Annotated in this window: 113 protein-coding genes and 1 pseudogene (1 of these 114 running past the window's edge); 53 read left to right on the top strand and 61 right to left on the bottom strand. The window is 72.6% G+C overall.

Annotated elements, in window-relative coordinates; all coding sequences use genetic code 11:
- Nucleotides 1-10 precede the first annotated feature (10 nt).
- Nucleotides 11-433, bottom strand: a complete 423-nt coding sequence (locus ACFYL6_RS11635) for an MmcQ/YjbR family DNA-binding protein (protein ID WP_387170321.1) — start codon at nt 431-433, stop codon at nt 11-13.
- Between the two features lie 154 nt (nt 434-587).
- Here ACFYL6_RS11635 and ACFYL6_RS11630 point away from each other — a divergent pair, with 154 nt between their 5' ends.
- Nucleotides 588-2390, top strand: coding sequence for an acyl-CoA dehydrogenase (locus ACFYL6_RS11630; RefSeq protein WP_387170319.1), 1803 nt, complete (start codon nt 588-590; stop codon nt 2388-2390).
- Nucleotides 2391-2405: 15 nt separating this feature from the next.
- On the opposite strand, the gene ACFYL6_RS11625 is transcribed toward ACFYL6_RS11630, so the two are convergent.
- On the bottom strand, nt 2406-2582 hold the full coding sequence (locus ACFYL6_RS11625; RefSeq protein ID WP_198041500.1) for a hypothetical protein: 177 nt from the start codon (nt 2580-2582) through the stop codon (nt 2406-2408).
- A 96-nt stretch (nt 2583-2678) separates the two neighbouring features.
- A complete protein-coding gene (locus ACFYL6_RS11620; RefSeq protein WP_387170317.1) occupies nt 2679-3398 on the bottom strand; it encodes a spermidine synthase in 720 nt (239 codons plus the stop codon).
- A gap of 129 nt (nt 3399-3527) precedes the next feature.
- On the opposite strand from ACFYL6_RS11620, the gene eccB reads away from it, so the two are divergent.
- A complete protein-coding gene (gene eccB / locus ACFYL6_RS11615) occupies nt 3528-4913 on the top strand; it encodes a type VII secretion protein EccB (protein WP_387170315.1) in 1386 nt (461 codons plus the stop codon).
- A gap of 165 nt (nt 4914-5078) precedes the next feature.
- Here the strand turns inward: eccB and ACFYL6_RS11610 are convergent, their stop codons facing one another.
- From ACFYL6_RS11610 to ACFYL6_RS11595, 4 genes are read right to left on the bottom strand one after another with little or no spacing between them, the layout of a single operon-like run.
- Entirely contained in the window at nt 5079-5684 is a 606-nt protein-coding gene (locus tag ACFYL6_RS11610) for a bifunctional 2-polyprenyl-6-hydroxyphenol methylase/3-demethylubiquinol 3-O-methyltransferase UbiG (RefSeq protein WP_112602530.1), read from the bottom strand.
- A 54-nt stretch (nt 5685-5738) separates the two neighbouring features.
- A complete protein-coding gene (locus ACFYL6_RS11605; protein WP_387170312.1) occupies nt 5739-6605 on the bottom strand; it encodes a carbohydrate ABC transporter permease in 867 nt (288 codons plus the stop codon).
- On the bottom strand, nt 6605-7561 hold the full coding sequence (locus ACFYL6_RS11600) for a carbohydrate ABC transporter permease (RefSeq protein ID WP_387170311.1): 957 nt from the start codon (nt 7559-7561) through the stop codon (nt 6605-6607). Before ACFYL6_RS11600 ends, ACFYL6_RS11605 begins: the two co-directional genes overlap by 1 nt.
- Entirely contained in the window at nt 7558-8952 is a 1395-nt protein-coding gene (locus tag ACFYL6_RS11595; protein ID WP_387170309.1) for an ABC transporter substrate-binding protein, read from the bottom strand. Before ACFYL6_RS11595 ends, ACFYL6_RS11600 begins: the two co-directional genes overlap by 4 nt.
- Nucleotides 8953-9068: 116 nt before the next feature.
- On the opposite strand from ACFYL6_RS11595, the gene ACFYL6_RS11590 reads away from it, so the two are divergent.
- The 5 genes from ACFYL6_RS11590 to ACFYL6_RS11570 all read left to right on the top strand — a co-directional run bounded on the left by ACFYL6_RS11590 (nt 9069) and on the right by ACFYL6_RS11570 (nt 13313).
- A complete protein-coding gene (locus ACFYL6_RS11590; RefSeq protein WP_387170307.1) occupies nt 9069-10106 on the top strand; it encodes a zinc-binding alcohol dehydrogenase in 1038 nt (345 codons plus the stop codon).
- A complete protein-coding gene (locus ACFYL6_RS11585; RefSeq protein ID WP_387170305.1) occupies nt 10107-10928 on the top strand; it encodes a TIM barrel protein in 822 nt (273 codons plus the stop codon).
- A gap of 128 nt (nt 10929-11056) precedes the next feature.
- Nucleotides 11057-12352, top strand: a complete 1296-nt coding sequence (locus ACFYL6_RS11580) for a hypothetical protein (protein ID WP_387170419.1) — start codon at nt 11057-11059, stop codon at nt 12350-12352.
- Between the two features lie 51 nt (nt 12353-12403).
- The gene (locus ACFYL6_RS11575; RefSeq protein ID WP_387170303.1) at nt 12404-12802 is read left to right on the top strand and encodes an NUDIX domain-containing protein; all 399 of its coding nucleotides are present in this window, start codon (nt 12404-12406) and stop codon (nt 12800-12802) included.
- A gap of 40 nt (nt 12803-12842) precedes the next feature.
- Nucleotides 12843-13313: a DUF2267 domain-containing protein gene (locus tag ACFYL6_RS11570; protein WP_387170301.1), complete on the top strand. Its 471-nt coding sequence runs from the start codon at nt 12843-12845 to the stop codon at nt 13311-13313.
- A gap of 27 nt (nt 13314-13340) precedes the next feature.
- Here ACFYL6_RS11570 and ACFYL6_RS11565 read toward each other — a convergent pair whose 3' ends face one another.
- Nucleotides 13341-14567 carry a hypothetical protein gene (locus ACFYL6_RS11565; RefSeq protein ID WP_387170299.1) on the bottom strand — a complete coding sequence of 409 codons (1227 nt, stop codon included), beginning with the start codon at nt 14565-14567 and terminating at the stop codon, nt 13341-13343.
- 26 nt (nt 14568-14593) lie between these two features.
- Complete coding sequence (locus ACFYL6_RS11560; RefSeq protein WP_387170297.1) at nt 14594-15109, bottom strand: NUDIX hydrolase; 516 nt, start codon at nt 15107-15109, stop codon at nt 14594-14596.
- Between the two features lie 50 nt (nt 15110-15159).
- Here ACFYL6_RS11560 and ACFYL6_RS11555 point away from each other — a divergent pair, with 50 nt between their 5' ends.
- Nucleotides 15160-15651: a type II toxin-antitoxin system PemK/MazF family toxin gene (locus ACFYL6_RS11555; protein ID WP_030336385.1), complete on the top strand. Its 492-nt coding sequence runs from the start codon at nt 15160-15162 to the stop codon at nt 15649-15651.
- Between the two features lie 62 nt (nt 15652-15713).
- Here the strand turns inward: ACFYL6_RS11555 and ACFYL6_RS11550 are convergent, their stop codons facing one another.
- Nucleotides 15714-16358, bottom strand: a complete 645-nt coding sequence (locus tag ACFYL6_RS11550; protein ID WP_387170295.1) for a flavodoxin family protein — start codon at nt 16356-16358, stop codon at nt 15714-15716.
- A 162-nt stretch (nt 16359-16520) separates the two neighbouring features.
- On the opposite strand from ACFYL6_RS11550, the gene ACFYL6_RS11545 reads away from it, so the two are divergent.
- Both ACFYL6_RS11545 and rox read left to right on the top strand, forming a co-directional pair.
- Nucleotides 16521-16853, top strand: coding sequence for an ArsR/SmtB family transcription factor (locus ACFYL6_RS11545; protein WP_387170293.1), 333 nt, complete (start codon nt 16521-16523; stop codon nt 16851-16853).
- Nucleotides 16854-17151: 298 nt separating this feature from the next.
- Entirely contained in the window at nt 17152-18579 is a 1428-nt protein-coding gene (gene rox / locus ACFYL6_RS11540; RefSeq protein WP_387170292.1) for a rifampin monooxygenase, read from the top strand.
- A 4-nt stretch (nt 18580-18583) separates the two neighbouring features.
- Here rox and ACFYL6_RS11535 read toward each other — a convergent pair whose 3' ends face one another.
- On the bottom strand, nt 18584-19234 hold the full coding sequence (locus tag ACFYL6_RS11535) for a GGDEF domain-containing protein (RefSeq protein WP_387170290.1): 651 nt from the start codon (nt 19232-19234) through the stop codon (nt 18584-18586).
- A 264-nt stretch (nt 19235-19498) separates the two neighbouring features.
- Between ACFYL6_RS11535 and ACFYL6_RS11530 the strand changes: the two genes are divergently transcribed.
- The 6 genes from ACFYL6_RS11530 to ACFYL6_RS11505 all read left to right on the top strand — a co-directional run bounded on the left by ACFYL6_RS11530 (nt 19499) and on the right by ACFYL6_RS11505 (nt 24385).
- The gene (locus tag ACFYL6_RS11530; RefSeq protein ID WP_091406718.1) at nt 19499-19738 is read left to right on the top strand and encodes a DUF397 domain-containing protein; all 240 of its coding nucleotides are present in this window, start codon (nt 19499-19501) and stop codon (nt 19736-19738) included.
- A 140-nt stretch (nt 19739-19878) separates the two neighbouring features.
- Nucleotides 19879-20766 (top strand): helix-turn-helix domain-containing protein, encoded by an 888-nt coding sequence (locus tag ACFYL6_RS11525; protein ID WP_387170287.1) that lies wholly within the window; start codon nt 19879-19881, stop codon nt 20764-20766.
- 135 nt (nt 20767-20901) lie between these two features.
- Nucleotides 20902-21945: a substrate-binding domain-containing protein gene (locus ACFYL6_RS11520; protein ID WP_387170285.1), complete on the top strand. Its 1044-nt coding sequence runs from the start codon at nt 20902-20904 to the stop codon at nt 21943-21945.
- 2 nt (nt 21946-21947) lie between these two features.
- Nucleotides 21948-22151 carry a hypothetical protein gene (locus ACFYL6_RS11515; RefSeq protein ID WP_387170283.1) on the top strand — a complete coding sequence of 68 codons (204 nt, stop codon included), beginning with the start codon at nt 21948-21950 and terminating at the stop codon, nt 22149-22151.
- A gap of 110 nt (nt 22152-22261) precedes the next feature.
- Entirely contained in the window at nt 22262-23710 is a 1449-nt protein-coding gene (locus ACFYL6_RS11510) for a serine/threonine-protein kinase (RefSeq protein WP_387170281.1), read from the top strand.
- Nucleotides 23711-23743: 33 nt separating this feature from the next.
- Nucleotides 23744-24385: a histidine phosphatase family protein gene (locus ACFYL6_RS11505; protein WP_387170279.1), complete on the top strand. Its 642-nt coding sequence runs from the start codon at nt 23744-23746 to the stop codon at nt 24383-24385.
- A 34-nt stretch (nt 24386-24419) separates the two neighbouring features.
- Here ACFYL6_RS11505 and ACFYL6_RS11500 read toward each other — a convergent pair whose 3' ends face one another.
- The 3 genes from ACFYL6_RS11500 to ACFYL6_RS11490 form a co-directional block, all read right to left on the bottom strand.
- A complete protein-coding gene (locus tag ACFYL6_RS11500) occupies nt 24420-24920 on the bottom strand; it encodes a DinB family protein (protein ID WP_387170277.1) in 501 nt (166 codons plus the stop codon).
- Nucleotides 24921-25036: 116 nt separating this feature from the next.
- Nucleotides 25037-25840, bottom strand: a complete 804-nt coding sequence (locus tag ACFYL6_RS11495) for an alpha/beta fold hydrolase (RefSeq protein ID WP_387170276.1) — start codon at nt 25838-25840, stop codon at nt 25037-25039.
- Between the two features lie 65 nt (nt 25841-25905).
- Nucleotides 25906-26688 (bottom strand): carbon-nitrogen hydrolase family protein, encoded by a 783-nt coding sequence (locus tag ACFYL6_RS11490; protein ID WP_387170274.1) that lies wholly within the window; start codon nt 26686-26688, stop codon nt 25906-25908.
- On the opposite strand from ACFYL6_RS11490, the gene ACFYL6_RS11485 reads away from it, so the two are divergent.
- The 5 genes from ACFYL6_RS11485 to ACFYL6_RS11465 all read left to right on the top strand — a co-directional run bounded on the left by ACFYL6_RS11485 (nt 26687) and on the right by ACFYL6_RS11465 (nt 31901).
- Nucleotides 26687-27469 carry a DedA family protein gene (locus ACFYL6_RS11485; RefSeq protein ID WP_387170273.1) on the top strand — a complete coding sequence of 261 codons (783 nt, stop codon included), beginning with the start codon at nt 26687-26689 and terminating at the stop codon, nt 27467-27469. The genes ACFYL6_RS11490 and ACFYL6_RS11485 overlap by 2 nt on opposite strands.
- A 10-nt stretch (nt 27470-27479) precedes the next feature.
- The gene (locus ACFYL6_RS11480; RefSeq protein WP_387170271.1) at nt 27480-28658 is read left to right on the top strand and encodes a sensor histidine kinase; all 1179 of its coding nucleotides are present in this window, start codon (nt 27480-27482) and stop codon (nt 28656-28658) included.
- Nucleotides 28649-29293 carry a response regulator gene (locus ACFYL6_RS11475; RefSeq protein ID WP_387170269.1) on the top strand — a complete coding sequence of 215 codons (645 nt, stop codon included), beginning with the start codon at nt 28649-28651 and terminating at the stop codon, nt 29291-29293. The genes ACFYL6_RS11480 and ACFYL6_RS11475 overlap by 10 nt, the downstream gene beginning before the upstream one ends.
- Nucleotides 29294-30116: 823 nt before the next feature.
- Entirely contained in the window at nt 30117-30677 is a 561-nt protein-coding gene (locus ACFYL6_RS11470; RefSeq protein ID WP_387170267.1) for a hypothetical protein, read from the top strand.
- An 804-nt stretch (nt 30678-31481) separates the two neighbouring features.
- Nucleotides 31482-31901 (top strand): protein-tyrosine phosphatase family protein, encoded by a 420-nt coding sequence (locus tag ACFYL6_RS11465; protein ID WP_387170265.1) that lies wholly within the window; start codon nt 31482-31484, stop codon nt 31899-31901.
- On the opposite strand, the gene ACFYL6_RS11460 is transcribed toward ACFYL6_RS11465, so the two are convergent.
- Entirely contained in the window at nt 31894-34170 is a 2277-nt protein-coding gene (locus ACFYL6_RS11460; RefSeq protein ID WP_387170263.1) for an ATP-binding cassette domain-containing protein, read from the bottom strand. The two genes, ACFYL6_RS11465 and ACFYL6_RS11460, sit on opposite strands and share 8 nt — an antisense overlap.
- A 166-nt stretch (nt 34171-34336) precedes the next feature.
- Between ACFYL6_RS11460 and ACFYL6_RS11455 the strand changes: the two genes are divergently transcribed.
- From ACFYL6_RS11455 to ACFYL6_RS11445, 3 genes are all read left to right on the top strand, one after another.
- Entirely contained in the window at nt 34337-35065 is a 729-nt protein-coding gene (locus tag ACFYL6_RS11455) for a MerR family transcriptional regulator (RefSeq protein WP_387170261.1), read from the top strand.
- Between the two features lie 47 nt (nt 35066-35112).
- Nucleotides 35113-36321 (top strand): D-alanyl-D-alanine carboxypeptidase family protein, encoded by a 1209-nt coding sequence (locus ACFYL6_RS11450; RefSeq protein WP_387170260.1) that lies wholly within the window; start codon nt 35113-35115, stop codon nt 36319-36321.
- 70 nt (nt 36322-36391) lie between these two features.
- On the top strand, nt 36392-37240 hold the full coding sequence (locus ACFYL6_RS11445; protein ID WP_387170258.1) for a peptidylprolyl isomerase: 849 nt from the start codon (nt 36392-36394) through the stop codon (nt 37238-37240).
- Nucleotides 37241-37369: 129 nt separating this feature from the next.
- Here the strand turns inward: ACFYL6_RS11445 and ACFYL6_RS11440 are convergent, their stop codons facing one another.
- Nucleotides 37370-38407 (bottom strand): LacI family DNA-binding transcriptional regulator, encoded by a 1038-nt coding sequence (locus tag ACFYL6_RS11440; protein WP_387170256.1) that lies wholly within the window; start codon nt 38405-38407, stop codon nt 37370-37372.
- A gap of 240 nt (nt 38408-38647) precedes the next feature.
- Here ACFYL6_RS11440 and ACFYL6_RS11435 point away from each other — a divergent pair, with 240 nt between their 5' ends.
- Nucleotides 38648-39490 (top strand): M15 family metallopeptidase, encoded by an 843-nt coding sequence (locus ACFYL6_RS11435; protein WP_387170254.1) that lies wholly within the window; start codon nt 38648-38650, stop codon nt 39488-39490.
- A 3-nt stretch (nt 39491-39493) separates the two neighbouring features.
- Here the strand turns inward: ACFYL6_RS11435 and ACFYL6_RS11430 are convergent, their stop codons facing one another.
- Nucleotides 39494-40681 carry a spore photoproduct lyase family protein gene (locus ACFYL6_RS11430; RefSeq protein ID WP_387170252.1) on the bottom strand — a complete coding sequence of 396 codons (1188 nt, stop codon included), beginning with the start codon at nt 40679-40681 and terminating at the stop codon, nt 39494-39496.
- Nucleotides 40682-40839: 158 nt separating this feature from the next.
- On the opposite strand from ACFYL6_RS11430, the gene ACFYL6_RS11425 reads away from it, so the two are divergent.
- Complete coding sequence (locus ACFYL6_RS11425) at nt 40840-42150, top strand: RICIN domain-containing protein (protein WP_387170250.1); 1311 nt, start codon at nt 40840-40842, stop codon at nt 42148-42150.
- On the opposite strand, the gene ACFYL6_RS11420 is transcribed toward ACFYL6_RS11425, so the two are convergent.
- Complete coding sequence (locus ACFYL6_RS11420; protein ID WP_387170248.1) at nt 42145-43152, bottom strand: helix-turn-helix transcriptional regulator; 1008 nt, start codon at nt 43150-43152, stop codon at nt 42145-42147. The two genes, ACFYL6_RS11425 and ACFYL6_RS11420, sit on opposite strands and share 6 nt — an antisense overlap.
- Nucleotides 43153-43529: 377 nt before the next feature.
- Between ACFYL6_RS11420 and ACFYL6_RS11415 the strand changes: the two genes are divergently transcribed.
- Nucleotides 43530-44729 carry an RtcB family protein gene (locus ACFYL6_RS11415; RefSeq protein WP_387170246.1) on the top strand — a complete coding sequence of 400 codons (1200 nt, stop codon included), beginning with the start codon at nt 43530-43532 and terminating at the stop codon, nt 44727-44729.
- A 54-nt stretch (nt 44730-44783) separates the two neighbouring features.
- On the opposite strand, the gene ACFYL6_RS11410 is transcribed toward ACFYL6_RS11415, so the two are convergent.
- A complete protein-coding gene (locus ACFYL6_RS11410) occupies nt 44784-45779 on the bottom strand; it encodes a zinc-dependent alcohol dehydrogenase family protein (RefSeq protein WP_387170244.1) in 996 nt (331 codons plus the stop codon).
- A gap of 130 nt (nt 45780-45909) precedes the next feature.
- Between ACFYL6_RS11410 and ACFYL6_RS11405 the strand changes: the two genes are divergently transcribed.
- Nucleotides 45910-46488 (top strand): CGNR zinc finger domain-containing protein, encoded by a 579-nt coding sequence (locus ACFYL6_RS11405; protein ID WP_387170242.1) that lies wholly within the window; start codon nt 45910-45912, stop codon nt 46486-46488.
- Nucleotides 46489-46508: 20 nt separating this feature from the next.
- On the opposite strand, the gene ACFYL6_RS11400 is transcribed toward ACFYL6_RS11405, so the two are convergent.
- The 6 genes from ACFYL6_RS11400 to ACFYL6_RS11375 all read right to left on the bottom strand — a co-directional run bounded on the left by ACFYL6_RS11400 (nt 46509) and on the right by ACFYL6_RS11375 (nt 52761).
- Nucleotides 46509-47300 (bottom strand): maleylpyruvate isomerase family mycothiol-dependent enzyme, encoded by a 792-nt coding sequence (locus tag ACFYL6_RS11400; RefSeq protein ID WP_387170240.1) that lies wholly within the window; start codon nt 47298-47300, stop codon nt 46509-46511.
- A 109-nt stretch (nt 47301-47409) separates the two neighbouring features.
- A complete protein-coding gene (locus ACFYL6_RS11395) occupies nt 47410-48903 on the bottom strand; it encodes a DHA2 family efflux MFS transporter permease subunit (protein ID WP_387170238.1) in 1494 nt (497 codons plus the stop codon).
- A 33-nt stretch (nt 48904-48936) separates the two neighbouring features.
- The gene (locus ACFYL6_RS11390; RefSeq protein ID WP_387170236.1) at nt 48937-49566 is read right to left on the bottom strand and encodes a TetR/AcrR family transcriptional regulator; all 630 of its coding nucleotides are present in this window, start codon (nt 49564-49566) and stop codon (nt 48937-48939) included.
- 136 nt (nt 49567-49702) lie between these two features.
- A complete protein-coding gene (locus ACFYL6_RS11385) occupies nt 49703-50602 on the bottom strand; it encodes a Gmad2 immunoglobulin-like domain-containing protein (protein WP_387170234.1) in 900 nt (299 codons plus the stop codon).
- On the bottom strand, nt 50599-52068 hold the full coding sequence (locus tag ACFYL6_RS11380; RefSeq protein WP_387170232.1) for a sensor histidine kinase: 1470 nt from the start codon (nt 52066-52068) through the stop codon (nt 50599-50601). The genes ACFYL6_RS11385 and ACFYL6_RS11380 overlap by 4 nt, the downstream gene beginning before the upstream one ends.
- Before the next feature lie 12 nt (nt 52069-52080).
- Complete coding sequence (locus ACFYL6_RS11375; RefSeq protein ID WP_387170230.1) at nt 52081-52761, bottom strand: response regulator; 681 nt, start codon at nt 52759-52761, stop codon at nt 52081-52083.
- Nucleotides 52762-52927: 166 nt separating this feature from the next.
- Here ACFYL6_RS11375 and ACFYL6_RS11370 point away from each other — a divergent pair, with 166 nt between their 5' ends.
- The 6 genes from ACFYL6_RS11370 to ACFYL6_RS11345 all read left to right on the top strand — a co-directional run bounded on the left by ACFYL6_RS11370 (nt 52928) and on the right by ACFYL6_RS11345 (nt 57055).
- Nucleotides 52928-53284, top strand: coding sequence for an L-rhamnose mutarotase (locus ACFYL6_RS11370; RefSeq protein WP_387170228.1), 357 nt, complete (start codon nt 52928-52930; stop codon nt 53282-53284).
- A 100-nt stretch (nt 53285-53384) separates the two neighbouring features.
- A complete protein-coding gene (locus ACFYL6_RS11365) occupies nt 53385-54212 on the top strand; it encodes a peptidoglycan-binding protein (protein ID WP_387170226.1) in 828 nt (275 codons plus the stop codon).
- Nucleotides 54213-54449: 237 nt separating this feature from the next.
- Nucleotides 54450-54863, top strand: a complete 414-nt coding sequence (locus tag ACFYL6_RS11360; protein ID WP_387170225.1) for a DUF6069 family protein — start codon at nt 54450-54452, stop codon at nt 54861-54863.
- A 43-nt stretch (nt 54864-54906) separates the two neighbouring features.
- The gene (locus tag ACFYL6_RS11355) at nt 54907-55260 is read left to right on the top strand and encodes a YciI family protein (protein WP_387170223.1); all 354 of its coding nucleotides are present in this window, start codon (nt 54907-54909) and stop codon (nt 55258-55260) included.
- A gap of 20 nt (nt 55261-55280) precedes the next feature.
- On the top strand, nt 55281-56480 hold the full coding sequence (locus ACFYL6_RS11350; RefSeq protein ID WP_387170221.1) for an RNA polymerase sigma factor: 1200 nt from the start codon (nt 55281-55283) through the stop codon (nt 56478-56480).
- Nucleotides 56477-57055, top strand: coding sequence for a dihydrofolate reductase family protein (locus ACFYL6_RS11345; protein ID WP_387170220.1), 579 nt, complete (start codon nt 56477-56479; stop codon nt 57053-57055). The genes ACFYL6_RS11350 and ACFYL6_RS11345 overlap by 4 nt, the downstream gene beginning before the upstream one ends.
- Before the next feature lie 24 nt (nt 57056-57079).
- Here the strand turns inward: ACFYL6_RS11345 and ACFYL6_RS11340 are convergent, their stop codons facing one another.
- The gene (locus tag ACFYL6_RS11340) at nt 57080-57718 is read right to left on the bottom strand and encodes an HD domain-containing protein (RefSeq protein ID WP_387170218.1); all 639 of its coding nucleotides are present in this window, start codon (nt 57716-57718) and stop codon (nt 57080-57082) included.
- A 147-nt stretch (nt 57719-57865) separates the two neighbouring features.
- Here ACFYL6_RS11340 and ACFYL6_RS11335 point away from each other — a divergent pair, with 147 nt between their 5' ends.
- Nucleotides 57866-58843, top strand: coding sequence for a GlxA family transcriptional regulator (locus tag ACFYL6_RS11335; protein ID WP_387170216.1), 978 nt, complete (start codon nt 57866-57868; stop codon nt 58841-58843).
- A 60-nt stretch (nt 58844-58903) separates the two neighbouring features.
- Here ACFYL6_RS11335 and ACFYL6_RS11330 read toward each other — a convergent pair whose 3' ends face one another.
- Nucleotides 58904-59467 carry a hypothetical protein gene (locus ACFYL6_RS11330; RefSeq protein WP_387170214.1) on the bottom strand — a complete coding sequence of 188 codons (564 nt, stop codon included), beginning with the start codon at nt 59465-59467 and terminating at the stop codon, nt 58904-58906.
- Between the two features lie 136 nt (nt 59468-59603).
- Here ACFYL6_RS11330 and ACFYL6_RS11325 point away from each other — a divergent pair.
- The 3 genes and pseudogenes from ACFYL6_RS11325 to ACFYL6_RS11315 form a co-directional block, all read left to right on the top strand.
- A pseudogene (locus tag ACFYL6_RS11325) lies at nt 59604-60182 on the top strand (snapalysin family zinc-dependent metalloprotease); the annotation flags it as partial.
- Between the two features lie 18 nt (nt 60183-60200).
- Nucleotides 60201-60890, top strand: a complete 690-nt coding sequence (locus ACFYL6_RS11320) for a S1 family peptidase (RefSeq protein ID WP_387170417.1) — start codon at nt 60201-60203, stop codon at nt 60888-60890.
- 125 nt (nt 60891-61015) lie between these two features.
- Entirely contained in the window at nt 61016-61651 is a 636-nt protein-coding gene (locus ACFYL6_RS11315; RefSeq protein ID WP_387170212.1) for a hypothetical protein, read from the top strand.
- A gap of 12 nt (nt 61652-61663) precedes the next feature.
- On the opposite strand, the gene ACFYL6_RS11310 is transcribed toward ACFYL6_RS11315, so the two are convergent.
- Complete coding sequence (locus ACFYL6_RS11310) at nt 61664-62494, bottom strand: DUF3152 domain-containing protein (RefSeq protein ID WP_387170210.1); 831 nt, start codon at nt 62492-62494, stop codon at nt 61664-61666.
- Nucleotides 62495-62631: 137 nt separating this feature from the next.
- Between ACFYL6_RS11310 and ACFYL6_RS11305 the strand changes: the two genes are divergently transcribed.
- A complete protein-coding gene (locus ACFYL6_RS11305; RefSeq protein ID WP_387170208.1) occupies nt 62632-63132 on the top strand; it encodes a SigE family RNA polymerase sigma factor in 501 nt (166 codons plus the stop codon).
- Complete coding sequence (locus ACFYL6_RS11300) at nt 63129-63890, top strand: hypothetical protein (RefSeq protein ID WP_387170207.1); 762 nt, start codon at nt 63129-63131, stop codon at nt 63888-63890. The genes ACFYL6_RS11305 and ACFYL6_RS11300 overlap by 4 nt, the downstream gene beginning before the upstream one ends.
- Nucleotides 63891-63903: 13 nt before the next feature.
- Here ACFYL6_RS11300 and ACFYL6_RS11295 read toward each other — a convergent pair whose 3' ends face one another.
- The gene (locus ACFYL6_RS11295) at nt 63904-66681 is read right to left on the bottom strand and encodes an ATP-binding protein (protein WP_387170205.1); all 2778 of its coding nucleotides are present in this window, start codon (nt 66679-66681) and stop codon (nt 63904-63906) included.
- Between the two features lie 202 nt (nt 66682-66883).
- Here ACFYL6_RS11295 and ACFYL6_RS11290 point away from each other — a divergent pair, with 202 nt between their 5' ends.
- A complete protein-coding gene (locus ACFYL6_RS11290) occupies nt 66884-68338 on the top strand; it encodes a M28 family peptidase (RefSeq protein WP_387170204.1) in 1455 nt (484 codons plus the stop codon).
- Between the two features lie 60 nt (nt 68339-68398).
- On the opposite strand, the gene ACFYL6_RS11285 is transcribed toward ACFYL6_RS11290, so the two are convergent.
- Nucleotides 68399-69097, bottom strand: a complete 699-nt coding sequence (locus ACFYL6_RS11285) for an SDR family oxidoreductase (RefSeq protein WP_387170202.1) — start codon at nt 69095-69097, stop codon at nt 68399-68401.
- Between the two features lie 149 nt (nt 69098-69246).
- On the opposite strand from ACFYL6_RS11285, the gene htpG reads away from it, so the two are divergent.
- Nucleotides 69247-71175, top strand: coding sequence for a molecular chaperone HtpG (htpG, locus tag ACFYL6_RS11280; RefSeq protein WP_387170200.1), 1929 nt, complete (start codon nt 69247-69249; stop codon nt 71173-71175).
- A 56-nt stretch (nt 71176-71231) separates the two neighbouring features.
- On the opposite strand, the gene ACFYL6_RS11275 is transcribed toward htpG, so the two are convergent.
- Together ACFYL6_RS11275 and ACFYL6_RS11270 are read right to left on the bottom strand one after the other, a co-directional pair.
- The gene (locus tag ACFYL6_RS11275) at nt 71232-71885 is read right to left on the bottom strand and encodes a response regulator transcription factor (RefSeq protein WP_238669590.1); all 654 of its coding nucleotides are present in this window, start codon (nt 71883-71885) and stop codon (nt 71232-71234) included.
- Nucleotides 71885-73003 carry a sensor histidine kinase gene (locus ACFYL6_RS11270; RefSeq protein ID WP_387170198.1) on the bottom strand — a complete coding sequence of 373 codons (1119 nt, stop codon included), beginning with the start codon at nt 73001-73003 and terminating at the stop codon, nt 71885-71887. The genes ACFYL6_RS11275 and ACFYL6_RS11270 overlap by 1 nt, the downstream gene beginning before the upstream one ends.
- A gap of 109 nt (nt 73004-73112) precedes the next feature.
- Between ACFYL6_RS11270 and ACFYL6_RS11265 the strand changes: the two genes are divergently transcribed.
- Nucleotides 73113-74525, top strand: coding sequence for a nitrilase-related carbon-nitrogen hydrolase (locus tag ACFYL6_RS11265; protein WP_387170196.1), 1413 nt, complete (start codon nt 73113-73115; stop codon nt 74523-74525).
- Here ACFYL6_RS11265 and ACFYL6_RS11260 read toward each other — a convergent pair.
- Both ACFYL6_RS11260 and ACFYL6_RS11255 read right to left on the bottom strand, forming a co-directional pair.
- The gene (locus ACFYL6_RS11260; protein WP_387170194.1) at nt 74470-75162 is read right to left on the bottom strand and encodes a nitroreductase family protein; all 693 of its coding nucleotides are present in this window, start codon (nt 75160-75162) and stop codon (nt 74470-74472) included. The two genes, ACFYL6_RS11265 and ACFYL6_RS11260, sit on opposite strands and share 56 nt — an antisense overlap.
- Entirely contained in the window at nt 75159-75494 is a 336-nt protein-coding gene (locus ACFYL6_RS11255) for an ArsR/SmtB family transcription factor (protein ID WP_387170193.1), read from the bottom strand. Before ACFYL6_RS11255 ends, ACFYL6_RS11260 begins: the two co-directional genes overlap by 4 nt.
- 65 nt (nt 75495-75559) lie before the next feature.
- Here ACFYL6_RS11255 and ACFYL6_RS11250 point away from each other — a divergent pair, with 65 nt between their 5' ends.
- Nucleotides 75560-76222, top strand: a complete 663-nt coding sequence (locus tag ACFYL6_RS11250) for a ThuA domain-containing protein (RefSeq protein WP_387170191.1) — start codon at nt 75560-75562, stop codon at nt 76220-76222.
- 68 nt (nt 76223-76290) lie between these two features.
- On the opposite strand, the gene ACFYL6_RS11245 is transcribed toward ACFYL6_RS11250, so the two are convergent.
- From ACFYL6_RS11245 to ACFYL6_RS11235, 3 genes are all read right to left on the bottom strand, one after another.
- Nucleotides 76291-76656: a hypothetical protein gene (locus tag ACFYL6_RS11245; protein WP_387170189.1), complete on the bottom strand. Its 366-nt coding sequence runs from the start codon at nt 76654-76656 to the stop codon at nt 76291-76293.
- A 122-nt stretch (nt 76657-76778) separates the two neighbouring features.
- The gene (gene dinB, locus ACFYL6_RS11240; protein ID WP_387170187.1) at nt 76779-77966 is read right to left on the bottom strand and encodes a DNA polymerase IV; all 1188 of its coding nucleotides are present in this window, start codon (nt 77964-77966) and stop codon (nt 76779-76781) included.
- A gap of 57 nt (nt 77967-78023) precedes the next feature.
- Nucleotides 78024-78494, bottom strand: coding sequence for a VOC family protein (locus tag ACFYL6_RS11235; RefSeq protein WP_387170185.1), 471 nt, complete (start codon nt 78492-78494; stop codon nt 78024-78026).
- A 61-nt stretch (nt 78495-78555) separates the two neighbouring features.
- Between ACFYL6_RS11235 and ACFYL6_RS11230 the strand changes: the two genes are divergently transcribed.
- On the top strand, nt 78556-79533 hold the full coding sequence (locus ACFYL6_RS11230; protein WP_387170183.1) for a helix-turn-helix transcriptional regulator: 978 nt from the start codon (nt 78556-78558) through the stop codon (nt 79531-79533).
- Here ACFYL6_RS11230 and ACFYL6_RS11225 read toward each other — a convergent pair.
- From ACFYL6_RS11225 to ACFYL6_RS11210, 4 genes are all read right to left on the bottom strand, one after another.
- A complete protein-coding gene (locus ACFYL6_RS11225) occupies nt 79425-80021 on the bottom strand; it encodes a GNAT family N-acetyltransferase (RefSeq protein ID WP_387170181.1) in 597 nt (198 codons plus the stop codon). The genes ACFYL6_RS11230 and ACFYL6_RS11225 overlap by 109 nt on opposite strands.
- On the bottom strand, nt 80018-80542 hold the full coding sequence (locus tag ACFYL6_RS11220; protein WP_387170180.1) for a GNAT family N-acetyltransferase: 525 nt from the start codon (nt 80540-80542) through the stop codon (nt 80018-80020). Before ACFYL6_RS11220 ends, ACFYL6_RS11225 begins: the two co-directional genes overlap by 4 nt.
- A 459-nt stretch (nt 80543-81001) precedes the next feature.
- Nucleotides 81002-82576 (bottom strand): FMN-binding glutamate synthase family protein, encoded by a 1575-nt coding sequence (locus tag ACFYL6_RS11215; RefSeq protein ID WP_387170178.1) that lies wholly within the window; start codon nt 82574-82576, stop codon nt 81002-81004.
- A 145-nt stretch (nt 82577-82721) separates the two neighbouring features.
- Nucleotides 82722-83831: a peptidoglycan-binding protein gene (locus ACFYL6_RS11210; RefSeq protein WP_387170176.1), complete on the bottom strand. Its 1110-nt coding sequence runs from the start codon at nt 83829-83831 to the stop codon at nt 82722-82724.
- 316 nt (nt 83832-84147) lie between these two features.
- Between ACFYL6_RS11210 and ACFYL6_RS11205 the strand changes: the two genes are divergently transcribed.
- Nucleotides 84148-85260 (top strand): hypothetical protein, encoded by a 1113-nt coding sequence (locus tag ACFYL6_RS11205; protein WP_387170175.1) that lies wholly within the window; start codon nt 84148-84150, stop codon nt 85258-85260.
- Between the two features lie 303 nt (nt 85261-85563).
- Nucleotides 85564-86901: an MFS transporter gene (locus ACFYL6_RS11200; protein ID WP_387170173.1), complete on the top strand. Its 1338-nt coding sequence runs from the start codon at nt 85564-85566 to the stop codon at nt 86899-86901.
- Nucleotides 86902-86945: 44 nt separating this feature from the next.
- Here ACFYL6_RS11200 and ACFYL6_RS11195 read toward each other — a convergent pair whose 3' ends face one another.
- The 6 genes from ACFYL6_RS11195 to ACFYL6_RS11170 all read right to left on the bottom strand — a co-directional run bounded on the left by ACFYL6_RS11195 (nt 86946) and on the right by ACFYL6_RS11170 (nt 90672).
- Nucleotides 86946-87332, bottom strand: coding sequence for a VOC family protein (locus ACFYL6_RS11195; RefSeq protein WP_387170172.1), 387 nt, complete (start codon nt 87330-87332; stop codon nt 86946-86948).
- A complete protein-coding gene (locus ACFYL6_RS11190) occupies nt 87329-87478 on the bottom strand; it encodes a hypothetical protein (protein ID WP_387170170.1) in 150 nt (49 codons plus the stop codon). The genes ACFYL6_RS11195 and ACFYL6_RS11190 overlap by 4 nt, the downstream gene beginning before the upstream one ends.
- A gap of 152 nt (nt 87479-87630) precedes the next feature.
- Nucleotides 87631-88047 (bottom strand): YchJ family protein, encoded by a 417-nt coding sequence (locus tag ACFYL6_RS11185; RefSeq protein ID WP_387170168.1) that lies wholly within the window; start codon nt 88045-88047, stop codon nt 87631-87633.
- A 177-nt stretch (nt 88048-88224) separates the two neighbouring features.
- The gene (locus ACFYL6_RS11180; RefSeq protein WP_387170166.1) at nt 88225-89325 is read right to left on the bottom strand and encodes a magnesium and cobalt transport protein CorA; all 1101 of its coding nucleotides are present in this window, start codon (nt 89323-89325) and stop codon (nt 88225-88227) included.
- Between the two features lie 161 nt (nt 89326-89486).
- On the bottom strand, nt 89487-90071 hold the full coding sequence (locus tag ACFYL6_RS11175; protein ID WP_387170164.1) for a class F sortase: 585 nt from the start codon (nt 90069-90071) through the stop codon (nt 89487-89489).
- A gap of 115 nt (nt 90072-90186) precedes the next feature.
- The gene (locus ACFYL6_RS11170) at nt 90187-90672 is read right to left on the bottom strand and encodes a hypothetical protein (protein WP_124775133.1); all 486 of its coding nucleotides are present in this window, start codon (nt 90670-90672) and stop codon (nt 90187-90189) included.
- A gap of 571 nt (nt 90673-91243) precedes the next feature.
- On the opposite strand from ACFYL6_RS11170, the gene ACFYL6_RS11165 reads away from it, so the two are divergent.
- Complete coding sequence (locus ACFYL6_RS11165; RefSeq protein WP_387170162.1) at nt 91244-92524, top strand: lycopene cyclase family protein; 1281 nt, start codon at nt 91244-91246, stop codon at nt 92522-92524.
- A 10-nt stretch (nt 92525-92534) separates the two neighbouring features.
- Nucleotides 92535-93008 (top strand): ribonuclease HI, encoded by a 474-nt coding sequence (gene rnhA, locus ACFYL6_RS11160; RefSeq protein ID WP_357351370.1) that lies wholly within the window; start codon nt 92535-92537, stop codon nt 93006-93008.
- Between the two features lie 7 nt (nt 93009-93015).
- Here the strand turns inward: rnhA and ACFYL6_RS11155 are convergent, their stop codons facing one another.
- Nucleotides 93016-93252, bottom strand: coding sequence for a preprotein translocase YidC (locus ACFYL6_RS11155; RefSeq protein ID WP_387170160.1), 237 nt, complete (start codon nt 93250-93252; stop codon nt 93016-93018).
- A gap of 39 nt (nt 93253-93291) precedes the next feature.
- On the bottom strand, nt 93292-94512 hold the full coding sequence (locus tag ACFYL6_RS11150) for an MFS transporter (RefSeq protein WP_387170158.1): 1221 nt from the start codon (nt 94510-94512) through the stop codon (nt 93292-93294).
- Nucleotides 94513-94517: 5 nt separating this feature from the next.
- On the opposite strand from ACFYL6_RS11150, the gene ACFYL6_RS11145 reads away from it, so the two are divergent.
- Complete coding sequence (locus ACFYL6_RS11145) at nt 94518-95123, top strand: MarR family winged helix-turn-helix transcriptional regulator (protein WP_387170156.1); 606 nt, start codon at nt 94518-94520, stop codon at nt 95121-95123.
- On the opposite strand, the gene ACFYL6_RS11140 is transcribed toward ACFYL6_RS11145, so the two are convergent.
- Nucleotides 95062-95949, bottom strand: a complete 888-nt coding sequence (locus ACFYL6_RS11140) for a pentapeptide repeat-containing protein (protein WP_387170154.1) — start codon at nt 95947-95949, stop codon at nt 95062-95064. The genes ACFYL6_RS11145 and ACFYL6_RS11140 overlap by 62 nt on opposite strands.
- A gap of 73 nt (nt 95950-96022) precedes the next feature.
- Nucleotides 96023-97120, bottom strand: a complete 1098-nt coding sequence (locus ACFYL6_RS11135) for a DUF5919 domain-containing protein (protein WP_387170152.1) — start codon at nt 97118-97120, stop codon at nt 96023-96025.
- A gap of 181 nt (nt 97121-97301) precedes the next feature.
- Here ACFYL6_RS11135 and ACFYL6_RS11130 point away from each other — a divergent pair, with 181 nt between their 5' ends.
- Nucleotides 97302-97910, top strand: a complete 609-nt coding sequence (locus ACFYL6_RS11130; RefSeq protein WP_387170150.1) for a hypothetical protein — start codon at nt 97302-97304, stop codon at nt 97908-97910.
- 18 nt (nt 97911-97928) lie between these two features.
- Here ACFYL6_RS11130 and ACFYL6_RS11125 read toward each other — a convergent pair whose 3' ends face one another.
- Genes ACFYL6_RS11125 through ACFYL6_RS11115 form a run of 3 tightly spaced genes read right to left on the bottom strand, consistent with a single transcriptional unit; the run spans nt 97929 to nt 100088 of the window.
- Nucleotides 97929-98735, bottom strand: coding sequence for an SDR family oxidoreductase (locus ACFYL6_RS11125; protein WP_387170148.1), 807 nt, complete (start codon nt 98733-98735; stop codon nt 97929-97931).
- A 35-nt stretch (nt 98736-98770) separates the two neighbouring features.
- Nucleotides 98771-99469, bottom strand: a complete 699-nt coding sequence (locus tag ACFYL6_RS11120) for a B3/4 domain-containing protein (RefSeq protein WP_387170146.1) — start codon at nt 99467-99469, stop codon at nt 98771-98773.
- Nucleotides 99470-99476: 7 nt separating this feature from the next.
- Nucleotides 99477-100088, bottom strand: a complete 612-nt coding sequence (locus ACFYL6_RS11115) for a LysE family translocator (protein WP_387170144.1) — start codon at nt 100086-100088, stop codon at nt 99477-99479.
- Nucleotides 100089-100149: 61 nt separating this feature from the next.
- Between ACFYL6_RS11115 and ACFYL6_RS11110 the strand changes: the two genes are divergently transcribed.
- Nucleotides 100150-101631 (top strand): PLP-dependent aminotransferase family protein, encoded by a 1482-nt coding sequence (locus ACFYL6_RS11110; RefSeq protein ID WP_387170142.1) that lies wholly within the window; start codon nt 100150-100152, stop codon nt 101629-101631.
- Between the two features lie 133 nt (nt 101632-101764).
- Nucleotides 101765-102796: a poly(3-hydroxybutyrate) depolymerase gene (locus ACFYL6_RS11105; protein ID WP_387170140.1), complete on the top strand. Its 1032-nt coding sequence runs from the start codon at nt 101765-101767 to the stop codon at nt 102794-102796.
- Between the two features lie 26 nt (nt 102797-102822).
- On the opposite strand, the gene ACFYL6_RS11100 is transcribed toward ACFYL6_RS11105, so the two are convergent.
- The 7 genes from ACFYL6_RS11100 to ACFYL6_RS11070 all read right to left on the bottom strand — a co-directional run.
- Nucleotides 102823-104244, bottom strand: coding sequence for a DUF6297 family protein (locus tag ACFYL6_RS11100; RefSeq protein ID WP_387170138.1), 1422 nt, complete (start codon nt 104242-104244; stop codon nt 102823-102825).
- A complete protein-coding gene (locus ACFYL6_RS11095; protein ID WP_357713492.1) occupies nt 104241-104864 on the bottom strand; it encodes an ABC transporter ATP-binding protein in 624 nt (207 codons plus the stop codon). Before ACFYL6_RS11095 ends, ACFYL6_RS11100 begins: the two co-directional genes overlap by 4 nt.
- A gap of 40 nt (nt 104865-104904) precedes the next feature.
- Entirely contained in the window at nt 104905-107289 is a 2385-nt protein-coding gene (locus ACFYL6_RS11090; RefSeq protein ID WP_387170136.1) for a hypothetical protein, read from the bottom strand.
- On the bottom strand, nt 107286-109052 hold the full coding sequence (locus tag ACFYL6_RS11085) for a hypothetical protein (protein WP_387170135.1): 1767 nt from the start codon (nt 109050-109052) through the stop codon (nt 107286-107288). The genes ACFYL6_RS11090 and ACFYL6_RS11085 overlap by 4 nt, the downstream gene beginning before the upstream one ends.
- Nucleotides 109049-110326, bottom strand: coding sequence for a hypothetical protein (locus ACFYL6_RS11080; RefSeq protein WP_387170134.1), 1278 nt, complete (start codon nt 110324-110326; stop codon nt 109049-109051). Before ACFYL6_RS11080 ends, ACFYL6_RS11085 begins: the two co-directional genes overlap by 4 nt.
- On the bottom strand, nt 110323-110955 hold the full coding sequence (locus ACFYL6_RS11075) for an ATP-binding cassette domain-containing protein (protein ID WP_387170132.1): 633 nt from the start codon (nt 110953-110955) through the stop codon (nt 110323-110325). Before ACFYL6_RS11075 ends, ACFYL6_RS11080 begins: the two co-directional genes overlap by 4 nt.
- A gap of 93 nt (nt 110956-111048) precedes the next feature.
- On the bottom strand, nt 111049-111087 hold the 3' portion of the coding sequence (locus tag ACFYL6_RS11070) for a helix-turn-helix transcriptional regulator (RefSeq protein WP_387170130.1). It continues 939 nt past the right edge of the window; 39 of the gene's 978 nt are visible here — the last part of the coding sequence; its start codon lies off the right edge, out of view — the gene reads right to left on this strand; its stop codon occupies nt 111049-111051.

Here is a 111087-nt window from a genome sequence, read left to right as displayed (position 1 = left end):
CCCTCGGCGCTCAGCCGGTCGGCGGTGCCGGGGGGCCGACCTGGGCGGCGAGGCGCTTCGGGGCCATCACGCAGTAGCTTTCGGTGAGCAACTCACCCACCTCCTCCCAGTCGGTGTTCCCGTCCAGGACCATGCCCATCACGTTCGGACTCCAGTCCGGTTTGTAGAAGGGGTGCCCCGTGGCGAGGAGCCCGGCGATCTCGTCGAGTGGCGACCGGAAGGTCAGCAGGCAGGCGGGCTCATCGAGTGCGGCGGCCCGGGCGTGGACCGGCTGGCGATCGGGGTCGACGGTGAGCACGTGGGCGATCGTCCGCTTGCGGATCCGCCAGCGGATGCCCACCCAGGCGGGCTCCTCGTAGGTTTCCGGCAGCCCGAGACAGATCGGCCGCAGCCGGTCGAGGACCTCGGGCGGGACATCTCCGGGTGCGGTCACGGGCAACGACGTTAACCGGTCGGTGTGACAAGTTCCGCTCGTCGAACCCCACCCGGGCCGGTGGTGCGCGCCCGGTCGATCGGCCAGGATGGGCCGGGGCGGCCGTGGGCTGTCGCCCCGGCCCGACCCGCCCCCGTGCCCGCTGAGGAGTGCCGTGCCGTCCACCCTGCTCTCCCGCCGTGACCTCGACTTTCTGCTGCACGAGTGGCTGCGGGTGTCCGAACTCGTCGAGCGTCCCCGCTACGCCGAGCACTCCCGGGAGACCTTCGACGACGCCCTGGATCTCGCCGAGCGGGTGGCCACCGAACAGTTCGCCCCGCACAACCGGGCCGCCGACCTCGCCGAGCCGACCTTCGACGGGCAGCGGGTGCGGCTGATCCCGCAGGTCCGCGCGGCGTTGGACAGCTTCGCCGAGACGGGCCTGCTCACCGCCGGGCTGGACGCCACGGTAGGTGGCCTGCAACTGCCGCACGCGGTAGCGGCGGCCTGCTTCACCTGGTTCCAGGCCGCCAACGTGGCCACCTCGGCGTACCCGTTCCTCACCCTGGGCAACGCCAACCTGCTGCTGGCGCACGGCAGCCCCGAGCAGGTGGACACCTACGTCCGGCCCATGCTGGACGGCCGGTTCTTCGGCACCATGTGTCTGTCCGAGCCGCACGCCGGCAGCTCGCTTGCCGACATCACCACCCGCGCCGAGCCGCAGGAGGACGGCACGTACCGGCTCTTCGGCACCAAGATGTGGATCTCCGGTGGCGACCACGAGTTGGCCGAGAACATCGTCCACCTGGTGCTGGCCCGCATCCCCGGCGCACCGCCCGGGGTCAAGGGCATCTCACTGTTCATCGTGCCGAAGGTGCTGGTCGACCCGGACGGGTCGCTCGGCGAGCGCAACGACGTGGTGTTGGTCGGGCTCAACCACAAGATGGGCTTCCGGGGCACCACCAACACCCTGCTCAGCTTCGGCGACGGCGCACACACCCCCGCCGGCCGCGCCGGTGCGGTCGGCCACCTGGTCGGCCCGCCGCACCAGGGTCTCGCGCAGATGTTTCACATGATGAACGAGGCCCGGATCGGGGTCGGGGCAGGTGCCACCGCGCTGGGTTACACCGGCTACCTCAAGAGCCTGGCGTACGCGAAGGAGAGGCCGCAGGGGCGGCCGGTCGGTGCCAAGGACCCGGCCGCCGCGCAGGTGCCGATCATCGACCACCCCGACGTACGACGGATGCTGCTGGCACAGAAGAGCTACGTGGAGGGGGCGCTGGCGCTGGTGCTCTACTGCGCGCGGCTGCTCGACGAGCAGAAGACCGCCCCGGCCGAGGCCGACCGCGAGCGCTCGCGCCTGCTGCTGGACGTGCTCACCCCGATCACCAAGAGTTGGCCGTCGCAGTGGTGCCTCACCGCCAACGACCTGGCAATCCAGGTGCTCGGAGGCGCCGGCTACACCCGCGACCACGACGTGGAGCAGCACTACCGGGACAACCGGCTCAACCCGATCCACGAGGGCACCCACGGCATCCAGGCACTGGACCTGCTGGGGCGCAAGATGACCATGCGGGGCGGGGCCGGTCTGGCCCTGCTGACCGCGACGATCGGTGACACGGTCGAGCGGGCCCGGAAGGCCGGGGGAGAGGCGACCGAGTTGGCGGACCGGTTGGCCGCCGCGGTGGACCGGGTCACCGCGGTCACCCGTCGACTGTGGGCCGACGGCGACCCGGTGCTCGCGCTGGCCAACGCCAGCGCCTACCTGGAGGCCGTCGGGCACGTGGTGATCGCGTGGATGTGGCTGGAGCAGGTGCTGGCGCTGCCGCCGGAGGGGGCCGGCGACGCGTTCCACGCCGGCAAGCGGCAGGCCGCACGCTACTTCTTCACTGTCGAGTTGCCCCGGACCGGCCCGCAGTTCGACCTGCTGGAGAGCCGGGATCGGACGACCCTCGACATGCGCCCGGACTGGTTCTGAGAGGTTCGCCGTGCGTCACCGTCGGCGAGACTGGTGGCTCATGGCCTGCCGCCCCTTGACGACGCCCAGGATGATCACGATCACCAGCGCGATCAGACCGATGATGATCAGCCAGCGGACCGCCTCGAGGATCAACCCGAGCAGGATCAGCACGCCGGCGACCACGCCGACAACCCAGAGCAGTGCACGCATGTCGACCTCCCGTAACCGGCCGCGCCTGGTGCGGCCGGCCCGGCTTCTCGTTCCCCGTCCGGCCGACACCATGCGCCAGCGGCGTACCGGAGTCGATCAGGGGCCGGTGCGCGCCACGTAGACGGTGTTGGCCGACTCCCCACCGGTCAGCGGATTGGCGAACGGCACGACGTGCGCGCGTACGCCCGCGAACACCTCGCCGAGCGCGTCGGTGAAGTCGGCGTCCGGTGGGTCGTCCGACCAGAGCGCGAAGACGCCCTCGGGGCGCAGCAGGGCGGCCAGGCGACGCAACCCGGCCGGCGGATAGAACGCCGCGTGGCTCGGGTGCAGGACGTTGCGCGGGGAGTGGTCGACGTCGAGCAGCACGGCGTCGAACCGCCGACCCGGCACCTCGCTGTCGAAACCGGTGTCACCGGCCACCGCCGCGAAGAAGTCGGCCTGCACGAAGCGGGTCCGCGGGTCCTCGGCGAGCCCTGCCGCGAACGGCAGCAACCCCCGCCGGTGCCAGTCGATGACGTCCTCGATCGCCTCCACCACGAACAGGGAGCGCACCCGGGGGTCGCCCAGGGCCGCGCAGGCGGTGTAGCCCAGCCCGAGACCGCCCACCACCACGTCGAGCGAGTCACCGGCCACCTCGGCGAGCCCGAGCCGGGCCAGCTCGATCTCCGCGACCGGGAAGAGGCTGGACATCAGGTACTCGTCGTCGAGCTTGACCTCGTACACCTCGACCTGGAGTGCCGGGTCCCGGCGTCGGCGCAGGCTGATCGCGCCGATCGGAGTCTCCCGCCAGGCCAGCTCTTCGAAACGCGCGCCCACGGGTGCCCTCTCGCCGCCGGATTCGTCCACGGATGGTACCGGTTGCCCCGCGACGGGCGGCCACGCAGGGTCCACGGGACATTGACGCAGCGCATATCCTGTGCCCGGCCGATCCACCGGAGGGACCTCATGCCGTCGCGGCAGGACCAGCTGCACTCCTACCAGTTCAGCGTCCAGCGGGCAGTCGCCGCCCTGGTCATGCGGGAGACCGACCCCGCGCAGTCGCCGTTTCGGCGGCTGGCCGGCGCCGGCCTGGCCAGCGTCCTCGTCGCGGCCATCGGGCTCGGTGGTTTCGCCCTTTACGGCCTGTTCGCCGGCGGCGGCAAGGGGTGGCGCGATCCGGGCGCGGTGATCGTGGAGAAGGAGTCCGGCGCGCGGTTCGTCTACCGCGAGCAGAAGCTGCACCCGGTGCTCAACTACGCCTCGGCGCTGCTCATCGTCGGCGCGGACCGGTCGAAGACCGTGCTGGTGTCCCGACGCACGATCGACGGGGTGCCGCGCGGGCTGCCGTTGGGCATCGCCGACGCACCCGACTCGCTGCCCGCCCCGGGCCGGCTGGCCACCACGGCGTGGACGGTCTGCTCGACGGTCCCGGCCGGCGCGGGCGTCGAGGCGCCCCGCTCCGCGCTGCTGATCGGCACCGAGCCCGACGGCGGCCGGCCGCTGGGCGACGACGCGCTGCTGCTGCGCCACCCCGACGGTGGGCTGCACCTGGTCTGGCACCAGCACCGCTACCTCGTCCGTGATCCCAGCAGGGTGCTGGCGGCGCTCGCCACCACCCGGGCCCAGGCGGTTCCGGTGGCGCCGGCACTGCTCAACTCGTTGCCCGCCGGGCCCGACCTCGCCCCGCTCGACCTGCCCGCGCTGGGCCGGCCCGCCACCCGGGTGCCGGGTGCCGCGATCGGCACGGTCTACCTGGTGAGCAACTCCGGTGGCGGCCGGCAGTACGCGGTGGCGCTCGACGCCGGTCTGGCCGGCATCACCGAGTTGCAGGCGGGGCTGTTGCTGGCCCGCACCGGGCAGGTCGAGCCGGTGCCGATGACGTTGGGTCGGTTCGCCGCGCTGCCCACGGTGCCCGATCTCGCCCCGACCGGCCCGAACGCCCCGCCACCGACCCCGCCCCGGCTCGCGGCCGGCGACGGCGGGGCGCTCTGCACCCGCATCGGCAACGACGGCGGGGTTGGCGAGGTGCGCTGGGGCGTACCGCTGCGGGACCTGGCGGCCGTGCCCCGCACCGCGCCGACCGGCGGCGCGGTGCTGGCCGACCACGTGGTGGTGGAGCCGGGCCGCGGGGCGGTGGTCGAGGCCGCGGCGGCGCCCGGCGCGACCGGCGGCGCGGTCTCCGTGGTCACCGACCTGGGCCGACGGTACGTGCTGGCCGACCGGGAGGTGCTCCCGATGCTCGGCTACCGCGACGTGCGGCCGGTACGGCTGCCGGCCGGGTTGGTCAGCCTGGTGCCCGCTGGCGCCACCCTCGACCCGGCCGCCGCCCGCGCCGTCGCCGCCCCAGACTGACCACCCAAAGCACCCCGCCCCCGGCCCTCCGGCCCCCCGCCCCCGGCCCTCCGGCCCCCCGGCCCGGCGGTGATCAAGAGGTTTGCGTCAGAATGTGGCGCGGGACTGACGCAAACCTCTTGATCACCGGGAAGCTGGGCGCGGTCAGCGGGCGGCAGACGGTGGTCAGTCGGCTGGGCGGCGCAGGACGGTGACCGCGAACGGGGCGTCGTCGCGCCACGGGCGCAGGTCCCAGGTGGCGAAGCGCTGCTCCACGCGCAGCCCGGCGGCCACCGCGTCGGCGTCGAACGCGGTCAGCGGGTAGCCGCGTTCGGTGCCGAAGCCCACGGTCAGCACGCCATCGGGGCGCAGGTGCGCGGCCACCCGGCGCAGCACCTCCGGTTCGGTGCCGACGGCGACGAAGGCGAGCACGTTGCCGGCCAGCACCGCCGCGTCGAACGGCTCCGCCTCGCCCAGCGCCGGTAGGTCCAGCTCGGCGAGGTCGGCGACCAGCCACGTCGGGCCGGGATAGTCGGCGCGGGCGGCATCCACCAGCGCGGGGTCGGCGTCCACGCCGACCACCGTGTGCCCCCGCTCGGCCAGCGCGGCACCGACCCGGCCGGTGCCGCTGCCGGCGTCGAGAATCCGGGAGCCGGGCGCGACGAGGGCGTCCACCAGTCGGGCCTCGCCGGCCAGGTCCGCGCCCTCGGCCACCAGCTTGCGGAACCGGTCGATATACCACTGCGAGTGCTCGGGGCCGGTGTCGGTCGCCCAGCGGGTCGGGTTGGCCATGAGGCCACCGTAACCGGGCCGGTGGGGGCCCGGCGGGCGACCCGGACGAGACGGTCAGCCCTTCTCCGCGCCGCTGGTCAGCCCCTCGGTGAGCAGCCGCTCGCTGGCGAAGAAGAGGATCACGATGGGCAGGGTGAGCACGACCGACCCGGCCATCAGCACCGTCTTGGGGACCTCCACCCCGTCGGCGAGCAGGGACAACCCGAGCGACACCGTCCACCGGTTGGGTCTGTCGACCAGGAACAGCAGGGCGAAGAGGAACTCGTTCCAGGCGATCATGAAGTCGTAGAGCGCGACCGCCATGATCGACGGCATGGCCAGGGGCAGGCTGACGCGGCGGATGATGCCGAGCCGACCGGCGCCGTCGATGGCGGCGGACTCCTCCAGACTGACCGGGATCGTCTCGAAGTAGTTCTTCAGCATGTAGACCGACACCGGCAACGTCTGCGAGATGTAGACCAGCACCAAACCGAACAGCGAGCCGCGCAGCCCGGCCCGGGTGAAGACCACGAACAGCGGGATCGCGATGACGATCGACGGGAACAGGTAGACCGCCAGGAACAGGAAGTCCACCTGCCGCCGGCCGAAGAACCGCAGCCGGGCCACCGCGTACGCGCCGGGGATCGCGACCAGCAGGGTGAGCACGGTCGCCGCGACGGCGACCAGCCCGCTGTTGCGGATGAAGGTGAGGAAACCCTGGCCGCCGTCGTCGGTGGCCTTGAGCACCTCGGCGTACGTGGCAACGGTCAGCTCACCGAAGCCGACCACCAGCGCGCCCGGGTCGAGCAGCAGCCGCTCGATGGGGCGCACCGAGAGCACCAGCATGTAGTAGAAGGGGAACACCGTGATCACCAGGAACACGGCGATCACCAGGCGGCGCAGCCAACGCAGGCTCACCGTCTCGACCACGTCCCGGTCCATCAGCCCACCCTCCGTCCGAAGAAGCGCAGATAGATCAGCACGAACACGATGAGCACCACGGCCAGCACGACCGCCTGCGCGGCAGCGGCCCCGATGTCGGTACGCGCGGTGAGGAACTCGTACACCCGGACGCTGACCACCTCGGTGCCGGCCGCACCACCGGTGAGCAGGTAGACGTCGTCGAACTTGTTGAACGTCATGATGAAGCGCAGCACGCCCAGCAGGGCGATCACCGGCAGCAGTTGCGGCAGCAGGATGTGCCGGAACCGCTGGGTGGGGGTGGCGCCGTCGACACGGGCGGCCTCCTCCAACTCGCCGGGCACCGCCTGCAGCCGGGCCAGCAGGAACAGGAACGCGAACGGGAAGTACCGCCACGCCTCGAAGACGATCACCGTGGCCAGCGCTGTCGACTCCTGGGTGAGGAACGGCACCGGGGCGTCCCAGCCGAGCAGGCGTTGCCCCCACGCGTTGACGATGCCGAGCTGCGGGTCGAGCATCACCTGCCAGACGAACGTCACCGCGACCACCGGTGCCACGTACGGCAGCAGCATGGAGGCCCGGACCAGGGTGCGGCCCCGGAACGGCCGGCGGACGACCAGGGCGGCCACCAGACCGAGCAGGATCGACCCGACGGTGCCGCCGATGCTGTAGATCAGCGTGACCCACAGCGTCTCGGCGAAGCCCGGCGTGTGCAGCACCCGGTCGATGTTGTCCATGGTGAACTCGCCGAACAGGCCGGTCTTGCGCAGCGTGGCGAGCCGGACGCGCTGGAAGGCGAGCACCAGGGTCCACACGATCGGGATGCCGATGACCGCGATGGTGACGAGCAGGGTCGGTGCGACAAGCGCGAGCCCGGCCCGGGATTCGCGGCGGCGCAGGGTCAACGGTCGGCGCCGGGGTGGCGCCGGCCGCTCCCGGGTGGGGGAGCGGCCGGGGCCGGGCGCGGTGGTGGTCAATTGACGCCCGCCTTGATGGCGTCGACATCCTTCTTGGCGCGGTTGGCGGTGGCCGCCGCGTCGGACTTGCCGGAGACGAGGTCGCCCAGCACCTTGGGCACCGGCAACTCGCCGAGCATCGCGCCGACCAGCTTGCCCTGCCCCTGACTGAGACCCCACCGCCCGAAGGTGTCCGGGCTGCGGCGCAGCGTGGCCAGCACCTCGTCGCCGTACACGTCGGTGAGGGGCTTCTTCGCGTCCACGCCCGCCTGGCTGGTGTTCCAGGCGGTCAGGTACGCCTCCGGCTCGGCGGGGGTGCCCTTGCGTACCGGGAAGCGGCCCTCCGGGGACATGCCGAACCAGCGCGGGTAACCGTCACTGAGCATGTACTCCACGAAGGACTTCGCCGGGTCGGCCGCCGCGCCGTCGAGCACGGCCCAGGAGCTGATCTCGCCGTACTGGGCCGGCTCGGTGCCGTTCGGGCCCTTGATCGCGGTGACGAACCCGCTGTTCTTCGCGAGGAACGCCGGGTCGGCCTGGCACTGGGGGCAGGTCGGCTTGGCGTCATTGCGCAGCCCGGCCAGCTCGTCGAGGATGAACGGCGACCAGATCACCATGGCCGCCTTGCCGGCGAAGTAGGTGGCCCGGGTGGTGTCCACGTCCTGCGCGCCCTTGACCGAGCTGGTGCGGATCAGGTCACCGTAGAAGCGGAACGCCTCGACGCACTGGGGCGAATCCAGGGTCACCTTCCCCGAGTCGTCGGTGAGCTGACAGCCGTTGGCCAGCGCCAGGTGCTCGAAGGTCTGCTGGGTGAACACGTCGCTGGGGGCGGTCGCCGCGGTGATGCCGGCGACGCCGCCGGTGTTCAGCCGGGCCGCGGCGGCGGTGATCCGCTCGTACGTGTCGGGGGTGGGCAGGCCGGCCGCGGCGAACAGGTCCTTGCGGTAGACGAGCAACTGCCCCCACCCGTCGCTGGGCACGGAGAGCTGTTTGCCGTCGTCGGCGGTGAGCTCCAGCGCCCGGGGGGAGAACGTCTGCTTGCCCAGCTTGTCGACGACCTCCGCGTTCGCCGAGGCGTGCAGCAGCTCGTTGCCGGCGAGCGTCCGGATGCCGGCGAGGGAGACCGACCCGACCACGTCGGGCAGGTCACCGGCGGCGGCGTTGGCGGCGATCAGGGAGGGGAACTGGTCCTCGTTGACGGTCACGAGATCGACCTGGATCCCGGTCTTGGCGGTGAAGTCGGCGATGATCGCCTTGGTGGCGGTGACCCGGTCGGCCACGTCCTCCAAACTCCAGACGGTGATCTTTTTGCTGTTGCTGTCTGATTGGTCGTCCCCGCAGGCCAGCAGGGTGGACGCTGCCAGTGTCATGATCAGGGTGGTGGCGAGTATCCGCCTCGGAGGTGCTGACATCGGTGGCACTCCTCTCGAAGGGTACATGCCGGATTCAACACCTTCGATTGATCAATAACAAGACATATTGCGATTTTGTGTCTATCCTGGAGCCCAGTGCTACCGGGATGTGACACATGGGCAACTGGGTGGTCTCTCTCGCCGGACCTCGACGCATCAGCCTCGAGCCCTGCCCGCCGGATCCGCTCGGCCCCGGCCAGGTCCGAGTCCGCACCTGCTACTCGGGCATCTCCGCGGGCACCGAGCTGACCCTCTACCGGGGCAGCAATCCCCGGCTCAGCAAGGACTGGGACGACGCCGCCCGGATGTTCGTCCCCCGCCACACCCCGGTGCCCTATCCGTTGATCGGCTTCGGCTACGAAGAGGTCGGTGAGGTCATCGAGGTCGCGCCGGAGGTCACCGACCGGCATCCGGGGCAGCTCGTCTGGGGCATCTGGGGGCACCGGGCCGAGGCCGTGCTCGGCGCCGACGCGGTCCGTGCGCTCCCCACCGGGCTGGACCCGCTCGCCGCGGTGTTCGCCCGCCCCGGCGCCATCGCGCTGACCGCCGTGCTCGCCGGCGACCTGCACCTCGGCGACTGGGTCGGTGTCTTCGGGCAGGGCGTCATCGGGCTGCTCGCCACCCGGCTCGCCGTGCTCTCCGGGGCCCGGGTGGTGGCCGTCGACCCGGTGCCCGACCGGCTGGCACACGCCGCCGGATACGGTGCCCGATACACCGTGGACGCCACGGTCGCGTCCGCCGCCGCCGTGCTGCGTCAGGCCACCGACGGCCGGGGGGCCGACGTCTGCCTGGAGTTGTCCGGCGCCTACCCGGCGCTGCACGAGGCGATCCGCTCCACCACCCACGCCGGCCGGGTCGTGGCCGCCGGCTTCTACCAGGGCCAGGCCGACGCGCTCGGCCTCGGCGAGGAGTTCCACCACAACCGCATCCAGTTGGTGGCCGCCCAGGTCTCCGGCCCCACCCCCGCGCCGAGCATGGCCGGCCGGTGGACCGGGGACCGGGTCGCGCAGACCTTCATGGACCTGGTGGCCGACCGCAGCGTCGACCCGCTGCCGCTGGTCAGCCACATCGTCGACGCCAGCGCGGTCGCCGACGCCCTCGCGCTGCTCGACCGCGGCGCCGGTGACGTCCTCCAAGTCGTGCTGAGGTTCTAGATGACCACCATCGCGCTTGCCTGTCAGGAACAACTCCTGCCGGGCGCCAACCTGATCCAGAAGTACGCCCTCGCGGCCGCCCTCGGCTACCAGGGCATCGAGCTACGTGGCCGGGGCGACCTCGCGTTCGCCCGCCGGCTGCCCGAGCTGCGCCGGGCCCGCGCGGCCGGGGTGGTGATGCCCACCGTCTGCGTCGAGATGGACCACTTCATCGGCGACTTCGACCCGGCCCGCTCCGCCGACGCCGTCCGCAACCTGCGCTCCCAGCTCTCGGTGATCGCCGAGCTGGGCGGCGTCGGGGTGATGACCCCGGCCGCCTGGGGGATGTTCTCCCGGCGACTGCCGCCGTTCGAGCCACCCCGCCCGCCGGCCGGCGACCGGCAGGTGCTCCTCGACGCCCTCGGCGAACTGGGCGAACACGCCCAGGCCGAGGGGGTCACCCTCTTCCTGGAACCCCTCAACCGGTACGAGGACCACATGGTCAACCGTCTCGACGAGGCGGTGGCGCTCTGCGCCGCGCTCGGGTTGCCGTCGGTCCGGGTGGTCGCCGACACCTTCCACATGAACATCGAGGAGGACGACGTGCACCGCGCGCTGCGCGCCGCCGCGCCGTACCTCGGGCACGTACAGGTCAGCGACTCGAACCGGTACCAGCCCGGCGCCGGGCACCTGGACTGGCCGGCGCTGGTGCGTACCCTGCTGGAGCTGGACTACCGGGGCTGGCTGGCCCTGGAGTGCCGGCTCCGCGGTGACCCGGTCCGGGCCCTGCAACAGGCGGCCACGGTGCTGCGACACGCGTTGCCCCGGCGGGCCGCCGCGTGACCGCCGACGCCGGGCCGACCAGCGTCGACGCGCCCGCCGACGCCGGGGCGACCCGCGCCGCCGCCGAAAGGACGCGCGCTGATGCCGGGGCGACGCGCGAGGCCGCCCGCACGGGTGGCCCGGCCGACGTGACCGGGCTGCGTCGACTCGCGGTCGACACGCTCGACGCCAACTGGGAGCACGACCACACGGTTCCCTCGCGCACCCTCTACCCGCACCAGTGGAGCTGGGACTCCGCGTTCATCGCGATCGGGCTGGCCCAGGTCCGCCCCGACCGTGCCTGGCGGGAGCTGGCCAGCCTGTTCCGGGCGCAGTGGGCCGACGGACGGGTGCCGCACATCGTGTTCAACCCGGCGCTGCGGGTCGGCGCGTACTTCCCGGGGCCGGAGATGTGGCGCTCAACCGACGTGCCGGGAACACCCGAGGTGGCCACCTCCGGCCTGGTCCAGCCGCCGGTGCACGCGCTCGCCGCGTTGCTGGCGTACCGGCGGGCGCCCGACCCTACCGGGCTGGCGGCGTTGCGCCGGCTCTATCCCGCGCTGGTCGCCCAACAGCGCTACCTGGCCGACCGACGGGACGTGGCCGGTGACGGGCTGGTCTGCGTCGTGCACCCGTGGGAGTCCGGACTGGACAACAGCCCGGCGTGGGACGAGCCGATGGCCGCGGTGCCCGCCGAGGCGGCCGTGATGCGGGCGTACCGTCGGCACGACACCACGCACGCCGACGCCGCGCACCGCCCCACGGACCTGGACTACGCGCGCTACCTGGCGATCGTCGCCGCCTACCGCGACCACGGCTACTCCGACCGCGACCTGGCCACCGGTCACCCGTTCCTGCTGGAGTGCCCGCTTTTCAACGCGGCGTTCGGTGCCGCCGAGCACGCCCTCGCCGAGATCGCCGCCCTCGTCGGCGACGATCCCGGGCCGCACCGGGCCCGCGCGGCCCGGATCACCGAGGCCCTCGTGCGCCGGTTGTACGACCCGGACACCGGCACGTTCCAGCCTCGTGACCTGCGCACCGACCGCCTGGTGGGTGCCCGTACCGTGCTCGGGCTGACCCCACTGATCCTGCCCGACCTGCCGACCCGGCAGGCCGATGCGCTGGTCGTCGAGGCCCGGTCGGCGCGCTTCGGGGTGGCCCGGCGGATGGATCGGCCGCTACCCACCTACGACCGCACCGCACCCGACTTCGAGCCGCTGCGCTACTGGCGGGGGCCGAGCTGGCTCAACATCGGCTGGCTGGTCCGGCGTGGGCTGCTCGCGCACGGGCACCCGGAGCTCGCCGCCGGGCTGCGCCGTTCGATGGTCGGTCTGGTCGCCGGGGCCGGCTGTCACGAGTACTTCCACCCGGACACCGGCGCCGGGCTGGGCTCACCGGCGTTCAGCTGGACCGCCGCGCTCCTGCTCGACCTGCTGGCCGAGTGAGCGCGGTGGTGGGTGGTAGCGTCCCCGGTCCCAGCGGCCGGAGGGAGCATCGTGCGCGAGATCGACAAGGTGGCCTGGGTCCTCGTCGAGGACGGTCGGGTGCTGAGCACCCGGTCGGTGGGCAAGGACGTCTGGTACCTGCCGGGTGGGAAGCGCGAGCCGGGCGAGACGGACCTGGAGACCCTGCGCCGGGAGATCGACGAGGAGTTGAGCGTCGAGGTGGACGTGCCCGGTGCCGTACACCTGGGCACCTTCACCGCTCAGGCGCACGGCCACGCGGCCGGCACCACCGTACGGATGACCTGCTACCGGGCCGACTATCAGGGGCAACTGCGGCCGGCCAGCGAGATCGCCGAGATGGCCTGGCTCGGGTACGCGGACCGGCACCGCACCTCGCCGGTCGACCAGATCATCTTCGACCACCTGCTGGCCGAGGGTCTGCTGGCCTAGCGGCAGTTTGTCGTGGCCGGCCAGGGGTAACCGCCCGAGCGTGACCGACGGAGACGGGTTCCCGTACTTCATCGACGCGGTGTCCCAACGGTCCGGTCTGCCGGCCGAGCAGGCCGCCGTGCTCGCCCGCGCCGTGCTCCAGACGTTGGCCGAGCGGGTGACCGACGGGCCGCCCGTCGACCTCGTCGGGCACCTTCCGAACGAGGTCGACGGCTACCTGAGCGGTCCGGCCCCGGATGCCGCCGGAGCCGCCCCGGCCGGGGCCCTCGGCCCGGACACCGGCGCCGATGGTTTGACCAGCGGGGTGGGCCTGGAGGTGGGCGGTGCCGGTGCGACCCCGATGGAAGCCGGCCCGACGGAGTTCCTTCGTCGGGTGGAACAGCGTGCCGGGGTGGACCCGGCCACCGCCCGGGCCGGAACCGGCGCCGTCTTCGCCACGTTGCGCACAGCGATGACGGTGCGGGAGTTCCGGGAAATGGTGGCGCGACTGCCGCGCGACGGCGGGTTCTGACGGCTGCCTGATCCTCCGCGAGGTACCTCATGCCTCCGTGACGTCGTCGGGCTCGGCGACCCAGGCGGAGAAGACCGGCACCCCGTGCCAGGGACCGGTGGCACCGTCGGCCCGGGTGTCGGTGGCGACCGCCACCACGGCGTACGGGTGGCCGAAGCGCAGCTCGGCGGTGCGGGCCACGCCCTCCGGCGGCAGGCTGGTCAGCCCGAACATGCCGGTCACCGCCGCCGCCTCGAAGCCGTAGCGGTCGAACCGGGCCACCGCCGTCTGCCGTGCCTCGAAGCGCTGCACCGGCAGCCCCATCGCCGTCGCCAGCGTGGCCGCCACGGCCGGAAAGCCGAGCGCCGGGGCGGTCAGGTCGTGGTCGCTCCGTGCCGACCAGCAGGGAAGGACGGCGTGGTGTCGCTCTTCGCGGCCGTCGCGCGCCCGGGTGCGTACCCGCTCCTCGCTCAACGTCCACAGCGCAGTGTCGCCGAGCGGCAGGTCGAACAGCGAGCGGCTACCCGCCGGTTGTGCGCCGTGGGCCGCGCCGGCGCTGAGGTCGTACGCGACGGCCAGCACCTCGGCCGGTGGCACCTGCGGGGCGGCGGCCACCGAGAGGACCACCAGCCCCGCGCCGTCGGTCGTCTGGGCCGGTGCGGCGTGCACGATCACGTCACCGACCCGTTCGGTGGACACGATGGCGCACCGGTGGCCCTGGCTCGGGCTGCGCAGCGTCCGCCGCAGGTGGCCGGCCCACGGGCTGCCAGCGCCGAGCGCGCGTGCGTCGGCGACGTCGAACGGGGTCGCCCAGGACACCCGGGTGGCCAACGCGCTGGCCAGGGCCAGCACCACGTCCGGCCCGACCCGCAGGGGAAACGTCTCGATCAGGCCCAGGGTGTGCTCGCGTGCCCAGCCGTCCAACCCGGCCTGATCGGGCAGGACGCCGACCTCGGTCGTGGTCGGCAGCCCGGCCCGCCACGCCGCCGGCCCGCCGTCGCCCTGCCCCGACCGGTGCCAGAGCGCGGTGGCGGACCCGACCAGCGGGTGCGGTGCGTCCAGCAGCGCTCGGGCCACCTCGGCCGCGCTCGGCAGGTCGGTGCCCAGGGCGCGTGCCAGCTCCGTAGCGTCCGGATCGGGATCGGCCGCCGCGGTGGCAGCGACCGCGAGCAGCAGCCAGGCGCCGAGGGGGGAGGCGACGTGGTGCCGGTCGCCGGCCGTGGCGTGCAGCCGCGCGGCGTACGCGGAGAGCGGCCCGTGCAGATCGGTCCTCATGCCCCCACTCTGCCCGCCGGCCCGGCTCACGACCACAGCTCGAACGGCTCGTCGATCTCCGTGCCGGCGAGGAAGGGGCTGATCAGCCGGGGGAGCTGCCCGGGGTAGAACCGTTCCCGACTGGCCTCCACCTCGGGCAACGGCCACCAGCGGAAGTCGAAGTAGTCCTCCCGCTCGTAGTCGAGCCGGTGCGCCTCGTCCACGTCCGGGCCGGTGCCGTCGAGTCGTACGGCGACGACGACCTCGTCCTGGAGGTGCCGTACCTGGCGGTGCAGGAAGCTCGCCCGCCGCCGCCAGGTTGGCGCGCCCACCTGGTCGACGGTGACCACGATGCCGGTCTCCTCCCGCAGCTCCCGCACCGCCGTGTCGCGATAGGTCTCACCGGGGTCCATGCCGCCGCCCGGCAGCTCCCACCAGGTGCCCAGCCGGGGGTGGTCCGGGTCGCGGGTGTGGAACAGCAGCACCCGGTCGGTGTCGTCGGTGACCACCACCCGCACCGCGCGTCGCTCCAGGATCGGTAGGTCGCGGGGCAGCTCGTCCATCGGGCCAGTCTGTCGTACCGCCCGCTTCGGCGGCGGGTAGGCTGCCCGCCGTGGCTGGTCTGTTGAGGAATGTCGCGGCGCGTATCTCCCGGGTCGGTGCGGTGATTCCGTCGCCCCGGCGTACCGGGCCGGCCCCCGCGCAGGTGGCCCGCCGCCGTCAGGTGAGCGCGTTGCAGCGTCGGGAGCTGACCTACGCTCCGGAGCGCGACGGTCAGGCCGACCCGGGCGAGATCGTCTGGACGTGGGTGCCGTACGAGGACGACCCCCGCCAGGGCAAGGACCGGCCGGTGCTGGTCGTCGGGCGGCACAGCCGGACCCTGTTCGGGCTGATGCTGTCCAGCCAGAGCGAGCGGGACGGGCAGCGGCACTGGTTCGCGCTCGGGCCGGGTGAGTGGGACCGCGACAACCGGCCGAGCTGGGTCCGGCTGGATCGGGTGCTCACCATGCGCGAGGACAGCATCCGCCGGGAGGGTGCCGTGTTGGATCGGCCTCGGTTCGACCGGGTCGGGCAGGCGTTGCGCGCAGGCTACGGCTGGCGCTGACTCCGCGCCGGGCTTCCGCTGAACGTGGGGCAGCCCGACAGTGACCCACCTGGCGGTCGGTTCTACTCGCGGCTCGGGCCAACCGCGGCGCTCCGCGCGTCCGGCGGCGGGTACGGCTGGTCGGCGAGGAGCCGGGCCAGGTGTGCGCTGTTGAGTGCCAGGGCCTTCGTGGTGCGGCCGGTGGTGTCGGGCTTGGGGCCGGCGTCGCGGTAGTCCAGGGTGTGCAGTGCCTCGCCCACCCAGTACGTCGCGGCGGCGGCGGCGATGGTGAACCCCACCTCGTTGAGTGCCTGCTGCACCTCGCCGATGGTGTGGTGGGCGCCATCCTCGTTGCCGACCACGGCGACACCGGCCACCTTGCCGTAGGTGCGGAGTCGGCCCTCGTCGTCGGTTTCGGACAGCTCGGCGTCGAGGCGTTCGAGGACCATCTTGCAGACGCTGGAGGGCTGGCCGAGCCAGATCGGCGTGGCGATGATGAGCACCTGGGCTGCCATCAGCTTGGCGCGGATGGCTGGCCAGCCGTCGCCGTCGCCCTCGTCTGTGGACACCCCGAAGCGCACGTCGTGATCGACGACCCGGATCAGTTCGCCCTCCACGCCCTGCGCGGCCAACTCGGCGAGCACTTCCCGACCGAGTTGCTCGGCGCTCGACGGCGCCGGCGACGGCTTGAGGGTGCAGTTGAGTACGAGGGCGCGAATGGTCGCCACGTCGGTTCCTCTCGGCGGTCGTATTCGGGTACGGGTTCCCCCATACCCGCCTACGGCGTCCCAGAACGCCATGGCCCGGTTCGGTCGGTGGAGGTTGACGCGCCTCTCGGGAGCTGTATATTCAACCACAAGGTTGATTAACCCAATGGTTGAAAGAGACAAATGACCGAAGATCCGCTCAGTGCGGTGTTCGCCGCGCTCGCTGATCCGACCAGACGGGCCATCCTGGCTCGGCTGGCAAGCGGCGAGGCGACGGTCAACGAGCTGGCCGCGCCGTTCCCGATCAGCGTCCAGGCGATCTCCAAGCACCTCTCGGTGCTGGAGCGTGCCGGGCTGATCGTGCGGACCCGCGAGGCGCAGTGGCGTCGCTGCCGGCTCGACCCGGCGCCGCTCCGGACGCTCGCCGAGTGGGTCGATCAGTACCACCAGCTCTGGAGCGACCGTTACGACGCCCTGGACGACTACCTACGCGACCTGAAGGGAGACCCGCCATGAGCAAGCTCCCTGACCTGACGATCGACCTGCCGTACGGGTTGATCGACTCTGGCATGGCGCAGGGTGCCGCCGAGTCGTACGACGCGCTGGACCGCCACCTCGCCACGCTGCGCTGAGCGCGGCGCGACCGGCGCTGAGCGGCGACCACGTCGTCTACGTCGGACAAAAAGTAAGGCAAAGAGCGGATTCGCTCTCTGCCACTTCCAACATATATCGCAGCGGGGGCCTTGCGGCAAGACCCCGGTGGTGCCGCAGAATCTCCAGCCGACGCCCAAAACTGGGATAAACGGGGGATTCCATGATCGATGTCATCATTGCCGGCGGCGGACCGACCGGCTTGATGCTGGCCAGCGAGTTGCGGCTGCACGGGCTGCACCCGCTCGTGCTCGAGAAGGAGACCGAGCCGACCAGCTACGTCCGGGCGCTCGGCCTGCACGCACGCAGCATCGAGGTGATGGACCAGCGAGGTCTGCTGGAGCGGTTCCTCGCCCTCGGACAGCAGCACCCGGTCGGGGGCTTCTTCGCCGCGATTCCCAAGCCGTCGCCGGGAGGGCTGGACACCGCCCACGCGTACGTCCTCGGCATCCCGCAGACCACCACCGACCGAATCCTGAGCGAGCACGCCAGTGAGGTCGGCGTCGAGATCCGGCGCGGCAGCGAACTCGTCGGCCTGAGCCAGGACGACCACGGGGTGACCGTGCGGCTGGCCGATGGCACCCAGTTGCGGACGCGCTACCTCGTCGGCTGCGACGGCGGTCGCAGCACCGTACGCGGGCTGCTCGGTGTCGGCTTTCCGGGCGAGCCCAGCAGCGTCGAGACGCTGCTGGGCGAGATGGAGGTGGGCGTGCCGCCGGAGACGGTGGCCGAGGTGGTGGCCGAGGTCCGCAAGACCCATCTCCGGTTCGGTCTCGGGCCCCTCGGAAACGGGGTGTACCGCGTCCTCGTCCCGGCCGAGGGGGTGGTCGAGGACCGCACGGTCCCACCGACCATCGACGACTTCAGAAACCAACTGCGGGTGTACGCGGGCACCGACTTCGGTGTCCACTCACCGCGCTGGCTCTCCCGCTTCGGTGACGCCACCCGGCTGGCCGAGCGTTACCGGGTCGGCCGGGTGCTGCTGGCCGGCGACGCGGCGCACATCCACCCGCCGACCGGCGGGCAGGGGCTCAACCTCGGCATCCAGGACGCGTTCAACCTCGGCTGGAAACTGGCCGCCGACCTCAACGGCTGGGCGCCGGAGGGGCTGCTGGACAGCTACCACAGCGAACGGCATCCGGTGGCCGCGGACGTGCTGAACAACACCCGGGCGCAGATGCTGCTGCTCTCACCCGAGCCGGGGCCGCGGTCGGTGCGCCACCTGTTGTCGGAGCTGTTGGACTTCGAGGACGTCAACCGTTACCTGATCGAGAAGATCACCGCGATCGGGGTCCGCTACGACTTCGGCCCGGGCCACGACATGCTCGGACGCCACATGCGTGACGTACGGCTGAAGCGGGGGCGCCTGTACGAGCTGATGCACGGCGGCCGTGGCCTGCTGCTCGACCAGACCGGCCAGCTCTCGGTCGCCGGCTGGGCGGAGCGGGTCGACCACGTCGTCGACGTCAGCAAGGAGTTGGAGGTGCCCGCCGTGCTGCTGCGGCCCGACGGTCACGTGGCGTGGGCCGGCGACGACCAGACCGACCTGCTCAGCCAGCTGTCCAGGTGGTTCGGCGCGCCCGTCGGCTGAGCGGTCAGCGCTCCGCGAGGAACGCGCTGTCGACGAGTTGGCGGGGCGACCGGGCGCCGCCGAGGCTCTTCGCCTGGTACATGGCCGCGTCGGCGCGGCTGAGCGCGTCGGTGAGCTGGGCCGGGCCGGTCACCGGGGCGAGCCCGACGGACGCGGTGACCCGGACGCTGCACCCGCTCAGCCGGATCGGCGCGGCGACGGTCTCGCTGAGCCGGCGGGTGGAGTGCTCGATCCAGCGCCGGTCGACGGTGGGGCTGGAGAGCAACCCGGCGAACTCGTCGCCGCCGAGACGGGCGACGAGGTTGTCCCCGGCGAAGCCGGCGAGCCGCTCGGCCACACTGATCAGCACCTGGTCGCCGGCGGCGTGCCCGTACCGGTCGTTGATCTGCTTGAAGTCGTCCAGGTCGAGCACCACGGCGATCAGCGGCTGACCGGCGGCGTCGGTGAGCAGGGCGGCTGCCAGGCGGTAGAAGGCCCGTCGATTGGGGAGCCCGGTGAGCGGGTCGTGACTGGCGGCGTGCCGTTCGGCGGCCAACTCGGCCTGGAGGTGGCCGATCTCGGCCTCGGCGCGCACCGCCCGCCGGCGTAGTTGCCAGGAGGAGAGCAGCGCGCCCGCCGCGCAGACACCGGAGGCGATACTCATCGGATCCGGCACGAACCCTCCCATCGCCGCGACCGCCTCCCGCCTTCGGTTGACGCGGCGCGCCGCGTCGGGCCCAGTTTTGCCTGATCGTTGCCCGTGTCGGGGTAACGCAAAGTGAACGGATGGGCACCGATCATGTGCGTTATCATGCTCGCCGTCGGATGCAGATGCAATAGCAGATGCACGTGCAGAACCGTCCAATGTCGATACCGCACCCCCTCGCCGTCACCGCTCCTCCCACGGCCACCGGCGGGCTCGTAACAGAAAGACGCCCCCATGCAGCAGCCACCCAATGGCGTACCGATCCACCAGTTGCCTCCGTTGAGCTGGCAGAAGAGTCGCCGCAGCAACCCCAGCGGCAACTGCGTCGAACTCGCCGAACTGCCCGAGGGAGCGGGCATCGCGGTCCGCAACTCACGGCACCCGGAGGGCCCGGCGCTGATCTACACGGTGGATGAGATCGCCGCCTTCGTTCTCGGTGCGCGGGACGGAGATTTCGACCATCTGATCAACTGACCGTCCGGGATGGTCGTCCCGGCGACGGGACTTATTCGCCGGCGCGGAGGAGTTCATCTCACTGTCGGTCCATGGCATGCTTACACGTCGACCGGGCCGGGGCGCCCGGCCGCCATGGGTCGGTGTCCGGAGGTCCGCACGTGACGATGGTTCCCGCCGAGGGCGGCCCGACAACCGGGCCGACCGTGCTGCGCATGCTGCTCGGCGCCCAACTGCGCCGCCTCCGGGAGTCCAGCGGGGTGACCCGGGAGGGTGCCGGCTGGGAGATCCGCTCCTCCGAATCCAAGATCAGTCGGATGGAGCTGGGTCGGGTCGGCTTCAAGGAGCGCGACGTCGCCGACCTGTTGACCCTCTACGGCGTCACCGAGGAACACGAACGAGACGCGCTGCTCAAGCTCGCGCGGGACGCGAACAGCCCCGGCTGGTGGCACCGCTACGGCGACGTGCTGCCGTCCTGGTTCCAGTCGTACCTGGGCCTGGAGGCCGCCGCCGCGCTGATCCGCAGCTACGAGGTGCAGTTCGTGCCCGGCCTCCTGCAGACCCGGGAGTACGCCCGGGCGGTAGTGCTGCTCGGGCACGGCGCGGCCGGTCCGGGCGAGATCGACAGGCGCGTCGCGCTGCGGATGCAGCGTCAGCAGTTGCTCCAGCGGGAGAACCCGCCGCAGCTCTGGGCCGTGGTGGACGAGGCGGCGCTGCGCCGTCCCATCGGCGGCGCCGAGGTCATGCGCGGCCAGCTCGCCGCGCTCATCGAGGCGACCAAGTCGCCGCACATCCGGCTCCAGGTCATCCCGTTCGCCGCCGGTGGCCACGCCGCCGCCGGGGGCGCCTTCACCATCCTGCGTTTCGGTGACCAGGAGCTTCCCGACATCGTCTACATCGAACAGCTCACCAGCGCCATCTACCTCGACAAGCGCGACGACCTGGACTACTACGCGGTGGCCATGGAGCGGCTCTGCGTCGAGGCCGAGCCGCCGGAGCGGACGGCGGAGATCCTCGGCCGCTTGCTGGACGAGCACTACCCGGCCTGACCCTCGACCACGCAGCTTCCTCAGGCGGGACTTTCAGCGCACGTATTGACCGACGCCGACTGGTCGGGCTAATCTCTGTATCGATTCAGACTGGATCGATACAGAGAGGTGCCGGTGAAGCCAACACTGCAAGCCGTGGCCGACGCCGTCGGCGTCTCCCGCAGCACCGTGTCCAACGCCTACAGCCGCCCCGACCAGCTCTCCGCCACCCTGCGCGAGCGGATCCTGGACGCCGCCCGGCAACTCGGGTACCCCGGCCCCAACCCCACCGCGCGCTCGCTGCGCCGGGGCTTCGTCGGGTCGATCGGGGTGCTGTTCACCTCGCAACTGTCGTACGCCTTCACCGACCCGTTCGCGGTCCGCTTCCTCGCCGGCGTCGGCGCGGCGGCCGAACGGCACGGCACGAGCATGCTGCTGGTGCCGCTGCCGCCGGCGGTGACCGACGCCCGACAGGCGGTGGAGAACGCCGCCGTCGACGGGTTCTGCGTCTACTGCGTCGCCGACGAGGAGTGGGCGTTGGACGTGATCCGCCAACGCGGGTTGCCGTTCGTCAGCACCGCCGCCCGCGACGACGCCAGCGCCGACGAACGGTTCGTCGGCATCGACGAGCGAGCCGCCGCGCGCAGTGCCGCCGCGCACGTCGCCGGGCTCGGGCACCGTCGGGTGGCGCTGCTCGCCGACTCCGTGCTGCCCGACGCGCCGGCCGGCCCGCTCACCCTGGCCGGGGTCGACCAGGTGCCGCATCCGACCACCCGAGGTCGGCTCACCGGGTTCGCCGACGCCTTCGCCGAGGTCGGCGTCGGCTGGGCCGAGCTGACCCTCGTCAACGTCCCCGGTAACAGCCGCCCGGCGGCCGCCGCCGCCATCGCCGGGCTGTTCGACCAACCCGCACCGCCGACCGCCGTGCTGGCCGGCTCCGACGTCCTCGCGCTCGGTGTGCTGGACGCCCTGGCCGCCCGGCCGGAGCATGATCGTCCCACCGTCTCGGTGACCGGCTTCGACGACGTTCCCGAGGCCGCCGCGGCCGGCCTCACCACCGTCCGGCAACCGGCCGAGGAAAAGGGCCGGATCGCCGCCGAACTGCTGCTCGACCCGCCCGCGGATGCCGCGGCCGGTCACGTGTTGCTGCCCACCGCTCTCGTCGTCCGGGGCTCCACCGGACCTGTCCCGAGGAGTTGACCATGGAACTTCCCACCGGATACCTCACCGCGCTCGACGCCATGAACCGACACGTCAACTCGGCCCGCCCGGACGCTCCGGTGCAGGTCGAACGCCCCCGCCGGGCCCTGCTCGCCCCGACCCGGCAGGCCACCGCCCTCGCCCTGCGCCGGCTCGCCGACCGCATCCAGCCGCGACCGCTGCCCAGCACCCCGCGCTGCTCCTGACCCGAACCAACCCCATTCCGGTACGCACGGGACGAACGGTGTGGGGCTGGGCACGCAGAGTGGTCGAGTGCGGCGTTGCCAGGCAGACTGGTGAAGCCATGTCACCGCTCATGCCCACTCTCCGCCTCCACGACCGCTACGTGCTGCACGAGCGGATCGGTCTCGGCGGCATGTCCGAGGTGTGGCGAGGCGACGACGAGGTGCTCGGGCGGCCGGTCGCGATCAAGGTGCTCGCCGGGCAGTTCGCCACCGACCCACAGCTGCGGGCCACCATCCAACGCGAGGCCCGCGCGGCCGCCCGGCTGACCCACCCACACGTGACCCAGGTGTACGACTACGCCGAGGCGACCCTGGCCGACGGCGTCGTGGTCCCGTACCTGGTGATGGAGCTCGTCGACGGTCACAACCTGGCCGACCGGCTGCGGACCGGGCCGCTGCCCTGGCCGGAGGCGGTCCGGGTGGCCGGGCAGATCGCCGCCGCGTTGGCCGCCGCGCACCGCATCGGCGTCGTGCACCGCGACGTCAAGCCGGGCAACGTCATGCTCACCGACACCGGCGCCAAGGTGCTCGACTTCGGCATCGCCGCGCTCGGTGGGCTCGACAGCCAGTCCGGCGAACCGCTGATGGGCACCCCCGCCTACTTCGCCCCGGAACGGCTGGCCGCCGGCCCGCCCGACCCGGCGAGCGACGTGTACGCCCTCGGCGCGCTGCTGTACCGCACCCTCACCGGGCAGGCGCCACTGCCCGTGCAGAGCTGGGAGGACGCGCTGGAGGTGCACCGGCGGGGCACCCCGGTGCCGCCGCTGCGGGTGCCCGGGCTACCCGCCGACATCGCCGAGCTGACCGTCGCCTGCCTGGCCGCCAACCCGGCCGACCGACCGAGCGCCGCGCACCTGGCCCGCCGCTTCGGCGCCGGTCAGCCGGTCGAGCCGCCCACCGAGCTGCTGCGCATCCGGCCGGTCGCCCACCCGCCCACCCTGATCGACCGGTCGGTGGTGGCCCGCCCCGTCCCGGTTGCCGCCGCGCCGGCCCGACGTCGATCGCGTCGGCCCCTCGCCGTGCTCGCCGCGGCCGTCCTCGCCGTGCTGATCGGCGTCGGCGCCCTGCTCGCGGAGGGTCCGCTCGGCAACCCGGGCACACCCGACCCGGCCGAGATCGCCGATGCGCCCTCGACCTCCGCCGCCCCGGCGCCCGCACCCACGACGCACTCGCCGACGCCGGCCGCACCGTCCTCGCCACCGTCCGCCGCCAGCACCACGCCCCCGACGGTCGGGCAGCAGGTACCGGTCAGCTTCCGGCAGGTGAGCAGCGAGTTCGCCGCCGTCCTCGCCAGCGCGGTCGCCCGCGGTGACATCGAACGCAAGACCGCCGAAGACCTGCGGGACGACCTCGCCGATCTCGACCGCCGCAGCAGGGACCGCGCCAAGCGCGTCGCCGACCTGCGCGACGACATCGCCGAGCTGGTGCGGCGGGGCCGCCTACCAGCGCAGACGGGCGCGAAACTGGACGCTCTGCTCAGCCAGGCCGACAGCTTCTCCACCGGCCGTACGGACGACTGATATCTCCGTCGATGCCGCTGGCATGATGTCCCGATGCGGACACGTCTGATCTTCGTGCGACACGGCGAGTCGGTCCACCAGCTCGAAGGAATCGTCGGTGGGCCACGTGGCTGTCGAGGCCTCACCGCCCTCGGCCACGAGCAGGCACACGACCTGGCCAACCGACTCACCGGTGAGGTCGTCGCCGACGGGACGGTGGCGGTCTACTCGTCCGTGCTGCGCAGGGCGGTCGAGACCGCGCAACCGATCGGCGCGGCGTTGGGCGTCCGGCCCGTGGCCGACTGCGGTCTCTGCACCTGGCACACACCCCCGTACGCCGACGGCCTGCCGACCGCCCTCTTCCGCACCGACCACGCGGTGCCGGGTGGCGGCGTGTTCCGACCGTTCGAGGAGGGCAACGAGAGCTGGGCCGAACTGGTGGTCCGCGTCAGCCGCGCGATCATGGAGATCGCCCACCGGCACCGGGGCTCCACTGTGATCCTGGTCGGCCACAGCGAGACCGTCGAGGGCGGGTTCCACGCGCTCGCCGCGCAGCCGGTCTTCCGGGCGTTCGACCTGGACGTGCCCCCGGCCTCGATCACCGAATGGACCAGCGACCACGACCCCGGCGGTTGGCCGCCGGCCCGCTGGACGCTGCGTCGCTTCGCCGACACCGGCGGGTGGGCCAGAGGGTGAACCGGGCCGTGCCGAGCACGACCAGTCGGCGGTGCTAGTCGGCCGCGAGGATCTGCTCCCGCAGGATCTCGGCGTGCCCGCAGTGCTGGGCCAGCTCGCGCAGCACGTGCAGGTACACCCAGCGCAGCGGCAGCGGGCCGCGCCGGTTGCCGCGCAGCACGTCGTCCAGGCCCAGCGACGCCGTCGCGCGGCGGGAGGCCTCGCACGCCTCGCGGTGTGCTCGCTGGATCGAGGCGATCGTATCGTCGTCGTCGAGGATGAACGACTCGTCCGGCGTCGCGGGGATGCCGATCTCCGAGCGGGACCGACAGGTGACGGCCTCGTCGAACCAGACCTTCTCCACGAACGCGGCGTGCTTCACGAGACCCAGCAGCGTGGTCCGGGACGGCACCAACGACCGACGTGCCTGCTCCTCGGTCAGCCCGTCCAGGTAGCCGTTGAGCGCCCTGCGGTGCTCGTCGATGAACGCCTCGAACTGCGCCTGGGCTGACTGGTCGACGACATCATCGGCGAAGGTCCCCGGAAAGGTGGTCATTCCCGAAGCATTTCAAGGTCGTCGTCGGCGCGCAAACAGCACTCGCCGCCGAAGGAGAGCGCAGAGCGCCGCGCTCGTCGAAGCGGGCGGTGCCCGCCCAGGCGATCTCCCACCGGTCAGTCGGCGCGGCCGGAGAAGTGGTCGGCAAGCACCGGTGCCAGCACTTCAACCGAAACACCGTGCCACTCGCCGGGCAACGTCCGGTGTCGCCCAGCTGGCAGCGCTTCGGCCACCTCCTGTGCCCAGCCGTGCAGCCGTGCATCGCTCTGCGCGCTTTCGAGCACCAACGTCGGGATCGTGAGTGCGGTAAGTGCCTCGGCAGGTAGGGCCGTGAGCAGGGTGAGGTCGTACACCAGAGTGTGCGCCAAGGCCTCCATGGCCGGCCAGCCCGGCCCCTCGCGCATCCCGTCGACGAACTCCGCGGGCACGCCGATGCTGCGCTGGAAATGCAGCATCGCATCGCCCGGACGGCCGGCGGCGACCAACTCGGTGATGTCCGCGGCCAGGCCCGGTTCGTCCGTCGACTGCTCGCCCTGCGCGAACGGCGGCTCCAGCAGGGCCAGCCGGGTGACCGACAGGCCGCCGGTCGCGGCGAGCAGCGCCAGCACCGCCCCGGAGGAGAAACCGTAGAGGGCTGCCGAACCGCCGGACACGTCCTCGATCAGGGCCCGTAGATCCTCGACCTCGCGCTGTGGCGCGTACGGCGACGTGTCGGAGCTCTGCCCCCGGCCCCGCCGGTCATAGGTCAGCACGGTGAACTCCTCGGCCAGGTGGGCCGCCAGCGACCTCATCGGGCCCATCTCGCGGAACCCGCCCGCCGCATCCACCAGGATCACCGCAGGACCGGCGCCGCTGCGCTCGTAGGCGATGGTGGTGCCGTCCGCCGAGCGGACCGTGCCGGTCGTCGCGGCCTCGGCCATGCGCTCCTCCTCGTGGCGATGACACTGCCCCACGCTAGGGGATGGGTCGGACATCGACCGCCCGGTCAGCCGATGGTGACGCTTACCGACTCGCCCGGCTCGGTGCCCGCGCGGGCTGAGACCTCGCCGTCCGGCGTCCAGACGCCCGATCGTCCCGCCGCCTCGGTGTAGCCACCGCCGGTCGACCCGGCGAAGCTCGCCACCGCCACCCAGACCCGATGCGTGGTGGCGATCCGGTACGCGCGCTGGTCCGTCACTGCGGCGTCGCGGGCGGACTCCAGGACGCCCGCCGCGTACACGTCGATGCCGAGCGCGGCCGTCCGCTCCGCGTGCGCGGCCACGCCGGTGTCCTTGCAGACAGCCAAACCCACCCGCCAACCGTCCACATCGAGCACGACCGGGGCGTCGCCGGGCCGGAAGCGGCGGGCCTCCGCGTCCCCCAGCCACATCTTCCGGTACGCCACCGGCGCACCGCCGCCGGTCACCGCCAGCATCGCGATGTGGTCGCCCGCAATCGGCGCACCGGCCAGGGCCAGCGCGTTCGTCTCGGCGCACGCCTCGACCAGCGGCGCCAACCGCGGGTCGTCGACCGACAGGACCGGCGCATCCAACTCGTACCCGGTCAGCGACAGCTCCGGAAAGACCACCACCCGGGCGCGCGCCGCGCGGACCGCGGCGGCGTGCGCCCGCGCGTTCTCCGCGACATCCAGGGGTACGCACGGCGGCTGCACCACCGCGAGCCGCAGTGGGGTGCGGCTTTCCGCACCCCCACCGGTGTGGTCGACCCGCGCGGCCCGGCGGTCAGCCTCATGGTCGACTCTCAGGATGACTTCGTAACGTGGGCGCATGATTCGAACGTCCCACGCCGTGTTCGCCACCGGAACCCCCGCCGCCGCAGCGGAACCACCGCAGGACGGGATTGTCGGCTACGTCACTGACCTGGTGGAACGACTCGGCGGGCCGGGTGCCGGCCTGGCGGTGGCGTTGGAGAACCTCTTCCCGCCGATCCCCAGCGAGGTGATCCTGCCGCTGGCCGGGTTCGTCGCCGCGCAGGGACGGATGAGTCTGGTCGGTGCGATCTTCTGGACCACGCTGGGCTCGGTGCTGGGCGCGCTCGCGCTCTACCTGATCGGCGCGGCCCTGGGGCGCGACCGGATGCGCGCCATCGTGTCCCGGCTCCCACTGGTCAAGCTCAGCGACGTGGACCGGACCGAGGCCTGGTTCCTGCGGCACGGTGTGAAGGCGGTCTTCTTCGGCCGGATGATCCCGATCTTCCGGAGCCTGATCTCCATCCCGGCCGGCGTGGAGCGGATGCCGGTGACCACGTTCCTGCTCTACACCACGCTGGGCAGCCTGATCTGGAACACCACCTTCGTGCTCGCCGGCTACCTGCTGGGCGACAACTGGCACCTCGTCGAGGGCTACGTCGGCACGCTCCAGAAAGTGGTGATCGTGGTCTGCGTGGCGGCGGCCGCCTGGTTCGTCGGGTCCCGTGTGCTGAAGGCCCGCCGCGCGGCGCGGAACCCCGAGCCGACCGAACCCGAGCAGAGCGAACTGAACGGGATGCCCGACCCGGGCGGACGCGGCACCCTCTACCGAAGCGGCACCTGGGCCTCGGACGAGCGCTAACCAAGACTCGGTGCGGAAGGCGGGCGAGGTGGTGGGGGAGCGGCGAACCGGTAGGTGGTGGCTTCGGCTCCGGCTGCCGCTCGGCGTCGCCGTCGGAATCGCGACGGCCGCCGTTGAGTTCGCCTTTCTCGCCGTCGCGGCCGCCGCGTACGGCGTGTGCGCGTTCGCGCCTGCGGCCGGCCGTCGCGTAGCCGGTCTGACCAGCAGGTACGGCGGGTGGCTGGTGCGGATGGAGCATCGCCGCCTCGCCGGGCTGCTCGCCGCCGAGGATGTGCCCACGCCGAACGCTGTGCCGACCCGGCGGCAGGTCGGCTACCTCGCTGCCCGACTGCTACCCGGCACGCTCGGCCTGCTGGCGTACGCCGTGTTGGGCGTGGGCGTGGTGCTGGCCGGGATCGTGCTGCGCGCGGCGGTGCGCGGAGAGCTGACCCTGCTCGACGCCCTGTCCCAGGTCGCCGTCGGGGCGGTGTTGCTACTGCTCAACGTCCAGGCCGTTGCGAGCATCGCCGCGCTTGACATCCGGCTGGCTCGACGACTGCTCGGCCCGGGAAGTCGGGCGGCGCTGACGCGACGGGTCCACGAGCTGACCACCAGTCGGGCCGGAGTCATCGCCGCCGTGGACGCCGAACGGCAGCGCATCGAACGCGACCTGCACGACGGCCTCCAACAACGGCTGGTCGCCCTCGGCATGCTGCTCGGCCGGGCCCGGCGCGCCCGCGACGCCGACCGCACGCACGCGCTGCTCGCCCAGGCACACGAGGACGTGCAGCGGGCCATCGAGGAGTTGCGCGAGGTGGCGTGGCGGGTTTACCCATCGGCCCTGGACAGCAGCGATCTGGGCGAGGTCCTGGCCATCGTCGCCCGCGGCTCCGAGGTACCGGTGCGGATCCGCTGCGAGCTGCCGGCCCGCCCCGAACGGCAGCTCGAGACGGTGCTGTACTTCGTGGCCTGCGAGGCGCTCACCAACGCCGCGAAACACGCCGCCGCTACCCTGGTCACGGTCGATATCGGCGTACGGAATGGGTGGATCCGGATGCGCGTGCACGACGACGGCGTCGGCGGGGCGGAACCGACCGGGCGCGGGTTGTCCGGGCTGGCGCGGCGGGTCGCCGCGCTGGACGGCCGGCTGCGGGTGACCAGCCCGGCCGGCGGTCCGACGACCCTGCTGGCGGAGTTACCGTGCGACTAGTCCTCGCCGAAGACTCGACGCTGCTCCGGGAGGGCTTGACGCGGCTGCTCGCCGACGAGGACCACGAGGTACTCGCGGCGGTCGGGACCGCCGACCAGCTTGTCGAGGCGGTCGAACGCTCCCGTCCCGACGTGGTCGTCACCGACGTCCGGATGCCACCCACCCACACCGACGACGGGCTGCGGGCCGCCCTGGAGATCCGTCGTCGCTGGCCCGAAACCGGCGTCCTCGTACTCTCCCAGTACGTGGAGCGGCGTTACGCCGGCCGGCTGCTCGCGGACCGCCCCGAGGGGGTCGGCTACCTGCTCAAGGACCGGGTCGCCCAGGTCGACGACTTCCTCGACGCCCTCGACCGGGTCGGCGCCGGAGGCACCGCCCTCGACCCGGAGGTGGTCCGTCAGGTGGTGGCCGGCTCGGAGCGGCCCGACCCGCTCGGTCGGCTCACACCCCGGGAACGGGACGTACTGCACGAGATGGCCCAGGGGCACACCAACCTCGCCATCGCCCAGCGGCTGCACGTGTCGCAGAGCGCGGTCGAGAAGCACGTCAACGCCATCTTCGACAAACTCGACCTCGCTCACACGACCGGCTACAGCCGCAGGATCCTCGCCATCCTGCGCTACCTGGACACCTGACGCACGCAGGATGGGAGACCGGACGCGCGGGGCGGGCCGGCACCCAGGATCGGAGGCCGGGCACGCGGCGGGCGGGGCGACATGCAGGGCCGAAAGGCCGGGCGCGGCGGGCCGGGCCGGGCGCGGCGGGCCGGGCGGGCCGGGCCGGGCGCGCGGGCCGGGCGGGCCGGGCCGGCATGATCGACTCGGGTTTCAGGAAGTCGGGTGGTCCGGGAGTCCGGGATGCCCCGACTTCCGTGAACCCGAGTGGATCAGGCCTGGCTGAGGTGGATTCGGCGTTATGGGCCCGGCGTTGTGGGCGATTTGTCGGGTGGTGGGGTGGTGTGGGTGGTGACCGGGCCTACCGGTGGGCTGGAATCATGGCCGGGCCGGGGTCGTTACATACTCTGACGATCGCAGTACCACCGACCCGCCGCCCGGTCCTTGGGCTGGTCGCGCAGGTTGGAATGCCGGCCAGCCGCCGGTCGTTACAGTCCCCACGAACGACCGCAGGCACCGCCCCGGATGAGGGTGCCGGCAGGTGGGCCAACCCGGAATGACCCCGGCCCCCGGGTCGTTGCAGTCCTGACGAACGACCGACGGGCACCGCCACGATGAGGGTGCCGACGGATGGGCCAACCCCGGAATGACCCCCGGCCCCCGGTCGTTACACATGGACCCGGCGCCACGAGCCCCCGCTCGCTAGGTCGCCGACCCCGACGCCCGAGAGGCGTCATCCCCCAGACTTTTCCCCTTGTTTTTTGCAGCGCCGGACGAGGTGCTCACACCCCACCGCCGTTCCCCTTGGCGGTTGGGGTGTCCTACCCCCGAAGGAGCTACCCCCATGAACACGATCTTCCGTAAGAGCATGCTGTCTGTTGCTGGTCTCGCGTTCGCCGGTGGTGTCTTCGCCGGCCCGATCGCCGCTCACGCCAACCCGGTCGATGCCAAGCCGGTCGCCGTTGCCGTGCAGACCAACGCGCCGAAGCCGCAGGGCGACCAGTCCCACATCACCCTCAACGACGAGCAGACCGCCAACGTCAAGGCGATCATCGCCGCCACCAAGAAGGCCGGCCTCCCGGAGCGGGCCGCGGTGATCTCGATCGCGACGAGCCTGCAGGAGTCGAAGCTGGAGAACCTGGGTCACCTCGGTGACATGAACGACCACGACTCGCTGGGCCTGTTCCAGCAGCGCCCGAGCTCGGGTTGGGGCACGCCGGAGCAGATCACCGACCCCGAGTACTCCACCACCGCGTTCCTCAAGGGTCTCAAGCAGGTCGACGGGTGGCAGGACATGCCGCTGACCGACGCCGCGCAGACCGTGCAGGTGTCGGCCTACCCGGACGCCTACGCCCAGTGGGAGCAGCAGGCCACCGACCTCGTTGGCCAGCACTGGAACAGCTGACCCCGCACCACCGCAGAACGCGCACGCCAGCACCACCGCACGGCAAGACCACAGTACGCAGCACCACCGCACGACACCGACCGCTGGCCGGCACCCGCAACCCGGGGTGCCGGCCAGCGGCACTTCCGTTTCCGGTGCGGCAGGCACACGGCCGCTGGTCGCGGACGCCGCGACGCCGGGTGCTTGCCGAAAGTGGATGCCGCGCCGCCCGGGCGCCCGCCGGAAGTGGATACCGCGACGCCAGCGGGTCCGTCGGAACCGGATGGCGCGTAGCCGGAACCGTATGACGCGTCGCCGGAAGCGGATGGCGCGTCGCCGGCAGCGGATGGTGCGTCGCCGGCAGCGGATGGTGCGTCGCCGGCAGCGGATGGCGCGGTCCGGTTGATGGCTGCCAGCAGATCTTGGACAGTTTCCGTTCCGTGTGAACGGAAACTGTCCAAGATCTCGTGGGTTGTGGCCGAAGCGCGGCGCGATGGCGGGTGTCGTGGTCGGGAGGCGACCGGCGTGCAGCGAGCGAGGGGACCCGGCTCCAGGGCGCCGGGCTGACCCTGGCCGCGGTGGAACGGCCCGGCGGGGCCGGGGAACAACGTGGGGGGCGGGCTGGTTGTGGAGAGTGTCGGTGTGACTCAGTGTCCCCGGGCCTCACCTAATATTGCCTTCGCGGAATACCGTTCGGCTGGAGTCGCGTCGTGCCACTCGCCGAGAGGCGACCTGCACACCGACACCAGCGCCGCCCCCGGCCTACCGGCCGGGGGCGGCGCTGTCTGTGCTCATCAGTAGGCGAAACAGCGGCACAATGTGCGGGTGACTGACGCGCAGCCGTGGTCCGAGCAGTCGGGCGTACTCGTACTCCCCAGTGGGGCGAGGGTGCGCGGGCGCCGCGTCGCTGCCGTGACATCGCCCGCCGACTTCGCCGTGCTGCTGGCCCCTGGTCCGGAGCCGACCTGGGCGCATCGGCGGATCCGGTGGCCCGACTTCTGGGTGCCGCTCGACCGCGCCGAAGCCCTCGACGCCCTGCGGGAGGCGCTGCGGCGCGCGCACGACGGTGAACGCGTCGAGGTGGCCTGTCGGGGCGGGGTGGGTCGCACCGGAACGGCCCTGGCCGCGATGGCGATCCTCGACGGTCTGCCGGTCGAGCGGGCGGTGCCGTGGGTTCGCGCCGGCTACCACCCGAAGGCGGTGGAGACCCCCTGGCAGCGGCGCTGGCTGCGCCGCGTCACCTGACCGTCGCCGGCTCGCCGACGTACTCGCGGAGGTGCTTGGCGGTGAGGGTGTCGCCGGTGGCGACCAGTTCGGCCGGTGTGCCGGTGAAGACGATGCGGCCGCCGTCGTGGCCGGCGCCGGGGCCGAGGTCGATGAGCCAGTCGGCGTGTGCCATGACCGCCTGGTGGTGCTCGATGACGATCACCGTGTTTCCGGCGTCGACCATGCGGTCGAGCAGGGCCAGCAGTTGGTCCACGTCGGCCAGGTGCAGGCCGGTGGTCGGCTCGTCGAGGACGTAGGTGGTGGTCTTCTCGGCCAGGTGGATGGCGAGCTTGAGTCGTTGCCGCTCCCCGCCGGACAGGGTGGTCAGTGGCTGGCCGAGGCTGAGGTAGCCCAGCCCGACGTCGGCCAGCCGACCGAGGATGGGGTGCGGGAAGAACGCGTACGCCTCGGTGACGGACATGGTCAGCACCTCGTGAATGTTCTTGCCGCGCAGCGTGTACGTGAGCACCTCGTCGGTGAAGCGTCGCCCCTCGCAGCGTTCGCAGACGCTCGCGACGCCGGCCATCATCGCCAGGTCGGTGTAGATGAGCCCGATCCCCTTGCAGGCTGGGCAGGCGCCCTCGGAGTTGGCGCTGAACAGTGCGGCCTTGACCCCGTTGGCCTTGGCGAAGGCGGTGCGGATCGGGTCGAGCAGCCCGCTGTAGGTGGCCGGGTTGCTGCGTCGTGAGCCACGGATCGGGGACTGGTCGACGATGACGACCCCGGACCGGCCGCGCAGCGACCCGTGGATCAGTGAGCTCTTGCCGGAGCCGGCCACGCCGGTGACCACGGTGAGGACCCCGAGCGGGATGTCCACGTCCACGTCGCGCAGGTTGTGCAGGTCCGCCTGGCGGATGGTGAGGTGCCCGGTGGGCTGGCGTACCGCCTCGCGCAGGGTCACCCGGTGGTCCAGGTGTCGCCCGGTGAGCGTGTCGGAGCGGCGCAGGCCGGGGACGTCGCCGGTGAAGCAGATCCGGCCGCCGTCGGTGCCGGCGCCCGGCCCGAGGTCGACCACGTGGTCGGCGATGGCGATGGTCTCCGGTTTGTGTTCCACCACCAGCACGGTGTTGCCCTTGTCGCGCAGCCGCAGCAGCAGGTCGTTCATCCGGGCGATGTCGTGCGGGTGCAGGCCGACGGTGGGTTCGTCGAAGACGTACGTGACGTCGGAGAGGCTGGAGCCGAGGTGCCGGACCATCTTCACCCGCTGCGCCTCGCCGCCGGAGAGGGTCGCCGACTCACGGTCCAGGCTGAGGTAGCCCAGACCGATTTCGACGAGGGACTCCAGCAGGTCGCGGAGGTTGGCGACGAGTGGCGCGGCCCCCGGGTCGTCGACGGTGCGGACGAACGCGGCCAGGTCGCTGATCTGCATGGCCGAGCAGTCGGCGATGGTGTGTCCGGCGATCCGCGAGGACAGGGCCGCCGCGTTGAGTCGGGTGCCGCCGCAGTCGCCGCAGCTGGTGAAGGTGACCGCCCGGTCGACGAAGGCGCGGATGTGCGGTTGCATCGACTCGCGGTCCTTGGCCAGGAGGAGCCGCTTGACCTTGACCGCCAGACCCTCGTACGTCCAGTTGTTGCTGCCCACCTTGATCTTCGTGGGCGGTTTGTGCAGGAAGTCCTCCCACTGTTGCGGGGTGAAGTCCTGGAGTTTGACGTCCGGGTCGAACAGGCCGGAGCCGACGATGGTCTGCCAGTACCAGGAGCCGACCGCGAAGTTGGGCACGGTGATCGCGCCGTCGTTGAGGGAGCGCTCGACGTCCACCAACTCGTTGATGTCGAGGTCGGAGACCCGACCCAGCCCTTCGCAGGTGGGGCACATGCCCTCGGGCAGGTTGAAGCTGAACGCCCCGGCCCCGCCGATGGACGGCTGACCGAGCCGGCTGAAGAGGATCCGCAGCATGGCGTACGCGTCGGTGGCGGTGCCGACGGTGGAACGGGAGTTGACCCCCATCCGTTCCTGGTCGACGACGATGGCCGCGCTGAGGTTGCGCAGCGAGTCGACGTCCGGCCGGTTGAGGTTCGGCATGAACGACTGGAGGAACGTGCTGTAGGTCTCGTTGATCATGCGCTGGGACTCGGCGGCGATGGTGCCGAAGACCAGCGACGACTTGCCCGACCCGGAGACACCTGTGAAGACGGTCAACCGGCGCTTGGGGATGTCGACCGAGACGCTGGCGAGATTGTTCTCCCGCGCCCCGCGTACCTGGATCATGTCGTGGCTGTCGGCGGCGGACCATGCTGGCTGCGACATACGAACCCTTCACGGAATCGTGGCGGGACTTTGCCCCGCCGAGCACTGGCGGGTTCCATTGTCTCATTCATCCCCACGTAGAGGCTTTCGCCGAGTTCCAAGCGCTGGTCCCACCAGCACGTCCAGGAAAGTCTCAAATCACGCGGTAAGCGGTACGGTGGCTCGCGTGAACGTCGCCTCGAAGGATCGACTACGGGCCGTGGACCTGGCGGCCACCGTCGGGATCTCGGTGCAGCAGGTGCGCAACTACGTCGAGTTGGGGGTGCTGCCGCCGGTGCGCCGCACCGAGAGCGGCTACCGGATCTTCACCGCCGAGCACGCCCGGGCGCTGGGCGTGGCGCGGCGGTTGGCCGAGGGGCACGGCTGGAGCCGTACCCGGGAGATCATGGCGGCGGTGCACCGGGGTGACCTGCCGGCGGCCCTGGCGGCGCTCGACGGCGGCCATGCCGAGCTGGACCGGGAACGCGCCGAGATCCGCCGGGTGCTCGGCGCGTTCGAGACGGTGCTGGCCAGCCCACCGGCGGCCCGGCCCGCGCCACGCCGCGGCCTCCGCATCGGCGAGGTCGCCGCCCTGGTCGGGGTCCGGACCTCGCAGCTGCGGCTGTGGGAGGGGCGCGAGCTGCTGCGGCCGGGCCGCACCCCGGGCACCAACTACCGGGTGTACGACGAGGCGGAGCTCCGCGCGGCGCAGGTGATCGCCCTGCTACGCCGGGGCGCGTACCCCTTCGAGATCATCGCCGCGGTGCTGGGCGAACTGCGGACCACCGGCAGCGCTCAGCGGGTCCGCGCCGAGCTTGCCCGCCGCGAGCAGGAGCTGCACACTCGCAGCCTGCGTCGGCTGCGGGGGAGTGCCGCCCTGCACGACTACCTGCTCGGTCGCGGCGACGCGAGTTGACCGGCATCCCGTCCCGCCGGGCGATCGTCGTGACTAGGGTCGGGCACATGAGAGCTGCGCTGCTGGCGGCCACGACGTCCGCCGTCCTGCTCGCTCCCGTGCCGGTCGGCGCGACGGGAGCGTCCGCCGCACCGACGGTGCGCTGCCCCCGGGTCCCGGCGCCGGCGGCGTCCCGCCCACCCCGGCCGTCGCCCCCGCCCGCCGTCCCCGAGCAACGGATGGTCGGCGGGGCAGGGCTCGACACGGCCGGCCTGGTCGTGCCGGCCGGTGTCGCCGCGCCACCGAGGGTCACCGCCACGTCGTGGCTGGTCGCCGACCTGGACAGCGGCCAGGTGCTCGGCGGCTGCGGCCCGCACGAGTACGGCACACCGGCGAGCGTGCAGAAGCTGCTGCTGGCGGCCACGATGCTGCCCAGGCTCGACCCGAAGCAGATGGTCACCGTCACCGAGGCGGACATGAACATCGAGCCCGGCTCCTCGGCCGTGGGCCTGGTCGCGGGCGGCCGGTACACCATCGAGACCATCTGGCTCGGGTTGCTGCTCAACTCCGGCAACGAGGCCGCCAACGCGCTGGCCCGGCTCGGCAGTGGGACGGACAGCGCCGCCGGCGTACGCGCCATGAATGAGCGCGCGCACCAGCTCGGCGCGCTCCAGACGCACGCGGTAACCCCGTCCGGGCTGGACGGCAGGGGGCAGTTCACCAGCGCGTACGACCTGGCGCTGATCGCCCGGGCCTGCTTCGCCGATCCCACCTTCCGGCGGTACGCGCTGACCGAGCAGACGTCGATTCCGGCCCAGCCGGCGCAACGCACCAAGGGCTTCGAGATCCAGAACGAGAACCAGCTCATCTACCGGTACCCGGGGGCGCTCGGCGGCAAGACCGGCTTCACCGACCTGGCCCGGCACACCTACGTGGGGGCGGCGGAACGCGGCGGTCGGCGGCTGGTGGTGACCCTGCTGGGCGCCGAATCGGCACCGGTACGCGGCTGGGAGCAGGGTGCGGCCCTCCTGGACTGGGGTTTCACGCTGCCCCGGGACGCCGCCGTGGGCCGGCTGGTCGAGCCCGGCGAGCTGACCGCCACCCCGTCGGCGGCGCCGTCCGCGCTGGCGGCACCCGGCGTGCCCCGACCGGCGGCGGCCAGCGGACCCACGCGTACCGGCTCGGAGTGGCTCTGGTCGGTGACCGCGGTGAGCGGCGCGACGGTGGTGGCGTTGCTGGGCGGCCTGCTGTGGCGGCGGCGTCGCCGGATGCCCTGACGGATCGACATCGGGCGCTGCCCTCCATAGACTCCGGTCTTTCTGGCACCACCAGTCCAGGAGGATCCCTGTGTCGAGTGAACTCGAACCGCGCCCCGCAGTGGCGGCACCCCGCCGGCCGGCGCGCGCCCTGACCCGCCTCGCGGGGGTGACCGTGCTCGCCGGGGCGCTGGTCGTCGGCGCGTCCGCCACCGCGCTCGCCGCCCCGGGCCCGTCGGCCGACGCGGAGCGCGTCTCCGCCGCGTCGTCCACCGTTGTCGACACCGCCACCCGACCGCCGCGCACCACCCACGGCCCGTGCGCGTACACCGAGACCCCGGACGAACCGGCGGCCCGGCCGGTGCCGCTGCCGCCCGACCCCCGACGCACCCCGGCCCGGGGCAGCGTCCGGGTGACCCTGGCGACCAACCACGGGCCGATCGGGTTGACCCTGGACCGGGCCGCCGCGCCGTGCACGGTGCAGAGCTTCCTGCACCTGGTGAGCAAGCGGTTCTACGACCGCACCCCGTGCCACCGGCTCACCGCGTACCCGACGCTGAGCGTGCTGCAGTGCGGTGACCCGTCCGGCACCGGTGAGGGCGGCCCGGGCTACCGGTACCGCGACGAGCTGCCGACCGACCTGCCGCCCGCGCCCACCGACCCGACCGGGGAGCGCCGGGTGTACGCCCGGGGCGTGCTGGCCATGGCCAACGCCGGGCCGGACACCAATGGCAGCCAGTTCTTCCTGGTCTACGCCAACTCCGCGCTGCGCCCCAACTACACGATCTTCGGCGAGGTCGACGGGGCCGGCCTGGCGACCCTGGACCGGATCGCCGCCGGGGGAGTGGCGCCGACCGCCGAGGACCCGGCACCGGTCGACGGTGCGCCCGCACTGCCGGTGACCATCCGCAAGGCCGTCCGCTGGCACCACCACCACTGACCGTGCGGCGCGGTGGGTGACAGTCGGTCGCTCACCGCGCCCGCCGTGGGCGACCCCCGGTCGGCCCGGTCGGAACTTTCCGGAACGGACCGGAACCGGTCCAACCGGTTTCCGGCGCGGTACCGGCCGTCACGCCGAGGCGGGCGACCCGGTCGGCGGGGCGGCGGTGCTGTCCCGAACGACCAACTCGGTGGCGAGTTCCACCCGGGGTGAGTCGATGCCCTCGCCCTGGGCCAGGCGCAGCACCGTCCGGGCCGCCAACCGTCCCATCTCGACCAACGGTTGGCGCACGGTGGTCAGCGGCGGTGAGGCCCAGCGGGCTTCCGGCAGGTCGTCGAAACCCACCACGCTCACGTCGTCCGGGACGCGCAGCCCTCGGCGCCGGATGGCCTCGTAGACACCGAAGGCCATCTGGTCGCTGGCGGCGAAGATGCCGGTCGGCGGGTCGGCGAGGTCGAGCAGCGCGGTTCCCCCGGCGAACCCGGAGGCGTGGTAGAAGTCGCCCGGGTAGACCAGCTTGTCGTCCACCGGCACCCCGGCGGCCTCCAGCCCGGCCCGGTAACCGTCGAGCCGCGCACGGCTGCACAGCAGGTGCGTCGGCCCGGCCACGAAACCGATGCGCCGGTGCCCGATCGCGAGCAGGTGTTCGGTCGCGGCGAGCCCGCCGGCCCAGTTGGTGGCGCCGATCGTCGGCACGTCCATGGCCGGGACCCCGGCCGGGTCGACGACCACCACCGGCACGTTGAGGCGACGCAGTTGCGCGTGCAGCGGCGGGCTCAGGTGCGAGGTCACGAAGATGACGCCGTCGGTGGCCCGGGTGCGGAGGTTCTGCAACCACTGCCGGGCCGCGGTGGGCTGCCGGTGGATCGCGGAGACCACCGTGCCGACGCCCGCGCCATGCCCGACATCCTCCACGCCCCGGATGATCTCCACGGCCCAGGGGCTGTCCAGGTCGTTGAAGACCAGGTCGACGAGACCGGCACGGCGAACGCTGCGGCTGGTACGACGCCGGTAGCCGTGGTGGCGCAACAACTCCTCTACCCGCTCCCGGGTGTCCGGGGCCACATCGGAGCGACCGTTGAGCACCCGTGACACGGTCGGCACCGACACCCCGGCCTCCCGTGCGATCGCGGTGATGGTCACCCTGCGTCCGTCGTCCGCGCCCACACGCGTCTCCTTCACCGAGCCGGAGGAACGACCACAAGTCGGCCGCCCACCGTGTGTCCCGAAACGGCGTGCCCGTTCCACGCGTCATCTTGCCTCACCGACGGGGGTTGACGACATGCCAGGCTGACCGAAGCTTCGCCGCGTTTGCGGAAAAGTTCCGGTGCTTTTTCGGTCACTTTCGGTCGGTGCGCCACTCGGATCCTGGGATGGCGGCCCCGGCTGGGCTGATAGACAGGACTCGTGCGCTACCGCCTGGCCGTCGTGCTCGCGCTCGCCGGGCTGCTCGGCGGCTGCTCGCGGCCGCAGCCCCGGCCCGCTCCCACCACGTCGCCGCCGACGTCGGCGAGCCCCACACCCGCGCCGACCCCGTCCACCTCCGTCGCGGCGCCGCTGCCGGGGTTCGTGGTGCTGACCGACCTCGACCCGCGCATCCACGCCGACATCCGCTACGCCACGCCGCACAACTTCGTCGGCCGGCCGATCACCGGCTACCGCGAGCCGCTGTGCCTGCTCACCCACAAGGCGGCCGAGGCGTTGCGCCGGGTACAGGACGCCGCGCTGGCCGGTGGGCACAGCCTCAAGGTGTACGACTGCTACCGCCCGCGACCGGCGGTGGACGACTTCGTCGCCTGGTCGAAGCGCCCCGGTGAGCAGCAGACCAAGGCCGAGTTCTACCCGGACCTGGCCAAGAGCCGGCTCTTCGCCGACGGTTACATCGGCGCGCCCACCGCGCACAGCCGCGGCAGCACCCTGGACCTGACACTCGTCGACGAGCCCGCCGCCAGCCAACCTCCGTACCGGGTCGGGCAACCGTTGGTCGCCTGCACCGCGCCGCGCCAGCAACGGTTCCCCGACAACAGCATCGACATGGGTACGGGCTTCGACTGTTTCGACCCGCGGGCGCACACCGCCGACCCCCGCGTCACCGGGACGGCGCGGGACAACCGTCGGTTGTTGCAGCGGCTGATGGTCGAGGCCGGGTTCGTCAACTACGACCGGGAGTGGTGGCACTACAGCCTGCGCGACGAGCCGTACCCGGACACGTTCTTCGCCGCCCCGGTCGCCCGCTCCTCGGTCGGCTGACCGTCAGGTCCAGTAGAGGATCCGGCAGGCTGGCACGCGAGCGGTCAGCTCGGTGGTGAACCAGTCGCGCAGCTCGGCCATCTGCTCACGCGGGTAGACGTACTTCACCGCGCCGAACTTGCCGTGCTTGCGGGTGCGGGACTCCTCGTCCATCTCCAGCCGGGTACGCGGGTACCAGCCGAGCAGCACCTCCTTGCTGCCCGGCGTGAACCGGTGGGTGATCAGCTCGGCGGTCAGGTCCAGGTCCGGCACCCCGTCGACCGCCGCGCGGACCTGGTCGAGCAGTTCGCCGTAGCGGTCCCGCCAGTCCGGCAGCGCGATGATCGGCGCGATGGTCAGCCCGACCGGGTAGCCGTCGAGGGCGAGCCGGCGCAGCGCGGCCAGCCGGTCCGGCACCCGGGCGGTGCCGCCCTCGAACCGTTCGCTCACCGGGGCGCAGTTGACGCTGAAGCGGACCCGGGTCCGGCCGGCGTGCGGCAGCCCGACGAAGGTGTCCACATCGGCGTACTTGGTGGTCCAGCGCAACTGCACGGGGGCGCCCCAGTCGGCGAAGTGTTGCACCGCGCGGCGCCAACTGCCGGTCAGGTGTTCCAGGGCGAGCGGGTCGGTGTAGCAGGACGCCTCGAACGTGGTGCCCTCGTCGGCGCGCCGCGCGTTGCGGCTGGTCACCGTCCCTCGCCCGGCGTACGCGGCCAGCCCGGCGAGGATGTCGTCGAGGTCCGCGTACACCCGGGTCACCGGTGGGCCGGACAGGGATCCGGCGAGGTAGCAGTACTGGCAGTGCGCCGGGCAGCCCTCGGCCAGGTCGACCCGCCAGTCGGCGCTTGGCGCGATGGGTTGCAGGACGCGCCGCGAGGGCGGGCTCACCACGATCGCCATGGTCGACTTGGCCCGGGCGTACGTCTCCCGGTCGGTCTGCCCGCGTACCCCGGTGAGTCGGTTGGCGCGCAGGTGTTCCACCTCGATGCCCAGTGCCCGCACCCGTTCGACGATCCGTTGGCCGTGCGGGTGGTCGAGCGCGGCGGGGGTGGCCACCACCCGGCTCGGGGTCCAGCGCCGCGCCGACCGGGCCGGCGGCGCGAGGTCGGCCAGGTCGCGGGTCGGCACCCGCTCGCCGCTGGCGTCGTGCGGCGCGGCGGGTACGTCCGCGGCGAGCGGCTGGTCGACGTCGACGGCGTCCGGGCTGGTCATCCGGCCGGGGTACCCGTTGCCGCAGGAATCCCACCCGATCGGTCGCGCCGCGATTGACGCCGCCCAACCGGAGCGCATAACCTTTCATCTATCTGTAAACCTTGTGAACAGATGCACATCGACGCGGCGGCGCGCGTCCCGACCGAAGGGACGATCAGGTGATCGCAGAACTCTCCTCCCGTACCAGACGGATCCTGTCGTTGTTCGTCGCCCTGGTCGTCGCGTTGACCGCCGGTCTCGCGGTCAACGCCTCGCGCAGCGCGCAGGCCGCGCCGACGTTCAAGGTCCTGGCCTTCTACAACGGCACGTGGGACGCCGCGCACATCGACTTCGACCGGGACGCCCGGGCCTGGTTCCCGCAGGCCGCTGCCCAGTACGGCTTCTCCTGGGAGTCGACCACCAACTGGGGGCTGCTGAACACCGCCAACCTGGCCCAGTACAAGGTCATCATGTTCCTGGACGACGCGCCGCCCGCCGCGCAGCGCCCCGCGTTCGAGCAGTACATGCGAAACGGCGGCGCGTGGCTGGGCTTCCACGTCAGCGCGTGGACCGACAACCCGTCGAGCTGGAGCTGGTACTACAACACCTTCCTCGGCACCGGCTCGTTCCAGACGAACACCTGGGGACCCACCCGGGTCACGATGCGCGCCGACAACCGCACCCACGCCGCCACCCGCAACCTCCCGGCGACGTTCCCGTCGTCGATCAGCGAGTGGTACTCCTGGAGCAACGACCTGCGGCAGAACCCCAACATCGACATCCTGGCCTCGGTCGACCCGTCCAGCTTCCCCGTCGGCACCGACCCCAACCAGTCCTGGTACGGGGGCTACTACCCGCTGGTCTGGAGCAACCGGCAGTACAAGATGCTCTACGCCAACTTCGGCCACAACGCGATGAACTACAGCACCAACACCGGGCTGTCCTCCACCTTCGACAGCGCGCAACAGAACCAGCTGCTGATCGACGGGCTGCACTGGCTGGCCGGCGTCGGCACCGTCCCGCCGACCACGCCCCCGCCGTCCGACGGCACGATCTCGCCGACCGCCTGGCACACGGTGGTCAACCGGGGCAACGGCAAGTGCGTGGACGCCCGGGCCGCGGCCAGCGCGAACGGCACTGCCATCCAGCAGTACGCGTGCAACAGCAGCACCGCCCAGCAGTACCAGTTCGTGCCGACCAGCGGCGGGTACCTGCGGGTCAACAACCGCAACAACAGCGCCCAGGTGATCGACGTGACTGACCGGTCGACAGCCGACTCGGCACGCATCCAGCTCTGGTCCTACAGCGGCGGCAACAACCAGCAGTGGCGGGCCGAGCCCGAGGGTGGCGGCTACTACCGCCTGGTCAACCGCAACAGTGGCAAGTGTCTCGACGTGCCGGGAGCATCCACCGCGGACAGCGTCCAGCTCGTCCAGTACACCTGCAACGGCACCGCGGCGCAGTCCTTCCGGCTGGTGCCGCAGTCATAGCTCCACCGGCACGTCCGCGCCGGGGTGCACCGTGACCCGCCCCGGCGCGGGGCCGGCGGCGCGGGCGAACCGGACGGCGACGTCCCGGATGACGGCGCGCAGCTCTGGCGGGTCGAGCACGTCGAAGTCGACAGCCAGGGTGCCGAGGAACGCGGCCAGATTGCCCAGCGACTCCCCACCGGTGTGCAGCAGACAGGACCGCTCGTCGATCGCCTCCAGCAGGCCCGCCGTGGTGGGGATCCGCTGCGCCATCGTCTCGGCCGACGCGTGCAGGCGTACCCGGGCGGGGTGTGGCCAGGCCGTGGAACCGACGCCGCGCAGCACGTGCGCGACCGCGTCGCCACCGGGCGGCTCCCGGGGGGCGAAGCGCGGGCCGGCGGGCACCCGGGGCCGGAGCCGGTCGGCGCGGAAGGTCCGCCAGTCGCCCCGGTCGGTGTCCCACCCCAGCAGGTACCACCGCCGCCCGGTGTAGACGAGCCGGTACGGCTCGACGTCGCGCACGCTGACCGTGCCGTCGTGCCCGGCGTAGTCGAACCGCAGCCGCTCCCGGCGGTGCACGGCCGTGGAGACGGCGGTGAGCGTGTCGGGGTCCACTGTCGGGCCACCGCCGGCGGCGGAGACCGTCGCCGAGCGCAGGGCGTCCACCCGGTGTCGCAGCCGGGACGGCAACGACTGCTCCAGCTTGGCCAGCGCCCGCTGCGAGGTCTCCTCGATGCCGGTCACCGACCCGCCCGCCGCTGCCCGCAGCCCGACGGCCACCGCCACGGCCTCGTCGTCGTCGAGCAGCAGCGGTGGCAGCGCCGACCCGGCACCGAGCCGGTAACCACCGGCGACCCCCGGGTGTGACTCGATCTGGTAGCCCAGCACCCGCAGCCGCTCCACATCCGTGCGTACCGTGCGGGTGGTGACGGCGAGCCGTTCGGCCAGTTCGGCGCCGGACCACTCCCGGCGCACCTGTAGGAGAGTCAGCAGCCGCAGCAGGCGCACGGAGGTCTCCACCATGTCGCGAGTCTGCCCTACGGCCGGGGGAGAGCGGCCCGACCGGGGATATCCATTGCGGACGCGCCGCGGTGCTCCTACTCTCGTCGGTGCACCGTCAACCGATCAACCCCGGAGGGAGTACGCCATGTCGCGTCGCGTCCGCACCGATGCCCGCTGGTGCCTGCTCCCCGCCGGCACCCCTTCGCAGACCACCGCCAAAACCCGTGGCTACCGCCCATCGCGGCGCAACGAGCCGGGGTGGCGCGACTGACGCCGACGCTGACGCGTCCGCCGGCCGCCCATCCCACCGGGATCGGGCGGCCCTTTCGTATCCGCGCACCGCCGCTGGCCGACCAAATCTGATCGTTATCGGTCACGCACGACATAAGGAGTCCACAATGGGATTCACCCCTCTCGCCGGTACCCGGGCACCGGTCCGGGTCTGGACCGACCCGTACGCCATCGAGCCGCAGGCGGCCAAGCAGCTGCGCAACATCGGCGCGCTGCCCTGGGTGCAGGGTGTCGCCGTCATGCCCGACGTGCACTTCGGCAAGGGCGCCACGGTCGGCTCGGTGATCGCGATGAAGCAGGCCGTCTCGCCGGCCGCGGTCGGCGTCGACATCGGCTGCGGGATGTCGGCGGTGCGTACCTCGCTGACCGCCGCCGACCTGCCGGACGACCTGGCCGGGCTGCGCTCGGCGATCGAGGCCACCATCCCGGTCGGTTTCGCCCAGCGCAAGGACTCGGTCGACACCCGTCGGATCCGGGGTCTGGAGCAGGCCGGCTGGGACGACTTCTGGGGCCGGTTCGCCGGCCTGGACCGGCGGGTGGCACAGCTGGAGACGCGGGCGCAGCGGCAGATCGGCACCCTCGGCGGGGGCAACCACTTCATCGAGGTCTGCCTGGAGCAGGGCGGCGCCGACGAGGGGCGGGTCTGGCTGATGCTGCACTCCGGGTCCCGCAACATCGGCAAGGAGCTGGCCGAGCGGCACATCGGGGTGGCCCGAGGGCTGCCGCACAACGCCGACCTTCCGGACCGGGACCTGGCCGTGTTCCTCGCCGGGACGCCGGAGATGGACGCGTACCGGCGGGACCTGTGGTGGGCGCAGGAGTACGCGCGGCGCAACCGGGCGGTCATGCTGGCCCTGCTCTGCGGCGTGGTGCGTGAGCACTTCCCGCAGGTCGGCTACGACGAGCCCATCAGCTGCCACCACAACTACGTCTCCGAGGAGAGCTACGACGGGGTGGAGGTGCTGGTGACCCGCAAGGGCGCCATCCGGGCCGGCCGGGGTGACCTGGGCATCATCCCCGGGTCGATGGGCACCGGGTCGTACATCGTGCGGGGGCGGGGAAACCCGGACGCGTACTGCTCGGCGTCGCACGGGGCGGGGCGTCGGATGTCCCGGGCGCAGGCCAAGCGGACGTTCAGCACGGAGGACCTGGCCGCGCAGACCGCCGGGGTGGAGTGCCGCAAGGACGCCGGGGTGGTCGACGAGATCCCCGGCGCGTACAAGGACATCACCGAGGTGATGGCCCAGCAGGAGGACCTGGTCGAGGTGGTCGCGCACCTCAAGCAGGTGGTCTGCGTGAAGGGCTGACCCGGTCGCCGCGAACCTGCCGGCCCGCGTGAGAACGCGGGCCGGCCTGCGGTCTCACGCGGCGGCGTCGAACCTGAAGAGCACCTTGCCGGTACGCTCCGGCGACGCGTTGCGGGCGAACGCCTCCGCATAGCGGTGCAGCGGGTACGTCGAGTCGACCGGCACCACCAGCTCACCTCTCGCGACGAGGTCGACGAGTTCGCCGATCACCTTCTCGATCTCCGCTCGGGGTGCGGTGTGGAACCAGTTCACCACCCACAGGCCGCGCAGGCTCAACTCGCCGTAGACGAGGTTGCCGAGGGGGATCGCGGGCGGTTCGCCGGTCGCCGACGAGTAGCTGACGATGGTGCCGCCGGTCTCCAACCCGGTCGCGAGCGCCCCGGCGGTGCTGCCGCCCGCGCCGTCGAGCACCAGGCGCAACCGCTGGCCCGCCAGTGCCTGGGCGGTTCGCTCGGCGAGGTCGTCGCCGTCGACCAGGACGACCTCCCCGCCCGCGGCCCGAGCTTCCTCGGCGGCCTTCTCGCTGCGGACGACGCTGATCGTCCGGATGCCGGCGATCCGGGCGAGGGTGATCACGGACCGGGCCACGGCCGAGTTGCCGAGAGTTTGGGCGATCCAGTCTCCCGGCTTGAGGTCCACGTACCGGGTGAGCATCAGGTGGGCGGTGATCGGGTTGATGGTGAGCATCGACAGTTGGGCGGCGTCGATCCCCTCGGGGACGGCGACGACGTTGCGGGCGGGGACGACTACCTGGTCCGCCCATGCGCCCTGCTCGTAGCTGCCCAGGATCACCACGCGCCGCCCGGCGAGGGCCGGGTCGGTGGCGGTGCCGGTTTCCCGTACCCGGCCTACGCCTTCGCTACCGATGAAGCTGGGGAGTTGCGGCTGGACCGCGTACCAGCCGTTGGAGAAGAGGCCGTCGACCGGGTTGATCGGTGCCGCCTCCATCTGGAGGAGCACGTCGTCGGGGCCGACGGTCAGGTCCGGCTGCTGCTCCAGGCGGACGTTCTGGGCGTAGTCGCCGACACCGGTGAGGATGAGCTGGCTCATGGGACGAACTCCTAGCGAGGGTCGATCAGGCGTAATTGGCTTAACGCCTTTGACGCTTACGAAGCTAGCAGTAGACGTCCGGGGATGTAAGGGGCGTGGGATCTTGACCACTTAGAGATAGGCTGGCGGTATGGCACCCAGCACCGCACGTACCGACGACGAAGGGGTCGTTCCGCCTCGGGCGGCGGCAGTCGTGGCCCTGCTCAACTCGCGCGCGTACGCCGGCCGGCCGGACAAGCTCGACACCCCGGCGTCAGCCGAGGCGGTGCTTCGTCCCTTCGGTCAGGAGGGTGCGCCGACGCCGCAGCGACTCGATCTGGTCCGCGCCCTGCGTGCCGACCTGCTGGCGGTGGCGGGCTCGTCCGACCAGGCCGACAGCGCGGGCAACTGGGCGGCCTTCTCGGGGCGTGCCTCGTCCGTCACGTTCCAACAGGACTTCGCCAGCCCAGGTCAGGTGCGACTGCGGCAGGTCACCGGTGATCCGGTGGTCGGCGGCATCACCCAGCACGTCGCCACGATCATCGCCGAGGGCAACTGGTCGCGCTTGCGGTTGTGTGCCAACGAGGTCTGTCGCGCCGCGTTCTACGACACCACGCGCAATCGCAGCCGGCGCTGGCACTCCTACGGCTACTGCGGCAACCGCACCAACGTCGCCGCCCACCGGGCCCGCTCAGCCGCGAGCGACGGCACTGCCGCCGCCAAGGGCTGAACGGGGCCCGGAGGGAGGGATCAGAAGCCGACGAAGACCCGGCGCAGGTCGTCGAGGGTCACCGGGCCGGTCACCTGCACCCCGTCGGGGGTGTGCTGGGCGCCCAGGCGTCCGGTCGCCAGCCGCAGCCACGCCTCGGCCGGGGCCACCAGCTCCCCGTCGGGACGCTCCGGCGCGTCGACGACCTCGACCTTCTCGCCCAGCCGCAGCCCGAACGTCCGCTCGGGCGCGTGCAGCCGGACCAGCAGGGTGGCCTCCCGCCCGGCCAGCTCCTGCGGTCGGCTGGTCCAGGCCAGCATGCCGCCGATCTGGTCGAGAAGCAGCGCCACCGCCCCCGGCGTCACCGCCGCGAACGGGTTGAACGCCACCTCGGTGTCCCACTGGTGCAGGGCGAACTCGCTGAGCCGGAACCGGGCCGCGGTGGCCACGTCGACCGGCTCCGGCAGGAAGCCGAGGTCGATCCGCATCGAGGCCCGGGTCTCGGCGTCCAGCGCCTCGTACGCCTCGACCAGCCGCTCGTTGGCGGCGAGGAACCCGGCGGCGTGCTCGGCCGGGGGCATCGCGTCCCAGCGCGCCCAGACGCCGCGGTTGAAGTCCCCGTCCGGGCCAGGCGCTCCGGTGCGGGCGGCGTCCAGCGTCGCCAGGTTGATCTCGGCGCCGCTACCCAGGTGGCTCAGCACCTGGGAGACCTGCCACTCGCTGGCCCCCGACGGCCGAAGCAGGTCGTCTTCCTTGAGGTCCCGTACGAGCGCGGCGAGCTCCTCGTGGCCCGCGCGCAGAGCTGTGATGATCTGGTCAGCAGGGGTCGACATGGGTCTCCTCAAACGGATTTTCGACGATGGTCGGGACGTTACCGGACGTGGCCGCCGGCCGGGCAAACCCCAGGGTGGGGCGCTCCGGCCGGCGGCCACGTCGGTCGGCTCAGCCCATGTGCACGGTGTTGCCGGTCGGGATGTCCTCCTTGCGGACCTTCACCAGGACCAGGGTGGCCAGTCCGGCGAGCACGATCAGCGCGGCGCCCCAGGCGAAGGCCACCCGGTAGCCGTGCACCAGCGCCTCGACCTGGGTGACCGGGTTCGGTGCCCGACCGACCAGGAAGGCGGCGACGGCGCTGGTGTAGAAGGTGTTCAGCAGCGCGGTGCCGAGCGAGCCACCGATCTGCTGGGTGGCGTTGAGCGTCGCGCTGGCCGCGCCGGCGTCGTGCTCCGGCACCCCGACCAGGGCGAGGCTGGACAGCGGGACGAAGGTGAAGCCCAGCCCCAGGCCCAGGATGACCTGCGCGGGCAGCAGGTGGGTGAGGAACGGGGTGTCCACGTCGATCTGGGTCAGCACCAGCATGCCCAGGGCGGCGAGCGCCGCACCGGCCACCATCAGCGGCTTGGCACCCAACCGGGGCATCAGCTGGCTGGCGCCACCCGCGGCGATCAGCACACCGGCGGTGACCGGCAGGGACGCGAGACCGGCTTCGAGGGGCTTGTACTGCAGCACCACCTGGAAGTAGAAGGTCAGGAAGAGGAACGCCCCGAACAGGCCGGCGCCGATCAGCGTCGAGGTGAGGAACGCCCCACCCCGGTTGCGGTCCAGGATGATCCGCAGCGGCAGCAGCGGGTGGCTGGAGCGCAGTTCGATCACCACGAAGGCGGCGAGCAGCACCAGGCCCGCGGCGATGAAACCGAGCGTCGCGGTGGCGTCCCAGCCGTCCTCGGCGGCCTTGGTGAAGCCGTAGACCAGGGAGACCAGGCCGGCGGTGACCACGATCGCGCCGGGTACGTCGTAGCGGGTGTTGCCGTGCGCCCGGCTCTCCGGAACCAGCGGAAGCGCGAACGCGATGGCGATGGCGGCGACCGGGATGTTGACCAGCAGGCACCAGCGCCAGTCGGCGTACTCGGTGAGCACCCCGCCGAGCAGCAGGCCGACGGCCGACCCACCGCCGGCGATCGCGCCGTACACCGCGAAGGCCTTGGCCCGCTCGGTGGCCTCGGTGAAGAGAACGGTGAGCAGGGCCAGCGCGGCCGGGGCGAGCAGCGCGCCGAAGGCGCCCTGCAACGCGCGGGCGGCGAAGAGCATCTCACCGGTGGTGGCCAGACCGCCGAGGGCGGAGGCGAGCGCGAAACCGGTCATGCCGACGATGAACGTGCGCTTGCGACCCCAGTAGTCGGCGATCCGGCCGCCGAGCAGCAGCAGACCACCGAAGGCCAGCGTGTACGCGGTGATCACCCACTGCCGGTTCGCGTCGGTGATCCCCAGGTCGGCCTGGGCCTGCGGCAGCGCGATGTTCACGATGGTGGCGTCCAGGACGACCATCAGCTGTGAGACCGCGATGACCGCCAGCGCGATCCAGCGCCGCGGGTGCGGCGCTCCTGTCGACGTCCCGGCGCCGGGTGCGCCGGGCGCTGTCGAGGTGGTTCCGGGCATGGTGAAGCCTTCCGTGGTGCGAATATCGGTGGGTCAGGCCTGGGACGGGCGGTCGTGCTGGTAGCGGAGCACCGGGATCAGCACCTCGTCGACGACCTGGGTGAGGAACGCGTCATCGGCGGGTAGGCCGTGCGCGACGACGCGGGACATGGTGAGCGCGGGCGCGAGGTCGTGGAACAACTCCCGTTCGCCGGCGTCCGGGGGGATCTCCCCGCGGGCGGCGGCCCGGACCAGGATGGCGGTGCTGGCCACCCGCCCGGCCGGCAGCACCTGGTGACGTACCAGGCGTTCCAGCTCGGGATTGGTCCGCATGGCGAAGGTCAACGCCTGCATCAGGTCGCAGTCGGCCGTGCAGATCGCGGCCGTGGCCCGCAGCAACTCGATGAGGTCTCCGCGCAGGGAACCCGTGTCGGGCGGGTTGTGCACACCCACCTGGCGGTCGCGCAGGGCGGCGACGACCAACTCGGCCTTGCCGTCCCAGCGCCGGTAGATGGTGGCCTTGCTGACGTGGGCGCGGGCGGCGATGGCGTCGATGGTCATCCGGTCGAAGCCGACCTCGCGCAGGGTGTCGATGACGATGGTGAACAGGTGGCTGTCGGTGCAGCGCGGACCCCGGGCTGCCGGTACCCCGGCACCCGCGCCCACCTGCTGACCACCCAGCATCCCGACCCCCCGTGAAACGATGTCGTACTGACCCTAGTTCGCGATTGGCTGATCGTGCAGGCTTTCGTGAGTTGCCTCGCACCCAGGCGACGAAACGATTGCGTTTCCAGCGGGAGTCCGCCGGGTGAACGGGTGGTCAGCCGCCGGGGGTGAGGACCACCGGCACGGCCATCGTGTTGATCCGCGCGCCGGTGTCGGCGGACACCTCGTACACCTCGACCGTGCCCTTCTGTTCGCGGACCGTGCGCCAGCCGACCACCACCCGGTAGCCACCCCGGCATCCGCTGCCGCAACTGGCGGTGCCGAAACCGGTGGCCACCTCCCGGCCGGCGGCGTCCAGCACCCGGACGCTCACCGTGGCCTCGAACACGGTGGCGGTGCCGGTGACGACGAGCGGGGCGGAGACCCGTTCGCCGGGGATCGGGCCGGTCACCACGATCGGTGGCAGCAGGTCCGCGTAGTCCGCCCGGTCGACCGGGTCCGTTTCGTCGAGGCGGACCTGACGCACGGTGGGGAACTGGGTGAGCGTCCACACCACCTGCGCCTCGCGCAGCCGCCGGGTGGCCGGGTCGCCGAGGGAGGGCACCCGCAGCGTCGCCACGCCGTCGGCGATGCGGGTGACCTCGACGCCGGCCGGAAGCAGGGTGGTCATTCCGGTGGCGGCCTCGGCGGCGCTCGGCCCGGCGGCCAGTTCGGTCAGCGCCAGCCGGGACGTCGCGACCGTGGCCGGCCGGGTGCGCCGGGTCGGCACGAGCTGCCCGGCGCGGACGTACCACAGCTCGATGGTCACCGGCTCCGGCCGGCGCGTGCCGGCGGACGCCGCCGCCGACGGGCGCGGTGGCCGGGTGGTGGGTGGTGGCGTCGGCTCCGCGGCCGGGGTCGGGGTGGATTCCGGACGGTCGGTGGGTGCGGCGCTCGTCGGCGGCGCGGTGGGCGCCGGGCCCAGGTCACCGGAGCGGGGAGTGCCGCAGCCGCCGAGCAGGAGCGCCGCGACGAGCACCGGTACGCCCAGCCCGAGCGGGCCGTGGCGGCTCATCGCACCCCGCCCGTCGTGCCGGCGGTCCGCCCCGCCGGACCCGGGACGGCGCGGTCGTCCGGGCGCGGCACGTCACCGCGCGGGCCGCCGGGACCGTCAGCGGGCAGCTCCAGCCGGAACCGGGTGCCCTCGCCCGGCTCGCTGCGCACACTCAGCACGCCGCCGAGCAGCTCGGCGTGCTCGCGCGCGATGGCCAACCCGAGCCCACTGCCCGGCGCGGAGCGGGACGCGTCGACCTGGTGGAACCGGTCGAACACGCGGGCCAGGTGCTCGGCCGGGATGCCGGGCCCCTGGTCGGTGACCTCGAAGACGACCAGGGAGCCCTCGCCCGCCACACCGGCCGTGATCTCGCCACCGCCGTGCTCGACGGCGTTGGCGATGAGGTTGGCCAGCACGCGCTCCAGCCGACGGCTGTCGGTGCGCAACGCGACCGGACCACCGCTGACCCGCACCCCCGACGACCAGCCGCGCGCCGCGACGACGCCGTGCAGCAGCGCCACCGCGTCGACCGGCCCGACGGCCACCTGCTCCCGCCCGGCGTCCAGCCGGGAGATCTCCATCAGGTCCTCGACCAGCCGGCGCAGCCGGACCACGTCGCCGACGAGCAGCCGGGCGGCCGGCCGGGCGTCGTCGGGCAACTGGTCGAGGTGCTCGCGCAGCAGCGACGCCGCGGCCACCAACGCGGTCACCGGGGTACGCAGCTCGTGCGCCACATCGGCGGTGAACCGCCGCTCGCGGGCCTGCGCGGCCGACAGCGCCGCGATCTTCGACTCCAGTGCCTCGGCCATGTCGTTGAACGTCGCCGCCCAGACGCTGAACTCGTCGCGCCCGCGTACCGGCAGGCGGGTGGCGAGCAGTCCCTCGGTGAGGGCCCGCGCGGCCCGGCTGGCCCGGCCCACCGGCTCCAACGTGCGGCGGGCCAACGTGTGACCCACCGCGGCGGCGAGCAACACCACGAGCACCCAGCCGGCCACCAGCGCGGTCCGCAGCTGACCCAGGTCGGTGGCGACGTCGTCCTCGATGGTGAGGACGTACAGCTCGGCGGTCGAACCGGGAATGCGCCCACCGATCACCAGCAGCCGAGGACGCTCCGCCGGCGCGGAGCGCTGGTAGCCGAGCCGCCCGTCCGCGACGACGGCCCGCAACCGGGTGCCCAGCACCGGGGCGTACGCGGGGTGCGAGGCGCGGGTCGGGCCGTCGACGAGCACCACGTGCCTACCGCTGGCCTCGAAGCTGGTGAGCAGTTCGGCGCTGCGCTGCTCGGTCAGCGGCAGGAACTGCCCGGCGAGCACGAGCTGGTAGCGGGCGTCGGCGGCGGCCTCGTGCAGCGACGCGTCCAACCAGGACTGCCGCAGCAGCAGACCGGTCCCGCCGGCGAGCAACCCGGCCGAGACGCCGGCGACCAGGACGAACGCGATCGTCAGCCGACGCCGCAGGCGGCCGGGGAACACCGCGCGTCCGGCCATCGCCGACCCCCCTCAGCCCGTCGACAGTTTGTAGCCGGCGCCGCGTATGGTCCGGATCAGCCGCGGCTGCGCCGGGTCGTCCTCGACCTTGGCGCGTAACCGCTGCACCGCCACGTCGACCAGTCGGGAGTCGCCGAGGAAGTCGTGGTTCCAGACCAGGTCCAGCAGCAGCTCCCGGGTGAACACCTGGCCGGGTCGGCGGGCCAGCTCCAACAACAGGCGGAACTCGGTGGCGGTGAGCGCCACCTCCCGGCCGTGCCGGCGGACCACGAAGCCGTCCGGGTCGATCTCCAGGCCGTCGACCTCGATGACCGTCGACGGGGCCGGCACGCTCACCCGGCGCAGCACCGAGCGGACCCGGGCCACCAGCTCGGGCAGGTCGAAGGGCTTGCGCAGGTAGTCGTCCGCGCCGCACTCCAGGCCGACCACCACGTCGATGGTGTCGGTGCGCGCGGTCAGCATCAGGATCGGCACCTGACTGGTCCGCCGGATCTCCCGGCAGACCTCCAGGCCGTCCAGGCCCGGCAGCATGATGTCGAGGACGATGAGGTCGACCGGGTGGGCGCGGAACGCGGCCAGGGCCTGCCGCCCGTCGACGGCGGTGTCGACCCGGAAACCGGCGCGGCGCAGACCGAGGGCGGTGACCTCCCGGATCGAGAAGTCGTCCTCGACCACCAACACGCGGCCCTCCACCACCTGAGGGTAGACCCGGCGCCACCGTGCGTAGTCCTGGCAAAACGGTCGACATCGGCGGCCGGCTGGCCCCCTCCGGGCAGCGTCCAACCGCTACGGTCAGGTGCCTTCGGCACCCCTGAAACCAGCTCACACGAAAGGGCACGACGTGAAGCGTCATGGCTGCGTGATCCGACTCCGCCCCGAGCAGCGGGAAACCTACCTGCGGTTACACGCCGCGGTCTGGCCGAGCGTCGAGAAGACGCTGCGCGAGGCGAACTTCCGCAACTACACCATCTTCCTCCACGACGACCTGCTCTTCGGCTACTACGAGTACGTCGGCGACGACTACGAGGCCGACCTGCGGCTGATCGCGGCGGACCCGCAGACGCAGGAGTGGTGGAAGCTGACCGACCCGTGTCAGGAGTCGATCGCCGAGCCCGGCTCGGGGGACTGGTGGGCCCCGATGCGCGAGGTCTGGCACCTCGCCGACGAGGCGGCCGAGCAGGCAGCCGACCCGACCCGGCCGGGCTCGGGCGGCTAGCTCGACGTTCGTACGCCCCAGCGGGGTGACAACTGAGCTCCCGCATTGAAGACTAGCTTCATCCGGTCATGTGGATTGGTCAATATCCTACGGAGGAAGCGTGCTCACGAGAAGGAACCTGCTCGTCGCCGCCGGTGCGGCCGTGGTCGGCGCCGTACCGTTGGCCGGCTCGGCCACGGCCGCGTTGCCGCAGCTGGACATGGAGGCGCTGATCAAGGCGGCGCAGATCGACCCGCGTCGGCCGGACACCGCGCTGACCGAGGGGGCCAAGGACAGCGTCCTGCTGGTGGAGCGCGCGCTCCAGGCGAGAGGGCTGCTCTCGTCGGCGTACGTCGACGGTCACTTCGGCACCAGCACGATCGCCGCGTACGCCGCGTACCAGCGGTCCCTCGGCTACAGCGGTCTCGACGCGACAGGTCTTCCCGGCCCGTCGTCGCTGCGGTCGCTTGGCGAGGGGCGCTACACAGTGGTCAGGGAGATCTCGCCCGGCAGCGTGGTGACCCTGCGCGGTGTGCAGGTCAACACCCGCACCAGGTCGATGCTGTTCGAGGCGGAACGGCTGCTCGGCCGCCAGCTCGACATCACGCAGGGCTCGTACAGCAGCGGTGTGGGCGCCTCCGCCGGCACGCACGACGGCGGCGGCGCGCTCGACCTCTCGGTCAGCGGTCTCTCCTCGGCGGTCCGGACGGACGTGCTGCGTCGCCTGCGCACGGTGGGCTTTGCCGCGTGGCTGCGGACCCCGGCCCAGGGGGACTGGGGTTACCACATCCACGCCATCGCGCTCTCCGACACCGACCAGTCGACAGGTGCGCAGAACCAGGCCGGCGACTATTACCTCGGTCGTAACGGCCTGGCCAACCGGGGCGTCGATGACGGCCCGGCGGTCAGCCCGAAGCGGACCTGGGAGGAGTACCAGCGCACGCTCTGAGGCCTCGACCCACCCGGCGGCCCCGCACGCCGAGCGGCGTGCGGGGCCGCCGGCCGCTCGAACTGCGAGAATCGGTGGTCGGGCTCGTCCGCTATGTCCCGAGAATGCCTGGTCTCACACCGAGGTCAAGAATCTTCGACAAAAATGTGGGCGTGCTTGTCGATTGGGACCGGTTCAGTTCGTAGCCCTGGTGAGAGCCCGGCACCGCAACGGGCCGCACACCCACTGGAGGGCACGATGACCGCCACCGTGAACACGACCCACGCCGCCACGTCGACCATCGGTGCGCTGACCCGGACCGGTGTCGCCGCCACGGTCGCCGCGAGCGCCGCTACCATGGCCGTCGCCGCCGCCGGCCACCTGGCAGGGGTCAGCCTCGACCTGGGCGGCGCCGCGATCCCCGTGACCGGGTTCGGCGTGCTGACCGCTGTCTTCTCGCTGATCGGCGTGCTCATCGCCGCGCTGTTGGCGCGTTTCGCCCGACACCCGCGGCGCACGTTCGTCCGCACGGGCGTGGTGCTGACGGTCCTCTCCCTGGTGCCGGGCGCGATCGCCGACACCGGGACGGCCACCAAGGGGCTGCTGATGCTCACCCACCTGGTCGCTGCCGCGATCGTGATCCCCGCTGTGGCGCGCCGCCTGGCCGTCTGACCTGTCACCACCCAACCCACCATCGAGTTACCGGAGGATCGTCATGAAGCAGTACCTGCTGTCCGTGCACTACGTCGAGGGCGCGCCGACGCCGTCCGACGAGGAGACACAGATCATGTTCAGGGAGACCGGCCGGATCAACGACGACATGCAGGCCGCCGGCGCCTGGGTCTTCGCCGGAGGGCTCACGGCACCGGACAGCGCCACCGTCGTCCGGGTCGAGAACGGCACCAGCACCATGAGCGACGGGCCGTTCGCCGAGACCAAGGAGCACATCGCCGGGTTCTGGGTCATCAAGTGCGCGGACCTGGACGCGGCGCTGGCCTGGGCCGAGAGGTGCGCGGCGGCCTGTGGCCCGGTCGAGGTGCGTCCCTTCGACGACCTGTCCCAGGCCTGACCAGGAGCCGGTCTCCCGACATGGACCTGGCGAGCATCTACCGCGCGGAGTACGGCCGCTGCGTCGCCACCCTGGCCCGCCTCCTCGGTGACATCAACCTCGCCGAGGAGGCCGTCCAGGACGCCTTCGCCACGGCGCTGCAGAAGTGGCAGACCCCGCCGCCGAACCCGGGCGCCTGGATCGTGACCACCGCCCGCAACCGGGCCGTCGACCGGCTCCGGCGGGAGTCGACCCGCGAGGCCCGGCACGCCCAGGCCCTGCTGCTGCACCACCAGGACGAGCCACGAGAGGTGGGACCGGTGAAGGACGACCAGCTGCGACTCATCTTCACCTGTTGCCACCCGGCGCTCGCTCCGGAGGCGCGGACGGCCCTCACGCTGCGCCTGCTCGGCGGCCTCGAGGTGCCGGAGATCGCCCGGGCCTACCTGGTCCAGGAGGCGGCCGTCGCCCAGCGGATCGTGCGCGCCAAGAAGAAGATCCGCGACGCCGGCATCCCCTATCGGGTACCGGCCGAACACGAGCTGCCGGACCGGTTGCCGCCGGTGCTCGCCGTGCTCTACCTGATGTTCAACGAGGGCTACACGTCCACCGCCGGCCCGTTGATCAGAACGGACCTGTGCGCCGAGGCGATCCGGCTCGCCCGCGAACTCGCCACGTTGATGCCCGACGAGCCCGAGGTCCTGGGCCTGCTCGCCCTGTTGCTGCTGACCGAGGCGCGCCGCCCGGCCCGGCTCGACCCGAACGGCGAACTGGTGCTGCTGGCCGACCAGGACCGGTCACTGTGGAACCGGACGCTCATCGCCGAGGGCCATGACCTGGTCCGCCGTTGCCTGCGCCGCAACCGTCCCGGCCCGTACCAGATCCAGGCCGCGATCAGCGCGGTGCACACCGACGGCGCGGCCACCGACTGGCCACAGGTTCTGGCACTGTACGACCAGCTCCTCGCGCTCGCGCCAACCCCGGTCGTGGCGCTCAACCGCGCGGTCGCCGTCGCCGAGGTGCACGGGCCGGCGGTGGCCCTCGCCGCGCTGGAGGGCGTCGACCTCCCGGGCTACCACCGCCTGCCCGCCACCCGGGCCGAACTGCTGGCCCGACTTGGACGGGACGACGAGGCCCGTGCCGCCTACGACCAGGCCGCGGCCCTGGCCAGCAACGAGACCGAGCGGGCCTACCTGCAGACCCGCCGCACCGAACTCACCCGTGAATGGAGAGCACCATGACCGCCACCTACACCGTCGACGTCTTTTCCAGCCTCGACGGATTCGGCACCGCCAGCGGAAACTGGGGCGGCTACTGGGGCAAGCAAGGCCCCGAGCTGCTTGCGCATCGGCTGTCCGCGTACAACGCGGAGCAGCGCATCGTTCTCGGGGCCCGCACATACCGGATTTTCGCGCAGATGCTGGCCGCGAGCACCGAGGAGTCCGATGTCCGGGACGCCTGGGTGACCCGGATGAGGAACCTCCCGGCGACAGTGGTGTCGAACACCCTGGAAGGCCCTCTCGACTGGCCGGACGCGACAGTCGTGCGTGGTGACGCCGTCGACGTCGTCGCCCGGCTCAAGGAGGAGTCCGACGTGCCCCTGCGATCGCACGGCAGCCTGTCGTTGAACCGGGCGCTGATGGCCGCCGGGTTGGTCGACTTCGTCCAGGTGACGCTCTTCCCGGTGATCACCGGACAGACCGGCACCGAGCCGATCTTCCAGGGCGCGGCCGACTTCGACCTGGAGCTGATCGAGAGTCGAATCCTCGACGGCCGCACCCACGAGCTCATCTACCGGCCCACCCTGCACGTCTGAGCCGTTTGTCCGGACCCTGTCCGATCAACTCGGCCAGGGCGAACCGACGATCCGCTCGACCGTCGTCACGCGCTGGAAACCGGGGATGAAGTGTTCGAGGATGTCGGAGTTCACGGTGCCGTTGGTGGTCTCGGGGCGGTTCTTCAGCCCGTCGACGTGGGCTCGCAGGAACTCGTTCTTGAAGTCCCCTCGTGGATGGGCGGCGAGGATGTCGCCCAGCTGATCATGTTCCAGCCCGTCCAGACCGAGGCCGAGCACGTCGGTGAGGACGCCGAGGTACGTGGTCGCGATCTCCGGGCCCATCCGGTCGGGAATGCCCGGCGAGGTGTGCAGCGCGATCGCCGTCCACACGGTCTCGGCGGCGGCAGGGGAGAAACCCCGGCCCAGCAGGAACGCGCGCGCGTGGTCGGCCCCGTCGATCTCGAAGCGCTGCTCGACGTCGGAAAACGGGGTCAGGAGGCCGGTGTCGTGGAACATGGCCGCCAGATAGAGCAGTTCCGGATCCGGTTTCACACCGAGCCGGTGAGCGTGAATCAGACCGAAGAGGAAAACCCGGCGGGAGTGGTGGTAGATGACCGGTCTGGTCGTTTCCTGGATGTGCCTGGTTGCTTCGGCTACCGCCGCCGTCTCAGGAATCTCCAGCCCCCCGATGACATCTGACATGTCCTCCGACCTTCCCGGCAGTGTGCTGACGTGCTGACGTCCTCCATGCTGCCTGGCGATCGTCGTAGGCCGCCGCCCTCGTCCGGCCAGGAACCCCTCATATCCGGACACGGTTCACGGCCGGTAATGGCGTGCTACCAATGAGCGGTGCTGAACACCGGTCCGCATCGCGTCGGGATCTTCGTCTACGACGGGGTGACGTTGTTGGATGTCGCCGGTCCGGCGGAGGTGTTCAAGGAAGCGAACCGCTTCGGCGCCGACTACCGGATCCTGCTGCTGTCGCCGACCGGTGCGGATGTCACGTCGAGTCTCGGGGTTCGGCTGGCGGTTGACGGCGCCGTCTCTGCCGAGCCCGCCTTCGACACGCTACTGGTGGCCGGGTCCGACCACTATCCGCGCGCACAGGTGCCCGCCGACCTGGCGGACGCCGTACGCGTACCGGCGGCGGTGGCGGGCAGGGTCGCTTCGATCTGCACCGGGGCGTTCGTCCTCGCCGCCGCCGGTGTCCTCGACGGCAAGCGTGCGACCACGCACTGGCAGGTCGCGCACGAGCTCGCCAGCCGGTATCCGGCGTGCTGCGTCGAGCCGGACGCCATCTACGTCCGCGACGGCACCACGTACACCTCGGCGGGGGTGACGGCCGGTATCGACCTGGCGCTCGCGCTCGTCGAGGAGAACCACGGGCCCGACCTGGCGCGCGACGTCGCACGCGCCCTGGTGGTGTACATGCAGCGTGCGGGCGGCCAGTCCCAGTTCTCCGCGCCGCTGCAGGGACCGCCGCCCCGGTCGGCGGAGCTGCGGAGAATCACCGACGTGGTGACGGCGAACCCCCGTGGGGACCACTCGCTCACCGCGCTCGCCAAACACCTCAACGTGAGCACCCGGCAGCTCACCCGGCTCTTCCACGACGAGTTGTCCACCACGCCGGCCCGCTACGTGGAGAACATCCGCTTCGACCTGGCGAGGGCGCTGCTCGACCAGGGCCACACCGCGACGCAGGCCGCGACCCTCGCCGGGTTCCCGAGCTACGAGAGCATGCGACGGGTCTTCGCCAGGAAGCTGTCGATCAGCCCGGCCGCCTACCAACGCCGGTTCGGTACGGCTCGCCGCACCGAACCGGGTTAGTGCTTCGCTTGGCCATCCGCCGCAGGCGGGCGGACAGCCAAGCGGACCGGTCGGCTCCGATCACCACTGGTGGGCGACGTCGAGCACCACCCGGCTGTGGGTGCCGGGGCCGGCGAGCACGAGCACGCGGAACGGCAACCGCGCCCGTACGCCGACGGCGAAGGTGCTGTAGCCCTCGAAGCTGCCGCCGAAGACCACGTCGCGCAGCGTCGGGTAGCGCAGCAGGTTCGCCACGTGCTCGCCGACCGCGTAGGGCACGGTGCCCAGGTGGTCGTCGTCGTACGCCGGTGCCCGCAGCGAGACCCGCAGCAGCGCGCCCCCGGCGGTGTACGGCGACAGCGCCAGCCCTTCGCCCTCGGTCCACGTCTCGCCGTAGCCGATCGCGTACCCGTCGACCGGGCCGGCGAACTCGAACACCACCCGGTCGTAGCAGTCGTGCCGGCCGGTGCGGACGTCGACCAGTGGGGCGTCGCTCAGCGCGCCGGCCGCCTTCTCCGCGCTGCCCCAGGTGATCCCGCAGTACGCCGACGCGGTCGTGGTGCCGGCTGCGGTGCTGCTGCCGGCGCTGGCGACCAGCCCGGCGAGGACGACCGCCAACGCGGTCAGTGCGCCCCTGATCCTCATGGTGGTTTCTCCGTTCGGTATCGGGGTCACGTCGCGGCGGTGCTGCCGGTGACCCTCTGCCGTCACCGTCGTCCTGCCCAGGCACAGCCACTTCGCCGCGGCGTAACCGCTGCGTAACAGCCTCCACATCGCCGGTATGACGCTTCCGCTATGCCGAACATCGATCGCCGTCACATTAATATCTACGTGTATCGATGACCCGGTGGCCGATGGTCGCCGAACGACCGCAGGGGAGTACCGGATGTTCCGAGGACAACTGAGACGCGCGGCGCTGGCCATGCTGGTGGCGATCCTGGCCGCCGCCGGGGTGCAGCTCACCACCGGTGCGCCGGCGGCCGCCGTACGGACCGTCTACTACGACGCGAGCCGGACCGGCGAGTTCCGTACCAACTTCGACCAGGCGGCACAGATCTGGAACAGCCGGGTCAGCAACGTCCGGCTGCTGGCCGGCACCCCGGCCAGCATCACCATCTACGTCGACGACGGCTGGCCCCGGGCGCAGCCGACCGGCCTCGGCTCGGGACGGATCTGGATGGGCCGCACGGCCGTCAACCAGGGCTACGACCGCACCCGCATCGCCACCCACGAAGTCGGCCACATCCTGGGTCTGCCGGACCGGCGCACCGGGCTGTGCTCCGACCTGATGTCCGGCAGCAGCGCCCCGGTCTCCTGCCGCAACGCGAACCCCAGCGCGGCCGAGGCGAGCCGGGTGAACTCGCTGTTCGCCGGCACCCTGGCCGCGCCGGCCAGCACGACGTACACCTGGAACGGCGCCTCGGACGTCGAGCCGTTGGTGGTCGGCGGCCGGCCGGCCTCGGAGAACTACCCGTTCATGGTGTACGTCTCCGGCTGCACCGGCACGCTGATCAAGGGCAACTGGGCGGTCACCGCCAAGCACTGCTCGACGCCGTCCTCGGTGCGGGTGGGCAGCGTCAACCGCTCCAGCGGCGGGACCGTGGTGCCGGTGACCCGTGCGGTCAACCACCCGAGCGTCGACGTCAAGCTGCTGCAACTGGCCAGCTCGGTCACGTACGCGCCGGCCCCGATCCCGAGCACCTCCGGCGCGGTCGGCACCGCCACCCGGATCATCGGCTGGGGTCAGACCTGCGCCCCGCGGGGCTGCGGGTCGGCTCCGGCGGTGGCCAACGAACTGGACACGTCCATCGTGGCCGACACTCGGTGCTCCGGCATCAACGGCCCGTACGAGATCTGCACCAACAACACCAACGGCAACTCCGGCGCCTGCTACGGCGACTCGGGCGGGCCGCAGGTGCGCCGGGTCAACGGAGTGTGGAACCTGATCGGCGCCACGAGTCGGGCCGGCAACAACAACTCCACCTGCGCCACCGGCCCGTCCATCTACGTGGACCTGCCGTCGATCCGATCGTGGATCTCCACTCAGGTGGGTGGCATGCCCGTCTGACCATCAGGGACGTCACGGGCGGGGGCGAGCGCCAGACGCGCCCCCGCCCCGGTGTGCCGGGGGCACCCACCCGGTCCCACGATGCGGTACGGTGCGTGGCATATCGGCACATCGGAGGTGGCGTCATGCCTACCGTCGTCGTCCTCGCGCTGACCCTCGCCCTCGCGCCCGCGCCATCCCCGTCGGCCACCTCGGACCCGCTCGGTGACATCATCGGTGGCGTCGGCCAGATCGTCGACGACCTGCTCGGCGGCGGCACGCCCACTGCTGCTCCGACGCCGAGCGTCGCCCCCACCGGGGCGTCCACGCCGAGTCGACCACCGGTCGTCAACCAGCCCAGCCCGGCGGAGCCCATCACGATCCCCGTGCCCGCCCGGTCGGCGGGTGGTGTCCCGGCACCCGCCGTCCCCGATCGCCACACCGCTGGCACAGGCAGCCGCGAGGCCGCCGTGCCCGGGCGCGACGCCCCCACACCGACCCTCCCGCCGGCGCTGGCCAACCCCGCCCGGAATGCCTGGCCACCTGTGTCGTACCTGCTGGTCGTGGCGGTCCTCGCGGTGCTGGCACTGCTGCTCGTGCGCCGCCGGGCCCCGGTCCCCGCCGCCACACCGGACCCTGGCCCGGTGCCGGAATCCGGCCCGGCACCGGATGCCGGCCCGGTGCCGGACAACGTCAGCCGGTTGCCGACCAGCCTCAACGCCATCTACGAGATGGGCCGGCAGGACGAGCGACTCGAACAGGAACGCCGCCGACGAACCTGAGCGCACCCGGCCTCACGACGCCGAGTAGGCACCCTCGCGCCGGGGGATCTCGTCGTCGTACGCCCCGACCGGGCCGCTGTAGCGGTCCTTGCCCTTCGGGTACGGCCAGGCGTTCGCGGTGCAGCCGTGCAGGCCCAGCGTCTGCTGCTGCATCACCGGCGCCGGTCGGCCCCGCCCGGGGCACCGCTCGTGGCCGTACCCGAGCTTGTGCCCCACCTCGTGGTTGACCATGTACTGCCGGTAGGTCGCCAGGGTCGCGCCGTATCCCGGCACCCCCTTGACCCAGCGCGCCACGTTGAGCACCACCCGGCCGCCGTTGCGGCATGAGGTGTAGGCGTCCGGCACGTCCTGGCAGAGGGTGTCGCGGGTGCCGGGGGTCGCCAGGTAGATGGTGAAGTCGCTCGGCTCGCCGGCACCGACCCGGCGCAGCCGCCACGCCCCGCCCGCCGTCCACCCGCGCGGGTCGTTCAACGTGGTGGTGATCGCCGTCGCGACGTCCGCCGCCGGTAGGCCCCGGATGTCGCGCTCCACCGCGATCCGGTAGCGCAGCAACCGACCGGTCGTCGCGCGACCGGGCGTGGTCTCGCCGGGCGCCACCGACCAGCGGTTCCCGCCGGTGGCGGGGTAGCTCACCGGGACGACGGGCGCGGAACCGGGTCGGACCTCGGTGGTCCCGGTCGGCCGACCGGTGGGTGTCGTCGACAGGCTGGGCAGCGGTCCGGCGGCGACCGGGTCGGTGGCGGGCTGCCCGGCGGCGGGCCGGCCGCATCCGGTGAGCAGCACCACCACCAGCAGCGACGCCATCGAGGCGGGACCCCAGCGGCGGGTAACCTTCGTCGACATGTCTCTCCCCTCGCGCGCCGCTCGGCGGCGGCGCGGAGGAGAAGACGGGTGACCGTGGCGAAAAGTTGATGCGAACCAGGCTCAACCTTTTGCCGGCCTCGCCCGTCTCTGGCTCTGTGGCACGGGGAGGGTTCGCGGTGGCGCGGGGGGACGCGGATTTCGTCGAGTTCGCGCGGGCGGCGTCCGCGCGACTGGTGCACGCCGCGTTCCTGATGACCGGCGATCACCACCAGGCCGAGGACGCCGCGCAGACCGCCCTGGTCCGCACCTACGCGTCGTGGTCGCGGATCCACGACGACGACGCCTACGGGTACGCCCGCCGCACCCTGGTCAACCACCTGGTCGACGGGTGGCGACGGCCGATGCGGGAGTACCCGACCGACGAGGTGCCGGAGCAACGGCGTGCCGACGTGGCCGACGACGTGGCCACCCGGCGCTGGTTGGTCACCATCCTCGGTGCGCTCAGCCCTCGGGAGCGCGCCATCGTCGTCCTGCGCTACTACTTCGACCTGCCGGAGGCGCAGGTGGCCCGCGAACTCTCCGTATCCGTCGGCACGGTCAAGAGCACCAGCTCCCGAGCGCTGGAGAAGTTGCGCAGCGCCGCGCCCCGAACGGCCGATGAGGAGGCGCGCCGATGAGCGAGCTGGAACGGCTCCGCCACGCCATGCGGGCGACCGAGCGCCCCGACCCCGTGCTCGACCTGGACACCGTGATGCGCGAGGGACGCCGGCTGCGTACCCGTCGGCGCGTCGCCGGAGCCGGGGCGGCGACGCTCGCGACCGGCCTGGCCGCCGTGGTCGCCGTGGTGGTGGTCGGCGCGTCCGGGCCGGGCGATCCGGCGCCGACCGAGCGCCCAGCGCCGGTCGCCGTCGCTCCACCGTCGGTGAGTGCGTCGCCGTGGGCGGAGGAGTCGCTGGACTCCACGCCACCGCCGACGGTGGGCCGCGACGAGCCGCCACCGAAGCCCCTCGGCCAGATCGTGGACAGCGGGGTGCGGCACGGCGCCGAGCGTCGGGTCTACTACTTCGTCCGCGTGTCCGTGCCCGGCGTGCCCAAGGTGTCCATCGGACTGGCCGCCGGTCGCCAGGCTTCGGACGGCTCGTTGAGCACGGACATCCTGGTCAACGACGTCGAAGGCAGCGACCGTCGCGCCGGGTTCCACCAGATCGGCTACGACGAGCGCTCGGCTGCCGCGCCGGTGCCCACCTTCGGCTACTTCGTCGGCCCCGCCAAACGGATCATCGGCACGGTCGACGGTCGACAGGTCGATGCCCGAGTGGTGCGATGGAGTGTCGACAAGCAGGTGGTGGTCTTCTGGTTCGACCCGGCGCAGCTCACGCCGGGGGAGCGGCTGGACGGCATCATCGCCCGCGACGCCAGCGGCGGCCGACTCTGACGCCTGCCGGCGCTCAGGTCAGTCGACGCTCGATGGTCACCGTCGTCCCCTCGGCGGTGGAGACCAGCCGCACGTCGCCGTAGGCGTTCATCAGCAGCGCGCCGCGTCCCCGGTCCATCGCCGGTCGGCGGTCCCGCCACGTGCCGAAGTCGCGCACCGAGATTCGGATCAGGTCGCCACCCACCTGGACCCGCACCCGCACCTCCGGACGGCTGGGCCGCTGCGCGTGCTCGACGGCGTTGTTGATGGCCTCGGAGGCGGCGAGCAGGAGATCTTCCAGCACGTCCGGATCGACGTCCAGCTCGCCCAGCGCGCCCCGGACGTCCCGACGCATCGCCGCGGCCGAGGTGGGTGCGGACGGGTACGTCCACCCGACGTCCAGGAGGTCGCCCAGCCCGTCCGGGTCGGCCGGCGCCTCCAGGAGCACGGACGCGTCGCGGACGGGTTCGACCGCCGGGACCGGCGGAACGGGGCTGACCGGGGTGGATCGCGCCGACGGCGCCGCGGCAGCGACCGTCGCCGCGTCGCCGCCGATGGCTGCCCCGGGGGTACGGTTGCGGGCTCGGCGGATGCTGGCCCGGATCCGGGCGATCAACTCGGCCGCGGCGAACGGTTTCACCAGGTAGTCGTCGGCGCCCAGGCTCAGGCCCTCCACGCTCGCCTCCCCACCGGCACGGGCGGAGAGCACCAGCACCGGCAGCGCCCGGGTCACCGGGTCCGCGCGCAGTCGGCGCACCAGGTCGAAGCCGTCCAGCACCGGCATCATCACGTCGGTCAGGACCAGGTCGGGCAGGTCGCGGTGGATCTCGTCGAGGGCCTGCCGGCCGTCGGTGACGGCCCGCACCCGCCAGCCCTGCCCGGCGAGCAGCCGGGTGAGGTACGCCCGCATGTCGGCGTTGTCGTCGGCGAGCAGGATCCGGGCCCCGGCCAGCTCGTCCGTGGCCGGCCAGGACGTGGGATCGGGCTCGGTCACCGCGTCGTCCGGTTCGCTGAGCCAGCCCATCGCCTCCTCGACGGCGGCGCGGGCCGCGTCACCCCGCGCGTCCACCGCCGGCCCGGTGACGGCGGTGCGGTACGCCGCCGACCAGGGCAGCGTCACGGTGAACCTGCTGCCCACGCCCACCTGGCTGGTCACTCGCACGTCGCCGCCCTCCAGTCGCGCCAACTCGTGCACCAGGGCCAGACCGATGCCGGTGCCCTCGTGACTGCGCGAGCGGGCGCCCCGCACCCGGTGGAAGCGTTCGAAGAGTTTCGGCAGGTCCCGTTCCGCGATGCCGATGCCGGTGTCCGCGACGGTGAGGCGCACCTCCTCGTCGTCGGCGTCGAGGGTGACCCGGATCCGGCCGATGAACGTGTACTTCAGCGCGTTGGAGAGCAGGTTCGTGACGATGCGTTCCCAGTTGACCGGGTCGACCGCGACCGGCCGGGGCAGCGGTGGACAGCTCACCTCGAGAGTCAGCCCGGCCCGCTCGACGGCGGCCCGGAACACCCCGGCGAGCTCGGCGGTCAGCGCGGCGAGGTCGACCACCCGGGCGTCGCTGCGCGCCCGCCCGGCCTCCAGGCTGGAGAAGGTGAGCAGGCTGTTGACAAGGGTCAACAGTCGGGTGGCGTTACGCCAGCCGGTCTCCACCCGCTCCCGCTGCACCGCCGCCAGCGGCGCGGTGGCGTCGGTGAGGGCGTCGGTCAGCGGGCCGAGGATGAGGGTCAACGGGGTACGGAACTCGTGGCTGACGTTGGCGAAGAAGTCGGTCTTGACCCGGTCCAGTTCCGCCATCGCCTCGACCCGGCGCCGCTCCTCCTCGTACTCCTGTGCGTTGCGCACCGCCACGGAGATCTGCTGGGCGAGGAGCTGGTTGAAGGAGCGGTACGCCTCGTCGAGCCCTCGGCTGGGGCTGACCCCCGCGAGCAGGACGCCGCGGGGTTGGTCCTCGTCGCCGGAGGGCAGCGGCAGCGCCAGCGCGGTGTGGACCGGGTCGTCCCACGGGCCGGCGGGCAGCGGCAGCCGGTCGGCGACGTCGGTCACCTGGGTCGCCCGGCCCTCGGCGGCGTCCGCCAGCCCCCAGGCGTACGCGGGCGGGCCCGGGTCGGTCAGCTCGACGGCGTCCGGTAGGGCCCCGGCGTGCCCCTGGTCGCCGCCGGTGCAGGCGACCCGGCGCAGCGCCGTGCCGTCGCGCAGGTAGATGGCGGCGAACGGCACGTCCAGGGGGTGGCCGTCGATGACGTCGATCAGCCGAGCGCTGGTGGCGTCCACGTCGACGGTGCGCCCGTCGCCGAGCACGGACAGGTCGCGCAGCAGACGGAGCCGGCGTTCGCCGACCACCTGCTGGGTGACCTCGCTGCACACGGTCAGCACGCCGACGGTGCGGCCGTCGTCGTCGCGGGCCGGGGCGTGCGAGACGCTGAAGTACGCCTCCTCGCGGTAGCCGGCCCGCTCCAGCAGCAGTTGCAGCGCGGGGACCCAGCTGGCCACCCCGGTCGCCATGGCCTCCTCGATCAGCGGGGCGAGCACGTCCCAGCCCTCGGCCAGGGTCACCCGCACGTCGTCGCCGAGCGCGGCGGGGTGCTTGTCGCCGATCAGGGCGGAGTACGCGTCGTTGTAGAGCTGGGAGTAGCTCTCACCCCAGAGCAGCAGCATGGGGTATCGGGAGGAGAGCACCATGCGAACGGCGGCGCGCAGGCTCTGTGGCCATCCGTCGACCGGGCCGAGCGGGGTGCGGGCCCAGTCGAGCTCCGCCATCAACCGCCCGGTGTCGCCGCCGCCGAGAAACAGCTCAGTATCGGGTCGTGTCACGCTCGATCCGACCCCATCGCAAGCCCCCGTTCCGGGCCCGACGACCCCTGCCGCGTTACCTACCCATCCTGACACCTCTACTCACCTGTGCCGACGCCGGTACCCATCGTCGAACCGGCGGCGGTTCGGGACGAACGACCGATGCTCCAGAAATAGATATCTGTAAGTGTCTCGGGTATCTCTCCAACCCCGAGGAGCCCCCATGAGAGGCAGAACGCTGAGCGCGGGAATCGCGCTTGCCGTGTTCGCCGGGATGACGGTGACGCTGGCCACCCAGCCGGCGACCGCGTCACCTTCGACCGCGACGACGGCGGTGACCCGGCCGATCGCCGCGACCGCCGCCGCGTTGGCCGCACCGGACATCTCCGTCACCAACGTCCAGGCGCACCTGACCCAGTTCAACGCCATCGCCACCAGCAACGGTGGCAACCGACGGGCCGGCTCGGCCGGCTACACCGCCTCGCTCAACTACGTCAAGACCAGGCTCCAGTCGGCCGGCTACACCGTCAGCGAGCAGTACTGCTCCAGCTGCACGTACCCCTCGAACAACCTCATCGCCGAGTGGCCCGGCGGCCCGGCCGACCAGGTGGTCATGTTCGGCGCGCACCTGGACGGCGTCTCGGCCGGGCCGGGCATCAACGACAACGCCACCGGCTCGTCGACCCTGCTGGAGAACGCGCTGGTCCTGGCCGCGCAGAACCCGACCATGACCAAGCGGGTGCGGTTCGCCTGGTGGACCGACGAGGAGCAGGGGCTCAACGGCTCCCGGTTCTACGTCAACTCGCTCAGCGCCACCCAGCGCGGCTACATCAAGGGTTACTACAACTTCGACATGGTCGGCTCGATCAACGGCGGCTACTTCATCAACCGGGTCACCTCGACCACGGCGGCGCCGCTGAAGGCCTACTGGGACTCGTTGGGCCTGCAACCGGAGGAGAACGTCGAGGGCCAGGGCCGCTCCGACGACTACTACTTCCAGCAGGCCGGCATCCCCACCTCGGGCTACGCCGCCGGCGCCAGCGCCCGCAAGACCAGCTCGCAGGCGGCCAAGTGGGGCGGCACCGCCAACTCCGCGTACGACCCCTGCTACCACCGGTCCTGTGACACCACCGGCAACGTCAGCGCCACCGTGCTGAACCGGGCCGCCGACGGTGTCGCGTTCGCGCTGTGGCAGCTCGCCGTGAGCGGCGGCACCCCGACCTGCGCCGGCGGTCAGGTGGTCGGAAACGGTGGCTTCGAGAGCGGCAGCACACCGTGGACCGCGTCCTCCGGCGTGATCACCAACGCCAGCGGCCAGCCGGCCCGGACCGGGTCGTACAAGGCCTGGCTCAACGGGTACGGCAGCACCCGCACCGAGAGCCTGTCGCAGTCGGTGACCCTGCCGGCCGGGTGCGCCACGTACACGCTGTCGTTCTGGCTGCACATCGACACCGCCGAGACCACCAGCTCGACGGCGTACGACCGGCTCACGGTGCAGTTGGGATCGACCACGCTGGCGACGTACTCGAATCTGAACGCCGCGACCGGCTACGTGCAGCGCAGCCTCAACGTGGCCGGGTTCGCCGGGCAGACGGTGACGCTGCGGTTCAACGGCACCGAGGACTCGTCGTTGCAGACCACCTTCGTGATCGACGACGTGACGTTGCAGGCGAGCTGACCGCGTACCCGAGAAAGGGCCGCCACCGGTTCTCCCGGTGGCGGCCCGTCGCGTCGTGGGTCAGGGGAGCTGTGGGTAGAGCGCGGCGACGCCGCCGGCCAGCCCGGCCTGCACCTGGCGGCTGAGGTCGTCGGCGAGGATCTCGTACGCATCGGCCTCGATGCCGTCCACGCCGATCCGGGCGATCGCCGCCGGGTCGGACTTCGGGCCGGTGATGTCGGCGGCCATGTCGGTGTCCAGGTAGCCGACGTGCAGGCCGGAGACCCGGACGCCCCGGTCGGCGAGCTGGACGCGCAGCACGTTGGTCATCGCCCACTCGGCGGACTTTGCGGCGCTGTAGGCCGCGTGGGTCGGGGAGCCGAACCAGGACAGCACGGAGAGCACGTTGAGGATCGTTCCGCCGCCGTTGCCGGCGATCACCGGCGCGAACGCCCGGATGGTCGACAGGGTGCCGATGTAGTGCGTCTCCAGCTCCAGCCGGACGAGGTCCAGGTCGCCGTCGAGGAGGTCGGTCCGGGTGTCGATGCCGGCGTTGTTGATCAGCAGGTTCACGCCGCCGGCCAGCTCGGCGGCGGCGGCCACCGAGGCGGGGTCGGTGATGTCGAGGCGGACCGGCGTGACCCCGGGCAGGTCGACGCTGTCCGGGTTGCGGGCGCCGGCGTAGACGGTGGCGCCCCGGGCGAGGAGTTCGGCGGCCAGGTGCCGGCCGAGGCCACGGTTGGCGCCGGTGACGAGGGCGGTGCTTCCAGCGATCTTCATGGCCGCCACGCTATCCGACCTGGCTTCTGTTGAGCAAAGTCAGCTATCTCACCGGGACGACCGGCCGGATCGGGAATACGACCCGGACGCGGCCACAGCCGGACCGGTGACGACTCGTATCCTTTCCGCGAACCTCCGTACGAGCCGAGATGGGAGACGGTGTGAGCAACCAGGCCGAAACGTTGGAATTCCAGGCCGAGGCGCGTCAGCTCCTCCAGTTGGTGGTCCACTCGATCTATTCGAACAAGGACGTCTTCCTGCGGGAACTCATCTCGAACGCGTCCGACGCACTGGACAAGCTCCGGCTGGCCACCCTCGTCGACAAGGACCTCGTCGCCGACACCGACGACCTGCACGTCGCCCTGGAGATCGACCGGGACGCCCGCACCCTCACCGTGCGGGACAACGGCATCGGGATGACCCGCGACGAGGTCGTCCAACTGATCGGCACGATCGCCAAGTCGGGCACCGCCGAGCTGCTGCGCCAGCTGCGCGAGTCCGCCGACGCCCACGCCAAGCAGGACCTCATCGGCCAGTTCGGCGTCGGCTTCTACGCCGCGTTCATGGTCGCCGACCGGGTCACCCTGCTGACCCGCAAGGCCGGCGAGACCGGCGGCACCCGTTGGGAGTCCACCGGCGAGGGCACGTACTCGATCGAGGCGGTCGACGAGGCGCCGCAGGGCACCACGGTGACCCTGCACCTCAAGCCGGCCGACACCGAGGACAACCTGCACGACTACACCGCCGAGTGGACCGTCCGCGAGATCGTCAAGCGCTACTCCGACTTCATCGCCTGGCCGATCCGGATGAGCGTCGAGCGCCCCGGCGCCGACGGCGAGGCCGCCACCCGCGAGGTGCAGACCCTCAACTCGATGAAGGCGCTCTGGGCGCGGCCCCGCGACGAGGTGGACGCCGCCGAGTACAACGAGTTCTACAAGCACGTGAGCCACGACTGGGCCGACCCGCTCGAGGTCGTACACATGAAGGGCGAGGGCACCTTCGAGTACGAGGCGCTGCTGTTCCTGCCCAGCCACGCCCCCCTGGACCTGTTCTCCCCGCAGGGCCGCCGTGGCGTCCAGCTCTACGTCAAGCGCGTCTTCATCATGGACGACTGCGAGGCGCTGGTCCCGACCTACCTGCGCTTCGTCAAGGGTGTGGTCGACGCGCACGACCTGTCGCTGAACATCTCCCGGGAGATCCTCCAACAGGACCGGCAGATCCAGATCGTCCGCCGCCGCCTGGTCAAGAAGATCCTCGCCACGGTCAAGGACCTCAAGGCCAACCACGCCGAGCGCTACCGCACCTTCTGGACCGACTTCGGCGCGGTGGTCAAGGAAGGGCTGATCGACGACACCGACAACCGGGACACCCTGCTGGGCATCCTGTCGGTGGCCTCCACCAACGACTCGGCCGAACCCACCGACCTGGCCGGCTACGTGTCGCGGATGAAGGACGGCCAGAGCGACATCTGGTACGCCACCGGCGAGTCCCGGGCCGCCATCGAGAACTCTCCGCACCTGGAGGCGTTCCGGGCCAAGGGTCACGAGGTGCTGCTCCTCACCGACCAGGTCGACGAGGTGTGGGTCGAGCGGGTCGGCGAGTACGACGGTCGGCCGCTGCGCTCGATCGCCAAGGGCGAGATCGACCTGGACACCGACGAGGAGAAGCAGCAGGCCGAGGCCGAGCGCGAGCAGCAGCGACAGGAGTTCGCCGGGCTGCTGGACTGGCTGGGGACCACCCTCACCGACAGCGTCCGCGAGGTCCGCCTGTCGTCGCGGCTGACCACCTCACCGGCCTGCGTCGTCGGCGACGCCCACGACCTCACCCCGACCCTGGAGAAGATGTACCGGGCGATGGGGCACGAGATCCCCACGACCAAGCGGATTCTGGAGATCAACCCCGGTCACCCGCTGGTGTCCGGGCTGCGCAAGGCCCACGAGCAGGGCAGCGACACCGCCGCCCTGACCGAGACCGCCGAGCTGCTCTACGGCCTGGCGGTGCTCGCCGAGGGCGGTGAACTGACCGACCCGGCCCGCTTCACCCGGACGCTCGCCGACCGGCTGGCGCGCACCCTGTAGGCGTACCCCCCCCGGCCGGCGGCCCGCCCGAGCAGCGGGCGCGCCGGCCGGTCCCGTCACCGGCCGGGGATCACCAGACCCGACTCGTACGCGATCATCACCGCCTGGGCGCGGTCGCGCAGGTGCAGTTTGGTGAGCAGGTTGCCGACATGGGTCTTCACCGTGTGCTCGCTGAGGTGGTGGTGGGCGGCGATCTCGGCGTTGGACAGACCGGCCGCGATCAGGCGCAGCACGTCCGTCTCACGGGCGGTCAGAGCGGTCACCGCGGCGGCCCGGGCGGGGTCCGGATGGCCGCGCCGGTGCAGTTCGCCGATCACCCGGGCGGTGACGGCGGGAGCGAGCAGCGCGTCCCCGGCGGCCACCACGCGGACCGCGTTCACCAGGTCGGCTCGGGGAGCGTCCTTGAGCAGGAAGCCGCTGGCCCCGGCCCGCAGGGCCGCGTACAGGTAGTCGTCGGTGTCGAACATGGTCAGGGCGAGGACCCGGCTCGGGGTGAGCGCGCAGACCTGGCGGGTCGCGGCGACACCGTCCAGGACGGGCATCCGCATGTCCATCAGGACGACGTCGGGACGGTGTTCGCGGGCGGCCCGCACGGCGGCCGCGCCGTCGGGGGCCTCGGCGACCACCTCGATGTCCGGCTCGGCGCCGAGGATGGTGGCGAACCCCGCCCGGAACAGATCCTGATCATCGGCGAGTACGACCCGCAGCATCAGACCACCGCCGACGCCGACAGCGGCAGGGTGGCGGTCACCGTGAAGCCGTCACCGTCGGAGGCCGGGCCGGTGTGCAGGGTGCCTCCGCAGGCGTGGGCGCGCTCGCGCATGCCGACGATCCCGTAGCCGGGCAGGCCGGCGTCGGACGGCCGGTAGCCGCGGCCGTCGTCGCTGACCGACACGGTAAGCGAGTTCGCCGTCTGGTCCAGTCGGACGCGAACCGATCGTGCCCCGGCGTGCCGAACCACGTTGGTCAGGGACTCCTGCACGATCCGGTAGGCGGCCACCCCGACGTCCGGGGGCGGTGCGAGCGGCGGCTCGACGGCACCTCCGATGGGCGAGACGGTGAGCACGGCATCGAGGCCGGCGGCGCGGACCCGCTCGACGAGGACGGGAAGGTGGTCCAGACCCGGCTGGTCGAGTGGTTGGTCGGCGGGTTCGTACAGGCTGCCGACCGCGCGGCGGAGCTGGACGACCGCGTCCCTGCCGGTGGCGGCGATCGTGGCGAACGTGGCATCGGCGCGATCCGGCTGGTGCCGGACCAGCAGCGGACCCGCCTCCGCCTGGACGATCATGACGCCGACCGCGTGGGTGAGGATGTCGTGCAGGTCGCGGGCGATCCGGGCGCGTTCGCGCAGCACCGCCGCCGCACGTTCACCGGCGATGCGACGATCGCGTTCGTCGAGGGCCGCGGCCTGGGTCCGGCGGGCCCGGGTGCCGGTGCCCAGCGCGTACGCGAAGAGGTAGGCGACCGACAGGTAACGCAGCACCTCCACGTCCGGGTGGGGATAGAGCAGCGAGACCAGCAGGCCGGCGGCGGTGAGCGCGACGCCGAGCAGGCGGATCGGCAGGGAGGCCCGCGCCGCGAACGTGTAGAGGCAGACCAGCGGCCCGACCGGCAGCAGTGGGGGCGCGCCGAGCGAGGCGGAGACAGTCGTGGCGACACCCACGACCAGGGCGACCCGGAGCAACGCCCGGTCCCGCCACAGCACCGGCACCGACGACGCGACCGCGAGCGGCAGCACCCACCACGCGCGTAGCCCACCGGCCAGGGCGGGCAGCACGGTCGCGGCGACGGCGACCACGGTGACGGCGAGATTGACGTACCGCTTCACCTCGGCAGTATCGTCCGACCCGGCACGCTGACGCCTCCCTCCACGGGACCAGATCGATCCCGGCCCGCACGGCGATCCGTCCCGGCCGCCCCCGCCGCACGCTCGACACATGATGACGATCCTCGCCACGCTCCTGAGTGGCCTGCTCTGGCTCGGTGGCACCGGGCTGCACCCGGTCCCCGCGCTGACCTGGCTCGCCCCGATCCCGCTGGTCCTCGCCTCGACGCGGGTACGCCCGCGGACCGCGTTCTGCGCGACAGCCCTCGCCTGGTTGATCGGTCAGGGCGGCGTGCTCGGCTACTACCTCGGCGCGCTGCGACTACCGGCCCCCGTGGTCGCCGGCGTGGTCCTGCTCGGCGTCGGTCTGGCGACCGGCGCGATCCTGCTCGCCCGGGTGCTGCTGCTGCGTCGACGAACCGTCCTCGCCGTCCTCGCCGTGCCCTCGCTCTGGGTGCTGGGGGAGTACGCCGCGTCCCGCGTGTTGCCGCACGGCGCCTGGTGGAGCCTCGCCTACACCCAGGCCGATGTCCGCCCGGTGATCCAACTGACCGCGCTCACCGGCGTCTGGGGCGTCACCTACCTGCTGCTCGCCGTCCCCATCGCCCTCGCCGCCCTGCGCGGAAGTCCACGCCCCGCCCTCACCTGCCTGCTCGTCCTCCTGCTCGGCGCCGGCGGGTGGTCGGCCTGGTCACTGAGCCGTTCGCCCGACCCGGCCGAGCCGCTGACCGTCGGCCTGGTGGCCCTGCGGCAGCCCGAGGACGGGCTCCCGATCGACGAGCCGACCGGCCGTGACCTGCTCGCCCGTTACGCCGCGCGGGTCGAGGGCCTGGTCGCCCGTGGGGCACGGATCGTCGTACTGCCGGAGAAGGTGTTCGCCGTGTCGGACACGACGATGCCCGTGCTCGTGGCCGCGCTCCGGCAGACCGAGGCTCAGGTCATTGTCGGCGCGGTGCGGCAACGGGCCGGCGGGGCGAGCAACGTCGCGCTGGTCCTCGAACCGGGTGGGACCGTCGCGACGTACGAGAAACAGCACCTCATCCCGGGCCTGGAGGACTGGCTGACGCCGGGTGACGGCGAGGTTATCGTGGACGGGCGGTTCGGCGTCGCGATCTGCAAGGACCTCGACTATCCCGAACTGGTCCGGCGGTACCGGGCGCAGGGCGCCTCGGTGCTGCTCGTTCCCGGCCTGGACTTCACCTCCGATGGCTGGTTGCACGGACGGATGGCCCTGGTCCGGGGCGTGGAGAACGGGCTCGTCGTGGTCCGGGCCGCGGCGTTCGGCCGGCTGACGGTCACCGACGCCGGCGGCAGGATGGTGGGCGAGGCCACCGCCGGTGACGCGGAGCTGCTGGTCGCTGCTCCGACGTCGGGGTGGGGCACTGTCTATTCGCGTACCGGAGACTGGTTTGCGCTGTTGTCCGTGGCCCTGCTGGTCCTGGCCGTGGGTGGGGCGCGGTGGTGGCCGGCTACCAGCGGTTCCAGTGGGCGAACGCGTCCGCGTCGGCCCGCGGACCGGGCTTGAAGTCGGTGCCCAGGGTGTACGCCACCGGGGTGAGGGCGACCTGCACGACCGTGTCGTAGGGGATGCCGAGCAGTTCGGCCATCTCCCGCTCGTAGCTGAGGTGGCTGGTGGTCCAGGCGGTGCCGAGCCCGCGTTCCCGGGCGGCCAGCATGAAGCTCCAGAACGCCGGGATGACCGAGCCCCATGCCCCCGCCTGCCCGCGCACGCTGTCCAGTTCGGCGCGTGACTCGACGCGTAGACAGGGGATGAGCAGCAACGGGACCTCGTGCAGGTGGTCCGCCAGGTGCGCCAGGCTGCCGGCGATCCGACCCCACTGTTCGGAGGCGAAGTTCATCCGGCTGAATGCCGGCCCGGTGCCGCCCGACGCTGGTGGCGGCGCCATCAGGCCGAGTCGCCACAGTCGGGCGACGGCCGCCCGGGTCTCCTGGTCCTCGACGAAGACGAAGTCCCAGCGCTGCCGGTTGCGGCCGCTGGGTGCCTGAAGCGCGATGCGCAGGCAGTCCTCGATCACGTCGCGGGGGACCGGGCGTCCCAGGTCGAGACGCTTGCGCACGGCGCGGGTCGTGCTCAGGACCTCGTCGGCGGACAGGCCCAGTGTGCTCGGCGGGTTCTTCCCGGTCGGTATGGCGTCGGTCATGCGGGCACTCCCACTCGCTCAGTCACGTCGAGGTTGGCGATGATCGCGGAAAGGACGCCCGGAAACCGGTCGTTGATCTCGTCGGCCCGCAACTCGTGGCGACGGAAACTGCCGTTCGGCGTGACCCGGAGGACACCAGCGGCCCGCAGGACCTTCAGGTGATGCGAGAGCGTGGAGATGCTCACCTCGGACAACGCGTCGAATTTGCCGCAGACGACGCCACCGGCCTGCGCCAACTGTCGTACGACGCTGAGGCGCACCGGGTCGGCGAGGGCGCCGAGCAGGGTGGCCAGGTCGACCGAGGCGAGATCGGGATGATGCAGGGCTCTCATGGACGCCATGCTAGCTTTCATTTCGTGATTTCGAAAATTATCCAAATGATGAGCGGAGCACCGTCATGCCTGTCGACACCGTGATCTTCAGCGGGGAGGGCCCGCACGCCGACCCCTGGCACCCGCTGGCCGAGACCAGTGCCGCGCTGGCCAGGCTGATCGGCGACGAGGGTTCGGTCGCGGTCGTGAACTCCGTCGACCAGCTCGGCGGCGCGCTCGACGGCGCACGCCTGCTGGTGGTGAACGCGAGCGCGGACCGCACGACCCCGATCCCCGAGGACGAGACCGTCGCCCGCATCCTCGACGACTTCCTGGCCCGTGGCGGCAGCCTGCTCGCCGTGCACAGCGCCACGATCGCGTTTCCCCACCTGGCGAGCTGGCGTTCCACGGTCGGCGCCGCCTGGGCCCACGGCCGGACCTTCCACCCGCCGATCGGCCCGAGCCTCATCCGGCGCAGCGACGTCGAACACCCGATCAGCGCCGGGCTCGGGGACTTCGAGGTTCACGACGAGCGCTACACCGACCTGGAGTTGGTCGACGGCGTCGACATCGAACCCCTCTACGTGCACGACGAGGGCGGCGACGTTCACCCGCTGGTCTGGGCGCGCACCGTCGGGAGCAGCCGGATCGTCTACAACGCACTCGGCCACGACGTCCGGTCGTACGAGTCGCCGGGGCACCAGGAGCTACTGCGCCGCATCGTGGCCTGGCTTCGCCACGACAGCTGAACGCTCGGCCGGACGACCGGCCGAGCGTTCGCCCTGTGGCGCGGGTCAGCTCAGGTGGTGGTGGCCCGTCACGCCGCGGAGGCGGCCTTGGAGCCTCGGTGCGATGCCGCCGGGCCGGCGTTCCAGCCCCAGCGGGGGGCCGGTACCGCGGTGTCGCGGCGTCCGTCCGTGTCGACGTCGTCGCTGTCGGTATCGTTGACGGTCAGCTCGACCGAGTCGGGGGCGCTGCGGGCCAGTCGCAGGGAGTGCTCGGCGCCGGTGCGGGCCGCGCACGGCCAGGACTGCCCGGCGCACTGGAGGTTGCGGCACTGGCCCTCGTCGTCCGGCTCGTGTGCGCTGAGCACGTCGACCGCCAACTGCCAGAGCAGCGGGTCGGTCACGTCGTGCGGGCGTTCGGCGGTGCGGCTCGGTCGGTTGCTGGTGTCGTCGGACATCGTGGGCCCCCCTCGTCAGGCTGTACCCCCCAAGGGTCACCCGTCAGCCGCCGGCTAAACCGCCGACCTGCTGTGATGTGTCTCTGATCGCAGCTCTGCCGTGGACGCCGCACGCGTATCGGTCAGTCCGGCAGTAGTGGCATCTCCACCCCCGGCTCCCGGCCGAGCAACACCGCCCGGGTGAGCGCCGCCGATCCGAACCGGTCGCGGACCGCGTCGACCGCGGCGTCCAGATCGGACCCCGAGTCCGGCTGGAACGGCAGCTCAGGCTGGACCGGGTTGTCATCGAGGTTGCCCACCGAGACGCCGATCAGGGTGACCCCACGGCGATCGATCTCGGGCAACGCGGTGCGCAGCAGTGCACGTGCGGCGGCGAGCAGTGGCGTCGTATCCGCCGTCGCCTTGCCCACCGTGTGCGAGCGGGTCGCGCGGGTGTAGTCGCCGAAGCGCAGTCGCAACACCACCGTGCGGCCGGACCGCCCGGCCGCCCGCATCCGCCGGCTGACCCGGTCGACCAGGCCGGCGAGGATGGCGTCCAGCTCCGTCGAGGCGTGCGGGGTACGACTCAGCGCGTGCTGCGCGCCCATCGAACCGCGCCGCCGCCCCACCTGCACCGCCCGGGGGTCGCGATTGTGCGCCAGCGCGTGCAGGTGCCGGCCGGCGCCCGCACCGAGCAGCGACACCAGCGCCGCCTCACCGAGGCGGGCCACCTCCCCGACGGTACGGATCCGGCGTTCCCGCAGTTTGGCGGCCGTCACCGGGCCGACGCCCCAGAGCCGTTCCACAGGCAGTGGGTGCAGGAACGCCAGCTCGGCGTCCGGTGCGACCACCAGCAGGCCGTCTGGTTTCGCCACCCCGCTGGCCACCTTGGCCAGGAACTTGGTGCGGGCCACCCCCACGGTGATCGGCAGGTGGACCCGGTCGCGGACCTCCCGGCGCAGCCGTTCGGCGATCTCGGCCGGTGGCCCGACCAGCCGCCGCAGACCACCCACGTCGAGGAACGCCTCGTCGATGGAGAGCCCCTCGACCAGCGGTGTGGTCTGCCGGAAGATCTCGAAGACCGCGCGGCTCGCCGCCGTGTACGCCGACATGCGGGGCGGCACGACGATCGCGTCCGGACAGAGCCGACGCGCCTGCTGGCCGCCCATCGCGCTGCGGACGCCCCGCGCCTTCGCCTCGTAGCTGGCGGCCAGCACCACGCCGCCACCGACGATCACCGGCCGCCCACGCAGGCGCGGGTCGTCGCGCTGCTCGACCGACGCGTAGAACGCGTCCAGGTCGGCGTGCAGGATGCTGGCGCCGGGCGACACGTACACATGTTCGCATGACGCCCGGCCGGTGCGGCAGTGAGCTGGGCGAACGCCCGATCAGTCGAGGCAGAACTCGTTGCCCTCGGGGTCGGCCATGACGAGGTGACCGGCGCCCAACGGGGGAGTGGGCTCGTGTCGACTGAGCCGCTTGGCGCCATGCGAGGCGAGCCGTTCGGCCTCCGCCTCCAGGGCCGCCATCCGCTCGTCACCCTCCAGCCCGGGGGCCGCGCGGACGTCGAGGTGGACGCGATTCTTCACCTGCTTGTGCTCGGGCACCCGCTGGAAGAACAGCCGTGGCCGCGCGCCCTCGGGGTCGACCACCGCCGACGCGTCGTTGCGGTTCTCCGGCGGGACGCCCATCGCCTCCAGCGCCTGGTCCCAGGACTCGAAGTCGCCGGGCGGGGCCTGCACCTGGTAGCCGAGCGCCTCGGCCCAGAACGCGGCCAACCCGGCCGGGTCGGCGCAGTCGAACGTGATCTGGACGTCGCGGGTCACGGCGGATCCCTGTTTCCTGGTCTGGTCGGTCATGATCCCAGCCTCTCGCGGATAGCGGACAGGGTTGTTCCGCTATCCGTGCAACGATCGACGGGTGACCGTCGAGGCGACGACCGAGCGGGTGCTGCGCCTGCTGGCGCTGCTGCAACGACGGCTGTCCTGGACGGCCGCCGAGCTCGCCGCCGAGTTGGGGGTCACCGGCCGGTGCGTGCGCCGCGACGTGCAGCGTCTGCGTGCGCTCGGCTACCCGGTGCACGCGGTGTCGGGCGTCGGTGGTGGCTACCAACTCGGTGCGGGCACCCGGTTGCCGCCGTTGCTCCTCGACGACGAGGAGGCGATCGCCACGGCGGTGTCGCTGCGGCTCGCGTCCGGGGGCACGGTCGCCGGGGCGGGCGAGGCCGCGCTGCGGGCGCTCGCGAAGCTCGACCAGGTGATGCCGTCGCGGCTACGCGCCGAGGTACGGGCGGTGCACGGCGCCACCGACACCCTCATCGGCCCGGTCGCCGAGATCGACGCGGAGTTGCTGGTGACACTGGCCCGGGCCTGTCGGGACGGGGTGCGCGTTCGGTTCCATTATCCCGGCCGGGACGCCGGGGAGCGGGAACGGACGGTCGAGCCGATCCGGATGGTCACGACCGGCCGCCGTTGGTATCTGATGGCCTGGGACGTCGACCGTGACGACTGGCGGACGTTCCGGCTGGACCGGATGCGGGCAGCGGTGGCGACGACCTGGCGTTTCCCGGCACGCGAGCACCCGGATCCGGTCGCCTTCGTGCAGCGGGCCGTGACCGGGGCACCGTACCGGTACGTCGCCCGGGTGCGGGTGCACGCCCCGGCCGACCGGGTGCGCGAGGTGGTCCCGCCCCAGGTGGGGCGGGTCGAGGACGACCGCGACGGGTGGTCCGTGCTGGTCATCGGCGGCGACAACCTGGACTGGCTCGCCGCGCACCTCGCCCGACTGGATCACGAGCTGGAGGTGCTGGAGCCTCCCGAGCTGCGCGAGGCCGCGGGCCGGCTCGCCCGTCGCCTCGCGGTGCTGGCCGGTGCGACGTCGGAGCCCGGCGCGCGGTGACGCAGCGTGTAGTGGCGCAGCGACACCGGGCTGCCGTCGGGAGCGGCCCACGGTGCCGTGCTGGTGCCGACACACCGCCATCCTGCACGCTCGTACACCGCGGCGGCCGCGGCGCCACCGGCGGCCAACTCCAGCACCAGGTCCGTTGCGCGTTTGTCCGCCCACCGGCGGGCCCGGTCCAGCAGCGCGCTGCCCAACGCCAACCCACGGGCCTTCGGCACCACGAAGAGACGTGCCACCTCGGCCGTCGGCCGGCCGGGCGGCCCGCCCGCCGGGTCCGGCACCCGATGCACGGCGACGTGCCCCACGACGGCACCGTCAGCGTCGACGGCAACCCAGGCTCGCGCCGGGTGCGGCTCGCGCAGCCAGCGGTGCGGGTCGGCCGGCCAGTTCAGCGGGTACCGGTCGACCCGGTGGACCTCGGCGAGCGCCGCGACACATCCGTCGAGATCGGTGGCGCGCCGCCGGCGAATGCGCGGTGGGATCACAGGTCATCGAACGGGCTGGCGTAGCGGAACTCGCCCCGGATCGACTCGCGCCACGCGTGCAGCGGCCGAGCCATGAAGTACTGCGGCCCCCACGGCTGAGGCGGAGTCACGCCCAGCTCGACGGCGGGCCGGAACCCGAAGCGCGGGTAGTAGTCGGGGTGCCCGAGCAACACCACCAGCGGCTCGTCCCGCGCGTCGGCCGCGCCGAGCACGGCGTGCATCAACGCGCTGCCGACCCCACGCCGCTGCCAGCCGGGCAGCACGCCCAGCGGCCCCACACCCACCGCCACCGGCGCACCGCCCACCAGGCCGCGGGTGGCCACCACGTGCCCGACCACCCGGCCGTCCGAATCGGTCGCCACCAGGGAGTACGCGGGCAGCCAGCCCTCGTCGGCGCGCAGCGCGTCGACAAGCGTCGCCTCGACCGGTACGCCATCGCCGCCGTCCGCCTTGGCGAAGGCGGCGGAGTGCACCGCCCGAATGGCGTCGACGTCGGCGGGTGTCTCGCGTCTGATCAGCACCGCGCCACCATACGGGTGCCCTCGGCAGCGGCTCCACGCGTTATCCCGTCGCAAGCCGGACGACGCGACGTCCTCGGCCCGCCCCACCCGAGGCGCCGCATGGCGGCGATCGTCTGGACGTTTGCGGTTTCGCGACGGGCCACACGCCCAGCACCGCACCGCCGAGCAACGCCGGAGCGGCGCGGGCCGGTCGGTAGGTCGCCAAACCGACGCGTCTCCGCACCCGCGGCAGCTGGAGGGCCTGTCGCGGAAACGGGCTATGCCTGTGAGTCATATTTATGACTCACAGGCATATCACTCAATGGCGAAACCGGCTCCCGGTCGGAGACCAGCGGGTCAGAGCCAGGCCCGGTCGGAGACCAGCGGGTCAGCGACCGGGTCCGGTCGGAGGCCGCGCGGCGTGGCGGTCAGGCCCGGGCCGAGGTCAGGTCCGAGTCCAGGCCGGGGTCGGGCGTGAACTCAGCCGACGGCGGTGGCTGACGGCGGGGCGCTGCCGCCCCGGGGTGCCTCCGGGGCCATCAGCCGGATGATCTCCGCCTGGTCGGCGGGTGAGGGCAGTCCCCACTCCGGTCGGTAGCCGTACACCTCGTGCAGTGGGGTGGCGCCGGTGCGGCCGTCCAGGATCTCCACGGCGTCGGTCCCGATCAGGCCGGGGTGTTCGACGCCGCAGGCCTCGGCGACCTTGGTCAGGTCCCGGCGCAGCGTTCGCAGGTAGTTGGCCGCCCGGACCGACTTCAACGTCGGGTCCAGGCCCCGGGCGAGCCACGCGTTCTGCGTCGCGACGCCGGTGGGGCAGGTGTCGGTGTGGCACTTCTGTGCCTGGATGCAGCCGATCGCCAGCATCGCCTCCCGACCGACGTTGACCAGGTCGCAGCCGAGCGCGAACGCCACGATGGCGTTGTCCGGCAGGCCGAGCTTGCCGCCGCCGACGAAGACCACCTGCTCGTGCAGGTCGTGCTCGGCGAAGATCTTGTACACCCGGGAGAAGCCCTGCTGGAACGGGAGCGACACGGAGTCGGTGAAGATCAGTGGTGCGGCGCCGGTGCCGCCCTCGCCGCCGTCGATCGTCACGAAGTCCACACCCCGGCCGGTGTCCCGCATCAGGGTGGCCAGTTCCTGCCAGAAGCCCAGGTCACCGACCGCCGACTTGATGCCGACCGGCAGGCCCGTCTCGGCGGCCAGCAACTCCACCCAGTCGAGCAGGCTGTCGCAGTCGGAGAACTCGGCGTGCCGGGACGGGCTGACGCAGTCCTCACCGGCCGGGATGCCCCGGGTGGCGGCGATCTCGGCGGACACCTTCGCCCCGGGCAGCAGACCACCGAGGCTCGGCTTGGCACCCTGGCTCAGCTTGATCTCCAGCGCCCGCACCGGCGCGCCGGCGACCAGGTCCTTCAGCCGGTCGAGACTGAACCGGCCGTGCTCGTCGCGGCAGCCGAAGTACGCCGTGCCGAGTTGGAAGACCAGCTCACCGCCGTTGCGGTGGTACGGCGACAGACCGCCCTCGCCGGTGTTCTGCAGGCAGCCGGCGAGCGCCGCGCCCTTGTTGAGCGCGGTGATGGCGTTGCCGGAGAGCGAGCCGAAGCTCATCCCGGAGATGTTGACGACCGACTCCGGTCGGAACGCCCGGGCCCGCCCCCGTGCCGCGCCGAGCACCTTCGCGCTGGGCAACCGCACGTCGTGCCCGGCGGTCGGTGAGGACGGCGGCACGGCCCGACCGAACGTGCGGTGCTTGATGATCGGATACCCGGGGGTGTACTCGATGTCGTTGTCCGTGCCGAAACCGAAGTAGTTGTTCTCCTGCTTGGCCGAGGCGTACACCCAGCGGCGCTGGTCGCGGGTGAACGGCCGCTCCTCGTTGTTGCCGGCCACGATGTACTGCCGAAGCTCCGGCCCGATCGTCTCCAACAGGTAACGGGCCCTGCCGAGGACCGGGAAGTTGCGCAGCAGCGCGTGGTCGCGCTGGATCAGGTCCCGCGCGGCGAGGGCCGCGACGGCGGCGGCGACAGCGGGTACGGCTCGACGGGCCCAGGTCATGCCGGCACTCTTTCCGCCCGCGCCGTCGGCCAAACCGGCCCGTTGGCACGGACTGGCTGGTCAGGACTCGGGCTGCGAGATCTTGACCACGCCTGGTGACCGGGCTGGCGGCGGTGCGGGTGCGGCCCGCACCGCCGCCACGGGCTCAGCGGTGCCGGAACGACTCGCGGACCGAACCGCCGACGACCGTGCACCAGGTGCTCGTGCTGAGCTTGCCGTTGCGGGGCAGCCCGTGCAGCGCCTGAAGGTCCTGCACCGCCCTGCGGGTGGCGTGGTCGTACGCCCCGGTGACGGTGACCGCGTACCCCTTGGTGGCCAGAATTTCCTGCACGGCCGTGACCGGCGCGCCGGCGGCGTGCTGGTCCAGCTCCGGCGCCAGCGTCTCCCAGGTCGGCGTGGTGAGCGTGGCGTCCACGTCCACCGCGATGCCGTTGCGGGCCTGCCAGTCCTGCACGGCCGCGACGGTCGCCGCGTCGAACGTGCCGCTGACGGTCACCGGGTAACCCCGGTAGGCGAGCAGATGCTGCACCACCCGGACCGAGGGGGAGTTGACGAAACGCCACAGGTCCGGCCAGCGACGCGCCGGCACGTCACCGAGCTTGGTGCCCAGAGCGGCGTGCACCCGCCGCCGCAACTCGGGGAACTGCCGGTAGAAGGCCGCGCCCGGGCACTCGGTGGTGCGGAAGTCCCAGTGGCCGAAGATGTCGTGCGCGTGCAGCCCGTACTGCCGGCAGATCGCGACGCAGAGCTTGACCAGCGAGTCGGTCAACGCATCGGGCGGCGTCTCGGTGACGTAGGTGCCCTCGTTCTCGATGCCGATGGCCCGGCCGTTCTCACCGGGGCAGTGCGCCGAGATCATCTGCCGGTCGCCGGCTTCGAGGCGCTCCAGGCTGCCCCGGCGGCCCTCCAGCACGTAGCCGCCCCGGCTCACCGTGAAGTGCTGGCCGGTGTCCGACCAGCCGTTGCCGTCCATGTGCAGGTCCTGGCAGTCGTGGGCCAGCTTGACCGCCTGCTCGCGGGAGTAGTCGGTGACGTTCGGGAACGCCATGTGGTGCACGATGATCTTGTTGGTGGCGATGGCGCTCACCGACAGCGGGTCCTTCGGCGGGCGGGCGGCCCACTCGTCGCAGCTGATGATCCAGTCCAGGTCGGTGCCCGGCGCGGCCTGCGCCGCGCCCGGGAAGGCGAGTTCGCTCCCGACGACGGCGACCGTGGCGGCGCCGAGACCGGCCCGCAGCAGCGTCCGGCGATCCACTTCGGAATGGTCGACGTGCATTGCATCTCCTCCTGCGGCCGACGGCGGGGGATGAAAAGTAGCTCCAGTGGCCGCACGCACTCCGGAGAATATTGCCAAGACTCGCCCGCGCGCTAGAGGGCGCCCAACCCCGGCAGGCAGCCGGAAAACCGGTCGGCCAGAAGATCAACGCTCCGCTGACCTGGCCGCCGCGTGCTCTTCGCTCACCAGCACCCGGTCGTGGGGGTGCCCCTGCCTGGTCGGCGTTTCCGCGCGTCGGGTCGGGGGTAGGTCCGGGGCTGACCGTTCCGGCTGCCCCTTCGTAAGGAATGACCAGATGAGTGACAACGTCAGCGACGCGGTGGGCGACGCTCTCCGCTCGGTGATGCTCTTCCTGCCCAAGGCCGTCGCCTTCCTGGCGATCCTGGTGGCCGGATGGCTGATCGCCAAGGCCGTACTGAAGATCGTGGAGAAGGTCCTCGAACGGGTGGGCTTCGACCGCGCCGTCGAACGCGGCGGCATCCGCCGCGCGTTGAGCCGCTCCCGGTACGACGCCAGCGACATCGTCGCGAAGCTCGTCTACTACGCGGTGCTGCTGTTCACCCTTCAGCTCGCCTTCGGCATCTGGGGGCCGAACCCGATCTCCGACCTGCTCGGCGCGGTGATCTCGTGGCTGCCCCGGGCCTTCGTCGCGATCGTCATCGTCGTGGTCGCCGCCGCCATAGCCAACGCGGTCAAGGACATCATCAGCGGCGCGCTCGGCGGCCTGTCGTACGGCCGGGTGCTGGCCACCATCGCGTCGGTCTTCATCCTCGGCCTCGGCGTCATCGCCGCGCTGAACCAGATCGGCGTGGCCACCGCGGTCACCACTCCGGTGCTGATCGCCGTACTCGCCACGATCGGCGGCATCCTGGTCGTCGGTGTCGGCGGCGGCCTGATCCGTCCGATGCAGAGTCGTTGGGAGTCGTGGCTGACCCGCGCCGAGCAGGAGTCGCAGCTGATCGCCGAGCACGCCCAGGCGTACCGGGCGGGCCGCCGCGACGCCGAGGCCGAGTTGGCGCGGGCGTCGACTCCCACCAGCGACCCGGAGGCCACCCAGGTGGTGACCCGACCGGCCGACGCCGACGCCACCCAGGTGGTGACCCGACCGGCCGACGCCGACGCCACCCAGGCCGTCCACTTCCCGGTCAGCTCCGATCCCACCCACGTGGTCAGTCGCAGCGCCGTCGACGACGTCACGCCGACGCCGGCCCGGCCCTCGGCGACCGACGACACGACCCAGGTGGTCAGCGGCTCGGCCGATTCGGACGTCACGCAGGTGGTGGGCGCCGGTGCCGACCCCGACACGACCCAGGTGGTCACGGGCGGCATCGACCGCCCGGTGCCCGGGCAGCGCACCAGCGACGACAGCGAGACCACCACCGTCATCCCGCCGGTCGACCGGCGCTGACACCAGCGGTACGGCGGCGGGGCGGGATCGATCTGATCCCGCCCCGCCTCGCGTTGTCCGCCCACCGCGCCCACCCAACACGGCACGCGCTGCTCCGCTCGGCGCGCGCCGCTCCGCACCGTACGCGCCGCTCCGCACCGCACGCGTTGCTCGGCACGCCGAAAGCGCTGGCCGCGGACGCGCCGGTTGTCTAGCATCGCGGGCATGACCTGGCGACATTGATCCAACGGCGTAGGCCGATCCCGTGGGCCACCACGGGCACCGCACCTCCGGTGTCCGTCTCCACTCCCACGGGAAGGCCCCATGACCTCCATCTCCTCGCGCGTGCCCGACCCGGCGGTCCGTCGACTGACGGCGACCCTCTACGGGTACGCGTTCCTCAGCGACCTTGTCCTGCTCTACCCGCTGTACGTGGTGTTCTTCGCCGACACCGGGCTGTCGGTGGGGCAGATCGCGTCGCTCTTCGTCATCTGGTCGGCCGCCGGCATCCTGTTCGAGGTGCCCTCCGGCGCCTGGGCCGACGTGCTGTCCCGTCGGCTGCTGCTGTGCCTCGCCCCGCTGGTGGCCGCCGCCGGTTTCGCGCTCTGGGTGCTGCTGCCGTCGTACCCGGCGTTCGCGGTCGGTTTCCTGCTCTGGGGTGCCGGTGGCGCACTGGTCTCCGGTGCCCTGGAGGCGTTGGTCTGGACCGAGCTGGACCGGCTCGGCGCGGTCGACCGGTACGCCCGGGTGCTCGGGCGGGCGCGGACGGCGGGCGTGCTGGGCGTGGTGGTCTCCGGAGTGCTCGCCGGCCCGGTGCTCGCCGCCGGCGGTTACCCGGCGGTCGGCGCGGCCAGCGTGCTCGCCTGCCTGCTCGCCACGATGGTCGCCACCCGGTTCCCGGAACACCGCGCGCCGAGGGCGGTAGGCGTTCCGGTCGCCGAGTCGGCGCTGGCTGCTCGGTCGGTGGGTGCCAGGCCACCCCGGCCTGAGCCGGACACCGTCCCACCCGCCGGCCCGGACGACGATGGTGACCTGGGCTGGTGGGACACGCTGCGGGCCGGGGTGTCGCAGGTCCGCACCCGCCCGCCGGTACGGGCCGCCGTGCTGCTGGTGGCCGTGGTCGCCGCCGACTGGGGCGCCCTGGACGAGTACACCCCGCTGCTCGCCCTGGACACCGGCGTCGGGGCGCAGGCCGTACCCCTGCTGCTCCTGCTGCTCTGGGCCGGGGTGACCGTCGGTGGGCTGCTCGCCCCGGCGGGGGAGCGGCTGGGCAGCCGCGGCTACGCCGCGCTGCTGGGGCTGGTCGGCGTCGCGCTGGCCGGAGGTGCAGTGCTTCGGCACCCGGCGGGGTTCGTGCTGCTCGCGGTGGCCTTCGGCGCCGCGCAACTGGCCACCGTGCTGGCCGACGCGCGGCTCCAGGCCCGGATCACCGGCAGCAGCCGCGCCACCGTCACCTCCCTGGCCGGGATGGCCACCGATGTGCTGATCATCGTGACGTACGCCGGCTATGGCCTGCTCGCCACGGCGGCCGGCAACGCGGTGGCGTTCGCGCTGACCGGCGGGGCGTACCTCGTGGTGGCGCTGGTGCTGCTGGCCCGCCGCCGGCGCCGGACGGCCGTGCCCACCGGCGTCGCCGCGGCTGTGGCGGTTGGCCCGGAGTGACCGGGGCCCGGCGGCGGCCTCTTCCGGCCGCCGCCGGGCGCACGTCAGCCGGCCATGTGGATGAACGACCACTGGTGGCCGTCGAGGTCCCGGAAGCCGCGCATGTACATCGGCCCGTTGACCATTCCCGGCCCGAGCGCCTCCCCACCGGCGACCGCCGCCTGGTCGACCAGTTCGTCGACCTGCCCCCGGCTCGACGCCGACAGCCCGACGATGACCTCCCGGCTGGTCGCCGTGTCCGTCGTGGCGACCCCGGTGTACGCCTCGAAGCCCGAGCGGAGGTGCAGCACCAGCCGGGTGGTGTCGGAAACGGTGAGCACCATGCTGTCGCCCTCCGGCTCGGTCTGGTCGCTGGTGAAGCCGATCGCCCGGTAGAACTCGGTGGCGGTGGTCAGGTCGCGCACCGGCAGGTTGATGAACGTCATGGTCATCGGTGGTCTCCGTCCGTTTCGAGCAACACCTTCAGTGCGGCGAGTCGTTCCCGCCAGTACGCCTTCAGGTCCGCGGCCTGCTCGGCTCGGGTCAGCTTCTCGTGCAGGATGCCGACCCGGGCCTTGAACGATCTCTGGGTGGGCATCACATGCTCCCGCCGACCCCGGCGGAGTGGGCATGTGGCACCACGTCCCGAGGGCTCCAGGCCCCCTTTGCCTCCGCGTTGCCGGCGGCGTGAGCGCCGGGAGGGAGGTGCGGCCCAGGACTACGCCGATCTCACCCTAGCCCGAACAGCCGTCAGGGTTGGTCACCGTCGAGGTAGACCCACCGGCCGTCCTCGCGGACGAACCGGCTGTGCTCGGTCAACGTGCCGGGCCGGCCCGCGTCCCGGTAGTGCGCGTGGAACGTCACCGTGCCGGCGGTGTCGAGCAGGCCGCCCCGCTCGGTCTCCACGATCTCCAGCCGGGTCCACCGCTGCCCCGGGTCGAGCTCCAGGGAGGTGGGCCGGGTCGAGGAGTGCCAGCTGCGCAGCAGGTAGCCGGAGTCGCCGAGGGCGAAGGCGCTGAACCGGGAGCGCATCAGGGCCTCGGCCGTCGCCGGGGCGTCGCCGCCGTGTGCGGGGGCGCAGCAGTCCGCGTACGCCTGGCCGGAGCCGCACGGGCACACCCGTCCCGTGGTCGCGTTCGGCCGCCGACGTCCCGCACCCTTACCCACGTGGCTATCCTGCCGCACCGCTGCCGCGCCCCGCCCGCCGCCGCCCTGCGCCCGCCTCCCGCCCTCGCGATCTTGCACTTCCTGCTGCGACATAAGTAGTAAAAGACGCGTATCCACCGCACAAAGTGCAAGATCGCCGCGCCGGGGTCGTCGGGGTGGGTGGGCGGGAGTGCGGGGTTAGAGCCAGCCGGAGCGGCGGAACAGGCGGTACAGGAACAGGGCCGCCGCCGCCATCAGGGTGACGGCCCCGGCGTAGCCGTAGCGCCAGGCCAGCTCGGGCATGTGGTCGAAGTTCATGCCGTAGATGCCGGCGATGCCGGTCTGGGTGGCCGCGATGGCCGCCCAGGCCGCGATCTTGCGCATGTCGTTGTTCTGTTCCACGGCGAGTTGCGCCAGCCGTGACTGGACGATCGAGGTGAGCAGGTCGTCGTACGCGGCCACCCGATCCACCGCCCGGCTCAGTCGGCCGTCGACGTCGACGAACCAGCGGTGCAGGGCGCGGGGCGGACCGTCGGGTTCGAGCAGCGTACGCATCGGCCCCTGCAACGGCAGGACCGCCCGCTTGAACTCCACCACCTCCCGTTTGAGCTGGTAGATGTGCTGGATGTCGGTCGTACGGTCGCGGGCGAACACCGCCTCCTCGACGCGCTCCAGGTCGCGTTCCACGTGCCCGGCCACCTCCAGGTAGGAGTCGACCATGCGGGCGCAGACCGCGTACGCCACCGCCCACGGTCCGGCGGCCAACAGTGCGGGGCGGCGTTCGATGTCGGCCCGGACGCTGCGCAGCGCCCCGGCGGCGCCGTGCCGCACCGTGATGGCGAAGCGGTCACCGAGCAGCACCATGACGTCCCCGGTGTCGATCACCTCGGAGGTGTCGGTCAGCTCGTCGTGCTCCACGTACCCGGCGGTGCGCAGGACCAGCAGCGTGACCGACCCGTGGCGCTGCACGGTGGGCCGGTGCCCGTCGGCGAGCGCCTGTTCGACTGTCAGCTCGTCGAGGCCGAAGGTCTGGCCGACCGCGGCGAGCACGGCCGGGCCCGGATCGTGCAGTCCCAGCCACACGAAGGCGTCGCGCCCGTGCCGTGCCCGGGCGTACGCGTCGGCGTAGTGCCGTTGGCCGGGCTCCCGGCGACCGTTGACGTAGACGGCGCAGTCGACAACGGCGTCCGGGTTGGACCGGCGGGGGTTGGGGGAGCCGTCCTCGACCCGTCCGAGCAGTCGACGGGCCAGGGCGCGTACGCCTCGACCGGCCCGGTCCCGTACCGGTCGCTGATCCACCGCGTGCCTCCCCGTCGCCCAGGCGCACCATCCCGATCAGGCATGGTGCCACCGCATTCTGCCGAGCAGGGTCCGGCTCCCGACAGCGGGGCGGCGGTGCGGGCGGCTCGGGCGCGCGGCCCGGTTCAGGCGGGTGGTCCGGTTCAGGCGGGCGGTCCGGCTCAGGCGGTGCGGGTGGCGAAGACGACGACGTTGTCGACGTAGTTGCCGGTGGCGGCGTCGAACCGGCCGCCGCAGGTGATCAGGCGCAGCCCGGCGGCGTCCGCCGGGCCGTAGACCAGAGTGGTGGGGAAGTGCTCCTTCGGGTACGCGCGGACGTCGTCCACTGTGAACGTGGCGACCCGTCCGTCAGCGCGGGTGACCTGCACCTGCTGCCCGGCGCGGAGCCGGCCGAGGTCGAAGAAGACCGCCGGGCCGGACGGTGAGTCGACGTGTCCCACCAGGACGGCGTTGCCGGTGTCGCCGGGGCTGACCCCGTACCGGTACCAGCCGGCGAGGGTGGGCCGGTCCAGCGGCGGCACCTCCAACACCCCGGCGGCGTCAGCCCCGACGGGGACGATGTCGGCGCGGACGTCGATGGCCGGGATCTGCACCCGGACCGGCGCGGCGGATGGCAGCGGCGCCAGGTCCGGTGCGGGGTGGGTGCGTGGCGGCGCGTCGGCCGACGGTCGTGGTGGCCGCGCCGGGTCGGCGGTGAGGCCGACGGTGATCAGCCCGAGCCCGGTCACGCCGAGCAGGGCGACCATGGCCGGTAGGGTCCGCCGCCACCACACGTGTGTGCACCTCCGTACGGCATCGTCGGGGTGCCCGCACCGGTGTCACCGGCGCGGGCACCCGTCTCAGGGATGGAACGGTCGCCGATCAGGCGACAGTGGACACCGGACGGCGCCGGCGGATCAGGATCACCGCGCCGGCGAGGGCGGTGCCGAGCAGCGTGCCGCCGGCGGCGAGAGCGCCGGTGTCACGGTTGTCGCCGCCGGAGCCGGCCGGCGCGCCGCCGATCGGGGTGACGGCGAATGTGGCGGTGCCGGCCGAACTGCCGTCGCCGCAGGTCGCCGCCACCGTGTACGTACCCAGGGTGAACCCGGCGGTGAAGAGCTCGGCGCTCAGCCCGCCGCCGGCGGCGGCCGTGGTGGACCGGACGTTCTGGTCGCGGTTGGGGCCGGTGACCCGGAAGATGGCGTCACCCGACTTCGGGTTGCAGGTCGTCGCGGTGAGCACGACGGTCCCACCGACCGGGGTGGTGGCCGGTGACACAGTGGTGTCGGCCAGTGCGGCGCCTGGCAGCAGGAGCGTGCCGAGGCCCACGCCGAGCGCCGCCGAGCAGAGTGCTGTTGAGACCTTCATACGCGTCTTCCCTCACTTTTCGTCCGCTGACTGCGTGGGACGTCGTTCGGGTGGCCAACTCCGTGACTAGCACCGGTGTGCCCAACACTAGGTGGGTTGGGTCCTCGATCAGGTGAAAATGAGAAATCCTCGTTGCCGTCACGTGTCCACCCGAAGGCGGGGAGAGCTGCGGAAAGGCCCGGACGGCCCGACCGGCACCGGTGCTCCGATCGATGTCCATCCGGTCGGGCTGTCGTCGCTGTGTCGATGGCGAGGTATTGCCGGAGACGGCGGAAATGCACCGCCTGGCCGGCGCGATTCGCCGGGCCTTGCCAAGATCCGCACAAGAACAGGGATGTTGGTGCCTCGCGCGCTCTGGTGACCACTACATCCCTGAAGTTGTGCGGATCTTCGACGGGGGCGCTGGGTCGGTTCGGGCATCGGCTCGCCGGTCTCCAGCAGGGTCATAGCATGGCGGCGGTGGCGCAGGCGTTCGCTGACCCGCCACCGGTCGAGTCGCCCGCCCCGGTGGCCTGAGCGCCGTTGCGGCCCATCCGGTCGTGTCGGGCGGCGGTGTGGCAGCGTGGTGCGGGTGACCGATTCCGCGCCGCTCGACGTCGACCTCGCGCTGCTCGGTGGTGGCGGCGCCGCGTCGTTGCTGCTCGCCGCGCTGGACCGGCACGGTGTCCGCGGCCTGCGGATCGCCATCGTCGACCCGGTGCGCCGGCGTGGTCAGGACCGCACCTGGGCGTTCTGGGGCCACCCGGACACCGACCTGGACCCGCTGCTCAGCGCGAGCTGGCAGCAGGTCGAGGTGACGACGGCGGCGCGACGCCGCGTCCTGGACCTCACCCCGCTGCGGTACGCCATGCTCCGCTCCGGCCCGGTCTACGACCGGGCTGCCGACGCCGAGCGTCGCCTCCACGCCACCCGGATCGTCGCGCCCGCCGAGACGGTGCGCGACGACGGCGCCCGGGTGCGGGTGCGTACCGGCGACGGACGCACCGTACGGGCCGGCTGGGTGCTCGACTCCCGCCCCCGCCCGCCGGCGCGAGCGGGGCGAACCACCTGGTTGCAGCACTTCCGGGGGTGGTGGCTGGAGGCCGACCGGCCGGTGTTCGACCCGGCGCGAGCGGTGTTGATGGACTTCCGTACCCCGCAGCCGCCCCGGGGCGTCTCCTTCGGGTACGTGCTGCCGGTCAGCGACCGCTACGCCCTGGTCGAGTACACCGAGTTCTCACCGGACCTGCTCACCGACGCCGGCTACGACGCGGCGCTGGCCGGCTACCGGGACCTGCTCGGGCTGGACCCGGCCGGGCTGCGGGTGCGCGAGGTGGAGAACGGGGTGATCCCGATGACCGACGCGCCGTTTCCCGCCCGGCCCACACCCCGCGTGGTCCGGCTCGGCACGGCCGGGGGCGCGACCCGCCCCTCCACCGGCTTCACCTTCTCCGCCATGTACCGCCAGGCCGACCAGGTGGCCCGCGCTCTCGCCGCGGGCCGACCGCCGGTGCCCGCGCCGGCGTACCCGCGTCGGCACCGCTGGATGGACGCGGTGGCGTTGCGGGCGCTGGACCGGGGCGGGGTGGGCGGTCCCGACTTCTTCGACCGGCTCTTCGATCGCAACCCGGCCGAGCGGGTGCTGCGCTTCCTCGACGGAGCCACCACCCCGGCCGAGGAGGTCGCGATCATGAATTCGACCCGGCTGGTACCGATGATCGCCGCGACCGCTGGCGACGCCGTACACCGCGTCCGTGACCGGCTGCGCCCCACCCGGCCCGCGCCGGCCATCCCACCAGCGGTGGTGGGTTCGGCGCCGACGGCGCGGCGCGCCGGCCCCCCGAGCGGGGAGGACGACATCCGCGCCCGGTAGGTTGCCGGGCATGGTGGACGCGGCGGCCGGCAGGGGCGTGCAGATCTGGACCGACGGGGCGTGCAGTGGCAACCCCGGGCCGGGCGGTTGGGGCGCGTTGCTGCGCTACGGCGATCACGAGCGGGAGCTGTGCGGCGGTGAGGCCACGCCCACCACCAACAACCGGATGGAGCTGATGGCGGCCATCCAGGCGTTGGAGAGCCTGAACCGGCCGGTCACCGTGGAGCTGCACACCGACAGCACGTACGTGCGTAACGGCATCACCAGTTGGCTGGCGTCGTGGAAGCGCAACGGTTGGCGGACCGCCGCGAAGCAGCCGGTGAAGAACGCCGACCTGTGGCAGCGGCTGGAGGCGGCCTGCGAACGGCACGAGGTCACCTGGCTGTGGGTCAAGGGGCACAACGGGCACCCGGAGAACGAGCGGGCCGACGGGCTCGCCAACAAGGGCATGACCGAGGCGCGGGCCGCGCTGAGCAGCCGCTGAGCCTGGGTCAGCGGGTCGCGTCCGGGTGCCCCGGCATGCTGGAGCCACCGCCGCTGCTGCCGGACGAGCCACCGGCGACGCCCGAGTTGTCCGGCTCGGTCACGATGTCCGGCCGGGCGTCGGTGTCCGCCGGTGCGGGAACCTCGGTGTCCGTCTCGACCTGCACCAGTGGCGCCTGGCCGGCCTCGTCCTCGCTGTGCTGCGGGTCGCCCGGCTGCTCACCTTGGCGATTTCGGTAGCCCACGCCGTGCCCCCCGTCAATGCCGGTCCGCGTCGGCGCTGGCTACCCGGCGTCGTCCCGGCCGAAACCTGACCCGCCAGCGGCGACCGCCGCTCCGACCGTCTCGACCTGCGGTGCGGCGGACGGCAACCGCAGCGTCCGGCGACGGCTGAGCGCGATGACCAGCGCCAGCGCCAGCGCGCCGACGACCACCAGGAACGCCCAGGTGTTACCGAGGTGGTCGTTGACCACGCCACTGGTCGCGGAGCCGGCCGCGATGCCCAGCTGCCCGGCCGTCTGCAACCACCCGTACGTCTCGGGGAGCCGGTCCGCCGGGGTGGAGCGGGCGAGGATCTCGTCGGTGACGGCGAGGAACGGTGCCAGCGCGAGACCGAAGACCGCAAGCGCGACGGCCATCTGCGGCACGCTGCGCGGCAGCAGCAGCGCCACCGAGGTGGCGGCCAACGTGCCGAGCATCGTCAGGTACGCGGCCGCCGGGCTGCCGGGCCGCCCTCGGCTCGCCAGCAGTACGCCACCGGCCAGGCTGCCCACCGACCAGATGGTCACCAGCAGCCCGGCCTGGTCCGGGTGCCCGACCGTGGTGGCGAACGCGGGCACCAGCACCCACATGGCACCGATGCCCATCATGTATCCGATGTGGGCGCCGACGACGGTGCGGCGGGTGGCCCGGCCGGGCAGCGCGGACCCCTTCACGCGAGGCTGCCGGTCGGTCTCGCGCGGCGGCAGCACGGCGACCATGCCGAGCAGCCCGGCGCTGCCGATCACGGCGAAGGCGAGCAGTGCGGCCGTGGGCCCACTGATCAGCAGGCTCAGCGTCACCGCGAGCGGGCCGCCCACGTAGAGCACCTCCTGCCCGACGGCGTTGACCGCGTACGCGCGGGCCAGCGCGGTGGGGGCGACGAGCCGGGCCAGTTGGGCGCGTCCGCTGCCGACGGCCGGTGGCGTGCTGAGCCCGGCCACGGTGGCCAGCGCCACGAAGGCGACCGGTTCGGTGGTGACGGCCAGGCCGAGCAGGGCGAGCAGGTGGGCGAGGCCGGTGGCGAGCAGCACCGGCCGGGCACCGAGCCGACCCAGGAGTCGGCCGACCAGCGGCGCGGTGACCGCCAGCCCGATCCCGCAGCCGGCGCTGGCCAGTCCGGCGGTGGCGAAGCTGCCGGTGTTCTGGTGACCGAGCAGCACGACGAGCAGTTGCCGCAGTGCGACCGGTAGCTGCGCCACGGTCATCAACAGGATGAGCAGCATCGCCCGTCGAGGTACATTCACAAGTTATGAATCTACCCGAGGATGGCTCGCCCAACCTGCTCGGCGCACTCGCCCTGCTCGTCGGCTCGCGGATGCGGGCGTCGGTCAGCGCGTCCGTCGGGGCCGGCGGCGCGCTCGCCGAGGCGCTCGTCGTCCTCAAGGACCAGCCCGGGGTGACCGCCGAGTGGCTGGGCCAGGTGCTCGGGCTGACCCAGCCCGGCGTCGCGCACCTGGTCCGGCGGCTCCGGGAGCAGGGCTGGGTGGAACGGCGTCCCGGCACCGACGCGCGTAGCCGCGCCCTGCACCTCACCACCGAGGGCACGGCGGCCGCCGTCCGTACCCTGCGCGCTCGACAGGAGGTGCTGACCGACTTGCTCACCCCGCTGACCGTCGAGCAGGGCCGCCAGCTCGCCGACATCGCCCGCGTCCTCCTGCACGGCGAGGTGGCGGACGCCGGCAGCCTGGCCCACCTCTGCCGGCTCTGCGACCGCACCCGCTGCCCACAGTGCCCGGTCCATGCCGGCTTCCAGGAGCTGACGGAAGCGCGAGACGTACCGGATGGGGCCGTTCCTAGTGGCGGCGGCCCCGACGGGCGGGCGCGGAAGACCGGGCCGGCTGGCGGACCGGGGTGAGCGGCAGCGCCGTCCAGTGCGCCGGCCGGGTCACTGTCCGCGGCAGCACGGTGCGCGTGTCACCCCGGGCGGCGTCCACCTGGGACTGGTGCAGGAAGAGCGTGTCCCGCAGGTCCGCGCCCCGCAGGTCGGCGCCGCGCAGGTCGGCGCCGGTCACGTCGGCCAGGCCGAGGTCCGCTCCGCGCAGATCGGCGCCGATGAGCAGCGCCCCGCGCAGGTTGGCCCGGCGGAGGTCGACCCGGCGCAGGTCCACCCCGAGCAGGTGCGCGCCCCGCCGGTCGGCGCCGCCGGGGGCGCGGGCCGCGTCGCTGGCCCGGGACAGCAGCGGGTTGACCCGGTCCCGCTGGCCGGCGACGTCCACCGCGCGAAGCTGCGCCGGGTCACCGTCGGTGAGGGTCAGCGTCTCGGCGCGGGCGCGTTCCAGTTCGGTGCGCAGGTCGGCCGGCGGGCGCAGCGCCACCGCCTCGGTGAGGTACCAGAGCAGTTCGTGCAGCGGTCGTAGCACCGCGAACGCCTCCGCCATCGCCGGCAACGTCTCCGGCGCGTCCCGCCAGTCCCGCCCGCCGAAGGTCACCTGGGCGACCTGCTGCCCGGCACCGAAGCAGTCGAACACCGTGCAGCCGGGGAAACCGCGCTGCCGCAGCTCGGTGTGGATGCCGCAGCGGTGGTCGGGGCGCAGGTTGGGGCAGGGCGAGCCGGCCGGCTTGTCGATGGCGAAGTCCGTCGACGCGGCGAAGGCGGGCACCACGCAGCACAGGCCAAAGCAGCGTCCGCAGTCGGCGCGCAGCTGCGCCGCCCCGGACGGCGGTGCGGTGCGGTGCGACACGCCTACGGTCCTCCCGTCGATCAGGGTGGACCACCATTGTTTCCGGTGCCGAGCCGGCCGGTCCGGTCGGGGGTCACCGTGCGTGCGTGTCGCCGGCGGCCGCCGAGCGGGGCGCCGGGGTACGGGCATCACCCGGCGGCGGAACCAACCGGTAGAGCTCCCGCTCTCCGTCGCCGTGCCCGTACTTCTGGTCGAAGTGCCGTTTCACAGTGGCGACCGGGGTACGGTCCCCGTCGGCGGGCTCGGCCAGCGCGAACACCGCAGGGGGTGCCCCGTGCGCGCGGGGCGGCAGCACGGCTCGCACCGTCACCGCGCCGGTCACCCGGAAATCGCGGCAGTCGACGTAGTGCTGCCCGTCCACCGTCACGTACGGCACGCGTACCTCGACCACGTCCGACTCGTCGTGGCGCAGCGTGACCGTGACCGACCAGTACCGGTCCAGGTCGAGGGTGGCCTGCTCGTGCTCCCACAGCTCCTCGAACCGGGCGTGCACGAACCCGCCCCAGGGGCTGTCCATGTCCACCTCGAGCTGCGGCACGTTGAACGACAACTTCCCGATCGGGAAGAACGAGATCAGTGCCCGCCCGTCCCACTGGTAGAGCTGGATCGAGGGGGACGCGTCGTAGAGCCGGACCTGCAGGCGGTGCCGCAGCCGCGAGTCGAGCGCGTCGGCGAACGCGGCCAGGTGGCGCAGGTTGGTGCGGATCTGCCGGGGCACGTCCACCCGCTGCCGCTCCAGCTCCTCGGAGCGTTGCTGGGCGGCGGTGCAGTCGGGATCGAGCAGGAGCAACTGCACCTGGGCGCCGTTGGCGAGGGCCGCCCGCACCGCGCTCAGGGTCTCCTCGCGGTGCCGTTGCTCCAGCAGGATCGTCCAGGTGTCGAGGATGCGCACCCGCCGACCGGAGCGGTGCAGCCGCGTCACGAACGCCTGCTGGTCGAAGCTGAGGTGCTCCTGCACCCGCGCCTTGCGGGCCTCCTCGAACAGCGGGTCGAAGATGACGTACGAGATGGCCGCGAGCACGACGCTGGCCCCGAGGTTGAGCAGCAGGTCGCTGAGGAAGCCGGTGCTGCGCCAGGCTGCCAGCAGCATGACGACGGCGACCGCGAACAGTGCCCCACCGACGACGAAGGCGCGTCGTTGCCGCCCGCCCCGACCAGCCCACTCGGGCATCCGGTCCCCTTCCGCCGTCGGTCGGCCCCACCGCCGCTTACTGATCACCGGAGTTCGGAGAATACGTGCCCGCTTTGCTGGGCGCTGTCCCGTTCTCCGAGCGGCCGGTTCGCCGCTCGGACCCGGTGCACCGCTCATAGGGTGACGGTAACGGAGTCGTGCGACCACGGAGGGTGGCGGGGTGGACGAGAGCGAACGCGAGCAGGCGCTTCTCACCGTCCTGACCACCGAGCACTACGCGTTGCAGACGTCCCGCTCCGGCACCATCGCCGAGGCCACCGGCCGCGCCACCATCTTCCTGTCCGTCCTGTCGGCGGCGCTGATCGGCCTCGGCTTCGTCGCCAGCAACGACAAGCTGGTCCGGCCGTACCTGGCCGCGGTGCTGCCGACGCTTGTCATCATCGGGGTGCTGACGTTCCTGCGGCTGGTGGAGACCACCGTGGAGAACTCGTTGGACCTGCGGCGGATCCAGCGCATCCGGGCCTACTACCAACACCAGCTCGCCGGCGAGCACGACTTCTTCGCCGACGCGGTGGCGGCCGAGGACGCCATGAGCACGGCCTGGAACCTGGTCGGCACACGACCGGGGCGGTGGGAGTTCCTGCTGACCACTGCCGCACTCGTGGGCGCGGTCAATGCGGTACTGAGCGGGCTCGGCATCGCGCTGGTCGCCGCGATCGTCGGGGTCAGGGGCGAGTGGGCGGTCCTGGTCGGGGTGCTGGTCGCGGTGGTGGCGTTCGGCGTGCAGTTCGCTTACATCGTCCGGGCGTCGACCGCGTCGAGGCGCTGATGACGCCCGCAGTGCCGGTCAGACCGATCGCCAGTCGTCGTTCGTCAACGCCGCGGCCTGGGGCCCCATCAGCAACATGCCCCCGTCGACCGGCCAGGACGCGCCGGTGACGTAGCTGGCGGCGGGGGAGGCGAGCAACGCGACCACGGCGGCCACCTCCCGGGCGTCGCCGGGCCGCCCCAGTGGCACGCCGGGCCGGTCCTGGGTGAACGGGTCGACATCCTCCTGACCGGTCATCGGCGTGGCGATCTCGCCCGGGGCGACGGCGTTGACGGTGATCCCGTCGGCCGCCAACTCCTGGGCCATCACCCGGGTCAGCAGCCCGAGCCCGCCCTTCGCGGCGCAGTACGCGGCGGAGCCCACCCGGGGCGCGTGCTCGTGCACGCTGGTGATGTTGATGATCCGCCCGCCGGCGCCGGTGGCCCGCATCCGTCGCGCGGCCCGCTGGGCGCACAGGAAGGGCGCGTCCAGGTCGACGGCGAGCACCTCGCGCCACTGCTCCCACCCGGTGTCGACGAACGGCGTCGAGCTGCCGGTGCCGGCGTTGTTGACAAGCACCCCGATGCCGCCCAACCGGTCGGCCAACTCGTCCACCACCGCCGCCGCGTCCGGCAGTCGGGTCAGGTCCACCTCGGCGACCTCGCAGCGCCGCCCCGTCGCGCGGACCTCGGTGGCCGTCCGCTCGGCGCCGTCGGGGTCGCCGTACCAGGTGATGCCGATCTCGAAGCCGGCCGTGGCCAGCGCCACCGCGCAGGCCTTGCCGATGCCGGAGTCCGCGCCGGTGACGACGCCGATCCGGGGGTAGTTCTCGTATCGCTGTGGCATGCTGCCGCACTACCCCGGCGGGGCCAACCCAATCGTCACGGGGTGCGGAAACGGGGCGCGGCGGCGGTGAGGACCGCAGCGGCCGTGGGGGCGGACCACCCGTCGGTCAGCTCCGTCACGAGGTCGGCGACCAGCCGTCTCACGGTCGGCTCGGCACCCGGGTGCAGCGCCTCGGCGACGATCAGCACCGACGAGGTGCCCGCCCGCACAGCCGACCAGCCGCTCTGTCGGTTCGTCCACCGCCGGGCGTGTGCGCGCCCGGCGGAGTCGACGAAGGTCACCTCGCCCGGCTCGGGATGCTCGGTCTCGCCAGCGAAACTCAGGTACGCCTCGTCGCCGCGTGCCGGCCGGACCACCAGGTCGCCGTCGACCCGGTCCACGTCGAGCACCGCGACCGGGATGGCGTACGCGGCCGAGATGGCGTTGCAGAGATCGACCAGCGGGTGCACCCGGGGCAGTTCGCCGTCCAGGCGCAGCCGGCGCAGCAGCGCCTCGGCGGCGCACCGGTACCTGGTGGGCCGTAACCCCATGGCCGCGTACGCCCGCCGCCAGGCCTGGATCTCCGGGAACCCGCTCTCGGCCCCACCGGCGGTCAGTCGCCGTCGGGCCTCGGTGAGATAGTCGGCCGTGCGTCCGGTGACGTCGGCGGTGGCGGTGATCCCGGGGGCCTGCACCACCCCGGCGACCAGGTCGGGGTACGCGTCGCGAAGCTGCGGAGAGTGTTCGAACTGCACGGTGGTCCTATCGTTCGGTGAGGGCGAGGGTCACGCCGAGCGCGACGAACGTGCCGGCGGCGGATCGGCGCAGCCAGTCGCTGACCCGGGGTCGGGTCAGCACCCGGTCACGTACCCGGGCCGCGAAGACGCCGTAGCCGCTGAACACCACGAAGGTGAGCAGCATGAACACCGCGCCGCAGCCGAGCATCGCCCGGGTCGAGCCCGGTGCCGTGGTGTCCACGAACTGCGGCAGGAACGCGACGAAGAACATCGTCGGCTTCGGGTTGAGCAGGTTGACCAGCACCCCGGAGACGATCACCCGGATCGCCGAGCGGGGTGGGGCGTCGGTCGTCACCGCGAAGGCGTCGCGGTCCCGTGCCATGGACCAGGCCAGGTAGAGCAGGTAGCCGACGCCGAGGTAGCGGACGGTCTCGAACGCCGTGGCGCTGGTCTGCATCAGCGCGGCCAGCCCGGTCATCGCGGCGAGCAGGTGCGGCAGCGTGCCCAGCGTGCAGGCGAACGCGGCCAGCACCCCGGCCCGCGCGCCCCGCGACAGGCCGGCGGAGAGCGTGAAGAGCACCCCGGTGCCGGGGGTGACCACCACGATCAGCGTGGTGATCAGGAACGGGATGGTCACGATCGTCCTCCAGCGGGGTTGCAGGTCTGGCTCCTGCTCACTCTGCTGCCACAATGGTCCGATGCGCAGAGCCAAACCAGCGGCGTCCGAGGGGTCCATATCGGCCGGCTCCGACTTCCTGCACCTGACCATCACCGACGCGGCGCCGGGCGGGCGCGCCGACTGGCTGACCGACCGGCTGCGCCAAGCCATCGCCGAGGGCCGCGTGCCGGTCGGTGACCGGCTGCCCCCCACCCGGGTGCTCGCCGCCGACCTCGGTGTCTCCCGGGGCGTGGTCACCGAGGCGTACCAGCGCCTGACCGAGGAGGGACATGTCGCCGGTCGGGGCCGGGCCGGCACGGTGGTCGTCGCCGCGCCGGCCGCGCGTACACCCGCCCCGGCCGCCGCGCCGGCACCGGTCGCGACCTTCCCGCCGGCACCGGGCACCGACATCTTCGACGCGGTACGCGCGGCGCACGCGACCATTGACCTGACGCCCGGCGTACCCGATCTGGCCGCCTTTCCCCGCGCGGACTGGCTGCGCGCCGAACGGACCGTGCTGCGCCGCCTCGCCGCGGCCGACCTCGGCTACGGCGACCCCTGTGGCACGCCCGCGTTGCGCCAGGCCGTCGCCGCCTGGTTGGCCCGCAACCGGGGGATCAGCGTCGACCCCGTCGAGGTGATCATCGTGGCCGGCGTCTCCCAGGCGCTGGGGCTGCTCGCCCAGGCACTCACCGCCGCCGGCGTCGACCGGATCGCGGTCGAGGACCCGGGCTCGCTCGGGGTGCGGCAGCACCTGAACAACTGGCGGATGGACACCCCGCCGATCACGGTCGACGACGCCGGGCTACGGGTCGACGAGTTGGCGGCCAGTGGCGCACCGGCCGTGATGCTCACCCCCGCGCACCAGTTCCCGACCGGCGTGGTGCTCGACGGTGACCGCCGCCGCCAACTCGTCGCCTGGGCGCGGGCCGGCGGTCTGATCATCGAGGACGACTACGACGCCGAGCACCGCTATGACCGCCCTCCGGTGCCGGCGCTGCGTGGTCTGCTGCCCGAGCAGGTCTGCTACGCCGGCAGCGTCTCCAAACTGCTCGCCCCCGCCCTGCGGGTCGGCTGGCTGCTCGTACCGGCGCGGCTGCGCGAGGCGGTGGTGGCCGCCAAGCGCAACGCCGATCTGGGCAACGCCGTGCTACCGCAACTGGTGCTGGCGGAGTTGATGACCTCCGGCGCCTTCGAGCGGCACCTACGGCTGCTGCGTCGGCGACACATCCGCCGGCGGGACGCCATGATCGCCGCGCTGGCCAGCGCGTTGCCGTCGGCGACGGTGCACGGCGCCGCCGCCGGTCTGCACCTGATGATCACGCTGGACGACGCCGTGGTCGACACCGAACTGGCCGCCGCGACGCTGGCGCGCGGGGTGAAGGTGCAACCGCTGTCCTGGCACTGCCAGCGTCCCTACCGGCCGGGCCTGGTGCTCGGCTACGCGGCCCGTACGCCCACCGAGATCGAGGACGGCGTCACCGCCGTCGCCGCCGCGCTCGGCTACGTGCCAAGGCCCTGAGCACTGGGAGTGGGGGCGGGCGACATTCCAGCGGTGGCGGACGTGTCGGTCGTCGTCATATCTGGTGTGGTCTATGTCACGGTAGCTTCGGCGCACGCCGACGCCCCCGTTGACGCTGCCGAGAAGAGCGCCCATGCCCACACCGCTGAAAGCCGCCACCACCATCGCGGCCGTGCTCCTGCTGATCCTGACCGCCGCGGCACCCGCCCAGGCCGCCAACCCCACCACCAAGCCCCCGGTCTCCGGGTCACTGGGCACCTACAACGTCTCCGGCGTCTACGTCGCCGGGGTCTCCTCCGGTGGCTACATGGCCACCCAGTTGCACGTCGCCTACTCGTCCCGGATCCGGGGAGCGGCCGTCTTCGCCGCCGGGCCCTACTACTGCTCCCAGAACACCGTCACCCAGGCGCTCTACGGCTGCGGCGACAACAGGTACCCGACCAACGTCTCCGCGCTGCAGGCGTACACCCGGACCTGGGCGTCGTACGGCTGGGTCGACCCGGTCGGCAACCTGTCCGGTGATCCGGTGTACGTGTTCCACGGCGGCAACGACACCACGGTCAAGAAGTCCGTCACCGACGACCTGGTCCGCTACTACCAGCACTTCGGGGCCAACGTGCAGTACGACAGCGGCTCCGCCGCCGGTCACTCCTGGGTCACCCCGTACGGCACGCTCGGATGCGCGACGACCGCGTCGCCGTACCTCAACGACTGCGGCAACGACCCGCAGAACGCCCTGCTGCGCAAGCTGCTCGGCGGGGTGAACGCACCGAACACCGGGGCGCTCGGCGGCTCGCTCATCCGCTTCAGCCAGAACACGTTCGCGGTCAACGGCTGGGCCAACGGGTTGAGCATGGACGCCAACGGCTTCGCCTACGTCCCGTCGGCCTGCGCGGCCGGCCAGTCGTGCCGCCTGCTGGTCGCCCTGCACGGCTGCGTGCAGTCCGTCGGCGCGGTGGGCACGGCGTTCGTCGACCGGGCCAACCTCAACCAGTACGCCGACACCAACAACCTGATCGTCCTGTACCCGCAGGCGGCTACCTCCCTGAGCAACCCGAACGGCTGCTGGGACTGGTGGGGCTACCTCGGAGCGACCAACTTCCCGATCAAGGGCGGCGCGCAGGTCGAGACCATCATGAACATGGTCCGCCGGCTGGACGGCTGAGTGCCCCGGGCTGGCCGGGCGGCCCGTCAGCCCAGGAACAGCTGGACGAGGACCAGCACGGCGAGTAGCGCCGGCCCACGGGACCCCTGACGCAGCAGGTCGACCGGGATCATCCCGAACGGCGTGTTGACCGTCGCGCCGCCGTAGTCGATCGGCGGGCGGGTGCCGGAACGGAACGCGGCGGCCACCACCCCGAGCGCCAGCGTCGGCGCCAGCCAGGCCGGCCCCGGGTCGACGGTCGGCAGGGTCAGCAACCACCACACGCCCGCGCCGACCGCCGGCACCACCACGTGGATCCCGCGCAGCAGGTTGTCGCTGCCAGCGAGCGCCCGGCGCAGACCGGGTGAGCGGCTGACCGCCCGCAGACCGCCGGTCAACCGGTCGGCGGCGAGGTACGCGAACACCACCTGCGCGGCCCCGGCCAACCCGGGCAGGGCCAGCGCGGCAGCGTACTGCACCCCGATCAGTGCCGCCCAGATCAGCACGGCGCTCGGGTGGCGGTGCAACCGGCGTACGTCGGCCTGGAGCAGCGCCCACCAGCCGGGGCCGGGCCGGAACCGGCGGCTGCGAACCCGCCCGATCCGGCGCCAACGGCGGCTCTCCACCAGGCTGGCGAGCAAGCTCGGGTCCAGCAGGATGGTGGCCGTGGCGGCGGCGTTGGCGAACTGCGCGCCGGTGGTCAGGGTGGCCCGGTCGACGCGGGGTAACGCCCGTACCGCGAGGATCGTGCCCACGCCCACGAGGGGCACCGCGGCGGCGAACAACGCCACGGTCGGCGTCGTCGCCGGCCGGGGCAGCCCGTCACCGAGGCGACCGACGAGCACCACCACGGCGGTGATCACCGCCGCCACCACCATCGGCACCGCCCCGACCAGCGTCGGCCAGCGTCGCCCCGACCGGCTGCTCTGGGCGACGACGCTGAGCGCCAGCGCGGCCGCGCCCCACCCCGCGCCGGCCGCCGCCGCCCAACCCAGGACGGACGGTTCGGTGACCCCACCGAGCGCCGCCACGGCCACCCCGAGCGCCGCGGTGCCGGCCGCCGCGCCCACCAGCAGCAGGACGAAGCGCGGCGCCAGCCAGGCCCGGCGGTCGATCGGCGCGCTTGTCGCCCAGCTCTGCGTCGCCGGGGTGACCAGCAGCGGGCCGAGCGCCCGCAGGCCACGCCAGGCGAGCCCCGCGCCGGCCAGCAGCGCGGCGACCGCCAGCCACCACCGCACGCCCGGCTCGGCCCGCCCCACCGTGGGGGAGTCGAGCAGGTCACGGCTGGCGCTGATCGCGAACCAGCCGTACATGCCCACGAACAGGACCATGACGTACGCGTCGCCGAGCACGTCGCCGAGGGAATGGTCGTGGTGCCGGCTGCGGGCCCGGCGCAGGTGCGTCCGCACCTGTCGGGCGGTGGGCACCCCGGCCGGCGCGTCGGCGATCGTGGCCGGCGCGGCGGTCACTTGCCGATCTCGATGCGCTCGTCGACCACCGCGTCGATCAGCTCCGGGTCGTGCGAGGCCAGCAGCACGGCCGTGCCCGCCGCCCGTTCCCGCAGCAGTCGGTCGGCGAGCCACTGTCGCCCGCGGACGTCCAGCCGCTGCTCGGGCTCGTCCAGGATCAGCACCCGGCGTGGCCGGACGAAACAGGACGCCAGCGCCAGTCGGCGGCGCTGCCCGCTGGACAGCGTCACCGGCAGTTGGTCGCGGGCCGGCTCCAGACCCAGCTCGGCGAGGACCTCCTCGACGGGCTCGGCGTCACCCCCGTGGGCGTACGCGACCAATTCCAGGTGCTCGACCACGGACAGGTCGGGGAAGAAGTCGATGTCGTCCAGGGCGGCCGCCACCAGCGCCCGCACCTGAGGGTCGGTCTCGTCGGCCCGGCGGCCCTGCACCAGCACCTCGCCCGCGTCCGGCCGGTCGGCGCCGACGACACACCGCAGCAGGGTGGTCTTGCCGCTGCCGTTGGGCCCCAGCACCACCGCGATCCGGCCCGCCGGCAGCGTGAAACTCACATCGTCGAGCACGACCAGGTTGCCGAAGTTGCGGCTGAGTCCCCGTACCGAGAGCGCGTCCACGATCACAGAGTCTCCCAGAGCGGTGCCAGCGACCAACCCGAGCGACCTACGTCACCCGGCTGTCGGCGTCGTCCTCCAGCCGGGCGTCGGCAGCGGCCAACCCCTGGGCGTCGGCGACCTCCTCGGCCACCGCCGCCGCGTCCGCCCAGTGCCGCCGCGCGTCGGCCCGGTCGCCCAGCGCCGCGCAAGCGTCACCCAGGTAGAGCAGGGTACGCGCCAACCCGGCGGTCGGCCGCGCCTCCTCGCGCAGCCGGCGGCTCTCGGCCAGCAGCTCGTACGCCGTCCGCGCCTGCCCCGGGGTGCTGCTCAGCAGCGTCGCCCCGGCGTTGAGCAGTGCCGTCGCCCGGCTGGTCGGGTCGTTCACCGACTCGTACTCGCGCAGGGCGGCCCGCCACGCCTGGGCGGCGTCCAGGTGCTCGCCGAGCGCCGCGTGCACCAGCACCAGGTTGGTCAGCGCCGCCGCGTACCCGCGCGCGTCACCCACCGACCGGAACGTGTTGGCCGCCCGCACCAGGTGGTGGTGCGCGGTGTCCGGTTCTCCCCGGGCCAGCTGGGCCGCACCCAGGCCCAGCTCGGTGAGGGCGTGCCCGGCCCGGTCGGCGCCGGAGCGGTGTCGGCGGGACATCTCCAGGTGCTCCACCGCGTCGTCGAGCTGCCCCAGGTCGAGCAGGGCCAGGCCGAGGTTCATCCGCGCCTGGGCGTTGCCCCGCCGCCCCCGCTCGTTGACCGCGAGGGTGAGCGCGGCCGCCGCCCCCTGCGGGTCGTGCCGGCGGCGGCGCAGCACCCCCAGCTCGTTGTGCGCCCACCCGGCGATCTCCGGGCGGTCGTCGGCGGTCGGGGTGGCCAGCACGGTGCGGCAGACCTGCTCCCACTCGTCGAGCCGCTCGGCGTACGCCAGCCACCCGCACAACGCCACGGCCAGCCGGAACCACCACCGGCGGACCCGGCGGGGCAGTGTCTCCTTCGCGCCGGCCGGCACCCGCACCACCGCCAGCAGCAGTTCCTGGTGCAGGTCGAACCAGCCGTACGGGTCGTCGTCCAGCGGCAGCGACCACTCCCGGTCCGGTGGAGTCCCGAGCACCGCCAGGTTGGCCGCGTGCCGTTCGGCCCGGCGGGCCAGGTGCCGGGTCAACCGGGCCTGCGCGGCGACCCGGGCCCGGGCCGGATCCGCGTCCCGCAGGTGCAGTCGGGCGCTGCCGGCCAGCAGGGGGCGGATCTCGTACCGGTCGCCGGGCGCGCCGACCACGAACGCCGCGGCGGCCAACCGGTCGAGCAGCGCGGTCACCAACTCGGGGTGCCGCCCGGCCAGCGCGGCGATGGTGGGCCGGTCCACCGGGGCGGGGACCAGCGACATCAGCCGGTACAACCGGCGGGCCTGGCGGGGCAACGCCCAGTACGCGATGTCCCGTTCGGTGACCAGACGGGCCGCCGGTGAGACGGCGAGCCGCTGGTGCGGTGGCGTCTGCACCGCGCGGCGCAGCGCGTCCAGCACGTCGGAGTGCCGCCAACCGTGCTGGGCGGTGCGGTAACCGAGCGCGCGGACGGTGCGCGGCTGCCGCCCGCACAGGTCGACGATGTCGCGTACCGCCGGGTCGGTGCGCGGGTCGGCGCGACGGACCCGGGCGGCGGGCGCGGCCCCGCCCGCCGTGGCGAACAGCTCCACCGCCTCGGACGTGCCCGGCTCGGCGATCCAGTGCGCGACCACACCCTCCAGACCGACAAGCGCCGGACCACCGGCGAGGAGCAGCCGGCAGGTGCGCGCGGTGGGCGGCAACAGCGGCCGGACCTGGTCGGGACGGTCGACGTTGTCCAGCACCAGCAGGATCTTGCGACCGTCGAGCTGACCGCGCAGCGCGTCGGCGGCGACGGCGAGCGCGTCCGGCCGGCCGGAGGTCGGCGGGGCGGTGCCCAGGATCCGGGCCAGTGCGGTGAGCACCTGGCGGGCCGAGCGGGGTCGGCCACGGTGGCGCAGGTCCAGGTAGTACTGCCCGTCCGGGAAGTCCTCCCGGCACTGGTTCGCGGCCTGCACCGCACACGCGGAGGTGCCCACCGCGCGCCGGCCCAGGACCGCCACGGCGTGCTCGCGCGCGAGCAGACCGACAAGCGCGTCGACGTGCTTGCCCCGACCGGTGAACTCGGCCGTGTAGGGCAGGTTGGGCGCCCCGGCGGCCGGGATGGTGAGCACCTCCGTCGGCTCCGGGCCGACCTCGCGGCCGGCCCGGCGACGGCGCACCTCGTACACCACGTAACCGACGACGCCGCCGGCGGCCAGGACGATGGTCACCGGCCCGAGCACGCTGGCCGCCAGCTCGGAGAGGAGGTTGCCGGCCAGGTTGCTGGCCACGTTGGCGAGGATGCTGCCGACCACGCCGCCGATCGCGATCAGCGCCGGCCACCGCGAGCCACCACGCGCGCCACCCGGCCCGGTCACCGCACACCCCCGGAGACGAGCCCGGCGACCAGGTGCCGCCGCGAGAGGACCACCAGCACCACCGGCAGCACCGACGCGAGCACCGAGCTGGCCGCCAACGCGCCACTGTTGCTCACGAAACTGCGGGTCTGCTCGGCCAGGAACGGCCCGAGCGGCGACGACCCCGGCCCACCGAACAGCCGACCCACCACCAGGTCGTTCCAGACCTGGACGAACTCCAGCACGGAGACCGCCACCACCGCCGACAGGTTGTGCCGGGCCAACCGGCGCAGGGTGTGCCACCACCGGCGCCCGCCCAGCCGGGCGTCGCGGACCTGCTCCACCGGCAGGTCGGCGAACGCGTTGCGCAGCACCAGCACCGCGAACGGCACGCCCAGCGCGATGTGCACCAGGGCCAGGCCCTGAGCCGTGCCGGAGGAGAGCACCAGGCCCAGCACCTCGTTGACCGGCCCGGCGATGACCTGGATCGGCACGACGCTGGCCGCCAGCAGCAGCAGCCCGGTGGCCTGCGCGGCCGGCCCGGTCAACCAGGCCAACGGGTACGCGGCCAGCAGCGCGACCACCAGCACCATGGCGGTCACCGCGGTGGCCAGCAGCAGGGTGAAGCCCAGCGTGCGCCACAGCTCGGTGCCGGTGACCACGTTGCGGTAGGACTCGCCGTTCGGCGGCGCCGACCACCAGCCGCGCGCGGCGGCGTCCACCCGGCCGTGCGCCGACGTGGCGACCAGCACCGCCAGCGGCACCAGCCAGGCGATCGCGGCACCCGCCGCGAGCAGCCGGAACAACCGCCGGGGCGGGGCCACCGGAGCGGGCTCCGGTGTCGCCTCCACACGCGGCGGGGGCCAGGCCTGCCGGACGAAGAGCGCGGCCACCATGATCCCGCCGATCACCGCCACCAGCCACACCACGCCGAGCGCCGCGCCGTCGCCGGTGGTGGTGCCCCGGGAGGTCTGCCAGATCCGCAGCGCGAGCACCGAGGCCTCGTCGCGGACCGAACCGGGGGTCATCACCAGGATGAGGTCGAACGTGCGGCTGGTGCCGACCGCCACCAGCGCGAAGACCACAGCGGTCGTCCGCAGCAGCAGGGGCCGCCACTGGGCGTCCCACAGCACGTGGCGACGTCCACCGCCGTAGGCGCGGACCGCGTCGGCGAGACTCGGCGGCACCGCGTCCAGCGCGGAGCGGAAGACCAGCACCGCCAACCCGACCCAGGCCCAGACGAACGCCGACATCAACGCGACGGTGACCATCCCCGGCCCGAGCAACTGCGGCGCGTCCTCGACCGCGCGGCCGGACAGTCTCGTTGCGACCAGGGTGGCCAGCCCTCGGCTCGGGTCCGGGTGGTACATCAGCCGGAAGGTGACCCCGGTGACGACCAGCGGCAACGCCACCGGCACCAGGAGGATCAACCGGACCAGGCCGCCCTCCTGGGAGCGGCGGGACGCGGCGGCGAGCAGATAGCCCAGCGCCGTCACCACCGCCGGCACCAGCAGTGCCCAGAGGACCGTCCGGCCGACCACCGCGCCGGTGCCCGGGGCGGCGAGCGCGGTCCGGAAGTGCGCCGCGCCGACCCAGCGACCGTCGGTGGTGACGCTGGCGTGCATGGTCCGCAGCACCGGCCACAGCACCAGCCCGCCGAGCAGCACCGCGGCCGGCAGCAGCAGGGCCGACGTCGCGCCGGCCGCCGGATAGGCCCGACCCCGCCGGGCCGGGCCGACGTCGTCGAGGACCGCCAGCTCGCCGAGGACCCGCACCTGGCTCATCGGCCGCCTCCCGAGCTGCGGGCCGCCGCGGCGAGCAGGCCGGTGGCCCGACGGATCGCCTCGCCGGCCCGGACCCCGTCGGTGACGTCGGCGAAGAACCCCTGCATGATCCGCCAGATGCCGACCCCGTCCGAGCCGGTGAACGCGCCGGGCAACTGGTCGGAGAGGTCGAAACGCAGGGTGCCGGGCGTCCGCATCTCCTCGGCGAGCCTCTGGCCGACGCGGTCCCGGTAGCTGCCGATCGCGACGTTGGTGTTGGGCGAGAGGTAACCGCCCGCACGCAGCCACGGCTGGAACGAGTCGGCCCCGGTGAGCCACTCGACCAGCTCGACCCCACCTCGGGCGTCGCCGAACGCCACGGCCGCGTCCCCGCCGACGATCAGGGGGCCGCCGCCCGGCTGGGCGCCCGGGAACCGGAACGTGACCGGTGCCTCCGGGCCGCGCTGGAACGGGTCGGCGACGTCGGCGGTGAAGTCGGCCCCGACGAGCATCACCGCCCGCTTCGTGTGCACCACCTGGATCACCGACTCCTCGTACTGGGTGAGCAGGGCGCGACGGCCACCGCCGACGAACGCCCCGGTGATGCTCCAGAGCCCGGCGAGCCGGTCCAGCGCGTCGCGCACCGGTCTGCCCTGCCAGTCGGCGTCCGCTCGGGCCAGGGCGTTGTAACTCTCGGGTGCCACGTCGGCCAGGACGTTCTCGAACCAGTCGGTGAGCACCCAACCGTCCGCCGCGCCGATGGCCAGGGGCGCCGGCCCGCCGTCGCGGCGGGCGAGCGCGCCGAGCTCCTGGGTACGCCGGACCAGCGCGTCCCAGTTGGCCGGCTGCACGGGCAGCATCGAGGGCAGGTGCCAGACCAGCGACTTGTGCGCCGCCTTGACCCAGACGCCGTAGCGCTGGCCCTCGGCCGTCAACAGCTCGCCCAGCCCGGCGGGTACGGCGTACTCGGTGGACGCGCGTACCGGGCTCAGCCACCCGCGCTGGGCGTACTCGGTGACCAGGCCGGGGCGCGGCAGGATCGCCACGTCCGGGCTGGTGCCGGCGAGGTGCCGGGCCCGCAGGAACGCGTCGATGTCGTTGCCGGCGCTGACCACCTGCACCGGGGCGGGGTAGCCGGCGACGACCTCGCGGAACCGGTCCAGCTCGCTGGTGCTCCAGACCACCGCGACCTGCACCGACCGGGTCCCACCGGAGCAGCCGGCGGCCAGGGCGGTGGCGCCCGCGGCGGCGGCGCGCAGCAGCGTACGGCGACTCGCTCGGGCGGTAGGCCTCATCGGGGCACCTCGCTCGGCTCGGTGACCAGCTCGTGCCGCACCGGTATCTCGGCCAGGGTGGCCGGGTCGGCGGTGCAGACCAGCACCGCCACCCCGGGGGCGTCCGGTGGCGAGAGTCGGGGCATCAGGTCACCGAGACGGCTGTCGCCCGCCGAACCGGCCGGCAGGTCGACCACCAGCACCTCGGGCAGGCAGGCCGCCGCTCGGGCGAGCGCCACCCGGAACCGCTGGGCGGCGGAGATCTGGTGCGGCAGCAGGGCGAGGGAGAGCGCCAACTCGAGCCGGTCGACAACGGTGGCCGTCCAGTCGTTGGCCACCTCGTGCACCCGTTCGCGTTTGCGCTGGCCGTACTCGATGTTGCGGCGCACGGTGAGCTGCGGCAGCAGTGCGCCACCGGCGGGCACGTAGCCGATCTGCCGGCGTGGCGGCGGCAGGCTGGTGACGTCCCGGTCGCCGACGAGGACGCGACCGGTCACCGGCGGGGCGAGCCCGGCCAGCACCCGGGCGACCGCCGTGCCGAACCGGGGCGGCGCCACCAGGGCGGCGAGAGTGCCGGCGGGAACGTCGAGGGTCACCGGCCCGGTGCCGGGGACAGCGACCAGTGCGCGTAGCCGTAACGTGACCCTCACCTCCGGTGACCATCGACGACCGTCCCAGGGTGGCACACCGTGCCGACAATCGACGCCCCCGACCCTTCCACTGTGGAGAAGGGTTCGGGCTGTTCAGGCGGGGGAGTAGAGCGCGGCGAGCCCGGCCGCCGT

This window comes from Micromonospora sp. NPDC007208 (genome assembly GCF_042869175.1).
In the GTDB taxonomy this organism is placed as follows: Bacteria; Actinomycetota; Actinomycetes; order Mycobacteriales; family Micromonosporaceae; genus Micromonospora; species Micromonospora foliorum.
This window is presented reverse-complemented; position numbering and strand designations above follow the sequence as displayed.

Excerpts from the sequence above, each read along its gene's own strand:
- ACFYL6_RS11560 (WP_387170297.1), bottom strand. The coding sequence starts at position 15,109 with ATGGACGAGCTGCCCCGCGACCTACCGATCCTGGAGCGACGCGCGGTG.
- ACFYL6_RS11545 (WP_387170293.1), top strand. The coding sequence starts at position 16,521 with ATGACCGAAGATCCGCTCAGTGCGGTGTTCGCCGCGCTCGCTGATCCG.
- ACFYL6_RS11205 (WP_387170175.1), top strand. The coding sequence starts at position 84,148 with ATGAGTGACAACGTCAGCGACGCGGTGGGCGACGCTCTCCGCTCGGTG.
- ACFYL6_RS11590 (WP_387170307.1), top strand. The coding sequence starts at position 9,069 with ATGGGCAACTGGGTGGTCTCTCTCGCCGGACCTCGACGCATCAGCCTC.
- ACFYL6_RS11495 (WP_387170276.1), bottom strand. The coding sequence starts at position 25,840 with ATGGCCGAGGCCGCGACGACCGGCACGGTCCGCTCGGCGGACGGCACC.
- ACFYL6_RS11485 (WP_387170273.1), top strand. The coding sequence starts at position 26,687 with ATGATTCGAACGTCCCACGCCGTGTTCGCCACCGGAACCCCCGCCGCC.
- ACFYL6_RS11450 (WP_387170260.1), top strand. The coding sequence starts at position 35,113 with ATGAGAGCTGCGCTGCTGGCGGCCACGACGTCCGCCGTCCTGCTCGCT.
- rnhA (WP_357351370.1), top strand. The coding sequence starts at position 92,535 with ATGGTGGACGCGGCGGCCGGCAGGGGCGTGCAGATCTGGACCGACGGG.
- ACFYL6_RS11175 (WP_387170164.1), bottom strand. The coding sequence starts at position 90,071 with ATGGTCGCCCTGCTCGGCGTGACCGGGCTCGGGCTGATCACCGTCGGC.
- ACFYL6_RS11610 (WP_112602530.1), bottom strand. The coding sequence starts at position 5,684 with ATGGCCAACCCGACCCGCTGGGCGACCGACACCGGCCCCGAGCACTCG.
- ACFYL6_RS11135 (WP_387170152.1), bottom strand. The coding sequence starts at position 97,120 with ATGCCCGAGTGGGCTGGTCGGGGCGGGCGGCAACGACGCGCCTTCGTC.
- ACFYL6_RS11315 (WP_387170212.1), top strand. The coding sequence starts at position 61,016 with ATGCCTACCGTCGTCGTCCTCGCGCTGACCCTCGCCCTCGCGCCCGCG.
- ACFYL6_RS11405 (WP_387170242.1), top strand. The coding sequence starts at position 45,910 with ATGGCACCCAGCACCGCACGTACCGACGACGAAGGGGTCGTTCCGCCT.
- ACFYL6_RS11290 (WP_387170204.1), top strand. The coding sequence starts at position 66,884 with ATGAGAGGCAGAACGCTGAGCGCGGGAATCGCGCTTGCCGTGTTCGCC.
- ACFYL6_RS11265 (WP_387170196.1), top strand. The coding sequence starts at position 73,113 with ATGATGACGATCCTCGCCACGCTCCTGAGTGGCCTGCTCTGGCTCGGT.
- ACFYL6_RS11235 (WP_387170185.1), bottom strand. The coding sequence starts at position 78,494 with ATGACCGACCAGACCAGGAAACAGGGATCCGCCGTGACCCGCGACGTC.
- ACFYL6_RS11330 (WP_387170214.1), bottom strand. The coding sequence starts at position 59,467 with ATGAGGATCAGGGGCGCACTGACCGCGTTGGCGGTCGTCCTCGCCGGG.
- ACFYL6_RS11195 (WP_387170172.1), bottom strand. The coding sequence starts at position 87,332 with ATGACCATGACGTTCATCAACCTGCCGGTGCGCGACCTGACCACCGCC.
- ACFYL6_RS11245 (WP_387170189.1), bottom strand. The coding sequence starts at position 76,656 with ATGTCCGACGACACCAGCAACCGACCGAGCCGCACCGCCGAACGCCCG.
- ACFYL6_RS11380 (WP_387170232.1), bottom strand. The coding sequence starts at position 52,068 with ATGGCCGGACGCGCGGTGTTCCCCGGCCGCCTGCGGCGTCGGCTGACG.
- ACFYL6_RS11310 (WP_387170210.1), bottom strand. The coding sequence starts at position 62,494 with ATGTCGACGAAGGTTACCCGCCGCTGGGGTCCCGCCTCGATGGCGTCG.
- ACFYL6_RS11190 (WP_387170170.1), bottom strand. The coding sequence starts at position 87,478 with ATGCCCACCCAGAGATCGTTCAAGGCCCGGGTCGGCATCCTGCACGAG.
- ACFYL6_RS11625 (WP_198041500.1), bottom strand. The coding sequence starts at position 2,582 with ATGCGTGCACTGCTCTGGGTTGTCGGCGTGGTCGCCGGCGTGCTGATC.
- ACFYL6_RS11505 (WP_387170279.1), top strand. The coding sequence starts at position 23,744 with ATGCGGACACGTCTGATCTTCGTGCGACACGGCGAGTCGGTCCACCAG.
- ACFYL6_RS11215 (WP_387170178.1), bottom strand. The coding sequence starts at position 82,576 with ATGACCTGGGCCCGTCGAGCCGTACCCGCTGTCGCCGCCGCCGTCGCG.
- ACFYL6_RS11490 (WP_387170274.1), bottom strand. The coding sequence starts at position 26,688 with ATGCGCCCACGTTACGAAGTCATCCTGAGAGTCGACCATGAGGCTGAC.
- ACFYL6_RS11470 (WP_387170267.1), top strand. The coding sequence starts at position 30,117 with ATGAACACGATCTTCCGTAAGAGCATGCTGTCTGTTGCTGGTCTCGCG.
- ACFYL6_RS11260 (WP_387170194.1), bottom strand. The coding sequence starts at position 75,162 with ATGACCGACGCCATACCGACCGGGAAGAACCCGCCGAGCACACTGGGC.
- ACFYL6_RS11275 (WP_238669590.1), bottom strand. The coding sequence starts at position 71,885 with ATGCTGCGGGTCGTACTCGCCGATGATCAGGATCTGTTCCGGGCGGGG.
- ACFYL6_RS11510 (WP_387170281.1), top strand. The coding sequence starts at position 22,262 with ATGCCCACTCTCCGCCTCCACGACCGCTACGTGCTGCACGAGCGGATC.
- ACFYL6_RS11200 (WP_387170173.1), top strand. The coding sequence starts at position 85,564 with ATGACCTCCATCTCCTCGCGCGTGCCCGACCCGGCGGTCCGTCGACTG.
- ACFYL6_RS11390 (WP_387170236.1), bottom strand. The coding sequence starts at position 49,566 with ATGCTGGGTGGTCAGCAGGTGGGCGCGGGTGCCGGGGTACCGGCAGCC.
- ACFYL6_RS11400 (WP_387170240.1), bottom strand. The coding sequence starts at position 47,300 with ATGTCGACCCCTGCTGACCAGATCATCACAGCTCTGCGCGCGGGCCAC.
- ACFYL6_RS11145 (WP_387170156.1), top strand. The coding sequence starts at position 94,518 with ATGAATCTACCCGAGGATGGCTCGCCCAACCTGCTCGGCGCACTCGCC.
- eccB (WP_387170315.1), top strand. The coding sequence starts at position 3,528 with ATGCCGTCGCGGCAGGACCAGCTGCACTCCTACCAGTTCAGCGTCCAG.
- ACFYL6_RS11500 (WP_387170277.1), bottom strand. The coding sequence starts at position 24,920 with ATGACCACCTTTCCGGGGACCTTCGCCGATGATGTCGTCGACCAGTCA.
- ACFYL6_RS11085 (WP_387170135.1), bottom strand. The coding sequence starts at position 109,052 with ATGAGCCAGGTGCGGGTCCTCGGCGAGCTGGCGGTCCTCGACGACGTC.
- ACFYL6_RS11285 (WP_387170202.1), bottom strand. The coding sequence starts at position 69,097 with ATGAAGATCGCTGGAAGCACCGCCCTCGTCACCGGCGCCAACCGTGGC.
- htpG (WP_387170200.1), top strand. The coding sequence starts at position 69,247 with ATGGGAGACGGTGTGAGCAACCAGGCCGAAACGTTGGAATTCCAGGCC.
- rox (WP_387170292.1), top strand. The coding sequence starts at position 17,152 with ATGATCGATGTCATCATTGCCGGCGGCGGACCGACCGGCTTGATGCTG.
- ACFYL6_RS11350 (WP_387170221.1), top strand. The coding sequence starts at position 55,281 with ATGGACCTGGCGAGCATCTACCGCGCGGAGTACGGCCGCTGCGTCGCC.
- ACFYL6_RS11515 (WP_387170283.1), top strand. The coding sequence starts at position 21,948 with ATGGAACTTCCCACCGGATACCTCACCGCGCTCGACGCCATGAACCGA.
- ACFYL6_RS11355 (WP_387170223.1), top strand. The coding sequence starts at position 54,907 with ATGAAGCAGTACCTGCTGTCCGTGCACTACGTCGAGGGCGCGCCGACG.
- ACFYL6_RS11125 (WP_387170148.1), bottom strand. The coding sequence starts at position 98,735 with ATGCCACAGCGATACGAGAACTACCCCCGGATCGGCGTCGTCACCGGC.
- ACFYL6_RS11345 (WP_387170220.1), top strand. The coding sequence starts at position 56,477 with ATGACCGCCACCTACACCGTCGACGTCTTTTCCAGCCTCGACGGATTC.
- ACFYL6_RS11530 (WP_091406718.1), top strand. The coding sequence starts at position 19,499 with ATGCAGCAGCCACCCAATGGCGTACCGATCCACCAGTTGCCTCCGTTG.
- ACFYL6_RS11250 (WP_387170191.1), top strand. The coding sequence starts at position 75,560 with ATGCCTGTCGACACCGTGATCTTCAGCGGGGAGGGCCCGCACGCCGAC.
- ACFYL6_RS11360 (WP_387170225.1), top strand. The coding sequence starts at position 54,450 with ATGACCGCCACCGTGAACACGACCCACGCCGCCACGTCGACCATCGGT.
- ACFYL6_RS11460 (WP_387170263.1), bottom strand. The coding sequence starts at position 34,170 with ATGTCGCAGCCAGCATGGTCCGCCGCCGACAGCCACGACATGATCCAG.
- ACFYL6_RS11385 (WP_387170234.1), bottom strand. The coding sequence starts at position 50,602 with ATGAGCCGCCACGGCCCGCTCGGGCTGGGCGTACCGGTGCTCGTCGCG.
- ACFYL6_RS11395 (WP_387170238.1), bottom strand. The coding sequence starts at position 48,903 with ATGCCCGGAACCACCTCGACAGCGCCCGGCGCACCCGGCGCCGGGACG.
- ACFYL6_RS11565 (WP_387170299.1), bottom strand. The coding sequence starts at position 14,567 with ATGAGGACCGATCTGCACGGGCCGCTCTCCGCGTACGCCGCGCGGCTG.
- ACFYL6_RS11415 (WP_387170246.1), top strand. The coding sequence starts at position 43,530 with ATGGGATTCACCCCTCTCGCCGGTACCCGGGCACCGGTCCGGGTCTGG.
- ACFYL6_RS11605 (WP_387170312.1), bottom strand. The coding sequence starts at position 6,605 with ATGGACCGGGACGTGGTCGAGACGGTGAGCCTGCGTTGGCTGCGCCGC.
- ACFYL6_RS11255 (WP_387170193.1), bottom strand. The coding sequence starts at position 75,494 with ATGAGAGCCCTGCATCATCCCGATCTCGCCTCGGTCGACCTGGCCACC.
- ACFYL6_RS11300 (WP_387170207.1), top strand. The coding sequence starts at position 63,129 with ATGAGCGAGCTGGAACGGCTCCGCCACGCCATGCGGGCGACCGAGCGC.
- ACFYL6_RS11080 (WP_387170134.1), bottom strand. The coding sequence starts at position 110,326 with ATGAGGCCTACCGCCCGAGCGAGTCGCCGTACGCTGCTGCGCGCCGCC.
- ACFYL6_RS11430 (WP_387170252.1), bottom strand. The coding sequence starts at position 40,681 with ATGACCAGCCCGGACGCCGTCGACGTCGACCAGCCGCTCGCCGCGGAC.
- ACFYL6_RS11105 (WP_387170140.1), top strand. The coding sequence starts at position 101,765 with ATGCCCACACCGCTGAAAGCCGCCACCACCATCGCGGCCGTGCTCCTG.
- ACFYL6_RS11110 (WP_387170142.1), top strand. The coding sequence starts at position 100,150 with ATGCGCAGAGCCAAACCAGCGGCGTCCGAGGGGTCCATATCGGCCGGC.
- ACFYL6_RS11170 (WP_124775133.1), bottom strand. The coding sequence starts at position 90,672 with ATGAAGGTCTCAACAGCACTCTGCTCGGCGGCGCTCGGCGTGGGCCTC.
- ACFYL6_RS11585 (WP_387170305.1), top strand. The coding sequence starts at position 10,107 with ATGACCACCATCGCGCTTGCCTGTCAGGAACAACTCCTGCCGGGCGCC.
- ACFYL6_RS11595 (WP_387170309.1), bottom strand. The coding sequence starts at position 8,952 with ATGTCAGCACCTCCGAGGCGGATACTCGCCACCACCCTGATCATGACA.
- ACFYL6_RS11340 (WP_387170218.1), bottom strand. The coding sequence starts at position 57,718 with ATGTCAGATGTCATCGGGGGGCTGGAGATTCCTGAGACGGCGGCGGTA.
- ACFYL6_RS11420 (WP_387170248.1), bottom strand. The coding sequence starts at position 43,152 with ATGGTGGAGACCTCCGTGCGCCTGCTGCGGCTGCTGACTCTCCTACAG.
- ACFYL6_RS11410 (WP_387170244.1), bottom strand. The coding sequence starts at position 45,779 with ATGAGCCAGCTCATCCTCACCGGTGTCGGCGACTACGCCCAGAACGTC.